The 110,968-nt window shown below is 73.7% G+C and carries 103 protein-coding genes, 5 tRNA genes and 1 riboswitch (2 of these 109 cut by a window edge); of the genes, 62 read left to right on the forward strand and 46 right to left on the reverse strand.

All coding sequences use genetic code 11. From position 1 onward, the window contains the following. From ACIA8O_RS11075 to ACIA8O_RS11090, 4 genes are all read left to right on the forward strand, one after another. On the forward strand, positions 1-426 hold the 3' portion of the coding sequence (locus tag ACIA8O_RS11075; protein ID WP_396293368.1) for an ABC transporter substrate-binding protein. 495 nt of this gene lie to the left of the window's left edge; only the last 426 of its 921 coding nucleotides appear in the window; the start codon falls outside the window, past its left edge; the stop codon is at positions 424-426. A 70-nt stretch (positions 427-496) separates the two neighbouring features. Next, positions 497-1,468, forward strand: coding sequence for a 2,3-diaminopropionate biosynthesis protein SbnA (sbnA, locus tag ACIA8O_RS11080; RefSeq protein ID WP_396293369.1), 972 nt, complete (start codon positions 497-499; stop codon positions 1,466-1,468). Positions 1,469-1,540: 72 nt separating this feature from the next. Then, complete coding sequence (gene sbnB, locus ACIA8O_RS11085) at positions 1,541-2,548, forward strand: 2,3-diaminopropionate biosynthesis protein SbnB (RefSeq protein ID WP_396293371.1); 1,008 nt, start codon at positions 1,541-1,543, stop codon at positions 2,546-2,548. Continuing rightward, the gene (locus ACIA8O_RS11090) at positions 2,545-4,383 is read left to right on the forward strand and encodes an FAD/NAD(P)-binding protein (protein ID WP_396293372.1); all 1,839 of its coding nucleotides are present in this window, start codon (positions 2,545-2,547) and stop codon (positions 4,381-4,383) included. The genes sbnB and ACIA8O_RS11090 overlap by 4 nt, the downstream gene beginning before the upstream one ends. Positions 4,384-4,559: 176 nt before the next feature. On the opposite strand, the gene ACIA8O_RS11095 is transcribed toward ACIA8O_RS11090, so the two are convergent. Beyond that, positions 4,560-5,195: a response regulator gene (locus ACIA8O_RS11095; RefSeq protein WP_396293373.1), complete on the reverse strand. Its 636-nt coding sequence runs from the start codon at positions 5,193-5,195 to the stop codon at positions 4,560-4,562. 20 nt (positions 5,196-5,215) lie between these two features. Beyond that, positions 5,216-6,433, reverse strand: coding sequence for a sensor histidine kinase (locus ACIA8O_RS11100; protein ID WP_396293374.1), 1,218 nt, complete (start codon positions 6,431-6,433; stop codon positions 5,216-5,218). 463 nt (positions 6,434-6,896) lie between these two features. Between ACIA8O_RS11100 and ACIA8O_RS11105 the strand changes: the two genes are divergently transcribed. From ACIA8O_RS11105 to ACIA8O_RS11115, 3 genes are all read left to right on the forward strand, one after another. Continuing rightward, complete coding sequence (locus tag ACIA8O_RS11105) at positions 6,897-7,385, forward strand: GNAT family N-acetyltransferase (protein WP_396293375.1); 489 nt, start codon at positions 6,897-6,899, stop codon at positions 7,383-7,385. A 69-nt stretch (positions 7,386-7,454) separates the two neighbouring features. Next, positions 7,455-7,880 carry a PPOX class F420-dependent oxidoreductase gene (locus ACIA8O_RS11110; protein ID WP_396293377.1) on the forward strand — a complete coding sequence of 142 codons (426 nt, stop codon included), beginning with the start codon at positions 7,455-7,457 and terminating at the stop codon, positions 7,878-7,880. 34 nt (positions 7,881-7,914) lie between these two features. Next, on the forward strand, positions 7,915-8,511 hold the full coding sequence (locus tag ACIA8O_RS11115) for a flavodoxin family protein (protein WP_396293378.1): 597 nt from the start codon (positions 7,915-7,917) through the stop codon (positions 8,509-8,511). A gap of 7 nt (positions 8,512-8,518) precedes the next feature. Here ACIA8O_RS11115 and ACIA8O_RS11120 read toward each other — a convergent pair whose 3' ends face one another. After that, on the reverse strand, positions 8,519-9,250 hold the full coding sequence (locus ACIA8O_RS11120) for an aquaporin (protein WP_396293379.1): 732 nt from the start codon (positions 9,248-9,250) through the stop codon (positions 8,519-8,521). Between the two features lie 172 nt (positions 9,251-9,422). Here ACIA8O_RS11120 and ACIA8O_RS11125 point away from each other — a divergent pair, with 172 nt between their 5' ends. Beyond that, positions 9,423-10,193 carry a MerR family transcriptional regulator gene (locus tag ACIA8O_RS11125; protein ID WP_396293380.1) on the forward strand — a complete coding sequence of 257 codons (771 nt, stop codon included), beginning with the start codon at positions 9,423-9,425 and terminating at the stop codon, positions 10,191-10,193. A 4-nt stretch (positions 10,194-10,197) separates the two neighbouring features. Here ACIA8O_RS11125 and ACIA8O_RS11130 read toward each other — a convergent pair whose 3' ends face one another. Beyond that, positions 10,198-11,250, reverse strand: coding sequence for a helix-turn-helix domain-containing protein (locus ACIA8O_RS11130; protein ID WP_396293381.1), 1,053 nt, complete (start codon positions 11,248-11,250; stop codon positions 10,198-10,200). Between the two features lie 139 nt (positions 11,251-11,389). Here ACIA8O_RS11130 and ACIA8O_RS11135 point away from each other — a divergent pair, with 139 nt between their 5' ends. From ACIA8O_RS11135 to ACIA8O_RS11150, 4 genes are all read left to right on the forward strand, one after another. Beyond that, positions 11,390-11,854 carry a rhodanese-like domain-containing protein gene (locus ACIA8O_RS11135; protein ID WP_396293382.1) on the forward strand — a complete coding sequence of 155 codons (465 nt, stop codon included), beginning with the start codon at positions 11,390-11,392 and terminating at the stop codon, positions 11,852-11,854. Between the two features lie 170 nt (positions 11,855-12,024). After that, positions 12,025-13,065, forward strand: a complete 1,041-nt coding sequence (locus ACIA8O_RS11140; RefSeq protein WP_396293383.1) for a hypothetical protein — start codon at positions 12,025-12,027, stop codon at positions 13,063-13,065. 100 nt (positions 13,066-13,165) lie between these two features. Further along, on the forward strand, positions 13,166-13,810 hold the full coding sequence (locus tag ACIA8O_RS11145) for an RNA polymerase sigma factor (protein ID WP_396293384.1): 645 nt from the start codon (positions 13,166-13,168) through the stop codon (positions 13,808-13,810). Beyond that, positions 13,807-15,141 (forward strand): hypothetical protein, encoded by a 1,335-nt coding sequence (locus ACIA8O_RS11150; protein ID WP_396293385.1) that lies wholly within the window; start codon positions 13,807-13,809, stop codon positions 15,139-15,141. Before ACIA8O_RS11145 ends, ACIA8O_RS11150 begins: the two co-directional genes overlap by 4 nt. A 240-nt stretch (positions 15,142-15,381) precedes the next feature. On the opposite strand, the gene ACIA8O_RS11155 is transcribed toward ACIA8O_RS11150, so the two are convergent. Both ACIA8O_RS11155 and ACIA8O_RS11160 read right to left on the reverse strand, forming a co-directional pair. After that, positions 15,382-16,881 (reverse strand): aminopeptidase P family protein, encoded by a 1,500-nt coding sequence (locus tag ACIA8O_RS11155; RefSeq protein WP_396293386.1) that lies wholly within the window; start codon positions 16,879-16,881, stop codon positions 15,382-15,384. A 154-nt stretch (positions 16,882-17,035) separates the two neighbouring features. Continuing rightward, positions 17,036-18,388 carry a PP2C family protein-serine/threonine phosphatase gene (locus ACIA8O_RS11160; RefSeq protein WP_396293387.1) on the reverse strand — a complete coding sequence of 451 codons (1,353 nt, stop codon included), beginning with the start codon at positions 18,386-18,388 and terminating at the stop codon, positions 17,036-17,038. A gap of 462 nt (positions 18,389-18,850) precedes the next feature. Here ACIA8O_RS11160 and ACIA8O_RS11165 point away from each other — a divergent pair, with 462 nt between their 5' ends. Further along, on the forward strand, positions 18,851-19,561 hold the full coding sequence (locus tag ACIA8O_RS11165) for a bifunctional DNA primase/polymerase (protein WP_396293388.1): 711 nt from the start codon (positions 18,851-18,853) through the stop codon (positions 19,559-19,561). A 156-nt stretch (positions 19,562-19,717) separates the two neighbouring features. Here ACIA8O_RS11165 and ACIA8O_RS11170 read toward each other — a convergent pair whose 3' ends face one another. The 4 genes from ACIA8O_RS11170 to ACIA8O_RS11185 all read right to left on the reverse strand — a co-directional run bounded on the left by ACIA8O_RS11170 (position 19,718) and on the right by ACIA8O_RS11185 (position 23,852). Continuing rightward, the gene (locus ACIA8O_RS11170; RefSeq protein WP_396293389.1) at positions 19,718-20,704 is read right to left on the reverse strand and encodes a DUF5926 family protein; all 987 of its coding nucleotides are present in this window, start codon (positions 20,702-20,704) and stop codon (positions 19,718-19,720) included. Between the two features lie 143 nt (positions 20,705-20,847). Next, positions 20,848-21,366: an ATP-binding protein gene (locus tag ACIA8O_RS11175; protein WP_396293599.1), complete on the reverse strand. Its 519-nt coding sequence runs from the start codon at positions 21,364-21,366 to the stop codon at positions 20,848-20,850. Between the two features lie 249 nt (positions 21,367-21,615). Beyond that, entirely contained in the window at positions 21,616-22,425 is an 810-nt protein-coding gene (locus ACIA8O_RS11180; RefSeq protein ID WP_396293390.1) for a glycerophosphodiester phosphodiesterase, read from the reverse strand. 89 nt (positions 22,426-22,514) lie between these two features. Continuing rightward, on the reverse strand, positions 22,515-23,852 hold the full coding sequence (locus ACIA8O_RS11185) for a purine-cytosine permease family protein (protein ID WP_396293392.1): 1,338 nt from the start codon (positions 23,850-23,852) through the stop codon (positions 22,515-22,517). Beyond that, positions 23,845-23,992: riboswitch (TPP riboswitch) on the reverse strand. Its footprint overlaps the gene before it by 8 nt. A gap of 170 nt (positions 23,993-24,162) precedes the next feature. Between ACIA8O_RS11185 and ACIA8O_RS11190 the strand changes: the two genes are divergently transcribed. Both ACIA8O_RS11190 and ACIA8O_RS11195 read left to right on the forward strand, forming a co-directional pair. After that, positions 24,163-25,761, forward strand: a complete 1,599-nt coding sequence (locus ACIA8O_RS11190) for a S1C family serine protease (RefSeq protein ID WP_396293393.1) — start codon at positions 24,163-24,165, stop codon at positions 25,759-25,761. Positions 25,762-25,817: 56 nt separating this feature from the next. Then, positions 25,818-25,905, forward strand: a tRNA-Ser gene (locus tag ACIA8O_RS11195). Between the two features lie 65 nt (positions 25,906-25,970). Here the strand turns inward: ACIA8O_RS11195 and ACIA8O_RS11200 are convergent. After that, the gene (locus ACIA8O_RS11200) at positions 25,971-26,681 is read right to left on the reverse strand and encodes an SDR family oxidoreductase (RefSeq protein WP_396293394.1); all 711 of its coding nucleotides are present in this window, start codon (positions 26,679-26,681) and stop codon (positions 25,971-25,973) included. A 163-nt stretch (positions 26,682-26,844) separates the two neighbouring features. Between ACIA8O_RS11200 and ACIA8O_RS11205 the strand changes: the two genes are divergently transcribed. The 6 genes from ACIA8O_RS11205 to ACIA8O_RS11230 all read left to right on the forward strand — a co-directional run bounded on the left by ACIA8O_RS11205 (position 26,845) and on the right by ACIA8O_RS11230 (position 32,983). Continuing rightward, complete coding sequence (locus ACIA8O_RS11205) at positions 26,845-27,285, forward strand: transketolase-like TK C-terminal-containing protein (protein ID WP_396293395.1); 441 nt, start codon at positions 26,845-26,847, stop codon at positions 27,283-27,285. A gap of 450 nt (positions 27,286-27,735) precedes the next feature. Next, positions 27,736-28,944 (forward strand): 3-deoxy-7-phosphoheptulonate synthase, encoded by a 1,209-nt coding sequence (locus ACIA8O_RS11210; RefSeq protein ID WP_396293600.1) that lies wholly within the window; start codon positions 27,736-27,738, stop codon positions 28,942-28,944. 81 nt (positions 28,945-29,025) lie between these two features. After that, complete coding sequence (locus ACIA8O_RS11215) at positions 29,026-29,805, forward strand: 2,3-dihydro-2,3-dihydroxybenzoate dehydrogenase (protein WP_396293396.1); 780 nt, start codon at positions 29,026-29,028, stop codon at positions 29,803-29,805. Positions 29,806-29,936: 131 nt separating this feature from the next. After that, positions 29,937-30,572, forward strand: a complete 636-nt coding sequence (locus tag ACIA8O_RS11220) for an isochorismatase family protein (RefSeq protein WP_396293397.1) — start codon at positions 29,937-29,939, stop codon at positions 30,570-30,572. Between the two features lie 67 nt (positions 30,573-30,639). Beyond that, entirely contained in the window at positions 30,640-32,556 is a 1,917-nt protein-coding gene (locus ACIA8O_RS11225) for an anthranilate synthase family protein (RefSeq protein ID WP_396293398.1), read from the forward strand. A gap of 94 nt (positions 32,557-32,650) precedes the next feature. Further along, a complete protein-coding gene (locus ACIA8O_RS11230; RefSeq protein WP_396293399.1) occupies positions 32,651-32,983 on the forward strand; it encodes a hypothetical protein in 333 nt (110 codons plus the stop codon). A 71-nt stretch (positions 32,984-33,054) separates the two neighbouring features. Here the strand turns inward: ACIA8O_RS11230 and ACIA8O_RS11235 are convergent, their stop codons facing one another. Together ACIA8O_RS11235 and ACIA8O_RS11240 are read right to left on the reverse strand one after the other, a co-directional pair. Further along, on the reverse strand, positions 33,055-34,260 hold the full coding sequence (locus tag ACIA8O_RS11235) for an acyltransferase family protein (protein ID WP_396293400.1): 1,206 nt from the start codon (positions 34,258-34,260) through the stop codon (positions 33,055-33,057). A 473-nt stretch (positions 34,261-34,733) separates the two neighbouring features. Beyond that, on the reverse strand, positions 34,734-35,423 hold the full coding sequence (locus ACIA8O_RS11240) for a ScbR family autoregulator-binding transcription factor (RefSeq protein ID WP_396293401.1): 690 nt from the start codon (positions 35,421-35,423) through the stop codon (positions 34,734-34,736). Between the two features lie 363 nt (positions 35,424-35,786). On the opposite strand from ACIA8O_RS11240, the gene ACIA8O_RS11245 reads away from it, so the two are divergent. Both ACIA8O_RS11245 and ACIA8O_RS11250 read left to right on the forward strand, forming a co-directional pair. Continuing rightward, complete coding sequence (locus ACIA8O_RS11245) at positions 35,787-36,746, forward strand: ScbA/BarX family gamma-butyrolactone biosynthesis protein (protein ID WP_396293402.1); 960 nt, start codon at positions 35,787-35,789, stop codon at positions 36,744-36,746. Continuing rightward, the gene (locus tag ACIA8O_RS11250) at positions 36,743-37,720 is read left to right on the forward strand and encodes an NAD-dependent epimerase/dehydratase family protein (protein WP_396293403.1); all 978 of its coding nucleotides are present in this window, start codon (positions 36,743-36,745) and stop codon (positions 37,718-37,720) included. Before ACIA8O_RS11245 ends, ACIA8O_RS11250 begins: the two co-directional genes overlap by 4 nt. Here ACIA8O_RS11250 and ACIA8O_RS11255 read toward each other — a convergent pair. Then, positions 37,657-38,481: a ScbR family autoregulator-binding transcription factor gene (locus ACIA8O_RS11255; protein WP_396293405.1), complete on the reverse strand. Its 825-nt coding sequence runs from the start codon at positions 38,479-38,481 to the stop codon at positions 37,657-37,659. The genes ACIA8O_RS11250 and ACIA8O_RS11255 overlap by 64 nt on opposite strands. A gap of 290 nt (positions 38,482-38,771) precedes the next feature. On the opposite strand from ACIA8O_RS11255, the gene ACIA8O_RS11260 reads away from it, so the two are divergent. Further along, on the forward strand, positions 38,772-39,986 hold the full coding sequence (locus tag ACIA8O_RS11260) for an IS701 family transposase (protein ID WP_396293406.1): 1,215 nt from the start codon (positions 38,772-38,774) through the stop codon (positions 39,984-39,986). A gap of 137 nt (positions 39,987-40,123) precedes the next feature. On the opposite strand, the gene ACIA8O_RS11265 is transcribed toward ACIA8O_RS11260, so the two are convergent. Next, a complete protein-coding gene (locus tag ACIA8O_RS11265) occupies positions 40,124-40,999 on the reverse strand; it encodes a shikimate dehydrogenase (RefSeq protein WP_396293407.1) in 876 nt (291 codons plus the stop codon). 340 nt (positions 41,000-41,339) lie between these two features. Between ACIA8O_RS11265 and ACIA8O_RS11270 the strand changes: the two genes are divergently transcribed. The 12 genes from ACIA8O_RS11270 to ACIA8O_RS11325 all read left to right on the forward strand — a co-directional run bounded on the left by ACIA8O_RS11270 (position 41,340) and on the right by ACIA8O_RS11325 (position 53,468). After that, positions 41,340-42,806 (forward strand): multicopper oxidase family protein, encoded by a 1,467-nt coding sequence (locus tag ACIA8O_RS11270; protein ID WP_396293408.1) that lies wholly within the window; start codon positions 41,340-41,342, stop codon positions 42,804-42,806. 167 nt (positions 42,807-42,973) lie between these two features. Further along, the gene (gene wrbA / locus ACIA8O_RS11275) at positions 42,974-43,591 is read left to right on the forward strand and encodes an NAD(P)H:quinone oxidoreductase (protein WP_396293409.1); all 618 of its coding nucleotides are present in this window, start codon (positions 42,974-42,976) and stop codon (positions 43,589-43,591) included. 171 nt (positions 43,592-43,762) lie between these two features. Next, positions 43,763-44,248, forward strand: coding sequence for an AtaL-like protein (locus ACIA8O_RS11280; RefSeq protein ID WP_396293410.1), 486 nt, complete (start codon positions 43,763-43,765; stop codon positions 44,246-44,248). 35 nt (positions 44,249-44,283) lie between these two features. Next, complete coding sequence (locus ACIA8O_RS11285; protein WP_396293411.1) at positions 44,284-45,045, forward strand: glucose 1-dehydrogenase; 762 nt, start codon at positions 44,284-44,286, stop codon at positions 45,043-45,045. After that, positions 45,045-46,226 (forward strand): transaldolase family protein, encoded by a 1,182-nt coding sequence (locus ACIA8O_RS11290; protein WP_396293412.1) that lies wholly within the window; start codon positions 45,045-45,047, stop codon positions 46,224-46,226. The genes ACIA8O_RS11285 and ACIA8O_RS11290 overlap by 1 nt, the downstream gene beginning before the upstream one ends. Beyond that, entirely contained in the window at positions 46,223-47,497 is a 1,275-nt protein-coding gene (gene aroA / locus ACIA8O_RS11295; RefSeq protein ID WP_396293413.1) for a 3-phosphoshikimate 1-carboxyvinyltransferase, read from the forward strand. Before ACIA8O_RS11290 ends, aroA begins: the two co-directional genes overlap by 4 nt. Positions 47,498-47,558: 61 nt before the next feature. Then, positions 47,559-48,788, forward strand: coding sequence for a 3-hydroxybenzoate 6-monooxygenase (locus ACIA8O_RS11300; RefSeq protein WP_396293414.1), 1,230 nt, complete (start codon positions 47,559-47,561; stop codon positions 48,786-48,788). Between the two features lie 2 nt (positions 48,789-48,790). Beyond that, positions 48,791-49,975 carry a chorismate synthase gene (gene aroC / locus ACIA8O_RS11305; protein ID WP_396293601.1) on the forward strand — a complete coding sequence of 395 codons (1,185 nt, stop codon included), beginning with the start codon at positions 48,791-48,793 and terminating at the stop codon, positions 49,973-49,975. 121 nt (positions 49,976-50,096) lie between these two features. After that, complete coding sequence (locus tag ACIA8O_RS11310; protein ID WP_396293415.1) at positions 50,097-51,179, forward strand: CE1758 family FMN-dependent luciferase-like monooxygenase; 1,083 nt, start codon at positions 50,097-50,099, stop codon at positions 51,177-51,179. Then, the gene (locus ACIA8O_RS11315) at positions 51,176-51,793 is read left to right on the forward strand and encodes an FMN reductase (protein WP_396293416.1); all 618 of its coding nucleotides are present in this window, start codon (positions 51,176-51,178) and stop codon (positions 51,791-51,793) included. The genes ACIA8O_RS11310 and ACIA8O_RS11315 overlap by 4 nt, the downstream gene beginning before the upstream one ends. A gap of 22 nt (positions 51,794-51,815) precedes the next feature. After that, positions 51,816-52,757, forward strand: coding sequence for a glutathione S-transferase family protein (locus ACIA8O_RS11320; RefSeq protein WP_396293417.1), 942 nt, complete (start codon positions 51,816-51,818; stop codon positions 52,755-52,757). A 381-nt stretch (positions 52,758-53,138) separates the two neighbouring features. Next, a complete protein-coding gene (locus ACIA8O_RS11325) occupies positions 53,139-53,468 on the forward strand; it encodes a hypothetical protein (protein WP_396293418.1) in 330 nt (109 codons plus the stop codon). A gap of 138 nt (positions 53,469-53,606) precedes the next feature. Here ACIA8O_RS11325 and ACIA8O_RS11330 read toward each other — a convergent pair whose 3' ends face one another. Continuing rightward, positions 53,607-54,545, reverse strand: coding sequence for an EamA family transporter (locus ACIA8O_RS11330; RefSeq protein WP_396293419.1), 939 nt, complete (start codon positions 54,543-54,545; stop codon positions 53,607-53,609). Positions 54,546-54,666: 121 nt separating this feature from the next. Between ACIA8O_RS11330 and ACIA8O_RS11335 the strand changes: the two genes are divergently transcribed. Both ACIA8O_RS11335 and ACIA8O_RS11340 read left to right on the forward strand, forming a co-directional pair. Then, on the forward strand, positions 54,667-55,623 hold the full coding sequence (locus ACIA8O_RS11335) for a DUF1906 domain-containing protein (RefSeq protein ID WP_396293420.1): 957 nt from the start codon (positions 54,667-54,669) through the stop codon (positions 55,621-55,623). A gap of 149 nt (positions 55,624-55,772) precedes the next feature. Next, entirely contained in the window at positions 55,773-57,431 is a 1,659-nt protein-coding gene (locus ACIA8O_RS11340; RefSeq protein ID WP_396293421.1) for a long-chain fatty acid--CoA ligase, read from the forward strand. Positions 57,432-57,509: 78 nt separating this feature from the next. Here the strand turns inward: ACIA8O_RS11340 and ACIA8O_RS11345 are convergent, their stop codons facing one another. After that, complete coding sequence (locus ACIA8O_RS11345; protein WP_396293422.1) at positions 57,510-60,713, reverse strand: PAS domain-containing protein; 3,204 nt, start codon at positions 60,711-60,713, stop codon at positions 57,510-57,512. A 202-nt stretch (positions 60,714-60,915) separates the two neighbouring features. Between ACIA8O_RS11345 and ACIA8O_RS11350 the strand changes: the two genes are divergently transcribed. The 3 genes from ACIA8O_RS11350 to ACIA8O_RS11360 all read left to right on the forward strand — a co-directional run bounded on the left by ACIA8O_RS11350 (position 60,916) and on the right by ACIA8O_RS11360 (position 61,323). Beyond that, positions 60,916-61,006 (forward strand) — tRNA-Ser (locus tag ACIA8O_RS11350). 126 nt (positions 61,007-61,132) lie between these two features. Next, positions 61,133-61,208 (forward strand) — tRNA-Arg (locus ACIA8O_RS11355). 39 nt (positions 61,209-61,247) lie between these two features. Next, positions 61,248-61,323: transfer RNA gene (locus ACIA8O_RS11360), tRNA-Arg, on the forward strand. Positions 61,324-61,379: 56 nt separating this feature from the next. On the opposite strand, the gene ACIA8O_RS11365 is transcribed toward ACIA8O_RS11360, so the two are convergent. Then, on the reverse strand, positions 61,380-62,540 hold the full coding sequence (locus tag ACIA8O_RS11365) for a globin domain-containing protein (RefSeq protein WP_396293423.1): 1,161 nt from the start codon (positions 62,538-62,540) through the stop codon (positions 61,380-61,382). Between the two features lie 415 nt (positions 62,541-62,955). Here ACIA8O_RS11365 and ACIA8O_RS11370 point away from each other — a divergent pair, with 415 nt between their 5' ends. The 3 genes from ACIA8O_RS11370 to ACIA8O_RS11380 all read left to right on the forward strand — a co-directional run bounded on the left by ACIA8O_RS11370 (position 62,956) and on the right by ACIA8O_RS11380 (position 68,526). Then, positions 62,956-66,210: an Ig-like domain-containing protein gene (locus ACIA8O_RS11370; RefSeq protein ID WP_396293424.1), complete on the forward strand. Its 3,255-nt coding sequence runs from the start codon at positions 62,956-62,958 to the stop codon at positions 66,208-66,210. Between the two features lie 166 nt (positions 66,211-66,376). Further along, entirely contained in the window at positions 66,377-67,630 is a 1,254-nt protein-coding gene (locus tag ACIA8O_RS11375) for an SPFH domain-containing protein (RefSeq protein WP_396293425.1), read from the forward strand. Beyond that, positions 67,627-68,526 carry a C40 family peptidase gene (locus ACIA8O_RS11380; protein ID WP_396293426.1) on the forward strand — a complete coding sequence of 300 codons (900 nt, stop codon included), beginning with the start codon at positions 67,627-67,629 and terminating at the stop codon, positions 68,524-68,526. The genes ACIA8O_RS11375 and ACIA8O_RS11380 overlap by 4 nt, the downstream gene beginning before the upstream one ends. A gap of 58 nt (positions 68,527-68,584) precedes the next feature. Here ACIA8O_RS11380 and ACIA8O_RS11385 read toward each other — a convergent pair whose 3' ends face one another. Further along, on the reverse strand, positions 68,585-69,556 hold the full coding sequence (locus tag ACIA8O_RS11385) for an aldo/keto reductase (protein WP_396293427.1): 972 nt from the start codon (positions 69,554-69,556) through the stop codon (positions 68,585-68,587). A 154-nt stretch (positions 69,557-69,710) separates the two neighbouring features. On the opposite strand from ACIA8O_RS11385, the gene ACIA8O_RS11390 reads away from it, so the two are divergent. Continuing rightward, positions 69,711-69,911 carry a hypothetical protein gene (locus ACIA8O_RS11390; protein ID WP_396293428.1) on the forward strand — a complete coding sequence of 67 codons (201 nt, stop codon included), beginning with the start codon at positions 69,711-69,713 and terminating at the stop codon, positions 69,909-69,911. A 139-nt stretch (positions 69,912-70,050) separates the two neighbouring features. After that, positions 70,051-70,938 carry a tyrosine-protein phosphatase gene (locus ACIA8O_RS11395; protein WP_396293429.1) on the forward strand — a complete coding sequence of 296 codons (888 nt, stop codon included), beginning with the start codon at positions 70,051-70,053 and terminating at the stop codon, positions 70,936-70,938. A gap of 5 nt (positions 70,939-70,943) precedes the next feature. Here the strand turns inward: ACIA8O_RS11395 and ACIA8O_RS11400 are convergent, their stop codons facing one another. The 4 genes from ACIA8O_RS11400 to ACIA8O_RS11415 form a co-directional block, all read right to left on the reverse strand. Beyond that, a complete protein-coding gene (locus tag ACIA8O_RS11400) occupies positions 70,944-71,909 on the reverse strand; it encodes an RNA polymerase sigma factor SigF (RefSeq protein WP_396293430.1) in 966 nt (321 codons plus the stop codon). 158 nt (positions 71,910-72,067) lie between these two features. Then, complete coding sequence (locus ACIA8O_RS11405) at positions 72,068-72,874, reverse strand: RNA polymerase sigma factor SigF (protein WP_396293602.1); 807 nt, start codon at positions 72,872-72,874, stop codon at positions 72,068-72,070. Positions 72,875-73,183: 309 nt separating this feature from the next. After that, positions 73,184-73,477 carry a Dabb family protein gene (locus ACIA8O_RS11410; protein ID WP_396293431.1) on the reverse strand — a complete coding sequence of 98 codons (294 nt, stop codon included), beginning with the start codon at positions 73,475-73,477 and terminating at the stop codon, positions 73,184-73,186. A gap of 83 nt (positions 73,478-73,560) precedes the next feature. Continuing rightward, entirely contained in the window at positions 73,561-73,725 is a 165-nt protein-coding gene (locus ACIA8O_RS11415; protein ID WP_396293432.1) for a hypothetical protein, read from the reverse strand. Positions 73,726-74,241: 516 nt separating this feature from the next. Here ACIA8O_RS11415 and ACIA8O_RS11420 point away from each other — a divergent pair. Then, positions 74,242-74,679 carry a very short patch repair endonuclease gene (locus ACIA8O_RS11420; RefSeq protein ID WP_396293603.1) on the forward strand — a complete coding sequence of 146 codons (438 nt, stop codon included), beginning with the start codon at positions 74,242-74,244 and terminating at the stop codon, positions 74,677-74,679. On the opposite strand, the gene ACIA8O_RS11425 is transcribed toward ACIA8O_RS11420, so the two are convergent. After that, on the reverse strand, positions 74,621-75,355 hold the full coding sequence (locus tag ACIA8O_RS11425; protein WP_396293433.1) for an HNH endonuclease: 735 nt from the start codon (positions 75,353-75,355) through the stop codon (positions 74,621-74,623). The two genes, ACIA8O_RS11420 and ACIA8O_RS11425, sit on opposite strands and share 59 nt — an antisense overlap. Positions 75,356-75,451: 96 nt before the next feature. Here ACIA8O_RS11425 and ACIA8O_RS11430 point away from each other — a divergent pair, with 96 nt between their 5' ends. Further along, positions 75,452-76,507, forward strand: coding sequence for a DNA cytosine methyltransferase (locus ACIA8O_RS11430; protein ID WP_396293434.1), 1,056 nt, complete (start codon positions 75,452-75,454; stop codon positions 76,505-76,507). Here ACIA8O_RS11430 and ACIA8O_RS11435 read toward each other — a convergent pair. The 3 genes from ACIA8O_RS11435 to ACIA8O_RS11445 form a co-directional block, all read right to left on the reverse strand. After that, positions 76,499-76,588, reverse strand: a tRNA-Ser gene (locus tag ACIA8O_RS11435). The genes ACIA8O_RS11430 and ACIA8O_RS11435 overlap by 9 nt on opposite strands. A 44-nt stretch (positions 76,589-76,632) precedes the next feature. Continuing rightward, a complete protein-coding gene (gene tadA, locus ACIA8O_RS11440; RefSeq protein WP_396293435.1) occupies positions 76,633-77,130 on the reverse strand; it encodes a tRNA adenosine(34) deaminase TadA in 498 nt (165 codons plus the stop codon). Between the two features lie 33 nt (positions 77,131-77,163). Beyond that, on the reverse strand, positions 77,164-77,715 hold the full coding sequence (locus ACIA8O_RS11445; RefSeq protein ID WP_396293436.1) for a hypothetical protein: 552 nt from the start codon (positions 77,713-77,715) through the stop codon (positions 77,164-77,166). A 554-nt stretch (positions 77,716-78,269) separates the two neighbouring features. Between ACIA8O_RS11445 and upp the strand changes: the two genes are divergently transcribed. Continuing rightward, positions 78,270-78,905: a uracil phosphoribosyltransferase gene (gene upp, locus ACIA8O_RS11450; RefSeq protein WP_345287119.1), complete on the forward strand. Its 636-nt coding sequence runs from the start codon at positions 78,270-78,272 to the stop codon at positions 78,903-78,905. A gap of 90 nt (positions 78,906-78,995) precedes the next feature. Here upp and ACIA8O_RS11455 read toward each other — a convergent pair whose 3' ends face one another. From ACIA8O_RS11455 to ACIA8O_RS11470, 4 genes are all read right to left on the reverse strand, one after another. Further along, complete coding sequence (locus tag ACIA8O_RS11455; protein WP_396293604.1) at positions 78,996-79,673, reverse strand: LytR C-terminal domain-containing protein; 678 nt, start codon at positions 79,671-79,673, stop codon at positions 78,996-78,998. A gap of 220 nt (positions 79,674-79,893) precedes the next feature. Continuing rightward, positions 79,894-80,190 carry a type II toxin-antitoxin system VapB family antitoxin gene (locus tag ACIA8O_RS11460; protein ID WP_104817069.1) on the reverse strand — a complete coding sequence of 99 codons (297 nt, stop codon included), beginning with the start codon at positions 80,188-80,190 and terminating at the stop codon, positions 79,894-79,896. Between the two features lie 154 nt (positions 80,191-80,344). Further along, positions 80,345-81,502, reverse strand: coding sequence for a hypothetical protein (locus ACIA8O_RS11465; protein ID WP_396293437.1), 1,158 nt, complete (start codon positions 81,500-81,502; stop codon positions 80,345-80,347). 93 nt (positions 81,503-81,595) lie between these two features. After that, the gene (locus ACIA8O_RS11470) at positions 81,596-82,324 is read right to left on the reverse strand and encodes a rhomboid family intramembrane serine protease (protein ID WP_396293438.1); all 729 of its coding nucleotides are present in this window, start codon (positions 82,322-82,324) and stop codon (positions 81,596-81,598) included. 67 nt (positions 82,325-82,391) lie between these two features. Between ACIA8O_RS11470 and ACIA8O_RS11475 the strand changes: the two genes are divergently transcribed. Both ACIA8O_RS11475 and pyrB read left to right on the forward strand, forming a co-directional pair. Beyond that, positions 82,392-82,910, forward strand: a complete 519-nt coding sequence (locus ACIA8O_RS11475; protein WP_396293439.1) for a YbhB/YbcL family Raf kinase inhibitor-like protein — start codon at positions 82,392-82,394, stop codon at positions 82,908-82,910. 252 nt (positions 82,911-83,162) lie between these two features. After that, positions 83,163-84,197 (forward strand): aspartate carbamoyltransferase, encoded by a 1,035-nt coding sequence (gene pyrB, locus ACIA8O_RS11480; RefSeq protein WP_396293440.1) that lies wholly within the window; start codon positions 83,163-83,165, stop codon positions 84,195-84,197. A 21-nt stretch (positions 84,198-84,218) separates the two neighbouring features. On the opposite strand, the gene ACIA8O_RS11485 is transcribed toward pyrB, so the two are convergent. Next, positions 84,219-84,917, reverse strand: coding sequence for a nucleotidyl transferase AbiEii/AbiGii toxin family protein (locus ACIA8O_RS11485; protein ID WP_396293441.1), 699 nt, complete (start codon positions 84,915-84,917; stop codon positions 84,219-84,221). Between the two features lie 57 nt (positions 84,918-84,974). On the opposite strand from ACIA8O_RS11485, the gene ACIA8O_RS11490 reads away from it, so the two are divergent. After that, positions 84,975-85,181: a KTSC domain-containing protein gene (locus ACIA8O_RS11490; protein ID WP_396293442.1), complete on the forward strand. Its 207-nt coding sequence runs from the start codon at positions 84,975-84,977 to the stop codon at positions 85,179-85,181. On the opposite strand, the gene ACIA8O_RS11495 is transcribed toward ACIA8O_RS11490, so the two are convergent. After that, entirely contained in the window at positions 85,174-85,788 is a 615-nt protein-coding gene (locus ACIA8O_RS11495; RefSeq protein ID WP_396293443.1) for an HhH-GPD-type base excision DNA repair protein, read from the reverse strand. The genes ACIA8O_RS11490 and ACIA8O_RS11495 overlap by 8 nt on opposite strands. 91 nt (positions 85,789-85,879) lie before the next feature. Then, positions 85,880-89,098 carry a BTAD domain-containing putative transcriptional regulator gene (locus tag ACIA8O_RS11500; RefSeq protein WP_396293444.1) on the reverse strand — a complete coding sequence of 1,073 codons (3,219 nt, stop codon included), beginning with the start codon at positions 89,096-89,098 and terminating at the stop codon, positions 85,880-85,882. Between the two features lie 260 nt (positions 89,099-89,358). On the opposite strand from ACIA8O_RS11500, the gene ACIA8O_RS11505 reads away from it, so the two are divergent. Continuing rightward, positions 89,359-90,222: an NAD(P)-dependent oxidoreductase gene (locus ACIA8O_RS11505; RefSeq protein ID WP_396293445.1), complete on the forward strand. Its 864-nt coding sequence runs from the start codon at positions 89,359-89,361 to the stop codon at positions 90,220-90,222. An 83-nt stretch (positions 90,223-90,305) separates the two neighbouring features. Here the strand turns inward: ACIA8O_RS11505 and ACIA8O_RS11510 are convergent, their stop codons facing one another. Further along, complete coding sequence (locus ACIA8O_RS11510; protein WP_396293446.1) at positions 90,306-90,716, reverse strand: organic hydroperoxide resistance protein; 411 nt, start codon at positions 90,714-90,716, stop codon at positions 90,306-90,308. Between the two features lie 122 nt (positions 90,717-90,838). On the opposite strand from ACIA8O_RS11510, the gene ACIA8O_RS11515 reads away from it, so the two are divergent. The 3 genes from ACIA8O_RS11515 (at position 90,839) to ACIA8O_RS11525 (ending at position 93,922) form a co-directional block, all read left to right on the forward strand. Beyond that, entirely contained in the window at positions 90,839-91,309 is a 471-nt protein-coding gene (locus ACIA8O_RS11515; protein ID WP_396293447.1) for a MarR family winged helix-turn-helix transcriptional regulator, read from the forward strand. Positions 91,310-91,389: 80 nt separating this feature from the next. Continuing rightward, complete coding sequence (locus ACIA8O_RS11520) at positions 91,390-93,381, forward strand: ABC1 kinase family protein (protein ID WP_396293448.1); 1,992 nt, start codon at positions 91,390-91,392, stop codon at positions 93,379-93,381. Positions 93,382-93,385: 4 nt separating this feature from the next. After that, entirely contained in the window at positions 93,386-93,922 is a 537-nt protein-coding gene (locus ACIA8O_RS11525) for a hypothetical protein (RefSeq protein ID WP_396293449.1), read from the forward strand. Between the two features lie 28 nt (positions 93,923-93,950). Here ACIA8O_RS11525 and ACIA8O_RS11530 read toward each other — a convergent pair whose 3' ends face one another. Further along, a complete protein-coding gene (locus ACIA8O_RS11530) occupies positions 93,951-95,339 on the reverse strand; it encodes a glutamate decarboxylase (RefSeq protein WP_396293450.1) in 1,389 nt (462 codons plus the stop codon). Between the two features lie 166 nt (positions 95,340-95,505). Here ACIA8O_RS11530 and ACIA8O_RS11535 point away from each other — a divergent pair, with 166 nt between their 5' ends. Then, on the forward strand, positions 95,506-96,906 hold the full coding sequence (locus tag ACIA8O_RS11535; RefSeq protein WP_396293451.1) for a hypothetical protein: 1,401 nt from the start codon (positions 95,506-95,508) through the stop codon (positions 96,904-96,906). Positions 96,907-96,939: 33 nt separating this feature from the next. On the opposite strand, the gene ACIA8O_RS11540 is transcribed toward ACIA8O_RS11535, so the two are convergent. Further along, positions 96,940-97,431 carry an Lrp/AsnC family transcriptional regulator gene (locus tag ACIA8O_RS11540; RefSeq protein WP_396293452.1) on the reverse strand — a complete coding sequence of 164 codons (492 nt, stop codon included), beginning with the start codon at positions 97,429-97,431 and terminating at the stop codon, positions 96,940-96,942. A 110-nt stretch (positions 97,432-97,541) separates the two neighbouring features. On the opposite strand from ACIA8O_RS11540, the gene ACIA8O_RS11545 reads away from it, so the two are divergent. Then, on the forward strand, positions 97,542-99,083 hold the full coding sequence (locus ACIA8O_RS11545; RefSeq protein ID WP_396293453.1) for a histidine decarboxylase: 1,542 nt from the start codon (positions 97,542-97,544) through the stop codon (positions 99,081-99,083). A gap of 17 nt (positions 99,084-99,100) precedes the next feature. On the opposite strand, the gene ACIA8O_RS11550 is transcribed toward ACIA8O_RS11545, so the two are convergent. Next, positions 99,101-99,727 carry an isochorismatase family protein gene (locus ACIA8O_RS11550; protein WP_396293454.1) on the reverse strand — a complete coding sequence of 209 codons (627 nt, stop codon included), beginning with the start codon at positions 99,725-99,727 and terminating at the stop codon, positions 99,101-99,103. A 131-nt stretch (positions 99,728-99,858) separates the two neighbouring features. Beyond that, on the reverse strand, positions 99,859-100,854 hold the full coding sequence (locus ACIA8O_RS11555; RefSeq protein ID WP_396293455.1) for a GlxA family transcriptional regulator: 996 nt from the start codon (positions 100,852-100,854) through the stop codon (positions 99,859-99,861). A 388-nt stretch (positions 100,855-101,242) separates the two neighbouring features. On the opposite strand from ACIA8O_RS11555, the gene ACIA8O_RS11560 reads away from it, so the two are divergent. Both ACIA8O_RS11560 and ACIA8O_RS11565 read left to right on the forward strand, forming a co-directional pair. Next, on the forward strand, positions 101,243-101,581 hold the full coding sequence (locus ACIA8O_RS11560; protein WP_396293605.1) for an RNHCP domain-containing protein: 339 nt from the start codon (positions 101,243-101,245) through the stop codon (positions 101,579-101,581). An 11-nt stretch (positions 101,582-101,592) separates the two neighbouring features. Further along, complete coding sequence (locus tag ACIA8O_RS11565) at positions 101,593-102,015, forward strand: RNHCP domain-containing protein (protein ID WP_396293456.1); 423 nt, start codon at positions 101,593-101,595, stop codon at positions 102,013-102,015. Positions 102,016-102,067: 52 nt separating this feature from the next. On the opposite strand, the gene ACIA8O_RS11570 is transcribed toward ACIA8O_RS11565, so the two are convergent. The 4 genes from ACIA8O_RS11570 to ACIA8O_RS11585 all read right to left on the reverse strand — a co-directional run bounded on the left by ACIA8O_RS11570 (position 102,068) and on the right by ACIA8O_RS11585 (position 105,276). Further along, positions 102,068-103,039, reverse strand: coding sequence for a hypothetical protein (locus ACIA8O_RS11570; protein WP_396293458.1), 972 nt, complete (start codon positions 103,037-103,039; stop codon positions 102,068-102,070). Beyond that, positions 103,036-103,380 carry a PadR family transcriptional regulator gene (locus tag ACIA8O_RS11575; protein WP_396293459.1) on the reverse strand — a complete coding sequence of 115 codons (345 nt, stop codon included), beginning with the start codon at positions 103,378-103,380 and terminating at the stop codon, positions 103,036-103,038. Before ACIA8O_RS11575 ends, ACIA8O_RS11570 begins: the two co-directional genes overlap by 4 nt. Positions 103,381-103,486: 106 nt before the next feature. Beyond that, a complete protein-coding gene (locus tag ACIA8O_RS11580) occupies positions 103,487-104,152 on the reverse strand; it encodes a response regulator (protein WP_396293460.1) in 666 nt (221 codons plus the stop codon). Next, on the reverse strand, positions 104,149-105,276 hold the full coding sequence (locus ACIA8O_RS11585; protein WP_396293461.1) for a sensor histidine kinase: 1,128 nt from the start codon (positions 105,274-105,276) through the stop codon (positions 104,149-104,151). The genes ACIA8O_RS11580 and ACIA8O_RS11585 overlap by 4 nt, the downstream gene beginning before the upstream one ends. Before the next feature lie 273 nt (positions 105,277-105,549). Between ACIA8O_RS11585 and ACIA8O_RS11590 the strand changes: the two genes are divergently transcribed. Continuing rightward, positions 105,550-105,918, forward strand: coding sequence for a DUF6223 family protein (locus ACIA8O_RS11590; protein ID WP_396293462.1), 369 nt, complete (start codon positions 105,550-105,552; stop codon positions 105,916-105,918). Positions 105,919-106,104: 186 nt separating this feature from the next. Here ACIA8O_RS11590 and ACIA8O_RS11595 read toward each other — a convergent pair whose 3' ends face one another. From ACIA8O_RS11595 to ACIA8O_RS11605, 3 genes are all read right to left on the reverse strand, one after another. Next, entirely contained in the window at positions 106,105-106,824 is a 720-nt protein-coding gene (locus ACIA8O_RS11595) for a peptidoglycan-binding protein (RefSeq protein ID WP_396293463.1), read from the reverse strand. Between the two features lie 32 nt (positions 106,825-106,856). Next, positions 106,857-107,759 carry an RICIN domain-containing protein gene (locus ACIA8O_RS11600; RefSeq protein WP_396293464.1) on the reverse strand — a complete coding sequence of 301 codons (903 nt, stop codon included), beginning with the start codon at positions 107,757-107,759 and terminating at the stop codon, positions 106,857-106,859. A 175-nt stretch (positions 107,760-107,934) separates the two neighbouring features. Continuing rightward, on the reverse strand, positions 107,935-108,060 hold the full coding sequence (locus ACIA8O_RS11605; protein ID WP_396293465.1) for a hypothetical protein: 126 nt from the start codon (positions 108,058-108,060) through the stop codon (positions 107,935-107,937). A 156-nt stretch (positions 108,061-108,216) separates the two neighbouring features. Between ACIA8O_RS11605 and ACIA8O_RS11610 the strand changes: the two genes are divergently transcribed. Beyond that, positions 108,217-110,968, forward strand: partial view of a BTAD domain-containing putative transcriptional regulator gene (locus ACIA8O_RS11610; protein WP_396293466.1) — the 5' portion only. Its footprint extends 233 nt past the window's final position; only the first 2,752 of its 2,985 coding nucleotides appear in the window; it begins with the start codon at positions 108,217-108,219; its stop codon lies beyond the right edge, outside the window.

The following is a 110,968-nucleotide window of genomic DNA, read 5'->3' on the forward strand; positions in this document are numbered from 1 at the left end:
CACCTGCTGGGCGCCGACGAGCCCGGCCGGCCGGTCCGTACGGTCGGCCCGGTGGGGCCGGTGCCGTCCTCGCTGCACACGGTGGTGGTGGCCGCCCGGTTCCACAGGGCGGCCGAACTGGCAAGAGGGCTCAGGGAGTCCGGGTACACCGGGCAGCTGGCCTTTCCCGACGACTGTGAACTGGCGGAGTTCGCCCGGCTGGCCGGAACGGCCGCGACCGGGGCGCTGCTCTGCCGCCCGGCCGGTGGCCGGGCGCCGAGGGTCCGGGCCGCGCTGGCCGCGCTGGCCGGTGCCCTGACCGACCGCCCCGGGGTGACCGGGGTCGAACTGGCCGCAGCGGTGCGGGAGCGCTCGGCGCTGCTGCTGGACACCGGCGGTGCGCCGGTCGCGGACAGCTGGCAGGTCGTCAGGATGACGGGCTGCTGAGCAGGCTGCGGCCGCCAACTCCCTTCCCGCACCTGTCCGAACCCCACTTTCCCTACCGACAGGTTCCGCGATGTTATTTCGGCATGCCCACGAGATCGTGCTCGACGACCTGTTCCTGGACCTCGGCGGCTTCGTCCCCGGGGTGGACCTGACCCTGAAGATCGAGGGCCTGAACCCGGCCGGTTCGATCAAACTCAAAGCCGCGGTGGGCCTGTTGGAGGATGCCGAGGCCCGCGGGGTGCTCCGCCCCGGGGGCCGGGTGATCGAGTCCTCCTCCGGCAACCTCGGGATCGCGCTGGCCTCCGTCTGCGCGGCCCGCGGGTACGCGTTCACCTGCGTGATCGACCCCAACACCTCCGTCCAGTCGATCGGGTTGATGCGGGCCTTCGGCGCCGAGGTCGCGATGGTCGACCGCCGGGACGCCAACGGCGGCTTCCTGCAGTCCCGGATCGACCACATCCAGGAGCGGCTCCGGGAGGACCCGGAGCTGGTCTGGCCGAACCAGTACGCCAACCCGGCCAACCCGGCCGCCCACCGGGAGCGCACCGCCGCCGCGATCGGCAAGCAGTTCCTCGACGTGGACGTGCTGTTCGTCGGGGCCGGCACCACCGGCACCCTGATGGGCTGCGTGGAGTGGTTCCGGGCGAACTCGCCCCGGACCAGGATCATCGCGGTCGACACCGAGGGCTCGGTCACCTTCGGCCGCCCGGCCGGCCGCCGCCACATCCCCGGTCTGGGCACCAGCCGCCGCCCGGAGATCCTGCGCCCGGAGGGCGTGGACGAGGTGGTGATGGTGCCGGAGGCCGAGGCCGTCCGGATGTGCCGCCGGCTGGCCGCCGAACGGGGCCTGGCGATGGGCGGCTCCACCGGCTCGGTGCTCGCCGCGGTCGACCGCAAGCGGCTCGAACTCCCGTCCGGCGCCACGGTGGTGGCGATCGGGCCGGATCTCGGCGAGCGCTACCTCAACACCGTCTACGACGACCTCTGGGTGGCCGAGCGGTTCGGCGACGTCCTGGAGACCGCCGCCCCGGCGCACCACTGAAGCTTCCGCACGATTCCCCCCGCCCGACCCTTCCCCACCTTCCCCAGTGCCCGAGTGGCAAGGAGCAGCAGCGTGTTCGAGTTCAGCGTGATCGGCGGCAAGGCCGCCAGGGAGATCATCGGCCGGAGCCGGCCCCGGATCGTCGAGCAGGTCCGGGAGACCTACCTGACCCACGAGGCCGGTCAGTCGGTCAACCCGGACAGCTACTTCCTGCGCTTCCCCGAGAAGCCGGACGCCCGGATCATCGCCCTGCCCGCCTACCTCGGCGGTGGCCAGGACGTGGCCGGCATCAAGTGGATCAGCAGCTTCCCGGCCAACATCGAGCAGGGCGTCCCCCGTGCCTCGGCGGCCCTGCTGCTCAACGACTACGCCACCGGCTACCCGTACGCGGTGCTGGAGGCCTCCCAGATCAGCGCGGCCCGCACCGCGGCCTCGGCGGTGCTGGCGGCCGAGGTGCTCTCCGGCGGCCGCCGGGCCGAGCGGGTGGTCGTGGTCGGCGCGGGCATCATCGCCCGGAACATCCTGGAGTTCTTCCGGTCCCAGGAGTGGGAGTTCGGCACCGTCCAGGTGCACGACCGGCTCCCGCAGTACGGCGAGGCCCTGGTGGAGCACACGGCCCAGGAGCTGGGCTGGGCGGCGGAGTTCGCCCCCGAGCTGGCCCCGGTGCTCAAGGGCGCCGACCTGGTGGTCTTCGCCACCACGGCGGGCGAGCCGTACGTGACCGAGCCGGACAGTTTCGCCCCCGGCCAGCTGGTGCTGAACATCTCGCTGCGCGACATCGCCCCCGAGCTGATCCTCGGCTCCTACAACGTGCTGGACGACGTCGAGCACTGCATGAAGGCCAACACCTCCCCGCACCTGGCCGAACAGCTGGTCGGCAACCGGGACTTCGTCACCGGGACGCTGGCTCAGGTGATCAACGGCGACGCCGTCGTCGGCGACGACAAGCCGGTGGTCTTCTCGCCCTTCGGCCTCGGGGTGCTGGACCTCGCGGTCGGCAGGTTCGTGCACCAGGAGGCCCAGAAGTCCGGCCAGGCGGTCGAGATCGCCGACTTCTTCGGGGAGACCAAGCGGTGGTGACCACGGACGCGACGACGGAGACCAGGATCGGCGTCATCGGGCTCGGATCGCGCGGGCTCGGGGTGCTGGAGCGCATCATCACCCGTGCCTCGCAGGAGAGTTGGGGAGAGCGGCCGGTCCGGATCGAGCTGGTGGACCCGGTCGGCGACGGCAGCGGACTGCACGACCCGGAGCAGCCGGACTACCTGCTGCTCAACACCGTGGCCGCCCAGGTCTCGCACTTCCCGGAGGAGGCCACCGTCGGTGACGCGGTGGTGGACCGCGGCACCGACCTGTACACCTGGGTGACCGGCCGCAGCCTGCGGCTGGCCGAGGACGGTTTCACCCTCGGCGCCTTCGGCCGTCCGGTCGCCCCGGACGACTACCTGCCCCGGCGGATCCTCGGCGAGTACCTGGCCTGGTGCCTGCGCCGGACCCTGGCCCGGGCCCCACGGCACGTCTCGGTGGAGCTGCACCGGGCCACCGCGATCGCGGTCAACGAAGCCCCGGACGGCGGGCGTTCGATCACCCTGGACGACGGCCGCCGGGTCGAGGTGGACCACGTCTTCCTGACCACCGGTCACACCCCGCCCTCCGAGCCGGCCCCCGTCCCGGGCAGCGAGCGCCACCTGCGGGAGATCTACCCGCTGCCCAGCCAGCTGGCCAGGATCGAGCCCGGCCAGACGGTCGCGCTCGGCGGCACCGGCCTGTCCGCGATGGACGCGCTGGCCGCGCTCACCGTCGGCCGGGGCGGCGAGCACGTGCCCGGCCCCGACGGCCGCCGCTGCTACCTGCCGAGCGGCCGCGAGCCGCGCATCCTGCTCTACTCCCGCACCGGGCTGCCGTTCCGGGCCCGGCCGGAGAACAACCGGCGCGGCGGCTACCAGCCGATCGCCTTCAGCCGGCAGGCCATCGACCAACTGCGGCTCTCCCGTCAGGAGTTGGACCTGCGCGAGCAGGTCGAGCCGCTGATCCTGACCGAGATGCGGATCGCCTTCCACCGCCGCACCGCCGCGCTGCACGGTGGCGAGGAACTGGAGACGGTGGTCGAGCGGGCGCTCCGCGATGCCCACGCGGCCGGCCGGATCGGTGCCGAGCTGGACCGGCTCGACGGCGAGCAGGGCGAGTTCGACCCGGTCGAGCTGCTGCACCCGCCGGTCGGCGGCACCGAGGACCGCGAGGACTACCAGAGCTGGTACCTGGACCGGATCGCCCAGGACCTGGCGCAGGCCCGGCTCGGCCTGGCCGGCAGCCCGGTGAAGGCCGCACTGGAGGTGCTCCGCGACCTGCGCGACGTGATCCGCTACGCGGTGGACTTCGGCGGGCTGGACGAGAAGTCCCACGAGGAGTTCTACGGCTCCTACACCGGGGTGCTCAACCGCAACGTCACCGGGCCCCAACTCGACCGGCACGCAGAGCTGTTGGCGCTGGTGGAGGCCGGGATCGTGAAGATCCCGTTCGGCCCGGCGCCGAGCGTGGAGTGGGACGGCGTGGGCTGGGTGGTCTCCTCCACCGAGCTGGCCACCCCGCACCAGGAGTGGGTCGACTGGCTCTGCCTGGCCACCTCCGGCCAGCCCGACGTGGAGCGCACCGCCAGCCCGCTGCTGCGCCAGCTCCGCGACAGCGGCCGGATCCGGCGGCACCGTCCGTCCTCGCCGAGCAGCCGCGGCGTGGACGTCACCCGGGGCAACCAGCCGATCGGCGCCGACGGCACGGTGGACGAGCGGCTCTGGGTGCTCGGCCCGCTCTGCGAGGGCGCCACCTTCTACAACCACTACGTGCCCTCGCCCGGCGGCCCGAACCGGGCGCTCGCCGACGCCCACCGCTGCGTGGGGGACCTGTTCGACCGCCTCTGAGGCGGCTGGTGGCAATGTTTTCGGGGGCGCGGGGAACTGCGCGCTGCGGAAGGTGTGGACCCGTGTGCCGGGGACGGACGCTCACTTGCGAGTGGGTCTCCGTACCCGGCACACGGGTCGCTTTCTTCCGTTTCGCGCAGTTCCCCGCGCCCCTGCTCCGTCCTCCGGACGGACGCTCAGCGGAGCAGGCGGCGCTCCTTGGCGACCGCGACCGCGCCCGAGCGGGTGTCCACGCCGAGCTTGTCGTAGATCCGGCCCAGGTGGGTCTTCACGGTGGCCTCGCTGATGAACAGGGCGCGGGCGATCTCCCGGTTGCCCAGGCCCTGGGCCAGCTGGGCGAGGATCTCCTGCTCCCGGTCGGTGAGTTGGGGGACGGGCGTGCGCAGCTGGGCCATCACCCGGGAGGCCACCGGGGGCGAGAGCGTGGTCCGGCCCTCGGCGGCGGCGTGGATCGCCGCGAACAGCTCCTCCGGGCGCTCCGCCTTGAGCAGGTAGCCCGTGGCCCCGGCGGCGATCGCCCGGTTGATGTCGGCGTCGGTGTCGTAGGTGGTGAGCACCAGCACGTACGGCGCCCCCGGCCGCCCGGCGATCCGGCTGGTGGCCTCCACCCCGTCGATCCCGTCGCCCAGTTGGAGGTCCATCAGCACCACCTGGGGCGCCAGCTTCGCCGCCAGTGCGATGGCCTCCTCGCCGCTGCCGGCCGCGCCCACCACCTCGATGTCGGGGGCACTGCCCAGCAGGGCCAGCAGTCCGGCCCGGACCACCGCGTGGTCGTCGCAGACCAGCAGGCGGACGGGGGTGGTCGCGGTCATGGGTCCTCCGGTCGTCGTCGTCACTGGTCGTCCGTGGGGCCTTCGAGCGGGCCTTCGAGCGGGATGGCCGCCGTGATCACGGTGCCCTCACCGGGGGTGGACTCGACGGTCAGGGTGCCGCCCAGCTGGCGGACCCGGGCCCGCATCGCGGGCAGGCCGTGGCCCCGGGACGGGTCGGCGTCCGAGTCCGGCGGGGCGGGCGGCAGGCCGCGGCCGTCGTCGCCGATGTCCAGCACCACCTGGTCGCCGAGGTAGGAGAGGGTGAGTGCGGCGGTCCGGGCACCGGAGTGCTCGCGGACGTTGGCCAGGGCGCCCTGGGCGATCCGCAGCAGCGCGCTGCGGACGGCGTCCGGCAGCGGGGCCGGGGCGCCCTCCAGGTGGCAACGGACCGTCAGACCGCTCTCCGCCGCCTCCCGGTCGGCGAGCGTGCGCAGCGCCCGGTCCAGGCCGACGCCGCCCGCCAGGTCGGCCGGGGTCAGGTCGCGGACGAAGCGGCGGGCCTCGGCGAGGCTGCGGGCCGCGATCGAGGTGGCGGTGTGCACGTGGGTGCGGGCGGTGGCCGGGTCGCTGTCCCACACCCGGTCGGCCGCCTGGAGCAGCATCTGCTGGCTGGACAGGCCCTGGGCCAGGGTGTCGTGGATCTCGATCGCCAGCCGCTGACGCTCCGCCAGGACGCCCTCGCGGCGGTTGGTGTCGGCCAGGGCGCGGCGGGTGGAGACCAGGTCGGCGATCAGGGCGCGCTGGCGTTCGGCCTGGCGCTCCATCTGGAGGAAGACCACGGTGGCCAGGCCCGCCACGGCGGGCGGGGCCAGCAGGACCACCGGGTCGATCCCGACGGTGAGCTTGTTCTCGGCGTACATCACCAGGCCGGTCAGCACCGCCACCAGGGGGACGGCGGCCTTGGCCGGCAGGGTGCGGAGCGCCGTGTAGATCAGCGGGACCGCGCACCAGGCGAAGCTCGGGGCCAGCAGCACCAGGACGGTCCACAGGCCGGCCACCAGGGCGAGGCGGGCGATCCGGAGGACGCGGCCGCCGCGGAGGCCCTTGGTCCAGGGCAGCTCGGGCAGCTGGGCCAGGGCCAGGGCGACGCTCAGCCCGATCACCCAGCCGGCCCGGCCGCTGTCGCCGTGCCGCAGCAGGTACCGCGTGAGCGAGGCCACGAGCAGCAACAGGAACGCGCCGTACATCACCACCGTCAACCGGTTGCCGCTGCGCTCCGCGCCACTCGTCTCGCTCACCTTTCCATCCTCACCCGAGTCGGGGGAGGGAGAGGTCAACCGATCGGCTGATGGGGGTCGCCTGCGGCGGGCTGGGGGTGGGCGTTGGGGGTGGGGTGACCGGGGGAGAGAGAGGTCCACCGCTCGGCTGGTGGGGGTCGCTTGCAGCGGGCTTGGGGTGGGCCGACAGGGGTGGGGTGACCGGGGGAGAGAGGAGGTCAACCGGTCGGCTGGTGGGGTTGCCTGCGGCGGGCTGGGGGTGGGGTGACCGGAGGGGGAGGCTGGTGGGCCGGCGTGGGGGCACCCTGCGGTGGGCTCGGGGCGGGGTGACGGGAAGGGGAGGCTGGTGGGCCGGTGTGGGGGTGCCCTGCGGCGGGCTGAGGGCGGGCGATGGGGGGCCGGTCATACTGTCGTACTCGTGCGGGGGAATCCGCGCTGGGACCCGTCGGAGGGGCGGGCCTGGGCACTGATCACGGAGTTGGGGATGACGGACTTCACCATCGAGACCGCGCGGCTGCGGCTGCGCCCTTACACGGCCGAGGAGGCCGGGCTGGTGGCCGGGGGGACCGGCCGGTCGGCGGAGTGGAGCGCGGGGTACCCGCGGGAGGACGACCGGGACGTGGCGCGGATGTTCCTGGGCCTGCCGGCGGGCGAGCCGTTGTACGGGCCGCTGCAGATCGTGCTGCTGAGCACCGGTCAGGTGATCGGCGGCATCGGCCTCTTCGGCCCGCCGGACGAGGAGACCGGCACGGTGGCCTTCGGCTACGGCGTCGCCCCGGAGGCGGAGGGGCGGGGTTACACCACCGAGGCCGTCCGCGCCCTGCTCGACCGGGCCTTCGCGGAGGGCCGGGCCCGCCGCGCGGTGGCGGACACCACCCACGACAACCTCGGGTCGCAGCGGGTGCTGGAGAAGGCCGGTCTGCACCGCACCTCCTCCGACGAGGCCCTCCACTACTACGCCGTGGAGGCCTGACCCCGGCGCGGACGCGTCCGACCGGCGCGCCGGGTCCGTCCCGGCCGCCGGTTCGGCCACGATGGGGGCATGCCCCAGATGACCGAGCCCGAGTGGCGTGCCTTTCTCTCAGCCGGGACCAGGACCGGCAAGCTCGCCACCGTCCGGGCGGACGGCAGCCCGCACGTGGCGCCGGTCTGGTTCCTGCTGGAGGGCGACGAGCTGGTCTTCAACACCGGTGCGGAGACGGTGAAGGGCCGCAACCTGGCGCGGGACCCCCGGGCGGTGGTCTGCGTGGACGACGACCGGCCGCCGTTCGACTTCGTCACCGTCCGGGGCCGGGCGGGGCTCAGCGCGGACCTCGACGAGGTGCGGCACTGGGCGGGCCGGATCGCCGCCCGCTACATGGGGGAGGACCGGGCCGAGGAGTACGGGGCGCGCAACGGGGTGCCCGGTGAGCTGCTGGTCCGGATCGCGATCGAGAAGGTGGTCGCGGTGGCCCGGGTGGCCGACTGACCGGGCCCGCGGGGGCGCGCCGTACGATCGCCGGATGACCACCTCTTCCGCCGGATCCACCGTCCCCGAGAGCGGGCTGACGGACCGTCGCTTCCTCTTCCTGCTCGGCTCCGTCCGGGAGGACGGCAACTCCGAGCAGCTCGCCCGGCTGGCCGCCGAGCACCTCCCGGCCGGGGTCGAGCAGACCTGGCTCCGCCTGGAGGAGCTCCCGCTGGAGCCCTTCACCGACATCCGGCACACCGGAGACGGCACCTATCCGCCGCTCACCGGCCACGCCCTGACCCTCTTCGAGGCCACCGCCCGGGCCACCGACCTGGTGATCGTCTCCCCGCTCTACTGGTACACCCTCTCCACCAGCGTCAAGCTCTACTTCGACCACTGGTCCGGCTGGTTCCGCGTCCCGGGCTCCGACTTCCGCGCCCGGATGAAGGGCACCACCCTGTGGAGCGTCACCTCGCACTCGGGCGAGCGCTCCGACGTGGACCCGCTGATCGGCACCCTGAAGCTCACCGCCGACTACATGGGCATGCCCTGGGGCGGTGCCCTGCTCGGCAACGGCACCCGCCCGGGTGACGTGCACCGGGACGAGCTCGCGCTCGCCGAGGCGGAGAGCTTCTTCTCGGGCGTCTGAGGCCGGCTCAGCCCCGTAGTTCGGGGACGAGTTCGCGGGCGTCGTCCGGGGCCCGGTGACGGGAACGGCCGAACAGGACCGGTACCAGCGCCAGGCCCAGGACGGCGCCCGTGCACTGGGCGAGCACGAAGGCGGGGACGGAGCCGGGGGCGATGCCGGTGTAGGTGTCGCTCAGCGAGCGGGCCAGGGTGAGGGCCGGATTGGCGAAGCTGCCGGAGGGGACGGCCCAGCAGGCGGCGGCGATCCAGGCGGCCACCGCGACGGGGGCGTAGTGGCCCCGGCCGGTCCGGAGCAGGCCGAGGACCAGCAGCACCAGGCCGCCGGTGGCGACCGCCTCGGCCAGCCAGAGGTGCGGGCCGGAGAGGGGCTGCGAGGAGGCGGCCAGCACGGGCTGCCGGTGCATCAGGTTGGCCACGGCCGCTCCGGCCACGCCGCCGAGCAGCTGGGCGAGGACGTAGCCGCCCAGTTCGCGCAGGGTCAGGCCGGTGCGGCCGCGCCGGTCGGTCCACCAGGCGGCGGCCGAGACCAGCGGGTTGAGGTGGGCACCGGAGACCGGCCCCAGCAGGAGGATCAGCACGGCCAGCGCCAGCACCGAGGCCAGCACGTTGGCCAGGAACTGCACGCCGCCGTCGGCGCTCAGCGCGGTGGCCCGGATGCCGGAGCCGATCAGCACGGCTGCCAGTACGGCGGTGCCGAAGGCCTCGGCGGCCAGCCGCCGGGGCAGCGAGGGGGTGGTCATGCCGCCATGGTCGGGGTGCCCCGCTGAGCTGGACAATTGGCCGGTACGCCCAAGGCCGGCGGCCGTTCGGGGCCCGCGCTCGGAGACTCGTACGGCGTGCGCCCGCGTACCGGCTTGACCCTCACGCGACGTGAGGGCGGAGGCTGGGGCCAGTGAAGGAGGGAGTGCCGAGATGAGCGGCGAGTACTCGGTGGGGCAGGTCGCGGCCGTCGCCAAGGTGACGGTGCGGACCCTGCACCACTACGACGGGATCGGCCTGCTGTCGCCGTCCGGGCGGACCCCGGCCGGCTACCGGCGGTACCGGGACGAGGACCTGGACCGCCTGCAGCAGATCCTGTTCTACCGCGAACTCGGCTTCTCCCTCGAGGAGATCGCGGCCATCCTGGACGACGCCTCGGCCGGTCCGACCGAGCACCTGCGCCGGCAGCACGCGCTGCTGCAGGACCGGATCACCAGGCTCCAGGAGTTGGCCGCGGCGGTCGAACACGCCATGGAGGCGAGCACGATGGGCATTCAGCTGACCCCGGAGGAGAAGTTCGAGGTCTTCGGCCGGGACTACCAGGAGAGTTGGGAGGGCGAGGCCGAGCAGCGCTGGGGCGACACCGACGCGTGGAAGGAGTCCCAGCGACGCACTGCCCGCTACACCAAGGAGGACTGGGCCAGGCTCCAGCTGGAGCAGTCCGCGCTGAACGAGCGGATGGCCGCGGCGATGAACGCCGGGGTGGAGCCGGGCAGCGCGGACGGCATGGCGCTGGCGGAGGAGCACCGGCTGCAGATCACCGGGGCGTTCTACGACTGCGGCCACGAGATGCACCGCTGCCTCGGCGAGATGTACGTCGCGGACCCGCGCTTCACCGCCACGTACGACCAGGTGGCCCCCGGCCTGGCGCGCTGGCTGCGGGACGCGATCGTCGCCAACGCGGATGCGCACGCCGGGAGTTGAGCCCTCAGGCGACGCCCCGGCCGAAGGCCCGGCGGTAGGCGGTGGGGGAGGTCCGCATGGTGCGGCCGAAGTGGTGCCGGAAGGTCGCGGCGGACTCGAAGCCGACGGCCGCGGCGATCTCCTCCACCGTCCCCTCCGGGGACTCCAGCAGCGACAGGCTGGCGGCGATGCGCTGGGTGATCACCCAGCGCATCGGGCTGGTGCCGTTGCGGGCGGTGAAGTGGCGGAGGTAGGAGCGGTCGGACATCCGGGCGGCCCGGGCCAGCCGGGTGATGGTCAGCGGGGTGGCCAGGTGGTCCAGCGCCCACTGCATGGAACGGGCGATGCCGTCGTCCTCCTCCTCCACCGGGAGCACCGTGGCCTCGATGAACTGGGCCTGCCCGCCGTCCCGGTGGGGCGGCACCACGAAGCGGCGGGCCACCGTGTTGGCCACCTTGGCGCCGTGGTCGCTGCGCACCAGGTGCAGGCAGAGGTCGATGCCGGCCGCGCTGCCCGCGCTGGTGAGCACCGGGCCGTTGTCCACGTAGAGCACGTCGGGGTTGACCTTCACCGCGGGGTGGCGCTGCTGGAGCAGCTCGGCGTACCGCCAGTGGGTGGTGGCCTCCTGGCCGTCCAGCAGCCCGGCGGCGGCCAGCGCGAAGGCGCCGGAGCAGATCGAGACGATCCGGGCCCCGCGCTCGTGCGCGGTGCGCAGCGCGGCGACCAGCCCGGGGGAGACCTCGCCGCTGAAGGCGTTGGGCACCCCGACCACCATCACGGTGTCGGCGGCGGCCAGCTCGTCCAGCCCGTGATGGGCCATCAGGGAGAAGCCGCCGACCGCGCCGAGCAGCTGCCCGGGCCGGTCGGCGCAGATCTTCAGCCCGTACCAGGGCGCGGCCAGCAGCCCGGCCAGCTCCGGCCTGGCCAGGCCGAACACCTCGACCACCACGCCGAGTTCGAACGGGGCCATGCCGTCGAAGGCGTACACCGCGACGGTGTGCACCGGCTCGGGGCGGGGGCCGATGGTGACCTGGACGGGGCGGGCGGCGGCGTGGGGTGCGGCGGGCTGGTCGGCCATCGGTGCTCCTGGCGCGGCGGTGCGGGGTTGGCGGGATCTTGGCGAGTGTAGTCGTGGGCGCCACTGTCGGGGGCGGGTGTCCGGATCGGAAGATCGTCACGTCGGAAAGAGCGCACAACAGCCCACCGGGAGCCCAGAGATGACCACTGCCACCACCACCGCGACCTACCACGGTTCGCTCGGCGCCACCGTCTCCCCCGAGCGGGCCTTCGCCTTCCACGCCGAGCGCCTCGGCTGCCAGGCCGACCCGGCCGACGTCTGGTACGCGATGCGGGACGGCAAGCAGGACTTCACCGTGCTGGACGTCCGCGCCGAGGGCGCCCACCGCAAGGCCCACCTGCCCGGTGCGATCAGCCTGCCGATCGCCGAGATCACCGCCGAGCGGGTGGCCGAACTCCCGGCCGGGCTGCTGGTGGTCTACTGCTGGGGCCCCGCCTGCAACGGGTCGACCAAGGCCGCGATGAAGCTGGCCGCGCTCGGCCGCGAGGTCAAGGAGATGATCGGCGGCCTGGAGTACTGGGTCCGCGAGGGCTGGCCGACCGAGGGCCGGCGGCCGATCGACCCGAAGACCGCCACCCCGAACGACCTCGGCCTGGTCTGCTGACCCCTTCTGACCTGCGGTGATGTGCCGCGGAAAAAAGTTTTGAAGTCACCTGCAACCCCCTGGGGGGATGCACGTCTATCAGGGTGAGAGCAAGGGGAGCCGGGAGACGGCCCAGCCCGGCGGCTCTCGCCAATTGACGAAGCATCACACCGCCCGGGGGGACCTGCACCATGAAAACGCCCGTTTTCCGGCGTTTCGCGAAGAACATCACCATCTCGCTCGCCGCCCTGACCTCGCTCGGCCTGGCGGGCTGCTCCACCGCGCAGCCCGCCGCCCCGGCCGCCGCCGCACCGACCACCGCCGCGCCGCCGCAGCCCGCCGCCGCGAAGCCCGCCCTCGTGCAGCCCGTCGCGGTCAAGGACACCGGCGTGGTCGCCACCTTCGCCGGCATCGGCGAGGACACCCGCGCCCAGGTCGGCGGGGCCAAGGTCGCCTTCCAGGTGGTCTGGACGAACAACACCGGCAAGCGCGTCACCAACGTGATGCCGGTGGTCTCGGCCCAGGGCCACGAGGGCGACCCCTGCACCGAGATCATGCCGATGGTGCAGGTGGTGCGGGGCACCCTGGAGCGCAAGAACCAGAACGACTGGATCAAGACCGGCCTCTCCCAGGGCACCGGCATGGACCACGCCCTGAACGGCAGGGCCGGCCAGTTCGGGCTGAACCCGGGCGAGAGCCGCACCGTCGAGTACCGCTTCCAGCCGACGGCCGGGAACGGCACCGGCCGGCTGAACCTGGAGGCCCAGGCGTTCGACGGCACCACCGCCGACAGCACCTTCGGCCGGCTCGGCAAGTCCGTCGTGCAGCAGGTCCAGGTGGTCGACGCGCACCGCCCCACCGCCGCGCTGACCGGCGGGACCTCCACCCGGTCCGGTGAGAAGGTCTTCACCCTCCGGGGCGCCAACCGGACCGGCGCCACGATGGCGAAGGCCGCCCCCACCCTGCGGATGGTGGAGAAGAAGGACTCGGTCGGCGGGCTGCGCCCCGAGTACGTCGTCGCCCAGGTCGAGGACGGCAACGGCTGGCGCGAGCTGCCGGTCCGCGAGAACTGCGGCTGGGTCGAGGTCGACACCACCTCCCTGGCCGGGCCGCTCGCCGCCGGCGCGCAGCACGACCACACCTTCCGGATCGGCACCGGCCGTGCCCGGGACCTCGACTACGCCGCCGGCGCCGTCGGCGACCGGCACCCCAGTGCGCCCGTCACGTTCTGAGCCGGGCACAATCGCGCAGGTCAACAGCCATCCGAACAGACATTTGCCGTTGCGCCGCCCGCCGAGCGGGCCGTGCCGCGGGGGGAACGGAAGAGCAAGCATGTCCATAGCGATCGCACCCGCCCGGGGGTTCTCCGGCGCGGGTGTGCTCAGGGGGTTCCGGAAGCTGCTGTTCGGGGCGGAGGCCGCCGAGCCGTACTCCTCCGCCGAGACGAGTACCAACCTCAGGGTCGTCCGTGCGGGCGGCACTGGCGGCGAGCGGCCGACGCTCACCGAGCTCTACCACGCCCACCGGCTCGGCCTGGTGCGGATGGCGATCCTGCTGGTGGACCGTCAGGACCTGGCCGAGGACGTGGTGCAGGACGCCTTCACCGCGCTGTACCAGCGCCACGGCGAGAACCTCGACGACCTGGAGAACGCGCTCGGCTACCTGCGCACCTCCGTGGTGAACGGCGCCCGGTCCGTGCTGCGCCGCCGCAGGACCGCCCGCGACTACGTGCCGCCGCACGAGGCCGACGCCGCCTCGGCGGAGGAGCAGGCCGTCCTCAACGACGAGCACCGCCGGGTACTGGTGGCCCTGAAGGAGTTGACCCCGCGTCAGCGTGAGGTGCTGGTGCTGCGGTACTGGTCCGACTTCTCCGAGGCCCAGATCGCCGAGACCCTGGGACTCTCCCGGGGCGCAGTGAAGTCCACCGCAAGCCGGGCCCTGGACGCCCTGGAGAAGCAACTGGAGAAGGCCCGATGAGTGAGAAGCCGAGCGATACCGACCGGCTCGAGTCGCCGACCGAGCAACTGCTCCGGGCGGCCCTGGCCGCCCGCGCCGAGCAGGTGACGGCCCAGAACCTGCGCCCCGCCGCCCGGCCCATCCGGCGCATGCGCCGGATCCGCCCCTTCCACGTGGTCACCACCATCGCCATGTTCGGCCTGGCCGCCAGCCTCGCCATCGGCCTCCTCAACACCGGCGGCCACCCCGTCGCCCAGGACGTGGCCCCCGCCGTCACCGCCTCCGAGTCCCCCTCCCCGTCCCCGTCCCCGACGCCCACCGCGTCCCCGAGCGCCGAACTCTCCCCGAGTGGATCGGCGTCGGCCCCGGCGACCGAGACCGAGGCGCCGCCGGCCACGACCACCGCGGAATTCCGCAAGGTCAAGGTCGAGGTCCCGGCCGGCTGGACGGTCGACGACCGCGACAAGATCAGGCTCTGTCTGCGCACGCCCGGCACACCGGCCACGGCTCAGTGCCTGCCGAACGGCGTGATGATCACGGCTTGGGAGCCGGGCGAGGAGCAGTACTGGCCGAGTGAGGGATTCCTCGACTCCGACGGTGGCTGGTTCAACCAGCCGAACTGCTTCCTGGCGGACAACCCGAAGGCGCTTCCCGGGAACGGTTACGGGCTCATCGGGACCCCGGAGCGCTCGGTGGTGAAGATCGGCAGCCGTTACGCGAACAAGGTCCGCTGGCAGGTGGCCTGCGACACCACCAAGCGGTTCACCGCCCAGGGGTGGAGCTTCCACAAGGAGCAGGTGGTGGTCAACGCCAACGGCCTTCCGGCGGAGTACCAGGAGGACCTGGAGGCGATCGTGGCAGGCCTCGACCTGAGCGGACGCAAGGACCCGGGACACGGCACGGACGTGAAGGTCACCTTCGGCACGTCGACCGTGACCCAGGAGGGAGACGTGCGGATGGTGGCCTTCCCGGTCACCTGGAGCAACGTCAGTTCCACCACCTACGCCACGATCGAGCCGGTGGTGGCCGGCAAGGAGGGGGCCGACCCCGTGGACGCGGCGGCGGTGGCCAAGCAGCCCGTCGGCACGCTGGAGCGCAAGGACGGCACCCAGTGGAAGCAGCTGCCGATGCTCCGGATCGGGGGAGGCATGGACTACGCCATGTCGGGGCAGGACGCGGCCTTCCCGCTCGCGCCGGGCAAGAGCCGGACCATCACCTACCGGCTGAAGCTCACCAACGTCGGGCAGCTCGGCGGCTTCAAGATGGTCGGAGAGGCCTATCTCCCCACGGCGGCAGGGCAGTTCACGCCGGTCGGCAAGGTCGAGGACATCGTGAGCATGGCCAAGCGCTGAACCGCGGCGGGGGGGGGGGGGGGGCCGCGCCCCGCGGGGGGGGGGCGCCGGGCGGGGGGGGGGGGGGGGGGGGGGGGGGGGGGGGGGGGGGCGGCGCCCCCCCCGGGGGGGGCGGCCTCCCCCCCCCCCGCCCCCTCTCCTCCCCCCCCCCCCCCCCCCCCCCCCCCCCCGCCCCCCCCCCCCCCCCCCCCCCCCCCCCCCCCCCCCCCCCCCCCCCCCGCCGCGGGTGCTGACCTGGCGTCAGCCGGTGAGGCGGGCCATCCAGGCCTCGACCTCGTCGGCCTGGCGGGGGAGGCCGGCCGAGAGGTTCTCGTTGCCCTCGGCGGTGACCAGGATGTCGTCCTCGATGCGGACGCCGATGCCGCGGTACTCCTCGGGGACGGTGAGGTCGTCCTGCTGGAAGTAGAGGCCGGGCTCGACGGTCAGGCACATGCCGGGGACGAGGTCGGCGTCGACGTAGTCCTCGCGGCGGGCCTGGGCGCAGTCGTGCACGTCGAGGCCGAGCATGTGGCCGGTGCCGTGCAGGGTCCAGCGGCGCTGGAGGCCCAGCTCCAGGACCTTCTCGACGTCGTAGACGGAGGCGTCGAGCAGGCCCCAGGCCAGCAGGCGCTCGGCCAGCACGCGCTGGGCGGCGTCGTGGAAGTCGCGGAACCGGCCGCCCGGCTTCACCGCGGCGATGCCCGCCTCCTGGGCGTCGTAGACGGCGTCGTAGATCTTCCGCTGGAGTGGGGTGAAGGTGCCGTTGATCGGCAGGGTGCGGGTGACGTCGGCGGTGTAGAGGGTGTGGGTCTCCACGCCGGCGTCCAGCAGCAGCAGCTCGCCGGGGCGGACGTCGCCGTCGTTGCGGACCCAGTGCAGGGTGGTGGCGTGCGGGCCGGCGGCGCAGATGGAGCCGTAGCCGATGTCGTTGCCCTCGACCCGGGCGCGGCGCCAGAAGGTGCCCTCGATCCAGCGCTCGGAGGTGGCGACGGCCTGGCCGAGCTCGCGGACCACGTCGGTGAAGCCGTTGACGGTGGAGTCGCAGGCGGCGCGGAGCTGGGTGATCTCCCACTCGTCCTTGACCAGGCGCAGGCCGCTGAGGAAGGTCTTGAGCTCCTCGTCCTTCTCCTCGTCCAGCACCTCCGCCAGCCCGGCCTCCAGGGCGGCGTCGTACTTGCGGACCAGCCGGGTCGGGGCGGCCGGGGCGGCCTGGAGCTCCTCGACGGCCTTGCGGACGTCGCGGCAGGGCAGGCCGAGCAGCTGCTCGGCCTCGGTCAGGCTGTTGCGTCGGCCGACCCAGAGCTCGCCGTTGCCGTCCAGCCAGAACTCGCCGTTCTCGCGGTTCGACCGGGGCAGCAGGTAGAGGTGGAAGTCGTGGCCGCCGCCCTCGCGCGGCTCGCCGACCAGGATCGCGTCCTCGGTCTGGTCGCCCGTCAGGTGGACGTACTCGCTGGCGGCGCGGAAGGAGTACTCGGTGTCGTTGGCGCGGGTGCGCAGGTTGCCGGCCGGGACGACCAGGCGCTCGCCGGGGTACTCGGCGGAGAGCGCGGCGCGGCGGGCGGCCGCGTACGGGGCCTGGGCGACGGGCTGCAGGCCGCGCAGCTCGGTGTCGGCCCAGCCGGACTTCATCGAGGCCGCCAGCTCGTCGGAGATGTCGCCGTAGAGGCCGTTCTTACGGCCCTTGATCGGCTGCTCCTCGGCGTCCTCGCCTGCGGCACCCTCGGGGTTCTCGGCTGCCGCCGGGCTGCGGTCCTCGGTCACTACGTCGCCTCCTTGCGATGTGGTCCCGCCCTGGGCGCGTCGGATCGCGACGCACGTGGGGCGGCCGTCGGCCCCCATGGTACGTATCGCCACCGAACGGCTGAGCGGGCACCGTCAGGAGGTCCGGTACTCCGTCAGCCGTCCGGGGAGCGGATCAGTCGAAGCGGGCCGCCAGCAGCACCAGGTCGTCGGTGCCGCCGTCCGCCCCGGCGACGGCCAGCAGGTGGGCGCAGAGCCGGTCCGGATCGGCCCGCACCTCCCGGGGGGCGTCGGCGGCGGCCCGGCGCAGCGCGTTCTGCCCGGCGTGCAGGGTGGGGCCGCAGCGGCGGGCCAGGCCCTCGGTGTAGAGCACCAGCACGTCGCCGGGCGCGGCCTCGATCTCCACGCCGGGCGCCTCCCAGCAGCTGAGCATGCCGAGCGGGGCGGAGAGCGAGGTCTCCACGAACTCGGCGCCCTGACGGGTCACCAGCACCGGCGGGCAGTGCCCGGCCCCGGCCAGGGTGATCCGGCGCTCCTCGGGCTGCACCCAGGCGTAGAGCGCGGTGGCGGTGCGGGCCGGTTCGGTGGTCTTGAGCAGCAGTTCCAGGTCGCCGAGGACGGAGACCGGGTCCTCGCCCTCCAGCACCGCGTAGGCCCGCAGCGCGGCCCGGACCCGGCCCATCGCGGCGGCCGCGCCGGGCGCCGAGCCGGGGCCGGCGCCCAGGCCGTCGCCGGCCACGCTGCCGACGGTCAGGCCGAAGGTGCCGTCGGGCAGCGGGATGGCGTCGTACCAGTCGCTGCCGGCCGAGCGGTCCAGCGCGGCGGGCAGGTGGCGGGCGGCCATCCGCAGGCCGGCGCCGACCGGCAGGCGGTCCGGCAGCAGGCCCCGGCGGAGCGCTTCGGCCTGCTGCTCGGCGCGTTCCTGGTCCAGCTGACGGGCCAGCAGCTGGGCGGCGAACTCGCAGTACCGGCGGGCCAGCAGGCGGCGGCCCGGGTCGGGCTCGGCCGGTTCGTCGTAGAACCAGGCGGCCGCGCCCAGCGGGCCGTCCTCCGGGGTGGCCAGCGGAAGGGCGAAGCAGGCGCCCAGGCCCAGCTGCCCGGCCACCTCGCGGAACCGCGGCCCGGCCGCCGGGTCCTCGGCCAGGTCGGTGATCAGCAGCTGCCCGGGCTCGCCGGGGTGGCTCAACAGCCCGGCGAACGGGCCGTGTTCGGCCGGGACGGTCTCCAGCGCGCCGAGCTCGGCCCGGTCCAGGCCGAGGCCGACCGGCCGCCCGGCGCCCCGGGCGGTGGTGGTGATCAGGCCGCGCCGGGCGCCGAGCAGGGCGGCCCCGGAGGCCAGGACGGCGGCCAGGGTGCCGGCCAGGCCGCGCGCCCGGGTGAGCAGCTCGGTGTGCTCCTGGAGCACCGTGAGATCGGACAGCTGTCCGGCCAAACGGTCCTGCAGGTCGGCCGTTCCGCTGGTGGCCAGGAAGCCGAGGTCCGGCAGCACGGCGGTGGTCGCCGCTGCCGGTGGCTTGGCGTCGGTCATGCCCCAACTCCCCACACATTGGTACGTGTCACGCAGGACCCTCAGGACCGCCCAAAAGGATTGCCATGTCACTACTCGGCATCAATCCACCACTTGTACACAGGCCGAAAGGGGCATGTCCAGAATCGGGACAAGGCCGGATGGCTGGTTCTCGGCCGCTCCCACCTGCCCGGACGCGGCTCCCGGACGGGTGCCGGGGGTGATCCGGACCGGGCTGCTGCGGCCGACGGTCCGTCAGGTGCCGTCGGTGATCGTAGGGTTCCGCCGTCCGCGGTCCACCCGGGCCGGGCGTCACTCACCCGTACGGTGGAACCGGAGCCTCCCGAGGAGCGTCCGTCCGGTCGTATGCGGGATTCTCGTTCCGGGCCACACCGGCCCAGGCCCCGCCCCGGCCTGTCCCTAGAGCCTGTCCGGCCCAGCGGTCCAGGAAGCGGCCGCGGAAGCGGAAAGGAACGAGCGCCGATGCCATGGTCACGTCCCCGACGGGGCACTGCCGGAGTACGCGGTCCCGCCGGCGCCCGGGTCTGGCTGCGCTGGCCGGGCAGCCGGCGCCGGGTCAGGGCCGCGCTGCGCGGGGCCGCACTGGAGGCCGCCGCCCGGGGCTGGCCGGTGCTGCCGGGCGCGTCCCCGCTGCCGGGGCGGCCCGGGGCCTGCTCCGCTGCGGACCAGGACTGCCACTCGCCCGGCGCGCACCCGCACGATCCGCCGCTGGCGGCGGCCACCACCGATGCCCGGATGGTGAATTGGTGGTGGGAGCGGCGCAGCCCGGACGCCCCGGTGCTGCTGGCGACCGGGCGGACGGTGAGCGCGGTGAGCGTTCCGGCCGGGGCGGGGGCGCGGGCACTGGCCTGGTTCGACCTGATGGGCCTGCCGGTCGGCCCGGTGCTGGCGGGGCAGGGGCGGTACCTGCTGCTGGTCGCGCCGTACTCGCTGGCCGAGCTGGGCGAGCTGCTGGCCGAACAGCCGTGCGTGCCGGGGGTGATGCGCTACCACGGGCCGGACGGGTACCTGGTGCTGCCGCCCTCGCGGACCGGGGCCGGGTCCGGCTCGGTGCGCTGGGTCCGGCCGCCGGTCGGGGAGCGTCCCTGGCTGCCCGAGGTGGGAGGCCTGCTCGGCGCGCTGATCGCGGCGAGTTCGGCTGACGCCGCCTCAACTTCCCTCGGGAAACAGTGAATCCGGCCGCTGGCGACGGGGGATGCACCAGCGACCGGACTGTTTAAATGGTAACAAAGATCCTCGTCCGCGCCAATTTGTCCGAGGACTCCGTCACCTGGGGTTTCTTCCTCCGGGCGGCGAATGTGACCGGAGTCACTCCACCCGTCGGGGGCCTCAGTTGAGCGTCACCTGACGGTTCACCAGGTTGGCGCGGGCCTTGCGCTCCTCCGCGGTCAGCGGGGCCTCCGCGGCCAGCGCGCCGGCCAGCCGCTCGGCGAACGCGGCGGCGGGCGCCTCGCAGTCGGCGGCGGTCATCGACTGCGGCAGGTCCCAGACCGGCACCGTCAGGCCGTGCGCGCGGAACGAGCCGACCAGGCGGGTCTCCTCGCCCAGCGAGGACTCGCCGGCCGCGTCCAGCCGGGCCAGCGCGTCCAGCAGCTGCTCCTCCGGCACCGTCATCACCCAGCGCAGGTGGTTCTTGTCGGCCGCGGCGCACCAGTACGAGGACGCCACGCTGGAGATCTTCTCGGTCGGGATGGCCGAGGCGTTGGCCCGCTCCAGGGAGGCGGCCACCTCGCCCTCGGCGGCCTCGGCGTCCTCCAGCCAGAACTCGAAGCCGGTGAACACCTCGGGGGTGAACTCGGCCTCCAGGTCCAGCAGTTCCTGCAGGCGGCGGCCGCCGGGCACGGTCCGGCGGGCCGGCACCGGGGTGCCCGGCTCGGTGGCCAGGGCCAGCTCCAGGGCGTCCGCCAGGTCACGGCTCAGGTCGCCGGAGGAGGACTGGGTCTGCAGGCCGAGCAGGATCGAGCCGTCCTGGCGGCGCAGCGCGGGCCAGGCCAGCGGCAGCACGGTGGCCAGGGTGACGGACGGGACCGGGCCGTTGGCGGTGTCGGCCACGCCCTTGGCCAGGGTCAGCGGCACGGTGGCGGCGGGCACCAGCTCGCGCAGCGCGACCCAGTCGGCCTCGCCGGGCAGGCCCTCGAACGGGCGGTGCACCAGCTCCTGGACGGCGTGTGCGGCCTCCCGGCCGTGGCAGGCCTTGTACCGGCGGCCCGAGCCGCAGGGGCAGTCCTCACGGGCTCCCACCACCGGGATCTCGCCCGAGGTCAGGGTGGTGGACGGACGGCGCTGCGGCGACTTCTTCGCGGCCTTCTTGGCCATGGTGCGGCTCCCGGTACGGCGATTGGCTTGCCCCGGAAGCCTACTGAGCTTTCGGCGGGTGCCGCGTCCGTGTCGCGCCGCAGGGCCCGGACGGGGTGTCGGGCGAGGTGTCGGGCGGGGGCGGGCGGTGCGCGCCGCGGTGGTCAGGCGGTGCGTGCCCCGCGGTCGGGGTGGAGGGCCAGCGCGGCCCAGACCGTCACCTGCCCCGGGGCGTCCCGCACCCCCCAGTCGACGGCCAGCCGCCCGACGATGGCCAGGCCGCGCCCGCCGCGTGCGGTGAGCGAGGGCCGGGCCGGGAGCGGCCGGGTGGCCGCGCCGCCGTCGGTGACCTCCAGGGTGAGCGAGCCGTCCCCGGGCAGCCGCCAACGGACCGTCACCCCTTCGGGTTCGCCGTCCTCGCCGCACCCCGCCCCGACCAGGACCGGGGCCGGGTAGCCGCCCGGCGCGTCGTCCTTGAGGTCGGCCAGCCGGCCCAGCGGGCGGGCGTAGCGACAGGAATTGCTGAGCAGTTCGGACAGGATCAGGACCGCGTCGTCGATCACCGTCTCGTCGACCGAACGGTCACCCAGATCGCTGCGCAACCGGCGTCGTGCCGCTCCGACTCCGGCGGGCCCGTGCGGCACCGCCATGGTCGATGAAGTCGGCACCTCGTGTGCCACCATCAACGCCACCCCCGGACCTCCTTCAGCATTCGCCGAGGGATGGATGCCCCTTGGTAATGCGTCGGAAACGGGCGTTCACCGATCGCGGCGCGACATTAACGGCCTTCGTAACTCGCGGTGGGCACATGGTGATTGGCTGCTCACGGAACGTCGTGAAAACGACCGGAATTGGACACTCCAGGTGCTTTGCGCCGCAGTTCACGCCCGTTCACAACCCCGCGCGGGCGAATACCGGCCGACTTGACGTACTTATCGGCCGAGTTGACTCAGAACCGCGCGCGGACGGTTGGTGATGATGGCCTCGACGCCCAGTTCCAGGCAGAGCTCGACATCGGCCGGCTCGTCCACGGTCCACACGTGCACCCGGTGCCCGGCCCGGCGCAGCGCCGGCACCAGCCCGGGGTTGGCCCGCACCAGCTCGATCCCGGGGCCGGCGATCCGGGCCCCGCCGGGCAGCACCCGGGTGCGGCCGATCAGCGGCAGGCGGCGCTCCAGCAGGTAGACGGTGGGCACCGAGGGGGCGGCCCGGCGGACCCGGTGCAGCGAGAGCTCCGAGAAGCTCATGATCCGGACGGTGGACTCCTCCGGGCTGTCCGGCAGCAGGCCGAAGCGGGCCAGCTGGCGGAGCAGTTCGGCCTCGGTCCGCCCGGCGTACCGGGTCGGGTGCTTGGTCTCGATGGCCAGCTCGATCCGGCGGCCGGCGTCCACCGCCAGCTCCAGCAGCTGCTCCAGGGTGAGCACCGGGCTGGGCTCGGGGGCCTCGGGGTGCTTCCAGGAGCCGAAGTCCATCGCCTCCAGCTGAGCCAGCGTCAGGGCGGAGACCGCGCCCCGGCCGTCGGAGGTGCGGTGCACGGTGCGGTCGTGGACGCAGACCAGCTTCCCGTCGGCAGTCAGCCGGACGTCGCACTCCAGGCCGTCCGCGCCCTCCTCGATCGCCAGCCGGTACGCGGCGAGGGTGTGCTCGGCGCGGGCCGCGGAGGAGCCGCGGTGGGCGATCACCCGGACCGCCGCGCGATCAGGGGTGTTCGTCGAGGTCAAGGCCTGGTCCCGGGTGTCCACGCGGACCACCCTACGAGGCGGCCGGTGGCCGTCGGCCGCCGCCACGGGAAACTCCGGGTGAAGTCCCCGTGGCGGCGGTGCGGCTCCGGTTACTTGCGGGGCTGGACCGCGAGGGTGGCCAGGCCGGCCACCAGGAAGGCGAACAGCGAGGCCGAGGTCCAGGCCTGCGGGGTGAAGCCGACCGAGGACTGCAGGTCCTGCCAGAAGCCCTGCCAGCCGTCGATCGCGGTCGGCGCGATGAACTGGTAGGTGACGAAGCCGAGCGCCCACGGCAGCAGCATCAGCGGGCGGGCCGGCGCGTCCTCGTCCAGGTTCCAGCCGCGCCGGCCGGTGCCCAGGAAGTAGTCGGCCGCCAGCACCGCGAACATCGGCACGAAGACCGCGCCGATCAGGCCGAGGAAACCGTAGTAGGAGGCGGTGAACTCCTCGGTGTTCAGCGCCAGCACCGTCACCAGCGCGCCGATCCCGCCGGTCAGCAGGCGGCGGTCCACCTTCGGCAGCAGGTTCTGCACCGACATCGCGGTGGAGTAGACGTTGGCGAAGGACTGGTCGGTCTCCCGGATCACCAGCACCAGCAGGAAGGCCCAGCCGGCCGCGACGCCGGTGAAGGAGGAGAAGATCCGGGTCGCGTCTCCGTCGGACTGCAGCAGTGCCACCACGCCGAGCAGGTAGCACCAGACCTGCGCCAGCGAGTAGCCGGAGAAGGTGGCCCAGTAGGCGGAGGAGGAGCTGCGGGCGTGCCGGGTGTAGTCGGCGGCCAGCGGCACGAAGGAGATCGAGACCGCGATGATCGCGTCGGTCGCGGTCAGGAAGCCGGTCCAGTTGCCCGCACCGGGGTTCGGCACGCCCTGGCGGACCAGCTGGACGGTGAAGTACACCATCGCGACGCCCACCGCGATGGTGACGTACTTGCGCAGCACCGCGATCGAGCCCAGCGGCCAGATGGTCAGCACCGTGGTCAGCACCCCGGCCAGCAGCACGAACAGCCACTGCCAGCCCTGGGTGCCCGTCACCTCCTGGGCGCCCATCGCGATCACCAGCAGCTCGTACACGCCCCAGCCGATGCACTGCGCGATGTTCAGCACCGTCGGCACGTACGACAGCTTGGTGCCGAACAGGCCGCGGAGCAGGGCCATCGCGGGGGCGCCGGTGCGGGCACCGATCAGGGCGGCGACGCCCAGCATCGAGGTGCCGATCGCGGTGCCGGCCACCGTGGCGGTGACCGCGGCGGCCAGCGAGAGCTCGGCGCCCTTGACGCCGATCACGGTGGCGGCGCTGGTGAAGCCGATCAGGCTGACGCCGAGGTTGGCCCAGAGCGAGAACAGCGCCCGGAAGTCCAGCGTGCGCGGCGGCGCCGTGTCGAGGACCAGGGGCGCCTCGGCTCTCGCGGAGACGTCTTGGACAGGGGAAGGCGAAGCAGCCGTCATGGCCGAAGCTCCCTACGCCGGCATTACCCGGACAGGTTCGAGCGGTCTGCGCTCCCTCGCCGCACGGCCAGCTCCTGCATGGCGTACGGTCGTTCCGCGCACTCTCAGCCTGGACGGTCCAAGCTCCCGCGTGTCAGTTTGGAGCGCCAGGCTAGCCGCAGGACCGTCGAACACCAAGGCGGGGCCCAAGGCGTGGGATGTCGGGAACGGCTAAGGATTCTCACCAATCCTTCAGAACGCTCCTTACGACAACTGAATCGGACATGCGGAAAACTGTGGCCCAAGGTCCTGTCAGCTATGGAGGTCGTCCGTGAGCAGCGAGCACGTGAGTGGGGCCAACGGCCCCGAGGAGGAGCGCACCTCCGCGGCGCCCGCCGACACGGTGGCCCTCGGCAAGGTGCCCCCGGCACCCTCTTACCTGGACGCCCCGCCGCCGGTGCTGCCGCCCGCGCCCGCCACCCCGCCGGCCCCGCCCGCCGCCGCGCCGCCCGCTCCGTCCTACCTGGACGCGCCGCCGCCGGCCGTGCCGGCCGCCGCCCCGGCCCAGGCTCCCGTCGCGGCCGACAACCCGTACGCGGTCCCGGCCGCTGCCCCGGCTCCGGCCGCCGCCCCGCTCCCGCCGGCCGCGGACCCGCACGCCCACGCCCACCCGCAGCCGCAGGCGCACCCGCACCCCTTCGGCGCCGGCACCCCGCTCGGCGGCTGGGCCACCCCGCCCGGTGGCGGCGGCCCCGGTCTGCCCGGGTACCCGGAGTTCCCCGGCGCGGCCACCCCGGCGCCCGGCCGCAAGCGCGGCGGCCTGATCGCCCTGGTCGCGGCCGTCGCCCTGCTGGCCGGTCTGGCCGGCGGCGCGATCGGCGTCTCGGTCGCGGACCGGAACGGCACCACCTCGTCCTCCTCCGGCCGGGGCTCCAGCACCACCGTGCAGGCCAGCCAGAACCAGCAGGCGGTCAACCGGGCCCCCGAGTCGGTGGCCGGCATCGCCAACAAGGCGCTGCCGAGCGTCGTCACCATCAAGGCGCAGGGCTCCGGCGAGTCCGGCACCGGCACCGGCTTCGTCTTCGACACCGAGGGCCACATCCTCACCAACAACCACGTGGTGGCCCCGGCCGCCAGCGGCGGCAAGCTGACGGTCCGTTTCTCCGACGGCTCCTCCTTCGCCGCCTCGGTGGTCGGCCGGGCCCAGGGCTACGACGTCGCGGTCATCAAGCTCGACAACCCGCCCAAGGACAAGCTCGTCCCGCTCGCCCTCGGCGACTCGGACAAGGTCGCGGTCGGCGACGCCACCATCGCGATCGGCGCCCCGTACGGCCTGGAGGGCACCGTCACCACCGGCATCGTCAGCGCCAAGGACCGCCCGGTCGCCTCCGGCGACGAGACCAGCGCGCAGGCCTCCTACATGAACGCGCTGCAGACCGACGCCTCGATCAACCCGGGCAACTCCGGCGGCCCGCTGCTCGACGCCTCCGGCGCGGTGATCGGCATCAACTCGGCGATCCAGTCGAACAGCAGCGGCTCCGGCCGGGCCGGCTCGATCGGCCTCGGCTTCGCCATCCCGATCAACCAGGCCAAGCGCGTCGCCGGTGACCTGATCGCCAACGGCACCCCCGTCTACGCGATCCTCGGCGTGCTCCGCAACGACGACTACAAGGGCGACGGCGCCCAGATCCAGACCTCCTCCGTCCAGGGCAAGCCCGCCGTCACCCCCGGTGGCCCCGCCGACCAGGCCGGCCTCAAGCCGGGCGACGTCATCACCAAGCTCGGCGGCCACGTCATCGACAGCGGCCCGACCCTGGTCAGCGAGATCTGGACCTACAAGCCGGGTGACAAGGTCGAGGTCGAGTACACCCGCGACAACAAGACCGCCAAGACCACCGTCACCCTCGGCGAGCGCAAGGGCGACAACTAGGACCCCGGAAGGGTGTGCACGGATCCCCCCGGGAACCGTTAGGCTGACCTCCGCCTGGAGAGTTGCCCGAGCGGCCTAAGGGACCAGTCTTGAAAACTGTCGTGGCGTGACCCGTCACCGTGGGTTCAAATCCCACACTCTCCGCCGCACGAAGGCCCCCGACCGGGGAACCGGTCGGGGGCCTTCGGTTTCGGCGGGTTGACGCGGGGTCAGATCAGCAGGCCGCCGCTGACCTCCAGGCGCTGGCCGGTGGTCCAGCCGGCGGCGGGGGAGGCGAGGAAGGCGACCATCTCGGCGATGTCCTCGGGGGAGGGGAGCGGCAGGTCGTCCGTCTCGGTGGCGACGTGGCCCGGGGCGACGGTGTTGACGGTGATGCCGCGCGGGCCGAGGTCCTTGGCCAGGGCCAGGGTGAGCGCCTCCAGGGCGCCCTTGGTCATCGCGTAGCCGATCGACTCGGGGACGGCGACCCGGGTGGCGGCGGAGGAGATGTTGACGATCCGTCCGTCCTCGCGCAGGTCGGGCAGCAGCCGCTGGATCAGCAGCAGCGGCGCGCGGGTGTTCACCAGGTGCAGCCGGTCGTAGTGCTCGGCCGAGAGTTCGGCCAGGTGGCCGCCGCCGGTGAGCGAGGCGTTGTTGACCAGGACGTCCAGGCCGCGCTCGGCGCCGGCGGCGGCGAGCGCCTCCCAGAGCCGTGTGCAGAGCAGGGCGTGCCCGTCGGGCTCGGCGAGGTCGGCGCCGACCGTGACGGCGCGTCCGCCGTCCTTCTCGATCAGGCGCACCGTCCCGTCGGCGGCGTCCTCGTCCGCCCCGTAGTGGACCACCACCAGCGCGCCGTCGGCGGCCAGCCTGCGGGCGATGCCCCGGCCGATCCCCCGGCTGGCACCGGTGACGAGTGCGGTCTTGCCCTCCAGCGCTCCCATCGGAGCCCCCTCCCCGGTCGGATACCTGTCGCGGAGATCCAACCACAGTGGGGCGACCGCCATGTGACGGAGTGACAGAAGTGCGATTGTCGCCCCGGGGTAGTGGGCGGAGAGTCGTCGGTACGGTGTGGGCGCGGCTTCGACGGAGAGGCAGGCACGGGCGATGAGCATCCTGGGCGAGGACACCCCGGCGGTCCGCGGCGGTCACGTGCTGGCGGAGGCGTCCGGCGGCCGGCCGGAGGTGGTCCTGATCGCGGACGGCGGCGAGGAGCCGGTGGCGCTGCGGGCCCGGGAGATCCTGGAGGCGGAGGGGTCGCCGACCCGGGTGGTGTCGATGCCCTGCCCGGCCCGGTTCGAGCGCCAGGGGCGGGAGTACCGGGAGCGGGTGCTGCCGCGGGAGGCCGTGGTGCGGGTCTCGGTCGGCGCGGGTGCCTCGCTGGGCTGGTACGCGCTGGCCGGCCAGGCCGGTGCGCCGGTCGGCCTGGCCGGGGCGGGCCTGGCCGCGCCGTACCAGACGCTGTACGAGCAGGTGGCCTTCGCCGCCGAGCGGGTGGCCGCGCAGGCCCGGCAGGGCCTGGCGAAGGCGCGTGACCGCGCAGCCTGACCGCGCAGCCTGACCGCGCCGCCTGACCGTCACCGCCGCGTTCCGTCCGCACGTCATGAGAGCGCCGTCCGGCCTGGCCGGGCGGCGCTCCGTCGTTCCCGCCCTCGCCGGCGATCTGACGCAGTACCGGGCCCAGTGCCTCAGGAGAGGGCGATGTGGCGAAGTGCCCCACCGACGCCAGTGAATTCGGAAATCCCGATGGCTGAAATTTCGACGGCGACCCGTCAATTCTGAAAACAATCCAACCGGGCGGTTCCTAGTGACATGGATCCGGCCACCTGACGGAGTGTCAAAGTCGCCGTTGACCAGCAACTTTGCGTTACTCAAACTCAAGTAAAGGTTGCCTTCCGCACTGAATCCGCAACATTGTCCGGGTATTCGGCAGCCGCTCTTTCCGGGCAAATGGAAAAGAATTCATGACCACGGAGGTTCTGAGTGAGTAGCGACGTCATGGCGGCGCAGTCGGCTCCGGCCGGTCCGCCGCTCTCGGAGAGCGAACTCCAGTACTGGAAAGCGCTCCCGGCCCAGCAGCAGCCTGCCTGGGAGGACGCCGAGCAGCTGTCCCGGGTGACCGCCGAGCTGTCCGACCGCCCGGGTCTGGTCACGCCGGCGGAGCTCGCGGAGCTGCGCGGTCTGCTCGCCGAGGTGGCCACCGGCCGCCTCCAGGTCGTCCAGGCCGGCGACTGCGCCGAGGACCCGGCGGAGTGCGAGCCGGGCTATGTGACCCGCAAGGTCGGCCTGCTGGACGCGCTGGCCGGGGTGGTCTCGATGAACACCCTGCGCCCGGTGCTGCGGATCGGCCGGATGGCGGGCCAGTTCGGCAAGCCGCGTTCGAAGCCCACCGAGACCGTCGGCGGGGTCGAACTCCCGGTCTACCGCGGGCACATGGTGAACAGCCCCGAGCCCGACCCGGAGCTGCGCCGCCCGGACCCGACCCGTCTGCTGGCCGGCTACGACGCCGCCGCCCAGGCGTTCGGCGCGCTGCGCGAGCGCAGCGACGCCGGCCTGGCCGCGGCCGGTGCCCCGGTGTGGACCAGCCACGAGGCGCTGCTGCTCGACTACGAGGTGCCGATGCTCCGGCGCACCGACGACGGCCGGCCCTACCTGGCCTCCACCCACCTGCCGTGGATCGGCGACCGGACCCGCCAGCTGGACGGCGCGCACGTGGCGCTGCTGGCCACGGTGGCCAACCCGGTGGCCTCCAAGGTCGGTCCGAGCATGAGCATCGAGGACCTGCTGACGCTCTGCCGCACGCTCGACCCCGAGCGCGAGGCCGGCCGGCTGGTGCTGATCGCCCGGATGGGCGCCGACAACGTCGCCGACAAGCTGCCGGCGATGGCGGCGGCGGTCAAGGCCGAGGGGCACCCGGTGGTCTGGCTGACCGACCCGATGCACGGCAACACCGTGAACGGGCCGGGCGGTCTGAAGACCCGTCTGGTGGAGACCGTGGTCCACGAGGTGCGCGCGTTCCAGGACGCGCTGCTCAGCGTCGGCGCGGTCCCGGGCGGTCTGCACCTGGAGACCACGCCGGACGACGTGACCGAGTGCGCCCGGGACGAGCACCAGCTCGCCCGGATCGGCGAGAAGTACACCAGCTTCTGCGACCCCCGGCTCAACCCGGAGCAGGCACTTGAAGTCGCGGCTGCCTGGCGGGGCTGATCGGGCCCACCGCCCCCCTTACTACCGGCCGACAACGGTCGATCATCCTCGATCTTTGGGGTCGTCATGAGCATTCACGGAATGGAAAACAAGGTCGCGATGGTCACCGGCGCGGCCGGCGGCATCGGTGAGGCGGTCGTCCGAGGGCTGGTCGAGCGAGGTGTGACGGTCGCCCTGGTCGACCGGAACGGTGACCGGCTGGAGGAGATCGCCAAGGAGCTGCGGAACGCGGGCGGGCGGGCGGAGGCGTTTCCGGCCGACGTGACCAGCAGCACCGATGTCGAGGACGTGGTGGACGCCATCGAGCAGCAGCTCGGTGGGATCGACTACCTGGTGAACGGGGCCGGCGTGCTCCGGCTCGGTCCGGCCAAGGAGTTGACCGACCAGGACTGGTCGACCACCTTCGCGGTCAACACCACCGGGGTGTTCTTCATCTCCCGTGCGGTGGTCAACCGGATGGTCGAGCGCGGCCGGAAGGGCGCGATCGTGACGGTGGCGTCCAACGCCGCCGGCACCGCGCGGGTGGACATGTCGGCGTACGCGGCCTCCAAGGCGGCGGCCACCATGTTCACCAAGTGCCTGGGCCTGGAGGTCTCCAAGTACGGCATCCGCTGCAACGTGGTGGCGCCGGGCTCGACCGACACCCCGATGCTCACCGCGCTGTGGTCCGACGGCGACGACAGCGCCAGCCGGGCCTCGATCGAGGGCGTGGCCGAGGTCTTCCGGGTGGGCATCCCGCTCGGGCGGATCGCCCAGCCCTCGCACATCGCGGACGCCGTGCTCTTCCTGCTCTCGGACCAGGCCGCGCACATCACCATGCACGACCTCACCGTCGACGGCGGCGCCGCTCTCGGGCACTGATCAGGGGCCGGCGCCCCACCGCCGGCTGACCGGGCTGCGGGCCGTCCCACCGGCCCGCAGCCACTCCCGGAGCCGCTCCCGCAGCAGCGCCACCAGCCGCACCGCCCAGCAGAGTTGAGAGGAAAACTGTCATGGGGATCCCGACCATCAGCCCGTACCCGATGCCCCAGCAGGGCGACCTGCCGGAGAACACCGTCCAGTGGACGGTGGACCCGGCCCGCGCGGTGCTGCTGATCCACGACATGCAGAAGTACTTCCTCAAGCCCTTCCAGGCCGGCGAGTCCCCGGTGACCCAGCTGGTGGCCAACGCCACCCTGCTGCGCGACCGCGCCGCCGAGCTCGGCATCCCGGTCGCGTACACCGCCCAGCCCGGCGGCATGACGCCCGAACAGCGCGGCCTGCTCAAGGACTTCTGGGGCCCGGGGATGACCATCGACGCCGAGCACAAGCAGGTGGTCGAGCCGATCGCGCCGGCCGAGGGCGACCTGGTGCTGACCAAGTGGCGCTACAGCGCCTTCCACCGCACCCAGTTGCTGGAGTTCCTGCGCGAGCAGGGCCGGGACCAGCTGGTGATCTGCGGGGTCTACGCCCACATCGGCGTGCTGGCCACCACCCTCGACGCCTACACCCACGACATCCAGCCCTTCCTGGTCGGCGACGCGATCGCCGACTTCACCCTCGAGTACCACCAGCTGGCGCTCAAGTACGCGGCCGAGCGCTGCGCGATGGCGGTCACCACCAAGGCCGTGCTCGCCGACCTGGACTGAGACGACCGCGGGACGACCCCCGGACAAGCGGAGCGCGACCCGGCAACAGACAACGGAGGAGAGCAAGATGACGGACAGTCAGGCTGGTCACGAGCTGCTGGAGCGGATCATCTCCGGGCGGCAGTCCGGATACGCGCTGCTGCACCGGCCGGAGGCCGGCGGGCCGGGGCGGATCGACCTGCTCGGCGGCGAGGTGTCCGAGGTCGCCCGGCTGGCCGACATCCCGCTGGCCGAGGGGGAGCCGGCCGCCACCGGCCGGGCCGAGCACGAGGTGCTGGCCCTGGTGCCGTACCGGCAGATCGCCGAGCGCGGCTTCGCCGCGGCCGACGACGGGGCGCCGCTGCTGGCGCTCGCCGTGCAGGAGCAGGCCTCTCTCCCGGTCGACCAGGTGATCGCTCAACTGCCGGACCAGTCGATCGAGTTGGCCGACGGCGCGTTCGACGTGGACGACGAGGAGTACGCCGGTGTGGTCCGGCAGATCCTGGCCGAGGAGATCGGCAACGGCGAGGGCGCCAACTTCGTGATCCGCCGGGCCTTCGTCGCCGACATCACCGACTACACCCCGGCGGCCGGCCTCACCTTCTTCCGCCGCCTGCTGGAGCGCGAGCGCGGCGCCTACTGGACCTTCGTGATCGCCACCGGCGACCGCACCTTCGTCGGTGCCACGCCCGAGCGGCACATCAGCCTGGCCGGCGGCGTCGCGGTGATGAACCCGATCAGCGGCACCTACCGCTACCCCGAGGGCGGGCCCGAACTCACCGGCGTGCTCTCCTTCCTGGCCGACCCCAAGGAGGCCAACGAGCTCTACATGGTGGTCGACGAAGAGCTCAAGATGATGGCCCGGATCACCGAGTCGGGCGGCCGGGTGACCGGCCCGCACCTGATGGAGATGGCCCGGCTGGCGCACACCGAGTACTTCATCGACGGCGCGACCTCGCGGGACCCGCGGGAGATCCTGCGCGAGACGCTGTTCGCCCCCACCGTCACCGGCAGCCCGCTGGAGAGCGCGGCCAAGGTGATCAAGCGCTACGAGCCGCAGGGCCGCGGCTACTACAGCGGCCTGGTCGCGCTGATCGGCCGGGACGCCGAGGGCGGCCGCACCCTGGACTCCTCGATCCTGATCCGCACCGCCGAGATCTCCTCCGCCGGGCGCCTGAGCATCGGCGTCGGCGCCACCCTGGTCCGCGACTCCAAGCCGGAGTCCGAGGTGGCCGAGACCGCCGCCAAGGCGGCCGGCCTGCTGGCCGCGTTCGCCACCCGGGCCGCCGACGCCCCGGCCCCGGTCGAGCCGGTGCGCTTCGCCCGGCACCCGGACGTGCTGGCCGCGCTGGCCCAGCGCAACCTCGCGCTGGCGCCGTTCTGGCTGGAGGACACCGAGGAGCGCAAGCGCCCCGTCCCCGCGCTGGCCGGCCGCAAGGTCCTGGTGGTGGACGCCGAGGACACCTTCACCGCCATGTGGGACCACCAACTCCGGTCCCTGGGGCTGGAGGTGACGCTGCGCCGGTTCGACGAGGAGTACTCGCTGGACGAGGGCTGGGACCTGGTGCTGCTCGGCCCCGGCCCGGGCGACCCGCAGGAGGTCGGCCACCCGAAGATCGCCCACCTGCACGGCGCCACCCGCGCGCTGCTGGCCGCCGGCACGCCCTTCCTCTCGGTCTGCCTGAGCCACCAGGTGCTCTGCGCGGTGCTCGGCCTCGACCTGGTCCGCCGCGACATGCCCAACCAGGGCGTGGCCAAGAAGATCGACCTGTTCGGCCGGACCGAGCTGGTCGGCTTCTACAACACCTTCGCCGGGCACTCCGAGCAGGAGGTGCTGCGCCTGCCGCTCGGCGAGGTCGAGGTGAGCCGCGACCCGGCCAACGGCCAGGTGCACGCGCTGCGCGGCCCCGGCTTCCGCTCCATGCAGTTCCACCCGGAGTCGGTGCTCAGCCAGGACGGCCTGCACATCATCACCGACACCCTGGTCTCGCTGCTCTCCTCCTGACCACCTGCCCGCACCACCTCCCCCGACCCGTGCGGGGCGGCCTCCCTCCCCCCGGGGCCGCCCCGCACGGGCCCTTCGACCTGGAGCCGTACCCATGCGAGTCGTGATCGTCTGGTGGGACCTCGCCGAGTCCGCCACGGGCATCGACGAACTGCGTGACTTCCTCCGTGACGAGGCGGTCGACCGGTTCACCGGCCACCCCGGCCTGGTCCGCAAGAGCTGGATCTCCGACCGGGAGAACAACCGCTGGGGCGCGGTCTTCCTCTGGGAGTCGGCCGAGGCCGCCGCCCGTCCGATCCCGGCCCGGGCCGCGGAGCTGATCGGCTACCCGCCCACCCACCGCACGGCCTTCGACGTGGAGGCCACCGTCGAGGGCGACAGCCACCGGCTGGGCACGCTGGCCGGACTCGGCCTGGCCTTCGCCTGAGCCTTCGTCCGGGGCCGGGGCCTTTGCCCGAGGCCGGCCCGAGTCCGGGCCTTCGCCCGACTCCCCCGGCGTCAGCCGGCCTTGACCTCGCTCGGCGCCTTCCGCTGGGCCGGGATGGCCGGGGCCCGGAGCCCGGACCGGGGCCCGCGCCCGGCCAGCAGGCGGAACAGCGGCCGCTCCACCCACCGGTTCAGCACCCAGGCCGCGCCGAGGCTCGCGGCGAAGGTCAGCAGCAGCATGCCGGTGGCCGGCAGCGGCGCATAGGTGCGGTGGTCGACCAGCCCGCGCAGCAGGATCAGCACCGGGACGTGCACCAGGTAGAAGGAGAAGGAGAGTTCGCCGAGCCACACCATCGGGCGGGAGGCCAGCCAGCTCCGCCGGCCGGCCAGCTCGTCGCCGGCCACCGAGTGCAGCAGCAGCACCAGGGGGATGACGGTGGCGGCCGTCAGCCCGTACAGGAACGGCACGGACATGGCGACGGCGTACCCGCCGAGCGTCAGCGCGAACGCGGTGAGCGGCCGGAGGGTGATCCCCCGCTGCCCGGTCTGCAGGGCCCGGGCCAGCAGGATGCCGAGCACGAACTCCAGCGCCCGGACCGGCGGCAGCAGGTAGACGAACCAGTACTGCCAGACCGAGACCGGGAAGCCGTTGGGCATGGCCGGTCCGTCCGGCAGCACGGCCAGCGCGAGGGCGGGCAGGCAGACCACGGCCGCGGCCAGCGCGGCCACCCAGGTCCACAGCCGGGCCGGGTCGATCCGCCGGACCCAGCGGTGCAGCAGCGGGAAGCAGGCGTAGAAGAAGAGTTCACAACTGAGTGACCAGCTGGGGATGTTGACGCTGAAGAAGGTGGTGAACCGGGGGATCCAGACCTGCACCAGCAGGAGGTTGGGCACCAGTTCGCGCCAGCCGGTGGTGGCCCAGGCGAAGACGAGCAGCGCCGCCGCGGCGGTCACCAGGTGGGACGGGTAGAGCCGGGCCGCGCGCCGCCGCCAGAACTGACGGGCCGTCATCCCCGGCCGTGCGCCCCAGGTGAGCACGAATCCGCTGAGCACGAAGAAGTACGACACGCCGACCCAGCCGGCCTTGTCGAGCACCCACTGCAGGAGTCCGGCGGTGCCGTCCCGGTACGGGCTGAACGAGAGCCGGGCGAGCGAGACGTGGAACAGGAAGACCGCGAGCGCCGCCAGGAACCGCGTCCCGGTCAGCGCGTGCAGCCTTAATGGACGGGTGCCTCCGCGTCGTCCGATGCCGCACAGTCTGTTTGCGTCGATGGACATGAGCCGTCCTTGAAGGGTCGTGGCATGGACGCACGCGGACGGACCGCCCGCGTGACGGGACCCGACGAGGGGGAGCCGGTCGGGCTTCGGTGCACTGTGCTGCGCTCTGTGCCTACGTACGATCGCCCGCGGGTGCGGGCATGGCGGAGCTGAGCAGAACGGCGCACTGCCGCCCGGGATGTGGGCACCGGGTCGGACGGACAGCGGGCTCGACAGGAATTAGACCGTCAGTTCCCAGGCCGCGCAACGGCTTTGGAAAACGACTCTTCGGTCGACTTTGACATGGTCAGGCCAGTTCGCCGCCGTAGGGTGACGACTGAACTGGGGCGATGGAGTCGCGGCGGGAGCGCGGGGCCGAACCCTTGGAGTTCCCTGCCAATTTGGGTCGCGGACGAGCCGCCGCGGTCGGGGCGGGCCGTCGGGAGGCGACCACCGGGAGTGATCGCCAGGACTGTGTCAGTTCTCCGACGCGGTCAGTTCTCCGACGCGCGGGCCCGGCCCGGGGCGGTCGACTTGGTGAACTCGGCGACCAGGCCCGCCAGATGGGTGGTGACCTTGGGCGAGCCGGCCGGGTTCAGCAGCGGCAGCCGGTCGGCCGGGACCAGGCCGGGCAGCAGCAGGCGCCACCAGAGGGCGACCCGCTCCAGCAGGTCCGAACGCCCGGTCAGCACCTGGGAGGTGAGCTGGATGCCGGTGAACGAACCGGTGATGGTCTCGGCCGTCCGGGACGAGTCGATGCCGGGCAGCAGGTCCCCGGTCTCCCTGGCCCGGTCGAGCATGTCCCGGGTGAGGTCGATGGTGGCGCGCCAGGCCTCGATGTGGGGCTTGTCGAACGCCCCGTGCTCGATCACCAGCCGTACGGCGGCCCGGATCACCGGGTCGTGCAGCAGGGCGACCGCGTAGGCGGTCGTCATGTCGATGATCGGCTGGAATCCGGGCGCGGTGAGGTCCAGCGTCTCCAGCCACGGCGACTGCGCGGAGATCACCGCCAGCGCCAGCTCCTCCTTGGAGGAGAAGTGGAAGTACACGGCGCCCTTGGTCAGCCCCGCCACCTTGAGGATCTCCGCGACGGTCGCGGCTGCGTAGCCGCGCTCCGCGAACACCTTCGCCGCGGCCAGGATGATCTCCTGCCGCGTCTGTACCGCCCGTGCCTGCTGGGCCATCGCTCTCCTGCCTGAGTGCCACCCCCGCTACAAACCGACCGGATGGTACTCTACCCTCGCTGTTGCCGACGGTGTGTCAATGGGCAGGTCAGTGGGGCTGGGGAGAGTCCCGTGGCTGGGTGGCACGTTGTCGAATTTGGGATGTCGAGACTTCGTCCTCGGCCCATCGGCGCTGGTCCGATGGCGTGGAGGGAGCTCCCCTCCGCCGATCGAGACTGGCCGGGGAGGGTGCGCAATCGCTCAAGCGTAGCCGGGCTGCCACAGCTGAGAGAGACGGCCTCAGCGGTTCTTGGTCACCTGGCGCTCGACCCATGTCCGGCTGCCGCCCGGCAGTTGGGCCAACCTTGTCTGGGGGAGACTGAAATGGGGTCAGCACTTTCCAACGCCGGCTGCGTGGCCACTCTGGCCGATGCGCTGGGCCTTGATCTCCACGAGCAGACCGTGCCCCGCAAGTACGTGCACCGGGCCTCCGTGTCCGAGGTGCTGCTCACCGGCTGGCGGGAGATAGGCGAGGACACCTTCCTCCTGGGCTCGCAGTGGCCCAGGTCGCACAGCTTCTACCGGGCCGTCGCGGGACGGCACGACCCGCTGATGATGGCGGAGACCATCCGTCAGGCGGGCATGCTGCTGTCCCACGCGGGCTACGGCGTGCCGACGGACTACCCGTTCCTGCTCTGGAACGTCTCGTACCAGCTCGACGCGGCCGGCCTGGCGGTCGGCGACACCCCGGCGGACCTCACCCTCCGGGCGACCTGCCGGGACCTCAAGTTCCGCCGCGGCGTGCTCTCCAGCCTGCGCTGCGACGCCGAGGTGTACCGCGACGGCAGGCGGATGGGGCGGGGCAGCATGCGGCTGGACTGCATGCCGCCGGAGACGTACGCCCGGATCCGGCAGCAGGCGCCGCAGTCGGCGGAGCCGGCCGGCCCGGGGCTGCGGCACGAGCACGGCGTCGCCGCGGACTCGGTGCTGATCCCGACCGAGCACCCGTACTGCTGGCGGGTGGAGGCCGACCCGAGCCACCCGGTGCTGTTCGACCACCCGGTCGACCACGTGCCCGGCATGGTCCTGGGGGAGGCGATGCGCCAGGCGGTGGGCCGACTGGCCGGCCGCGAGGAGATGGTGCTCTCCGGGCTCGACATCTCCTTCGTCCGCTACGCCGAATTCCACCTCCCGGTCCTGCTCAGGGTCTTCCCCGGGCCGGAGCGGGACGGCGAGCGGATCGTCCGGGCCGTGGTCGAGCAGGGCGGCGAGACGGTGGCCTACGGGGTGCTGCGGCTCTCCGAGGGCGTCGTCGCCGCGCAGCCGGCCGCCGCCGTCCGGTGAGCCGCCGGCTCCCGGACGGCGGGCGGGTCCTGCTCACCGGTGGCTCCGGTTTCATCGGCGGCGCGGTGCTCCGGCAGCTGGAGAGCGGCCGGGACGCCCCGCCGCTCAGGGTGCTGGTCAACCGGCGAGCGCCGGTGACCGGTCGCGGAGCGGCCGAGCTGGTCCCCGCTGACCTGGCCGACCCGGCCTCGCTGCGCGGCGTCTGCTCGGGCGTGCACACCGTGCTGCACCTCGCCTCGCAGATCGGCGGGTCGCCCGGGCGACTCCGTCAGGTCAACCGGGATGGCACCGCCGCGCTGCTCGCCGAGGCGGCCGCGGCCGGGGTCCGCCGGGTGGTGTACCTGAGTACCACTGCGGTCTACCGGGACGGCGTGCACCGGGATCTGACGGAGTATCAGCCCGATCTCCGGCCGGGGTCGGAGACCAGCCGGAGCAGGCTGGCGGCCGAACGGCTGGTGCTCGCGGCCGGCGGGACGGTGCTCCGGCCGCACCTGGTCTACGGGGCCGGCGACCGCTGGGTGGTCCCGGCGCTGGCCGAGCTGCTGCGCCGGCTGCCGCACTGGATCGACGGCGGCCGGGCCCGGATGTCCGTGATCGCGGTGGAGGACCTGGCCCGGCCGATCGCGGCGCTGGCCCGCACCGACTGGGGCCCGGTCCCGGGCGGGCGGGTCCTGCACGCGGCCGACCCGGAGCCGGTGCGGATCGGGGAGTTCGCGACCGCGCTCTGCGAAGGGCTCGGACTGCCTTTGCCGGAAGGGGAGTTGACTCTGGAACAGGCCCGTCGCCGACTGGGCGCGGACTGGGACCGGCGGCTCTCCCTGCTGGCGGTGGACCACTGGTACCGGAGCTCACGGCTCTGGCGGCTCACCGGCTGCGAGCCCGGCCCCGGGCCCTCGGCCCGGCTGGCCGGTCACCTCTCCTGGTACAGGGAACTGCTGGGCGGAGCGGCGGGGCCGAGCTCGGTGGCGGCCTGACCCCCGGGCGCCCGGCCCCCGGACGCCCGGAGCCGGGGCCGTCCGTCCGGCCCGTCCGGTGCCCCGGCCCGGCCGTGCTCGGTGTCCCCGGTGGTCGACCCGACCGCCGGGGCGCCGTGCTGCCGGGGGAGGGGCAGTCCGGGGCCGGCCGGGGTGGTGCGCAGCTCCGGCAGCCGCTCGGACGGGACCAGGGCGGGCAGCACGGCCTGCCAGAGCCGGGCTATCACCCGCGGGGTCAGCCAGCCCCGGTCCCGCCGGGCCAGTACCTCGACCCCGGCGGTGGCCGCCGCCAGCAGGGCGGTGATCTCCTCGATGCGGACCTCGGGCCGCAGGCCCCGGCCCACCCCGGACCGGGACAGCAGGCGCTCGATCAGCCGGGACCAGGTCGGGTGGGGGTCGGGCCGCAGCTCCTCGTCCAGCGCGCCGTCGTCGGTGAGCCGCAGGCCGGCCCGGAACACCACGTCACGCTCCAGCCGTTCGGCCAGTCCGTGGCTCAGGTCGATCAGGTACTGCAACGGGCACCCGGAGGAGGTCCGGGCGGCCCGGATGGCCTCGCGCAGGCCGGTCCGGGACTCGGCCATGACGGCCTCGGCCAGCTGCTCCTTGGAGCCGAAGTGGAAGTACAGTGCGCCCTTGGAGATCCCGGTCGGCCGGGTGACGTCGTTCAGCCCGGTCATGGCGAAGCCGGTCCGGTCGAACGAGGTCGCCGCGGCCACGATCAGCTGCCGACGGGTGCGTTCGGCCCGTTCCTGACGGGGCATCCGCTACTCCCTTGCGCTGAGCCGGCACGTCGCCGTGGGGCATGTTCGTCGACCGTTCATGTCCATTGACCGCATAATAACAAACCGCTTGTGCGGTATCCAGTATAGTGGAGGGAGCCCGGCCCGCCTGGGGTCGGCGCGAGGAGTTGCGAAAAGCGAGCTGACAGAGTAGTAGAAACCAACCAGTCGGTTCTGTAGGGTGTCCATCACCAGCATCTCGCTGTCTGGCTGCGCGGCGCCGCCCGGTGCCCCACCCCCAGACGGCGACCACGGAGGAGGGGACGGGGGCTGTGGAAGGTGTTAGCGAGAAGAACGTTCCTGAGCACATCTGGGGTGACGTGGCGGACGACTTCGTCACGGAGTTCTCCCGCCGGATGCTGGCTTCGCTGAAGCGTCGCGACCAGCGTGCCCGCGGTGAGTGGTACATCTCGGGCCTGCTCTCGGTCCAGGGCCGCAAGTCGATGCGGGCCCTGGCCGCGGTGGCCGGCTACGGAGCCGCCGAGCAGAGCCTGCACCACTTCATCAGCGACTCCTCCTGGCGGTGGGGGCCGGTCCGCCAGGCACTGGCCAAGCACCTGGACCGGGTGCTGCTGCCGCAGGCCTGGGTGCTCAACTCGATGGCCATCCCGAAGGCGGGGGAGCACTCGGTCGGGGTCGAGGAGTCCTTCCGGACCGAGCTCGGGCGGGTCGTCAACAGCCAGCAGGCGTACGGGGTCTGGCTCGCCAGCGAGGACATGAGCGCACCGGTCAACTGGGGCCTGGTGCTGCCCGCCGACTGGCTGGCCAACGAGGAGCGGCGCAAGCGCGCCAAGATCCCGGACGAGGTCTCGGCCACCACCCCGGAGCTCTGCGCGGTCAACAGCGTGGTCGAACTGGCCGGTCCCGACTGGGGGTTGCGCCGCCGCCCGGCGGTGCTGGACGCCCGCGAGCTGGACGCCGCCACCCTGGTCGAGGAGTTCTGCCGGCGCGGGGTGCCGTTCGTGATGCGGGTGAGCGGGTCGACCCGGCTGGTCGGCTTCGACGGCAGTCTGCCCGGCCGTGGCGAACGGGTCTTCCAGGCCCAGCAGTTGATCGAGTGGGCGAAGCGCTTCTCCCGGCCGGTGGGCTGGGTGGACCCGGACTACTCGATCACCCGCTCCATCCTGGTCAGCGGGACCAGGGTCACCATGCCGACCGTCCGGCGCCCCGGCATGATGGTGCCGCCGGAGCGCGCGCTGGCCCTGGTCGGCGGCTGGTCGGGCTCCAAGGGTAAGCCGGCCGAGCTCTGGCTCTCCAACCTGGTGGACGTGCCGCCGGTCGCCCTGCTCCGGCTGGGCCGGCTCACCCGGCGGGTCGCCAAGGACTTCGCCGAGGTCTCCGGCCGGGTCGGGATGCGGGACTTCGAGGGCCGCTCCTACGCCGGCTGGCACCGGCACGCCACCCTCTGCTCGGTGGCGCACGCGATCTCGGTGCTCTCCACCGCGCGGCGCCAGGGCTTCGACAAGTCGCAGGAGCTGTCGGCCTGATGACGCTCCGGGGGCGGGAGACGGTGACGGCCGGGGCGGCCGGTGCACGGATGTGCACCGGCGGCGCCCCGGCCGGCGGGCCGTCCCGGCGCCCGTGGAGCGACGGGCCGTCCCGGTGTGCACGGGGCGGAGCCCGCTCAGTCGGCGCGGCGGAGCAGTTCCTCCTGGGCGGCGCGGCGCAGCGCCGCGATCGGCACGTCGCCCCGGCCGGTGAGCAACTCCAGCTGGCGGGCGGCCTGGTGGACCGCGAACGAGACGCCGTCCACGACCGTGGAGCCCGCGAAGCCGGCCGCCTTGACCAGCCGGGTCGGCCAGGCCGAGGTGACCACGTCGAAGACGGCGGCCCGGGAGTGCATCACGGCGGCGGCGAAGGTGTCGGCCGCCCCGGCGGGCAGGGTGGAGACCACCAGGCCGGCGCCGGGCAGCAGGGACTCCAGGTTGCCGAAGGTGTGGACGTCCACCGCGATGCCCAGTCGGCCGGCGGCGGCGGTGGCCTCGGCCGCACGGCTGCGGTCGCGGACCACCACCGAGGGCTCCAGCACACCGAGTTCACGCAGGGCGGCGAGCGCGGAGCAGGCCGTGGCGCCGCCGCCGAGGACCACCGCCGAGCCGGGTGAGGTGACCCCGGCCTCGCGCAGCGCGGTCAGCATGCCGTAGACGTCGGTGGTCTCCCCGTGGCTGCGCCCGCGGCGGAACACCACGGTGTTCACCCCGCCGACGTCCAGCCCGAGGTCGGAGACCTCGTCGATCAACGGCAGCACCGCCCGCTTCAGCGGCATGCCGAGTGCGAAGCCGGCCCAGCCGCTCTCCAATCCGGCCAGTACGCCCGGGAGTTCGGTCTCGTCGCACTCGATGTTCTGGTACGACCAGTCCAGACCCATGGCGGTCAGCCCGGCTCGGTGCAGCGCCGCGGTGATGGACTGGCCCACGGGCGAGCCGAGCACCGCGGTTCGTCGGGCGGCCTGGCGGGGCGGCGTGCTGCTCTCCAGCACGGGGGGCTGTTCGATGCGCATCGTCGTGCTCCTTTCGCCAGGGGGAACGGCCTACCGGACGGGCAGGTTCCACTCACTGTCCCGGTTCCCGCCCAGCTTAGGTAGCCGTACGGCGGAACGGGCGGGCCGATGCACACAGAGTCACGTTCGAGGACGACCTGACGGCTTTTGGCCGCCACTCCGTCACGCACCGTTGATTGTCATGCCCATCATGCTATTTGCCTGTCAAACGATAGCTGACATGGTCTCGAACCTGCGTTTGATAGGTCGTGCAAAGAATCCGCAGGCTTCCCGTGAAGACGGTCGAACGATCGTCCGAGCGTAGTCGACGCGCCGTCGACGCAACGGGAACGGGGAACCGATGCTGTCACGTAGGAACGCCCTGAAGGCCGGCGTGCTCACCACGGGGGTGGTCGGAGCGGCCGGGCTGGCCAGTCCGGTGCTCGGGTCGGGGGCCGCCTCGGCCGCCGAGCCGGTGGCCGGGGCGATCGGGGCGCCCGCGGTGATCCCGCAGTTCGCGGTCCCGCTCACGGTGCCGCCGGTGCTGTCGCCGCTGCTCTCCAGCGGGACCACCGACTACTACCTGGTCACCATGAAGAAGGTGCTGAAGGAGGTCGTGCCCGGGAAGCAGACCGAGTTCTACACCTACAACGGCCTGGTGCCCGGCCCGACCATCAAGGCGAGACGGGGCAAGCGGGTGGTGATCCGTCAGACCAACCAGCTGGACATGCCGGTCTCGGTCCACCTGCACGGCGCCGAGGTCCCGGTGGACAGCGACGGCGCGCCGATGAACACCATCGCGCCCGGCGCCAGCAAGGTGTACACCTACCCGAACAACCAGCGGGCCTCGACCCTCTGGTTCCACGACCACGCGCACCACCACGAGTCCGAGAACGTCTACCGCGGCCTCTCCTCGGTCTACGTGATCAACGACGACGCCGAGCAGGCGCTCGGCCTGCCCGGCGGCGCCTACGACGTGCCGCTGGTGATCCGGGACGGCCGGTACGACGAGAACGGCCAACTCGTCTACGTCATGGACGACTTCCTCAACCGGACCACCATCACGGTCAACGGTTCGCCGTGGCCCTACTACCAGGTGGCGGCCCGCAAGTACCGTTTCCGGATCCTCAACTCGACCAACGTCCGCTTCCTCCTGCTCAGCCTGTCCAACGGCGGCACCGTCACCCAGATCGGAACGGACGGCGGCCTGCTGGAGAGGCCGAACGAGACCCCGGTGCTGGCGCTCTCGCCCGGCGAGCGGGCCGACGTCGTGATCGACTTCTCCCGCTACCCGGTCGGCACCCAGCTGGTGCTGCAGAACGCCCTCGGCCCGGGGCCGGCCGACCAGGTCGGGAAGATCATGCGCTTCGACGTGGTGCGGACCGCCGCCGACAACTCCACCGTGCCGGCCCGGCTGAGCACCCTGCCCGCCCCGCAGACCGCCACCGTCAACCGGAGCTTCGAGCTGCGGATGGACGAGGACGGCCGGCTCGACCCGCAGGCGTACATCAACGGACAGACCTACGACCCGGCCCGGGTCGACGTCCGGATCCCCTGGGGCTCGACCGAGGTCTGGAGCGTCACCAACAGCAACACCCGCGCCCCGCACAACTTCCACCTGCACCTGGTGCAGTTCCGCGTCCTGGAGCGCAACGGCCAGGCCCCGGGCCCGGCCGAGGCCGGCCTCAAGGACACCGTCCAGGTGCTGGCGGGGGAGACGGTCAAGCTGCTGGTCACCTTCAACAGCTACCGCGGCGTCTACCCCTACCACTGCCACATGTTCGACCACGGTGCGATGGGCATGATGGGGCAGATGGAGATCTACTGAGCCCGCCGGAACTGACGGACTGAGCCGTCGTCAGTTCCAGGTCACCACGAGGTGATGGAGTCGGCCGGCCACGATTGCCGGTCCGTGCGCCCGCGCGGGAGAGTCGTGCGCGACGGGGGGCGGCCCGGCCGCCCGCACGACGATCCTCCGGGAATGGAGCAGCGACCGTGACCAACGTCGCCATCATCTACTACTCGTCCACCGGTCACGTCCACAAGCTGGCCGAGGAGGCCGCCTCGGCCGCCGTCAAGGCGGGGGCCGAGGTCCGGCTGCGCAAGGTCGCCGAGCTGGCCCCGGCCGCCGTGGTGGCCGCCAAGCAGGAGTGGGCCGACCACCACGAGGCCACCAGGGACGTGCCCGAGGCGGCCCTGGCCGACCTGGAGTGGGCCGACGTGATCCTGTTCGGCACCCCGACCCGCTTCGGCCTGCCGGCCGCCCAGCTCAAGCAGTTCATCGACACCGCCGGTGGCCTGTGGTTCCAGGGCAAGCTGGTGAACAAGGTGGTCTCCTCCTTCACCTCCACCTCCACCCTGCACGGTGGCCAGGAGAGCACCCTGCTCGCGCTGAACAACACCTTCTACCACTGGGGCGCCATCATCGTGCCGCCCGGCTACGCCCACGAGGTGCAGTTCGCGCCGACCAACGGCAACCCGTACGGCACCAGCCACGTCTCGAACAACCAGGTCGGCACCCCCGGCGCGGACAACCTGGCGGCGATCGGCCACCAGACCCGCCGCGCGGTGGAGATCGCCACCGCCCTCAAGGCCGGCCTCGCGGCGGCCTGACACCCCGTCACCACCGGCAGCGCAGCGGATCGGGAATTCCCCCGATCCGCTGCGCTGCCCGCTTTTCGGGCAGCTGACGAAGTCAGTGCACCCTCATTGCCGCAGTCCAGGGCCCTGCCGCAGAGTTCAGATAAGGAGAACGGTTCGAATTACCCGGCGAAGGGGCAGCGGATGTCGACGGTGACGATCTCCTGGACGGTACCGGTCAATTCCGGGACGGAGTCCGGGCCTGCACGGATGGACGCGCACGGGCTGTGGAACCAGTTGATGGCCAAGGCCGAGAATCCCGTTCCCTACGTTCCGGCCATCACCGAGTGCACCGTACTCGACCGCTTTCCCGGTGGATTCCACCGGAGCATCGTCCGGGACGGCCGCACCGTGTTCCAACGCATCGAGATCGAGCCCGGTGACGAGATCGTCTACCGGCAGCCCGGCGACCCTGAGATCCAGGCGATCAGCAACCGGATCGACCGCACCGAGGACGGCTCGCTGGCACTGACCATCTCGGTGGACCTGGCCCCCGAGGGGATCGAACGCGCCGTCCGGGAGAGCAGGTTCCTGGAGGCCGCGGACGCCTACTTCACCGACGCGCTGCGCGCCGCGATCGACGAGATCCGGGCCACCGTCGGCACCGTCGAGCTGACCAACGCCGCCTGACCGGCCGGTACTTGCACATCCACAGGAGGAACCTGATGACCGCACGATTCGACGGCAAGGTCGCCCTGGTCACCGGTGGCGGTTCCGGCATCGGCCGTGCCACCGCGCTGGCCTTCGCCCGGGAGGGCGCCACCGTGATGGTGGCCGGCCGCGAGCCGAGCGAGCTGCGGGAGACCGTGGCCCTGATCGAGGAGGCGGGCGGCAAGGCCGACTGCATCCGCGCCGACGTCACGCACGGCATGGACGTCATCAAGCTGGTGCAGTCCACCGTGGAGCGCCACGGCGGCCTGCACATCGCCTTCAACAACGCCGGTGTGATGGGCCGTCCGAGCCCGCTCGCCGAGGTCTGCGAGGCGGTCTGGGGCGACATCCTGTCCACCAACCTGACCGGCGCCTGGCTGCTGATGAAGCACGAGATCGCCCACATGCGCGAGCACGGCGGCGGCGTCATCGTGAACACCGCGGCCAACATCGGCATCCACGGCCGGATCCCCGGCTTCGGCGCCTTCGCCGCCTCCAAGGCCGCGCTCTCCACCCTGACCCGGACCGCCGCCCGCGAGTACATCAAGGAGGGCATCCGGATCAACGCGATCAGCCCCGGCACGGTCGACACCGACCAGGGCCGCCGCTACAACGAGACCGAGGAGCAGCGGGACGAGCGGGTCCGCAACGGCGTCCCGATCGGCCGGGTCGCCCGGACCGAGGAGATCGCCGACACCGTGCTCTGGCTCTCCGGCGACGAGTCCAGCTTCGTGGTCGGCCACGACCTGGTGCTGGACGGCGGGGCCACCGCCTGATGAAGGGCATCCTGCGGCGGCTCTCCGAGGAGGGCGTCTCGCTCTGGTTGGACGGCCTCGGCCGGGACCGGCTGGCCGACGGCGGCCTGGCCGCCCTGGCCGGGGACCGGTCCGTGGTCGGGGCGGTCGCCACGCCCGGGGCCGGCCCGGCGTACCACCAGCAGCTGGCCGAGCTGGCCGCCCGGGGTGCCTCCGCGGCGGTCGCGCTGCGCGAACTGACGGTGCGTGACCTGCGCCAGGCCTGTGACCTGATGGACCCGGTCCACCGGTGCACGGCCGGCCTGGACGGCCTGGTCTCGGCCGCCGTCGACCCGGCCTTCGCCCGCGGCACGCTCGCCGCGCTGGCCGAGGCCAGGACCCTGCACCAGGCGGTGGACCGCCCCAACCTGCTGGTCGAGCTGCCGGCCACGACCGAGGCGCTGCCCGCCGTCACCCGCTGTCTGGCCGAGGGGATCGGCGTGCACGTCTCGCTGGTGCTCTCGCCCGAGCGGTACGGCCAGGTGCTGGAGGCCTTCGTGACCGGCCTGGAGTTGGCCGCGCGGCAGGGCCGGGACGTCTCCCGGATCAACTCGGTGGCGGCCGTGCCGGTCGGCCTGCTGGACACGGTGGTGGACCACGCCCTGGAGGCGGTCGGCACCGAGGAGGCCAAGGCCTTCCGGGGCCAGGCCGGCCCCGCGCTGGCCCGGCTCGCCTACCGGCGCTACGAGCGGGAGTTCGGCTCGGAGCGCTGGACGGCGCTGGCCGCGCTCGGTGCCCGGCCGCAGCGGCTGCTCTGGTCCCGCACCGAGGTGCGGGACGCCACCGGGCAGCGGGGGACCAGGTACGTGGACGAGCTGGTCGCGCCCAACTCGGTGACCGCGGTCACCGAGGCGACCCTCGCCGCGGTCCGGGACCACGGCCGGCCGGCCCCGGCCCAGCGGTTCGCCGCCGGGTACGCGGACGCCGAGCGGGTGCTGGGCTACCTGGAGTGGTTCGGCCTGGACGTCGCCGAGCTGCTCACCGAGCTGGAGCGGGAGGCCCTGGCCGGGCTGCGCCGGACCCGGACCGAACTCCTGGAGTCGGTACTGGCACGGCTCACCGAGGCCAGGGCCGCCCAGGCCCCGGCCTCCGCCGACGGCACCCCGCCCGGCCCGGCGCCGGACCCCGCCGTCGGCCACCCGGCCGCGGAGGCCCGCCGATGACTCCGCCCACCCTGACCGCCGCCGCCCCGGCGCGGTCCGCCACCGCGCGGACCGCCCGGGTGCCCGGCTCCAAGAGCATCACCAACCGGGCGCTGCTGCTGGCGGCGGTGGCCACCGGCACCAGCCGGCTGACCGCCCCCTCGGAGAGCGCCGACACGCTCGCCTTCCGGGCCGCGCTGACCGGGCTCGGGGCCGGGGTGGAGCAGGACGGCGCCGACTGGCTGGTGCACGGCCTCGGCCGGGCCCCGTCCGGACCGGCCCTGCTCCGGTGCGCCGACGCGGGCACCGCGGCCCGGTTCCTGCCGGTGCTGGCCGCGGCCGGGCACGGCGAGTTCCGCTTCGAGGGCTCGGCCCAGCTGACGGCCCGTCCGCTGCGGCCGCTGGTCTCGGCGCTGACCGCGCTCGGCGCCCGGGTCGAACCGGGGCCGGGCGGCGGGCTGCCGCTGCGGATCGAGGCCTCCGGGCTGAGCGGCGGCGAACTGCGGCTGGACTCGGCGATCAGCAGCCAGTACCTGACCGGGCTGCTGCTCTCCGCCCCGCTGATGCGGGCGCCGCTGACCGTCTCGGTGCCGAGGCTGGTCAGCCGCCCCTACGTGGAGATGACGATGGCGCTGATGCGCCGCTTCGGGGCCGTGGTGAGCGCGGGCCCCGAGTGCACCGTCCGTGCCGGGACCGGGGGTTACACCGCCACCGCGCTGCGGATCGAGCCGGACGCCACCGCGGCCGCCTACCTGTTCGCGGCCGCCGCGGCGACCGGCGGCTCGGTCACCGTCGAGGGCCTGGGCTTCGACAGCCCGCAGGGCGACCTGTGGTTCGTCGAGGTGCTGGCCCGGGCCGGGGCCGAGGTCTCGGTCACCGAGCGGGCCACCACGGTGACCGGCACCGGCCGGCTCACCGGAGGCTTCGAGGTCGACCTGCGCGACCTCTCCGACACCTTCCCGGCGCTGGCCGTGATCGCCCCGCTGGCCGACGGCCCGGTGACCGTCACCGGGATCGGCCACGCCCGGCTCAAGGACTCCGACCGGATCGCCGTCGTCGCGGAGAACCTCCGCGCGGGCGGCGTCCGGGTCGAGGAGGGCGCCGACTGGATCACCGTCCACCCCGGCACCTTCCGCCCCACCACCGTCGCCACCCACCGGGACCACCGGATCGCGATGGCCTTCGCGGTGCTCGCCCTGCGGGCACCCGGCACCACCCTGGACCACCCGTCCTGCGTTGACCGCACCTTCCCCGGCTTCCACCGGGAGCTCCACCGGCTGTTCGGCGCTTAGACCACGGCTCCTACGGCTGACGGACCACCAACTCGACCACTCCGAAAGGCAGAACAGCCAGATGGCGAAGATCCTGATAGCCGGCGGCGGCATCGGCGGTCTGGCGACCGCGCTGAGCGTCTCCCGCCAGGGCCACCAGGTGGTGGTGCTGGAGAGCCGTGACACCTTCACCGAGCTCGGCGCCGGCATCCAGCTCGGCCCGAACGCCTTCCACGCGCTGGACGTGCTGGGCGTCGGCGACGAGGTCCGCTCCCGCGCCGTCCACATCGACGAGCTGCGCTTCATGGACGGCACCACCTCCGAGCTGGTCGCCACCATGCCGCTGACCGGCGAGTACCGGGAGCGCTTCGGCAACCCGTACGCGGTGGTGCACCGGATCGACATCTACGCCCCGCTGCTGGACGCGGCCCGCGCCTCCGACGCGATCGAACTGCGCACCAACGCGCAGCTGCTGAGCTACCGTCAGGACGCCGAGGGCGTCACCGCGGTGCTGGCCTCCGGCGAGGAGGTGCACGGCGAGGCGCTGATCGGCGCCGACGGCATCAACTCCTTCGTCCGCAAGCAGCTGGTCGGCGACGGCTTCCCGAAGGTCTCCGGGCACACCATCTACCGCTCCGTCATCCCGATGGAGAAGGTGCCCGAGGAGCTGCGCTGGAACACCGTCACCCTGTGGGCCGGCCCCAAGTGGCACTTCGTCCACTACCCGATCGGCGGCGGCAAGTACTTCAACCTGGCGGCCACCCGGGACGACAACGCCCAGGAGGCGGTGATCGGCGCCCCGGCCGAGAAGGACTTCGTGCTGAACGAGTTCCCCGACCTGGGCGAGATCCCGCGCCGGCTGCTGGAGCTCGGCGAGGACTGGAAGGCCTGGGTGCTCTGCGACCGCGACCCGGTCGAGAAGTGGACCGACGGCCGGGTGGTGCTGATCGGCGACGCCGCGCACCCGATGCTCCAGTACGCCGCCCAGGGCGCCTGCCAGGCGGTCGAGGACGCGGTGGTGCTCGGCCAGGTGATCGGCACCGAGGCGTGCGAGTTCCCGCAGCGCTTCGAGAAGTTCAACGGCGAGCGCCGCGAGCGCACCGCCGCCACCCAGCTGGTCGCCCGTGAGATGGGCAAGCAGCTGTACCACCCGATCGGCGAGGCCGCCAAGGCCCGCAACGCACTGCTCGCCTCGCTCACCCCGGAGCAGCTCCACGACAAGGTGCAGTGGCTGCACGGCACCCGGGTCGGTGACGGCACCGTCATCGAGCCGCCGGTGATCGGCCGTCAGGCCACCGGCGAGGGCCGGTGACCGTGGGCGGGCTGCGCTGGCTGACCGCGGGCGAGTCGCACGGTCCGGCCCTGCTGGCCACCCTGGAGGGCCTGCCCGCCGGGGTGCCGGTGACCACCCCGGCGGTGGCGGACGAGCTGGCCCGCCGCCGGCTCGGCCACGGCCGGGGCGCCCGGATGAAGTTCGAGCAGGACCAGGTCAGCCTGCTCGGCGGCGTCCGGCACGGCGAGTCCATCGGCAGCCCGGTGGCCGTCCTGGTCGGCAACACCGAGTGGCCCAAGTGGGACCAGGTGATGGCCGCCGACCCGGTCGACCCGGAGATCCTGGCCGGGCTGGCCAGGAACGAGCCGCTGACCCGGCCTCGGCCGGGCCACGCCGACCTGGCGGGCATGCAGAAGTACGGCTTCGACGAGGCCCGTCCGGTGCTGGAGCGGGCCTCGGCACGGGAGACCGCGGCCCGGGTCGCGCTCGGCGCGGTGGCCAAGTCCTTCCTGCGGGCGGCCGCCGGGATCGAGATCGTCTCGCACGTGGTCGGCCTCGGCCGGGCCACCGCGCCGTCCTGGCTGACCCCCAAGCCGGAGGACCAGCCGTACCTGGACGCCGATCCGGTGCGCTGCCTGGACCCGGAGAGCTCGGCCCGGATGGTGGACGAGATCGACCGGGCGCACAAGGACGGCGACACCCTGGGCGGCGTGGTCGAGGTGCTGGCGTACGGCCTGCCGGCCGGCCTCGGCTCGCACGTGCACTGGGACCGCCGGCTGGACGCGCGCCTGGCCGCCGCCCTGATGGGCATTCAGGCGATCAAGGGCGTCGAGGTCGGCGACGGCTTCGAGCTGGCCCGGCTGCCCGGCTCGCAGGCGCACGACGAGATCGTGCCCACCCCGGCCGGCATCCGCCGGGCCTCGGCCCGGGCCGGCGGGGTGGAGGGCGGCATCTCCACCGGCGAGACGCTGCGGGTGCGGGCGGCGATGAAGCCGATCGCCACCGTGCCGCACGCGCTGCGCACGGTGGACGTCCGCACCGGCGAGTTCACCCCGGCCCACCACCAGCGCTCGGACGTCTGCGCCGTCCCGGCGGCGGGCATCGTCGCCGAGGCGATGACGGCCCTGGTGCTCGCCGACACGGTGCTGGAGAAGTTCGGCGGCGACAGCGTCGCCGAGACGGCCCGCAACCTGGCCGGCTACCTGGACGCACTGGCCATCCGCTGAGTCACGGCCCCGGCCCGGAGATCCTCTCCGGGCCGGGGCCGTACGGCAGTTGACGAAGTATCGGGGCACGCTTTCCCGCGGGTTCCCGGGAGCACCCACGATTGTCGGTATGGAGAGAGACATGCAGTTCGGTCTGTTCACCGTCGGCGACCTGACCGCCGATCCGCACACCGGGCGCCTGCCGACCGAGCAGGAGCGTGCCAGGGCGACGGTGGCCATCGCCCGCAAGGCCGAGGAGATCGGTCTGGACGTCTTCGCCACCGGCGAGCACCACAATCCGCCGTTCGTCAGCTCCTCGCCGACCACGCTGCTGGCGTACATCGCCGCGCAGACCGAGCGGATCATCCTCTCGACCTCCACGACGCTGATCACCACCAACGACCCGGTGAAGATCGCCGAGGACTTCGCGGTGCTCCAGCACCTGGCCGACGGCCGGGTGGACCTGATGATGGGCCGTGGCAACACCGGCCCGGTCTACCCGTGGTTCGGCAAGGACATCCGCCAGGGCATCCCGCTGGCGATCGAGAACTACGCGCTGCTGCACAAGCTCTGGCGCGAGGAGTCGGTCGACTGGAAGGGCCGCTTCCGCACCCCGCTGCAGGGCTTCACCTCGGTGCCCCGCCCGCTGGACGGCGTGCCGCCCTTCGTCTGGCACGGCTCGATCCGCAGCCCCGAGATCGCCGAACAGGCCGCCTACTACGGCGACGGCTTCTTCGCCAACCACATCTTCTGGCCCACCGACCACTTCCGGAAGCTGATCGAGCTGTACCGGACCCGCTACGCGCACTACGGCCACGGCCGCCCCGAGCAGGCCCAGGTCGGCCTCGGCGGCCAGATCTTCATCGGGAAGAACTCCCAGGAGGCGGTACGGGACTACCGGCCGTACTTCGACAACACCGGCGTCTACCGGGGCGCGGTGCTGGAGGACTACCTGGAGGCCACCCCGCTCACCGTGGGCAGCCCGCAGCAGGTGATCGACAAGACCCTCACCTTCCGCGAGCACTTCGGCGACTACCAGCGCCAGCTCTTCATGATGGACAACGGCGGGATGCCGCTGAAGGTCGTGCTGGAGCAGCTGGACCTGTTCGGCGAGCACGTGCTCCCGGTGCTGCGCAAGGAGTTCGCGGTCGGCCGCCCGGCGGACGTGCCGGCCGGGCCGACCCACGGGGCCCGGGTCGCGGCGGCCGGGCGGGCCGCGCGGTGAAGCGCCTGGTGGTCGTCACGGCCGGCCTGAGCGAGCCGTCCTCCACCCGGCTGCTGGCCGACCGGCTGGCCGAGGCCACCGCGCGGCTGACGCCGGTTCAGGTCCGGGTGGTGGAGCTGCGCGAGCTGGCCGTGGACGTGGCCAAGAACCTGGTCAGCGGCTTCCCCACGCCCGCGCTGCGGGAGGTGCTGGAGGCGGTCGCCGCGGCGGACGGGCTGATCGCCGTCACGCCGGTGTTCACCGCCTCGTACAGCGGTCTGTTCAAGTCCTTCTTCGACGTCCTGGAGAACACCGCGCTGACCGGCAAGCCGGTGCTGCTGGCCGCCACCGGCGGCTCCACCCGGCACTCGCTGGCGCTGGAGCACGCGCTGCGCCCGATGTTCGTCTACCTGCGCGCCGTGGTGCTGCCGACGGCGGTGTACGCCGCCTCCTCGGACTGGGGAGCGGGAGTGGAGAGCGGCACCGAGGAGCTGGCCGGGCGGATCGACCGGGCCGGGGCCGAACTGGCCGCCGCGCTGGGCGGGGCCGCCGCCCGCCCGTCATCCGGCACGGCATCCGGCGAGGATGAACTCGTGCCGTTCGCAGAGCAGTTGGCCGCACTGGGCCTGGAGTGACCGCACACCTGGAGGGACTGGCATGAGCAGCGAGCAGACCGAGGCCAAGGAGCACGTCCGGGCCCCGCAGCACTTCACCACCCGGCTCACCTCGGACGGCGCGGACGGCGCCAAGGCCGAGGCGGACCGGTACCGGCTGGTGGTCAGCCGGGCCTGCCCGTGGGCCCACCGGGTGATCATCACCCGGGAGTTGATGGGCCTTCAGGACGTCATCTCGCTGGCGGTCACCGACCCGGTGCAGGAGATGATCGAGGGCGAGTACCACTGGGTCTTCACCGAGGAGAACGGCAACGCCGGCGGCGTCGACGAGGTGCTCGGCATCCACGCGCTGCGGGAGGCCTACCTGGCCGCCGAGCCGGACTACACGGGCGGCGTGAGCGTGCCGGGCCTGGTGGACACCCGGACCGGGCACCTGGTGAACAACGACTTCGCCAACCTCACCCTGGACCTGGGCTCGGAGTGGAAGGAGTGGCACCGCGAGGGCGCCCCCGACCTCTACCCCGAGCACCTGCGGGCGGAGATCGACGCAATCAACGAGATCGTGTACGAGGAGGTCAACACCCAGGTGTACCGGGCGGGTTTCGCGCCCACCCAGGCCTTCTACGACCAGGCCGTGAAGGTGCTCTTCGCCCGGCTGGACGCGCTGGAGGAGCGGCTGCGGGAGCAGCGCTACCTGGTCGGCGACTCCGTCACCGAGGCGGACATCCGGCTGTGGACCACGCTGGTGCGCTTCGACGCGGTCTACCACGGCCACTTCAAGTGCAACGTCCGGAAGCTGACCGAGTACCCCGCGCTCTGGGGCTACGCCCGGGACCTGTTCCAGACCCCCGGCTTCGGCGAGACGGTGGACTTCGACCACATCAAGCGGCACTACTACGCGACCCACGACAACATCAACCCGACCCGGATCGTGGCGGTCGGCCCGGACCAGGACCTCTGGCTCACCCCGCACGGCCGCGGCTGAACCACCGCCCCGTCGCGGTCATTTGAATCACTGTCGTATGCGCGGCAGCGCCTTTTCCGGAATGCGCGCCGTGGTGGTGAGGTGCCGGTCCCCGCGTGTCGGTTCGCGCGGGGACGACCGGTCCCCCGAGCCACCGCCGTTCGGGGGAAGTCGCTGGTGAAGGCCGGTGCGCCTGCCCACGAACCGGCCGTCCACGGACTATGCGAAGCGGCGCCGGGATCACGCTAACGGGCGAAAACCCCTCCAGGTACTGGCACTTTGTCGATTTGTTAAGGAAACCTGTTCCTCGGCGTCGCAGCCCGCAGGAGCTCGTCTGGCCGCGAACTCCCGCACGCAGTACCCGAAGTGCAGTTATCTGTGCGGTTATCTGGAGGCTTCACCATGGTTCGCTCTCGCACCACCCGACTGGTCGGCCTGCTGGCCGCCGCCCCGCTCGCGGCCGGCCTGCTGGTCGTCTGCGCCGGCACCGCGTCGGCCGACAACGGCGCGCTGGCCGGGCACGGTTCCAACAGCAGCGTGGTGTCCAACGTCGGCAGCGGGAACATCTTCGGGACCGTGAACGGCAACTACAACTCGACCCAGCAGGTGGCCACCGGCTCCGGCGCGTCGAACCAGAACAACAACCTGCAGGCCAAGGACAACACCGGCTTCATCTTCAGCGACCAGGGCAACCGGGACTTCAACTTCGTCTTCGCGCCGGTCTTCCACTGACCGGCCCCGGGCCAGGGGTGAGCTGAGCACCCCGGCGCCCGGCCTCCCGGGAGTGGGAAGGGTCACTCGCTCCGGAGAGAACGCACCGTGGGCGGTGCCGCGTCGAGCGGCACCGCCCACGGGCGTTTCTGCGGGGGATCAGTGACGGCCGGTCAGGGTGGCCCCCAGGCTCGCGGCCACCACGCAGGCGATCCCGGCCAGTTGGACCGCGCCGAGCAGCTGGCCGAGCACCAGCAGGCCCATCAGCGCGCTGACCGCCGGCTCCAGGCTCACCAGCACGCTGAACACCCGCTGCGGCATCCGCCGCAGCGCCGTCATCTCCAGCGCGTACGGGATCACCGGCAGCAGCAGCGCCACCCCCGCCGAGGCGAGCAGCAGCAGCCAGGGGGACCCGGCCGAGGAGAGCCCCGACCAGGCCCCGCCCAGCCCGACCGGGGCCAGCAGCACCGCGCCGACCGCCATCGAGACCGCCAGCCCCTGGAAGCCCTGGAAGGCGGCGCCGACCTTGTCGGTCAGCAGGATGTAGCCCGCGTAGCAGGCGGCCGCGCCGAAGGCGCAGAGCAGCCCCACCGGGTCCAGGCCGCCGCCGTGCTCGCCACCGCCCTCGCCGAGCAGGGTGAGCAGCGCCACCCCGCCGCCGGCCAGCAGCGCCCAGAGCAGGTGCGGCAGCCGCCGGGAGAAGGCCAGCGCCACCGCGAGCGGGCCGAGGAACTCGATGGTGGCGGCGGTGCCCATCGGCAGGCGGTCCACCGCGCCGGCGAAGAGCAGCGTCATCCCGGCCGAGGCCGCGCCCAGCAGGGCGGTCGCCCCCAGGTCGCGGGCGCTGCGGCCGCGCAGCTTCGGGCGGGTCAGCGCGAGCAGCAGCACCGCCGCGAAGGAGATCCGCAGGAAGGTGGCGCCGCCCACGCCGAGCTGCCCGAAGAGCGGCTTGGAGAGCGCGATGCCCAGCTGCACGGTGAACATCGCCACCACGCAGAGCAGGGGGGCGGGGACGCGGGCGGAGCGGCCCCCGTGCGGGGGAGCGGTGCTGGTGGCAGGGGTGACGGCCGCGGGGGCGGCCAGGTCGGCGGTGGACATCCCAGGAGTGTGACGTAAGGACCGCAGGCCGGGCAAACCCATGACAGGCCGGGTGCGAACGGGTGAACTTCGCGGTCCGCGCGCTGTTCCGCCTGACGGTTGGTCAGGTATCCCGGATGTGATGCGCTACCTGGCCCCGGCCGCCCTCACCGTCTCCTCGCTCGTGCTGCTGGTCGCCGCCGAGGGGATGCCCGACACCGCCGCCGCGCCCGGGACCGCCGCCGTGGCCGAGGCCCTGCCCGTCGCCAGCGTGCTGCCCGCCGCCGCGCCCGCCGTCGCCCCCGCGGCCGCCGCCCCCTCCCCGCGGCCCGTGGTGATCCGCGGCACCCGGCTCGCGGAGAGCCGCTCCCGGCGCTCCCCGGCCCCCGCCGAGGTCTTCACCGGCAGCGGCTTCGACGCCTGCACCGCACCCTCGTTGGAGACCATGCGGGCCTGGAAGCGGGACTCCCCGTACGGCGCGGTGGGCGTCTACGTCAGCGGCGGCCAGCGCGGCTGCTCGCAGCCCCGGCTCACCGCCGACTGGGTCCGCCAGGTCCGGGCGATGGGCTGGAAGCTGATCCCCACCCACGTCGGTCTCCAGGCCCCCTGCTCCACCCTCGGCGGCAAGCCCCGCCGGATCGACCCGGCCGCCGCCGTCCGCCAGGGGAAGGAGGAGGCCGCCGAGGCCGCCGCCGCACTGCGCGCCCTCGGGCTCGGCCCGGGCAGCCCGGTCTACCTCGACATCGAGTCCTACCCGCGCGGCGACCAGCGCTGCTCCCAGGGCGTGGTGGACTTCACCCTCTCCTGGACCAGGGCCCTGCACGCCGCCGGCTACCGCTCCGGCTTCTACTCCAGCACCGACTCCGGCATCGCCGACCTGGCCGCCGCGGCGAGGGCCGGGGCCTCACCGCTGCCGGACGCGCTCTGGTACGCCCGCTGGGACGACCGGGCCGACACCACCTCGACCACCGCGCTCGCCCCCGGCCAGTGGTCCCCGCACGCCCGCATCCACCAGTACCGGGGCAACACCACCGAGACGCACGGCGGCGCCGCCCTGACGATCGACCACAACAGCGTGGACGCCCCGGTCGCCGCCTGACGCCCCGTCGGGGGCCCCGGTGCGGCGTGACCTTCGTCGCTGACGGTCCATTCCCTTGACGACGGAATCCCGGCCGAGCAGCATCTCATTACCCGCCAGTATTCACTGGCGCGGTTGCTCGTCCCCCCACCCGGTCAAGGAGGACCCGCGTGTTCAGCACCATGCAGGACGTACCGCTCACCGTCGCCAGGATCCTGACGCACGGATCGACCCTGCACGCCGCCTCCACCGTCTCCACCTGGGACGGCACCGGACCGGTGGTCCGCACCTTCGGCGAGGTGGGCGCCCGGGCCGGGCAGCTGGCCCACGCGCTGCGGGACGAGCTCGGGGCGGGCGAGGAGTCCGTCATCGCCACCCTGATGTGGAACAACGCCGAGCACCTGGAGGCCTACCTGGCCGTCCCCTCGATGGGCGCGGTGCTGCACACCCTCAACCTCCGGCTGCCCCCGCAGCAGCTGGCGTACATCATCAACCACGCCGCCGACCACGCCATCCTGGTCGACGGCAGCGTGCTGCCGCTGCTCGCCGGGGTGCTGCCGCAGCTCAACCCGACGCTGCGTCACATCGTGGTGAACGGCCCCGGCGACCGCTCGCTGCTGGACGGCTTCGCCGGCCGGGTGCACGACTACGAGGCGCTGATCGCCGACCGCCCGGCCGACTACCCGTGGCTGACCGACATCGACGAGCGCCGGGCCGCCGCGCTCTGCTACACCTCCGGCACCACCGGGGACCCGAAGGGCGTGGCCTACAGCCACCGCTCGGTCTACCTGCACTGCCTCCAGGTGCTCTCCGCCGACAGCTTCGGCATGAGCCAGCAGGACACCGTGCTGCCGGTGGTCCCGATGTTCCACGTGAACGCCTGGGGCAAGCCGTACGCCGCCTTCATGTCCGGCGCCAAGCTGCTGATGCCGGACCGCTTCCTCCAGCCCAAGCCGCTGGCCGAGATGATCGACCGCTGCCGCCCGACCCTGGCCGCCGCCGTGCCGACCATCTGGAACGGCCTGCTGGACGAGCTGGACTCCGGCTCCTACGACACCTCCAGCCTGGCCATGGTGGTGATCGGCGGCTCGGCCTGCCCGCCGGCGCTGATGCGCGCCTTCCAGGAGCGCCACGACATCCGGGTGGTGCACGCCTGGGGCATGACCGAGACCTCCCCGCTCGGCTCCTTCGGCCTGCCCCCGGCCGGGCTGACCGAGGAGGAGGAGTGGCCGTACCGGTACACCCAGGGCCGCTTCCCGGCCTCGGTGGAGGCCCGGCTGATCGGCCCGGCCGGCGAGCGGATGCCGCACGATGGCGTCGCCACCGGTGAGTTGGAGGTGCGCGGCCCGTGGATCGCGGGGGCGTACTTCGGTGGCGCGGGGCAGGAGCCCGAGCGCCCCGAGGACAAGTTCAGCCCGGACGGCTGGCTGCGCACCGGCGACGTCGGCACCATCACCCCGGACGGCTACCTCACCCTGACCGACCGGGCCAAGGACGTGATCAAGTCCGGCGGCGAGTGGATCTCCTCGGTGGAGCTGGAGAACCACCTGATGGCCCACCCGCAGGTGGCCGAGGCCGCCGTGGTGGCGGTGCCGGACGACCGGTGGGGCGAGCGCCCGCTGGCCACCGTGGTGCTGCGCCCCGGCGCCACCGCCGGCCTGCCCGAGCTGCGCGCCTTCCTGGCCGAGCGGGTGGCCTCCTGGCAGCTGCCGGAGCGCTGGTCGCTGGTCGAGGCGGTGCCGAAGACCTCGGTCGGCAAGTTCGACAAGAAGGTGATCCGCGCCCAGTACGCGGCCGACGAGCTGGACGTCACCACCCTCGGGAAGTGACGCCGGGTCAGGGGTGAGGGACGGGAGGGGCCCGGACCGCGTGCGGCGGTCCGGGCCCCTCCCGGTGTCCGGCGCGGGTCAGCGCTCCGCGGTGGCGGGCTCGGCCAGCGAGCCGATCCGGGCCAGCAGGTCCACGATCCGGCCCTGCGCGTCCTCGGAGGTGGAGCGCTCGGCCAGGAAGAGCACCGTCTCCCCGGTGCGCAGCCGGGGGAGCGCCGCCGGGTCGAGGTCCACCGAGGTGTAGACGACCAGCGGGGTGCGGTGCAGCCGGTCGTTGGCGCGCAGCCAGTCCAGCAGCCCGAGCCGCCGGCGGCGGATCTGGAGCAGGTCCATCACCACCAGGTTGGGCTGCACGCTGCTGGCCCGGGAGACCGCGTCGTTCTCGTCGGTGGCGTGCTCCACGTGCATGCCGCGCCGCTCCAGACCGCCGATCAGCGCGGCGGCCACGTCCGGGTCGGACTCCACCAGCAGCACCCGGGGCGCGTGGTTCTCGCTGTCCTTGGGGGCCAACGCCCGCAGCAGCACGGCCGGTTCGGCCCCGTACGCGGCGTCCCGGGTGGCCTGGCCGAGCCCGGCGGTGACCAGCACCGGCACCCGGTTGTTGAGCGCGGCGGTGCGCAGCGACTGGAGCGCGGTGCGGGTGATCGGGCCGGTCAGCGGGTCGACGAAGAGCGCGGCTGGGTAGCCGGGCGCCTCGGTGTCGACCTCCTCGCGGGAGCGGACCGTGACGGGCTGGAAGCCCCGGTCCTGGAGCGCCTGCTCGGTGGCCGGCTCGGGCTCCGGCCAGACCAGCAGGCGGCGCGGGCCGCCGTCCACGGCGGGCACCACCACGGTCGGGGACTCGTCCGGGACCTGGCCCGACGGGCCCGCCGCCAGGGCGAGTTCGGCGGTCGGCCGGGGCGGGGTGCGGGGCGCGGGGGCGGTCGGCACCAGCGCGCCGTCCTGCCGCACGCCCTCGGACGCACCCGTATCCGGCGTACCGCCGTCGGCCGGGGCACCGGCGGGGGCCGGGAGGGCCGGGCGCTCGGCCCCGGTCGGACCGGCGGGCTGCTGCGGGAAGGCGCTCGGGAAGGCACCCGCGAAGCCGCCGCCCATCGGACGCGGCGGGGCCAGCTCGCCCAGGCCGGTGCCGACCGGCTTGGGCTGCCCGGCCTCGCCCGCGGGCACCAGGTGGGCGGTCGGCGGGACGGACGGGGGCTCAGGCGGGTGGATGGGCAGGGCGGGTGACGACGCCTCAGGGGCGGGCGGCAGCTCCGGCACGCCCCGGGTCGGCTCCGGCCCGGAGCCGCCCTCGGCCCCGGCGGCCCGGTCCTGTCCCCCCTGGCCCTGGCCCTGGCCCTGGCCCTGGCCCGCCTGGGCGGGCAGGGCGAGCCGGCGGCGGCGCCCGGTGGGCGGGGTGGCGGGGGCCCCGGCGGCGGGCTGGGCCTCCGCCAGGGAGCGTTCCAGGCCGGGGTAGACGGGCGTGCCCGGATCCGGCACGCCCGGCAGGGCGAGCGCCTCACCGGGAGTGGGGGCAGGGGCGGGCGCGCCGCGCCGGCGCCGTCCGACCCGGCCGGTGCCCTCTTCGGCGGGGGCGGCCTCGGGGGCCGACGGTGCGTCAGGGCCGGGGCCCAGCGCGATCGGGGCGCGGGCCCGGGGCTCGCCGTCCTCCGCGGGCGCCGCCCCGTCCGCCTCCGCGCGGTCCGCGGGCTTCCCGGCGGCCTCCCCGGCCCGGGCCTCCTCGGCGGGCGGCACCTCGGGGAGGTCCGGCAGCATCGCCGTGTCGGTCTCCTTGGGCACGCTGGGCCTGGTCCGGTGCAGGGCGGCGGTGGCCGGGTCGAGCGGCAGCTCCACCACGTACGTGGTGCCGCCGCGGGCCGGCAGGTCGTGCCGCTGGAGCACCCCGCCGTGCCGCTCGACGGTGCCCCGGGCGATCGGCAGGTGCACCGGGTTGGCCGCCCGGGCCGGGCCGCGCACCTCGATCCGGGCCACCTCGCCGCGCTGGGCGGCGGCCAGCACCACCATCGGGGCCTCGCCGGCGTCGCCGTCCAGCGAGAGCGCCACCCCGCTGACGTCCGCGACCAGGTGGGCCAGCGCCCGGGCCAGCCGCTCCTTGTCCGCGACCACCTCGACCGAGGCGGCGTGCACCGAGTACCGGACCCGGCCCGCGCCGACCAGCTCGCCGGCCTGTTCGACCGCGAGCTTGACCACCTCGTCCAGCGGCACCGGCTCGCGGTCCAGCTGCTCCCGCCCGGACTCGGCGGCCACCTCGAAGCGCTGGTGGTCCAGCACCCCGTCGATCAGCGTGCCGAAGCGGCGGCACTCGTCGGCCAGCCGACGCAGGGTCCAGTTGGCCTCCGGCCAGAGCGAGCCGGCCGGATCCTCGGCCAGCCCGTCGATCCGGCGCCGCAGGTCCGCCAACGCCCCGCCCAGCTCGCTCTCCAGAACGGCCGTCAGGTGCTCGTTGCGGGCGATCAGGGCCAGTTCCTTGGTCCGGTCGGTGAAGGTCATCACCGCGCCGACCAGCTGATCGCCGTCCCGGACCGGGGCGGTGGTGAGGTCCACCGTCACCGGGGTGCCGTCCTTGCGCCAGAGCACCGCGCCGCGCACCCGGTGCTTGCGACCGGAGAGCAGGGTGTCCAGCAGCGCCGAGCCCTCCAGCGCCAGCGGGGTGCCGTCGGCCTGCGAGTGCTGCACCAGCGGGTGGAGTTCGCGCCCGCCCAGCTCGCTGGCCCGGTAGTCCAGGATGTGCGCGGCGGCCGGGTTGACCAGCACCACCCGCCCGTCCAGGTCCACCCCGAGCACGCCCTCGGCGGCGGCCCGCAGGATCATCTCGGTCTGCTTGTGCTGGCGGCGCAGCTCCGCCTCGACCCCGAGCCGGCCGCTGAGGTCGCGGACCAGCAGGAGCAGCAGCTCCCCGGCCGAGGAGCCGCCGTCCGGATTGAAGGCGTAGCCCGAGCCGCCGCGGCCCTCACCCTCGTCGGTGAAGTCGTTGCCCGAGACCTCGACCGGGAAGGTGGTCCCGTCGGTCCGCCGGGCGGTCATCCGGACCGGGCGGTCCAGGCCCTCCGGCTCGCGCGGGGCCGGGCGCATCGAACCGGGGATCCGGCTCGGGTCGAACTCCGGCAGCAGGTCGAGGACTCCGCGTCCGACCAGGGAGGTACCGGGGGTCTGCATCGCCTGCACGGCAGCGGCGTTGGCGTCGACCACGGTGCCGTTGCTGTTCACCAGCAGCAGTGCGTCGGGCAGCGCGTCGAGTATCGCGGCGAGGCGAGCAGCGCCTCGGATCGGCCTGCTGCTCATGTCGACAGGTCTCCTCACGGCTTGCGTCACGGCGTGCGACCGGCGGCTCGCGCTCTCTCGGGAGACTGGAGTATCTCATTCTTCTTTGCACCGCGGACGACCCGCCCAGTATCGTTGGCGGCGGTTGGTGTCGGGGCCCCAGGCTGTGGCATCATCACACTCGCACGGAGTGCACCGGCTGCGCCGGTGTGGTCCCTGTGGAGGAGGCTTCGCCTAGTCCGGTCTATGGCGCCGCACTGCTAATGCGGTTTCGGGGTTATTCCTGATCGAGGGTTCAAATCCCTCAGCCTCCGCTCAACCGGGAGCCCCGGCGGTCACTGACCGTCGGGGCTCCTGTGTGTCGTACGCCCGGGGCAATGGATTTCGCCCCAGGTCGCGGGTCATGTAATGTTGTCCCCGCAACGCCCCGCCAGGGGCAAGCGCTCATAGCTCAACGGATAGAGCACTTGACTACGGATCAAGAGGTTGCAGGTTCGAATCCTGCTGAGCGCACCACGCACCACCGCTTCGCAGCCTGCCAGTTGGGCCGCGCAAGCGCTCATAGCTCAACGGATAGAGCACTTGACTACGGATCAAGAGGTTGCAGGTTCGAATCCTGCTGAGCGCACCAGACGAGAGGGCCCCGGGACATCCCGGGGCCCTCTCGCCGTTCCGGGCCGGGGGTGCTCAACGCCCGAGGAGCCACTCGGCCGGGCTGAGGTGTCCGTCGGGCCGGACGGCCGGCGGGGCCGGGTCGTGGCGGATCAGCTCCGGTTCGGCGTGCAGCGCGGTGAGCAGGGGTGTGAGGTCGGCGGCCAGGCCCGGCGGACCGCTGAGGTAGACGTCGTGGCCGGACCAGTCCGGGGTCTGCCGCAGCCCGGTGCGGAGCAGGGCGGCCGCCTCCGCGGGGCCGGCCCCCTCCTCGGGCGCCGCCAGCACCACCTCCAGCCAGGCGTGCCGGGCGACCAGGTCGGTGACGGCCGCCAGGTCGTACTGGTCCTCGTCGTCCCGGGCGGCCAGGAAGACGGTGGCCGGGCGGGCCGGGCCGCGGGCGAGCTGCTCCAGCAACGCCTTGACGGTGGCCCAGCCGGTGCCGCCGGCCACCGCCAGCACCGGCCGGTCCGAGGCCGGGTCGAGCACGGTGGAGCCGAGCGGCGGCCCGAGCAGCAGCCGCTCGCCGGGCAGCACGTCGTTCACCAGCACCGTGCTGAGCGGCCCGCCGGGTATCCGGCGCACGTGCAGCTCCAGGGAGCCGTCCGGGCGCGGGGCGTTGGCGATCGAGTACGGGCGCCAGAGCCGCGGCAGCCGGGGCGAACTGAGCGTCAGGTACTGGCCGGCCGCGTACGGGTAGGGCAGGCCGGGGCGCAGGGTGAGCACCACCAGGTCCGGGGCGGCGCGCCGACGGTGCGTCACCTCGGCCTCCCACCAGGCGGGGACCGCGGCGGCGGCCTCGGCGGCCTCGATCATCGCCTGCGACACCACCGTGTACGCCTCGGTCCAGGCCTTCTCCACCTCCTGGGACCAGGACCGGCCGGAGAAGTGCCGCAGGGCGGCGATCAGGCTGGCCCCGACGGCGGGGTAGTGCTCGGCGGCGGCGCGGTACTTGCGGTGGTCCCGGCCGAGGGCGCGCAGGTACTCGGTGAGCCGGGCGGGCTGGTCGAGGTGGAGCACCACCTGGGCGAGGGCGCGGAAGAGGCGGTCGCGCTGGGCCGTCAGGTCGGCGGGGAAGTGTCTGCGCAGACCGGGGTTGTGTGCGAACAGGTGGACGTAGAAGAACCGGACCAGCTGGTCGGCCCGTCGCTCGACGACGGCGAAGCTGGCGCGCAGCAGCGCGGGGTCGAAGGACACTGCGCTGACTCTACTCAACCGGAGATTTATTCGAACGGGAATCGGTGACGAATGGTCAAGCACCGGACGGTAACGACCGGTTGACGGCCAACTCCGACGGCTGGAACCGGTGATTGCGGGGTAAGTCGGAGACTGCCGGACGAGTGACCGCCAATCGGGTTGCAGTGGGACGTTCACCGCGGTGTCACGGTATGACGGACTCCATGTCGTGATTCCGTTTTGTCGGGTCTTATGCCCGCCGCGATGCCGGGGGTCGACAGCGAAGGAGAGCCGGATGAGCCGACCGTTCCGCCCCGCCGAAGCGCCGTCAGCCGCCCGCTCGGGCCGGTGCGCCACACCTGCGGCGGAGGGCGCCTCCCGAAGGGCACGAGGAGCTGCCGGCCGGAGGTCCGGAATCGGCCGGAGAACGGCCGCGGTGCTGGCCACCGGTCTGCTGGTCGGCTGGATTCCGCCGGTGCTCGGCCCGGCCGCGGTGGCCCAGCAGACCCCGGACTCCTGGTCGTCCGAACGCCGCGCCGCACTTCCCTCCGGGCTCCGGGTCCAACTGGATTTCTCCCCCCTCCCGGGAATCACGGCGAAAGGCGCCCCCGGAAAGCTCGCCACCGGCGGCGGCGGATACTCCGACGGACTGCGCGGCGGAGATCCGGCCACCGCGTTCGAACTCGGCGCGGAACGGCCCACCGCGGACGGTTCCTGGCGCACCCTCGGCACCCTCCAGCTCTCCTTCTCCGGCCCGGTCCGCAATCCCCGGCTGCACCTCAGCGGGCTCTCCGCCCTGGCCACCGGAAGGAACGGGACCACCTCCACCGTCAGCCGGCTGACCGTCACCGGCGGCAGCCCGAGCGCCCCCAGCCTGGTCGCCCGCACCGACTGGCCGGGCTGGACCGTCACCGACAACGCCCTCACCCCCGCCGGCTCCGGGGAGAGCGGCTCCGAGGCCGGGCCCGGGCAGGGCAGCCTCGAACTCTCCGGCACCGTCTCCACCGTGACCTTCCGTCTGGAGCAGCGCAGCACCGCCCAGAACGGCTCCACCACCGCCCCGGCCGCGCTCCGCCAGGCGTACACGGTGACCCTCGACGAGGGCGTGGGCACCGCGCCCCAGGGCTACAGCAACGCCTCGCACCTGGTCTCCGACCTCTTCCTGGGCCGCACCGCCACCGGTGCGGCCCGCCCCGGCACCGCCACCGTGGCCCGGCCGCTGGTGCCCCAGGGGCCGGCCGGCCCGCAGGAGCCCGAGGCGGTGCTCGAACGCTCGCAGCCGATGGTCGAGTTGGACGGCGGGGAGTCCCGCCGCAGCGCCTTCGAACGGCCCACCGCCCCCGGCGTCCCGCAGCCCGGCCGGGGCGACTACCAGGGCCCCGACCCGACCGTCTCCTTCCCCGGCCAGGCCGCCATCGGGCGCTACTACGAGGCCGCCGTCCCGGTCGCCGCCGCCTCCGGGCCGGCCACCCTGGCCGGCTGGATCGACTTCGACCGCAACGGGAAGTTCGACGCCGCCGAGCGGGTGCAGGCCGAGGTGGCCCCCGGCGCCAGGAGCGCCCGGCTGGAGTGGATCGTGCCCGGCAACGCGGCCTCGGGGGAGACCTGGGCCCGGCTCCGGCTGGCCCACGCCGCCGCCCAGGTGGTCAACCCGGGCGGCTTCGCCGACTCCGGCGAGGTGCTGGACCAGAAGGTCCGGCTCACCGTCGGCGCCGCCCGCCCCGAACTCACCGGCCCGGTCAGCGGCAGCGTGCTCGCCGACGCCCGGCCGGAGATCCGCGGCGAGGCCGGCGTCCCGGGCGCCACCGTCGCGGTGATGGAGGGCGAGCGCGAACTCTGCCGGGCCACCGTCGGCCGGGACGGCGGCTGGGCCTGCCGCCCCGACCAGCCGCTCGGCGCCGGCGAGCACGTCCTGGTACCGGTGGAGACCACCCGCGGCGGGGTGGTGCTGCGCGGCGAAGAGGTCCGACTCACCGTCAAGACCGACCCCCCGTCCGCCCCGCAGCTCACCCTCCCCGAGTTCACCAACGACCCCGGCCTGCTGCTCACCGGCACCGCCGACCCCGGCACCACCGTCTCCGTGGTCGACTCCCCGAACGCCCCCGGGGCCGGGCGGATCGCCGGCGAACTGTGCAGCACCGCCGTCGCGGACGACCGCAGCTGGTCCTGCCTCCCGGTGGAGAACCTCGCCGACGGACGCCACCAGCTCACCGCCTCCGCCACCGACGCCGCCGGCAACCGCACCGCCGGCAAGCCCGCCACCCTGGTGGTCGACACCGTCGCCCCGCCCCGGCCCACCCTCGGCTCCCCCGCCTCGGGCGCGGTCCTCGACACCCCCCGCCCCCGCCTCACCGGCCGCGCCGAGCCCGGTTCCACCGTCACCGTCACGGCGCGGCCCAGGACGGCGGGGGAGCGGTTCGTGCTCTGCACCGCCGTCACCGGGGCGGACGGCGCCTGGAGCTGCACGGCGGCCCGGGACCTCACGGCGGGCGGCTACGCGGTGGTGGTCACGGCCACGGACCAGGCGGGGAACACGGCTTCGGCCAACGCGGCCGACCTGACGGTCCGCCCGACGGCGGAGGCCTCGCCGTCGGCGTCCGCCACGGCTTCCGCTTCGCCGTCGGTGTCGCCGTCTGCCTCGCCCTCGCCGTCGGCGTCTGCTTCTGCTTCTCCTTCTCCTTCGGCGTTCCCGTCTGCTTCGCCGTCCGCTTCTGTGTCGGCCTCGCCGTCGCCGTCCGCGTCTGTTCCGGCTTCGCCGTCCGGTGAGGCTTCGCCTTCGGTTTCTGCGTCTCCGTCCTCGGACGCCTCGCCGTCAGCCTCGGCCGGCGCCCTCCCGCTGCCCTCGGGTTCGCCGTCGCTGCTGCCGACCGTGCCGGCGTCCGTCCGGCCGAGCCCGTCCGCCGAGACGTCCGAACCGCCGTACACCGGACCGGTGTTGACGCCGGATGAGCTGGCGGTGATCGTCCCGATCGTGGTGCCCGGCGGAGGTGCGGCCCCGGCCCAGCCTGAGGCATCCCCGTCGCCGTCTGCGTCGGCATCCGCGTCGCCCTCGCCCTCGGCTTCGCCGTCCGTTCCTGCGTTGGCACCCGCCTCGCCTTCCGTTTCGTCGTCTGCGTCTGCGTCTGCGTCTGCGTCGCCGTCGGTGTCGGTGTCGGCTCTGGCCTCGGCCTCGGCCTCGGCCTCGGCCTCGGCCTCGGCCTCGGCCTCGGCCTCGGCCTCGGCCTCGGCCTCCGCGTCCGCTTCGCCGTCGGTGTCGGCTCCGGCGTCCGCGTCCGCGTCCGCGTCCGCGTCGGCGCTGGCATCGCCCTCGCCCTCGCCCTCGCCATCTGCCTCGGCGTCGCTGTCTGCGTCTCCGTCCGCCTCGGCGTCGGTGTCCGCTTCCCCGTCCCCGTCCCCGTCCCCGTCCCCGTCCCCGTCCGCTTCGGTGTCGGCCAAGGTGACCTCCGTGGCGGTCCCGCCGAGGGGCGGCGACACGCCGGAGGTGGCCGCCGCGCCGTTGCCGTCGCCGTCACCCTCGCCGTCCGTGACGGGGCCGGAGGAGCGGAACCTCGCCGCCCCGCCGGTCGGGGCCCAGAGCGAGGCGGAGACCTGGCGGAACGGTGCGTTCGGGGTGCTGCTCATGGCGACCGCGCTGGGGCTGCTGGCCCGCCGGGTGTTCAGCCGGGGCAGTGGCGGCCGACGACGCCGCTGAGCTGCGGAATCTGACGGTGCGTCGCCCGACGCGCCGTCAGATATGCTCGACACGCCGCGCCGTAAATGTCGCATTTGATGACTTATCAACCTAGCCTGAACCTGGCACCGCCCGTCAGTTCCGGGCCGCCCGTTGCGCGACACACCGACCACCAAGGAACCCGTGCATGGACGTCACCCGCGAACCCTCCCCGCGCCCCGAGGTATGGCCCCCGGCCCTGCCGGAACGCCCGGAACTGCCCGGTGGCGGCGGCGCCACGCCGCTCAGCCGCGCGGTGGCCGGCGCGGTCGCCCGTCCGCTGATCAAGGTGCACCCGCTGCCCGTCGAGGGTGAGCCCGCCACGCCGGACGCGCCGCAGGCCGCCACGCCGGACACGCTGCCGTCGGCGGCCGCCGACGCGCCGACCGTCGAAGGCCCCGTCGTCACCGAGGCCCGGGGCGGCCGCCGCCCGCCCAGGACCGACCCCGGCCTCCGGGAGCACCAGGCCCGTTCGCTGCCCGGTTGGCTGGCCCTGCTGGTGCTGCTGGCCGGGGTGGCCGGGGTGCTGCTGGTGCTGGCCCGGGCCGGGGTGCTGCCGCACCCGGACGTGCTGCCCGACCTGCGCGGCGAGGCCGCGAAGGCGAGCGGCGGTGCCGAGGTGACGGTCCGTTCGGTGGCGGCCGTGGCGGCCTCCGGTCTGGCGGTGCTGGTCGTGCTGGCCGGGCTGCTGGTCAACGCGGGCGGTGAGACCCGGGTGCTGACCCGCTGGGGCCGGTACCGGGGCACGGTGCGCCGCACCGGCCTGCTCTGGGTCAACCCGCTGCTGCGCCGCCGCCGGGTGGACGTCCGGCTGCGGCACTGGCGCAGCGAGCCGGTGCACGTCACCGACCGCACCGGGACCCCGATCGTGGTCCGGCTGCTGATCGTCTGGCGGGTGCGGGACACCGCCCGGGCCACCCTGGCCATCGCCGAGCACGAGGCCTACCTGCGCGAGCAGGTGCACGCGGTGCTCACCCGGACCGCCAGTGCCCTGCCCTGCGACTCCAACTCCGTGCCGGGGCCCGCCCTGCGGGACGGCCACTGGTTCGCCGACGAGCTCACCCGGGCGCTGGCCGCCGAGGTCGCCCCGGCCGGGATCGAGGCCTACTCGGTGCAGCCGCTCTCGCTGGACTACGCGCCCGAGGTGGCCGAGTCGATGCGCCGGCGCCGCCTCGCGGACCTGGACGCGGGCCTGCGCACCGTCCTGGTGGACGACGCGGTGGAGGCCGCCGCGCTCGCCGTCCGGCGCCTGGAGCGGGCCACCGCCCACGAGTTGGACGAGGCAGCCCGCAGCGCGCTGATGGAGCAGCTGCTGGTCGCCTTCGTGGCCCCCGCCGGGGTGGCCGCCGCCGTGCCGTCCCCGGCCGCCAGGGCCGGGCGCAAGGAAGGAAAGCCCGCGTGAGGATAGCCACCGACCCCGACCTGATCGACTTCTCCGACGCGCCCACGGGTCAGGACCCGTGCGGTTGCCCGCCGTGTCGCGAGGAGGCCCGGCGCGGTGTCCTCGCCGCCCGGGAGGAGGCCGAGCCGGGACGAATACACCGGGCGGTGCGCGCCACCTGCGTGGCCACCACGGTGCTGGCCGGTGCCGGCACCGTCGGCCTCGGCCTCGGGGCGGCGAACGCCAACGCCGCTGCAGGGAGCCAGGGTTGGGACGGATCCAAGTACTGGTTCAAGAACGCCTCGGGCGAGTGGCGCTACACCAGTCACCTCTCCGTCTACCAGTCCCGCACCGGATCTTCCTCCGGTGGGCCCACCAACTCCGGTGGCATCAAGCAGGGTTGGGACGGATCCCGGTACTGGTTCAAGAACGCCGCCGGTGAGTGGCGCTGGACCAGCCACCTCTCGGTCTACAACTCCCGCACCGGCGGCGGCTCCCAGCAGCCGCAGCCCCAGCCGCAGCCTCCGGCCCCGCAGCCCTCCCGGCCGGGCTCCTCCTCGGTCGAGGCCGCGATCTCCTACGCGACCGCCCAGCTCGGCAAGCCCTACATCTGGGGCGGCAACGGCCCCTCCGGCTACGACTGTTCGGGCCTCGTCCAGCAGGCCTACCGCCGGGCCGGCGTCTCCCTGCCCCGGGTGGCCGACGACCAGTACGCCGCCACCACCCCCGTCACCGCCGGCCAACTCCGGCGCGGGGACCTGCTGTTCTGGTCCGACAGCGGCCGGGCCTCCGGCATCCACCACGTCGGCATCTACCTGGGTGACAACACGTTCCTGGAGGCCGCCCGCCCCGGCACCCGGATCAGGATCTCCACCCTCAGCCAGGGCTACTTCCCGACCCACCTCGGCCGCCCGTAGCCCGGCGGCGCCGCGCGGGCCCGGGGCACCGGCCGCCCCGGGCCCGCGCGGTGGTCCGTCAGCCCGCCGAGGCGGTGTCCAGCAGCGCCAGCTCCTCCGCCGTCAGCTCCAGCCGCACGCCCTCCAGCAGGGCCGGCAGCTGCTGCACCGTCCGGGCGGAGGCGATCGGCGCCGCGACGGTCGGCTGGGCCGCCACCCAGGCCAGCGCCACGCTCGCCAGGGCGGCCCCGCGGGCGTCCGCGATCCGGTCCAGTGCCTCCAGGACCGCCAGGCCCCGGCCCTCCGTCAGGTAGCGCGAGGCGCCGACCGCGCGGGCGCTGTCCACCTCCGGGCCGCCCGGCCGGTACTTGCCCGTCAGGAAGCCCGAGGCCAGCGCGTAGTACGGCACGGCGGCCAGCCCGTGCGCGGCCGCCACCTCCGCCAGGTCGCCCTCGTAGGTGCCGCGCGAGACCAGGCTGTAGTGCGGCTGCACCGCGACGTAGGCCGCCAGGCCCTCCGCGGCGGAGTGCGCCAGCGACTCGGCCAGCCGGTCCGCGCCGATGTTGGAGGCGGCCACCGCCCGGACCTTGCCCTCCCGGACCAGCTCGTCCAGCACGCCGACGATCTCCGCCACCGGGGTCCCGAGGTCGTCCCGGTGGGTGTAGAGCAGGTCGACGTGGTCCAGGCCGAGCCGGCGCAGCGAGGCCTCGGTGGCGGAGCGCACGTTGGCCGCCGAGAGGCCGCCCGCCTCGGGGTGGGCGCCGACCTTGGTGGCGACCACCACCGCGTCCCGGCCGCCCCGGCTGCGCAGCCACTCGCCGACGATCGTCTCGGACTCGCCGCCGGTGTTCCCCGGCACCCAGGCCGAGTAGACGTCGGCGGTGTCCACGAAGTTGCCGCCCGCCGCGGCGTAGGCGTCCAGCACGGCGAAGGAGGCGTCGCGGTCGGCGGTCCAGCCGAACACGTTGCCGCCCAGGGCCAGGCGGGAGACGGAGAGGTCCGAGGCGCCGAGGGTCACCCGGTGCCGAGCGTCACTGAGGATGTCGGTCATGGGGCGATCCAACCGCACCGTCCACCGGCCCGCGCCGGTTCTCCACACGTCTTCACAGGGCCGTCGTACGTCCGTAGCAGTGCTGCCATCGGCCACCACGAACGAGGGGGTCCGGGGTGTCCCTCGACCTGCGGGGTTGGCTAGAGTCCGTGGCATGGCTGACAACGACTACGACCCCGCCGGCAGCACCCAGATGTTCCGGGCCTTCGTCGACGAGGCCCCGGCCCCGCAGGCCCCCGGTTCGGTGACCACCTACGGCAGCACCGGCGGCAGCAGCCGCACCGGCCTGATCGTCGGTCTCGCCGTGCTCGGCCTGGCGGTCCTGGGTGCCGTCATCTGGCTGGCCGTCAAGTGACCTCCGCGTAGCGGCGCGCCGGACGGCGTGCCGCTACGCACCGTCCCGCCCGCCGGGACGCCCTCCGGGGTGCGGATCCGCCCGCCTAGACTGGCGCGGACGATCCGTACGCCTGTTCCACCCTGCCCCGGAGGCCCCCGTGACCCAGTCCGTCGAGCAAGCCCGCAGCCTCGGGCTGGCCGGTGCCTCCAACGCCCGTGACCTGGGCGGCTACCGCACCGCCGACGGCTCGCTGGTGCGCCACGGCGTGGCGCTGCGCGCCGACGCGCTGCACCGGCTGACCGAGGAGGACGGCGCGGCGCTGATCGCCGCCGGAGTCCGCCGGGTGGTCGACCTGCGCAGCTTCGGCGAGGTCCGGGAGGCCGGGGCGGACCGCATACCCGGCCTGCCGGTGGCCGGCCTGGCCGAGCTGGAGCGGGCCGAGGGCACCGCCGCCGCCCTCACCGTGGAGGGCGGGCTGACGCTCCACCACCTGCCGGTCTTCGCCGCCGACTTCGACGTCTACGTGGCCCTGCGCGACGCCCTCGCCGACCGCGACCCGGCCCGCCAGCGCGAGCTGCTCGGCAACGGCCGGGCGGCCGGCATCATGACCGGCCTCTACCGCTGGTTCGTCACCGCCCCCGAGGCCCGCGAGCGCTTCGCCGAGGTGCTGCGGCTGCTGGCCGCGCCGGACGGCCCGCCGGTGCTCTTCCACTGCTCGGCCGGCAAGGACCGGACCGGCTGGGTGGCCGCCCTGGCCCTCACCGCGCTCGGCGTGGACCGCGGGACCGTCTACGAGGACTACCTGCTCACCAACGACCGCTCCGCCCGCGTGGTGGACCACCTGATGGAGAGCTTCGGCACCTCGGGCCTGATGGAGGACCCCTCGCTGCTGCTCCCGGTGCTCCGGGCCGAGCGCGAGTTCCTGGACGCCGCCTTCGCCGAGGTGGACGCGGGCTGGGAGTCCTTCGACCACTTCTGGCGCGACGGCCTCGGCCTGGACGACGCCGTCCTGGCCGGCCTGCGCGCCAACCTGCTGGAGCCGTAGGCCCGCTACTCGCCGGTCAGCCCGTTCCGCAACTGGCTCAGGGTCTTGGTGAGCAGCCGGGAGACGTGCATCTGCGAGATGCCGATCTCCTCGCCGATCTGGGACTGCGTCAGACCGCCGAAGAACCGGAGCATGATGATCCGGCGCTCGCGCGGCGGCAGCTTGGCCAGCAGCGGCTTGAGCGACTCGCGGTACTCGACGCCCTCCAGCGCCAGGTCCTCGTAGCCGAGCCGGTCGGCCAGCGGACCGTCGCCGTCCTCCTCGCCGGGCGTGGAGTCCAGCGAGGAGGCGGTGTACGCGTTCCCCACCGCGAGGCCCTCGACCACGTCCTCCTCGCTGACGCCGAGGAAGACCGCGAGCTCGGCCACGGTGGGGGAGCGGTCCAGCTTCTGGGAGAGCTCGTCCCCGGCCTTGGTGAGGGCCAGCCGCAGCTCCTGGAGCCGCCGCGGCACCCGGACCGACCAGCTGGTGTCCCGGAAGAAGCGCTTGATCTCGCCGACCACGGTCGGCATCGCGAAGGTGGGGAACTCCACCCCGCGCTCCGGGTCGAAGCGGTCGATCGCCTTGATCAGGCCGATCGTGCCGACCTGGACGATGTCCTCCATCGGCTCGTTCCGGCTGCGGAAGCGGGCGGAGGCGTACCGGACCAGCGGCAGGTTCAGCTCGATCAGGGTGTCGCGGACGTAGGTGTGCTCCTCGCTGCCCGGCTCCAGCCCGGCCAGCCGGGCGAACAGCGAGCGCGAGAGCGTCCGGGTGTCCAGGCCCTTCTCCGGGGCGGGGCGCCCCTGCGCGGTGCCCGCGGGGGCGGCCCCCTCGGCTGCCGGCCGCTCCGCCGTCGACCGCTCGGCCGTCGCCTGCGAGGGGATCTCCACCACGACCACCAGCGGCTCGGGTACCGGCCCCGGCACCGCCACGGACGCGAGCGTGGCGGCCGTACCGTGGCCCTCCGCGCTGCCCAACTCTGCGGACATGCTCCACCCCCTCGTGACCGACTGTACAACGGGCACTACCCAGCGACAGTTCCCGGCTTCGGACTACCCCTCCAGCTCCATACCGGCCCAGGCGCCCCGGCAAACCCGAACGTCGCAAGATGTCACGCCGCAGTGACGCACGGCTACCCGTCGCGGCGTCACTCCTCCCAGGAGTTCCCGGTCCGCAGACGGGTCAGGATTCTGGACAGTAGTCGGGACACGTGCATCTGCGACATACCGAGCTCGGTGCTGATCTGGGACTGCGTCAGGTTCGCGAAGAACCGGAGCATGATGATCCGCCGCTCCCGCTCGGGCAGTTGCACCAGCAGGTGGCGCACCATGTCCCGGTGCTCCACGTCGGCCAGCGCCGAGTCCTCGTAGCCCAGCCGGTCCAGCAGGGCCAGCCCGCCCTCGTGCTCCTGCGCCGCCTCCAGCGAGGCCGCGTTGTACGCCCGCCCGGCCGCCAGGCAGGCCCGGACGTCCTCCTCCGGGATCCGCAGGTTGGCCGCGATCTCCGGCACCTTGGGCGAGCGCCCGTGAGTGACCGTCAGCTCCTCCATCGCGCCGCTGACCTGGACCCAGAGCTCCTGCAGCCGGCGCGGCACGTGCATGGTCCGGACGTTGTCCCGGAAGTACCGCTTGATCTCGCCCAGGATGGTCGGCAGCGCGTACGTCGGGAACTGCACGCCCCGGGTCGGGTCGAACCGGTCGATCGCGTTGATCAGGCCGATGGTGCCGACCTGGACGATGTCCTCCATCGGCTCGTTCCGGCTGCGGAAGCGGGTCGCCGCGTACCGCACCAGCGGGATGTTCGCCTCGATCAGCGCCGCCCGCACCCGGTCCCGCTCCGGGGCCCCCGGCGGCAGCTCCGCCAGCCGCTCGAACAGCACCCTGGTCAGCGTCCGGACGTCCACCTGCCCGCGGGCGGTGCCGCCCGCACGCACCTCCGGCGCCGGCTCGCCCACCGCCTCGGGGGGCCGCACCTCGCCGGCCTCCGGCGCACTGCTGTCCTGACTGTCCTGCGTCCGCACGGCCACGCCACCCCTCCCACGCCCTGTGTCCCGGACCACCGGTCGTGGTCCGCTGCCCGTTGCTCGCCAGGTCCGGCAAAAACGGTCATAGCATCACAAGTCGTGCACATCGTGAGCAAGCACCCGTCGTAGGCGTGTTGGCGGATAGTCAGGAGAGCTGCCGGGGTACGGAACGGCCCCCCGGCGCGGTGAACGCCAGGGGGCCGAAGGGTACTTGGGGTACGACCTGTCCGTCGGCCGGCCTCAGACCTCGATGTCCGCGATCACCCAGGTGGCGAACTCACGCCACTGCCCGGCGGCCGCCTGATGGGCCGGGTGGCCCAGGTACGCGGCCAGCGCGTCGCGGTCCTCCACCAGGCTGTTGATCGCATAGTCGTACGCGATGTCCCGCTCCGTGGTGTTCCAGCCGCACTCCCACTCGCGCAGCTCCGGGATCAGCCCGCCGAGCTCGTCGAACGCCTTGGCGCCGGCCACCGCGCGCTCGTCGTCCTTGGTGACGCCGTCGTTGAGCCTGAACAGGACCAGATGCCGAATCACGATGCCGCTCCCAGCGGGTCGAGGGTGTGTGCTGTGCGCGCCCACCGTAGCCCCCGCCCGCCCGGCACCGCCCTCCCCGTCCGCTAGCTGACCAGCCCCGTCATGAACGTCCCGACCGCCTTCGCCGCGTCCGAGATCCCCACGAACCCCGACTGCACCAGCTCGGCGGCCCGGGTCGGAGAGGTGATCACCGTGTAGATCACGAAGATCAGCAGCATCCACATCCCGATCTTCTTCGCCTGCGCCACCCTGCTCGCCGCCTCCCGCTAGCCCACCTGGCCCACCACCCCGAGCAGCTTATCGACCGGACGGCCCATCAGGTCAGCACCCCGTTCACCCCCCGGGACGAAGGTCCCCCCAGAACGGGCCCTTCTCCGCTCGCCCCTCCCCACCCCGTCCAGCAGGATGGAACACGTACCGAGGGATCTGGCAGGAATCCCCGGTACGAGGACCGGAGCTCCCCGCTGTGGGACCGGGCGTCGTGGCTTCCCCCCGACACGACCCCGGTTGTGGGACCTCCGCCCGGGGCAGCCGTCCGTCCCCCCGGGACGGCTGCCCCCTCAACAGGCCTCGCACTCACCCCGGGCCACGGTGGTCAAAGCCCCGAGTGCGGGGCCTCTTGCATGCCCGGGCGGTGTGTCCGCCCGCCGCTCCATACTTGGCCCTGACCGATCGGTTCTGGGTGCGGGGAGCGGTACATGGGGAGCGACGGCTGGACGCCGCCCGAGGGTTCGTGGGCGTCATCGGCGGCCAACCGGAAGAACATGCAGGCGATCCGGAGCCGGGACACCGGACCGGAGCACGCCATCCGCTCCCTCCTGCACGCGGCCGGCCTCCGCTACCGGGTCTGCGCCCGTCCGCTGCCCGACCTCCGCCGGACCGCGGACATCGTGTTCCGGCCGGTGAAGATCGCGGTCTTCGTCGACGGCTGCTACTGGCACGGCTGCCCCGAGCACTACGTTCCACCGAAGACCAACCCCGGTTACTGGTCCGACAAGGTCGCCCGGAACATTGCCCGAGACCGGGACACCGACAGCCGGCTGGCCGAGGCAGGTTGGACGGTGCTGCGGTTCTGGGAGCACGAGCCGGCGGCCGAGTGCGCGGTCCTCATCGCAGACGCCATCGCGCTGCGACGAGCCGCCGTCAGTCCTGGTCCGGGATCTCCTCGGACGGGCGGAGCAGGTCGTACAAGCGCCCCTTGAGGTCCTCCCGCTGGGCGGCGGGGAGCTGCCGGTAGAGCCCCCAGACCCGTTCGCCCTCGCTGGCCGTCCGGGCGTCGTGGACCATCCAGGCCAGTAGGTCCTGCTTGCTGCGGAGCGGGAGCGAGGTGATCCGGTGCCACACGTCACCGCCCCCGAGCTGCGGGCCGGTGAACTCCTGAACGGCCTCGTTGCACCGGGCGCATTCGGTGACCAGGTTCTCCGGGGAGGAGAGGCCGCCCGAACCATGCCCCACCACGTGACCCATGGTCATCCTGGCGTGCACCGACGGGGCCTCGGGGTACGGCTCCCCGGCTCCGATGCCGCAGCGCCGGCAGCGGGAGCCGTCCCGCTCCAGGACGAGGCGGCGTGTCTTCGCGCTGATCCGGCGAAGCCCGGCCGCCCGGTGCTCCGCCTCCCAGACGGGGTGGCCGATCGTCTCCAGGTACAGCTCGTCGGGGGCGAGGTCCGGCTTGTCGCGGCAGGTCCTGATGACCCAGCCCGCGGGCCGGAGGTCGCGCATCCGGCGGTCCACCTGCTCGGTGCCGGTGATGGCCGCGCGGATGTCCTTCTTCCTGAAGGTCGTACCGACGCCCTGCTCCCTCAGCCACAGTGCGACGCGCACCCGGGTTCCGAGGGATTCGTTGCGCCAGTCCATGGCGTCGTTCAGGGAGCTCACCGGTCCTTGGCCAGGCGGAAGAGCCCATCACTCCTCCGGGTGGTTATACCGTAGGCTGCCTTTCCTTGCCGCGGCAAGCTGCGGCAACCTGCTCCCATGCAGGAGAGTCGTGACGCCCAGTCCGTGGCTGCCGAGGCCCTGAGGCCCGCGGTGCTGGAGATCTGCGCGGGCGCTGGCGGCCAGGCGATAGGCCTTGAGCGGGCAGGCTTCAGACATGTGGGCCTGGTCGAGCTGGACGCGGACGCCTGCGAGACCTTGCGGGCCAACAGGCCCAGCTGGCCCGTCCTCCAGTGCGATCTGCGCGAGTACAAGGGGGAGGGGGTGGCTGGTCCGCGCCTCGACCTGTTGGCGGGCGGAGTGCCGTGCCCGCCCTTCTCGCTGGCGGGGCGTCAGCTCGGCCCGGCGGATCCGCGCGACCTGTTCCCGAGCGTTCTGGACCTCGCGGGCATCCTGCGGCCGAGGGCCATCATGATCGAGAACGTCAAAGGGCTGCTCTCCCCCAAGTTCGATGCCTACCGGTCCGGTATGGCTGCGCGCCTCCGCGAGCTGGGGTACGAAGCGGGCTGGCGGCTGTTGAACGCCTGTGACTTCGGCGTTCCCCAGCTTCGCCCCAGAGCGGTGCTGATAGCCCTCCTCGAGTCGCTCCACCAGTGGTTCCGCTGGCCGGAGGCGTCCCTCGCGCACGGCCGCGTCACGGTCGGCCAAGTCCTCCGCGAGTCGATGGCAGCGGGCGGCTGGGAGCAGGCCGCCGCCTGGGCCGGCATCGCCGACCAGGTGGGTCCCACTGTCTGCGGCGGGTCGCGCAAGCACGGCGGGCCGGATCTGGGGCCCTCGGGGGCCCGGAACGCCTGGGCCAGGCTCGGGATCAACGGTTCGAGTCTCGCCGACCAGGTCCCCCGGCCGGGAGATCCTCTGCCGGTCCGGCTGACGACGGCTCAGGTGGCCCTGCTGCAGGGCTTCCCCGAAGACTGGACCTTTGCGGGCAACAAGACCTCCCGCTACCGCCAGATCGGCAATGCGTTCCCGCCGCCGGTCGCGGAAGCCGTCGGGCGCTCGCTGGCCCCGGTCCTGCTGCCGGGGCTGGCTGCGGCGCAGGAAATGCCGAAGGGCCCCGATCCGGTGGATCGGGGCCCTTCGGGCTTGTGGCGGTAGCGGTGGGATTCGAACCCACGGTGAAGTTGCCCCCACACACGCTTTCGAGGCGTGCTCCTTTGGCCGCTCGGACACGCTACCGAGACGAGACTCTACCGGACGGGGTGGGCTGGGACGAAATCCGTTCAGCGGTGGGTGTCGAACCAGGTGCGGAGCTGGTCGGCGCAGGTGGTGGCGAGGACGCCGGGGATGACCTCGGGGCGGTGGTTGAGGCGGCGGTCGCGGATGAGGTCGAAGAGGGAGCCGGCGGCGCCGGCCTTGTCGTCGAGGGCGCCGTAGACGACGCGGTCGAGGCGGGAGAGGACGATGGCGCCGGCGCACATGGTGCAGGGTTCGAGGGTGACGACGAGGGTGCAGCCGCTGAGGCGCCACTCGCCGAGGGCGGCGGCGGCCTGCCGGATGGCGACCACCTCGGCGTGGGCGGTGGGGTCGCCGACGGCCTCGCGTTCGTTGTGGCCGCGGCCGAGGACGGTGCCGTCGGGGCCGAGCACGAGCGCCCCGACCGGTACGTCGCCGGTGGCGGTGGCGAGTGCGGCCTCGTCGATGGCGAGGCGCATCGCGTCCGTCCAGCGGTCGCGCACCGGGTCGGGGCGTACGGGGGCCGGGAGTGGGGCGATCTGCATGGGACCAGTGTCGGGCACGGTGCCCTCAGGCCCTCAGCGGACCGCCTCCAGGACCTCGCCGCAGCCGATCGCCTCGGCGATCTCGCCGAGTGCGTCGCCGGGCAGGGCGCCCTCGCCGCTGAGTTCGCGCAGGCCGTCGGCGGCCAGGCCGAACTCGGCGAGGAGTTCGGCGTCGCCGAGCGGGCCGATTGGGACGCCGTCCTGGCCGGTGGCGGTGGACTCGTCCTCGTCCGAGGAGTCGTCGTCCGCCTCGGCGTCCTCGTCGAGGTCGACCAGGCGGTCGAGCTCGTCGAAGTCGTCGGCGCCGCGGTCGAGGAGTTCGTCGGTGAGGATCGAACCGTAGGAGCTGCGGGCGGCGGCGGCGCCGTCCGAGACGAAGATCCGCGGATCGTCCTCGCCGTCCACCCGGAGGACGGCGAACCAGGCGTCCTCCTGCTCGATGAAGATCAGGACGCTGTCGTCGTCCTGGGCGGCCTCCCGGGCCAGGTCGGCCAGGTCGGTCAGGGTCTCGACGTCGTCCAGTTCTGTCTCGCTCACGTCCCACCCGCCGGAGGTGCGAGCAAGCACTGCAGCGAAGTACGCCACCAGGGACTCTCCCAAGATTGGTCTCGGCTGTCGGCGATCTCGGACGGGCGCGGCCTGGCCGCCCCCGCGCCGGGGTGGCCCGCTGTTCGGACCGTCCCTCCGGCATCGTGACAGAAAGCCCGGCGCTGCGGGGAGTGTTCGGCAGCGCGTCTTCGCAGGTCGTGTCGGAATGACCGGCGCACCGTCAGATTCGGAAGGTTCGCATCCGGAGGGCTTCGCGCATCCTGCGCTCCTTGGTGCGCCGTGGCTGGACCCTGGCGCGGAGCTCGCGGGCCTCGGCCAGCTCGCGTAGGAAGACCGCGCGCCTGCGGCGGCGTTCGGCTTCGGTCTCGTGCGGGACCTCGGGCTCCTCTGTCGAGCGAGGCCCGGGTGCCGGGGTGCTGCTCTTCATAAGGTCCGACTTTCCCAGATGTGTCCGGTAAATACCACAGCTGGTACGCGGCTTCGGGGAGCGGTCGCGGTGGGTCGTCGGAGGGGAGGGCGAAGCCCGCAGGTGGGGAGGGGTGCGGCCCGGCTGGTCGTACGGGTGTGCCGATGCCCGTTATGGTCGGAACATGCGTCTCCATGTCGTCGACCACCCCTTGGTGGCCCACAAGCTCTCCACCCTGCGTGACGAGCGCACCGACTCGCCGACCTTCCGTCGGCTCACCGACGAGCTGGTCACCCTGCTCGCCTACGAGGCCACCCGGGACGTCCGGACCGACGAGGTGGAGATCACCACCCCGGTCGCCGTCACCACCGGGACCAGGCTCAGCTACCCGCGCCCGCTGGTGGTGCCGATCCTGCGCGCCGGTCTCGGCATGCTGGACGGGATGACCCGGCTGCTGCCGACCGCCGAGGTCGGCTTCCTCGGCATGGTGCGGAACGAGGAGACCCTGGAGGCCTCCACCTACGCCACCCGGATGCCGGACGACCTCTCGGGCCGTCAGGTGTACGTGCTGGACCCGATGCTGGCCACCGGCGGCACGCTGGTCGCGGCGATCCGGATGCTGATCGAGCGGGGCGCCACCGACGTCACCGCCGTGGTGCTGCTGGCGGCGCCGGAGGGCGTCGAGGTGATGGAGCGTGAGCTCGCCGGTCTGCCGGTCACCGTGGTGACCGCGGCGGTGGACGAGCGGCTGAACGAGAACGGCTACATCGTGCCGGGCCTGGGCGACGCGGGCGACCGCCTGTACGGCACCGCCGGCTGAGGCACGGGAGCACGAGAAGGGCCCCACCCCCGCGCGGGGATGGGGCCCTTCTGACGTGCGGTCAGCGGTCGCCGGTTCAGCGGTCGCCGGTCAGCAGCTGCCGGGCAGCGGGCTGGGGGTCGGCGAGGGCTTGGTGGCCTCGGCCAGCGCGGCGGCGGCCTGGTTCGGGTCGAGCAGCGCGGTGAAGGCGTCGCCGACCACCACGTCCACCGAGCCGTCCACCCGGGTGTCGGCCGACTTGGTGGCGCCGCCGACCTGGGAGGCCAGCAGGGTGGCGCCGCCGAGGCCGCCGGGGCCGCTGATCACCTGGACGGTGGTGGTGGGCAGCTTCTCCACGTTGGCGGGGGCGTTGCCGACCTTGCCGATGGTGAAGCCGCGCTTCTTGAACTCCTCGGCGGTGCGCGCGGCCAGGCCGGACTTGGCGGTGGCGTTGTAGACGTTCACCGTCACGGCGTTCGGCTGCGGGACGGCCGTGGAGGTGGCGCCGGCGGCGGGGGAGGCGGCCGGGCTGCCGGCCGGTTCGGGGGCGGCCAGCGGTTTGCCGGAGACGGAGGCGCCGGGCGAGGCGCAGGCCTGGGCGGTGCCGCCCTTCTTGCCGGAGAAGATGTCCACCAGCTGCACGCCGCCGAGGGCGATCAGCGAGAGGGCCAGCAGTGCGCCGACCGCGGCCAGGATCTTGCGGCTCTTCTTCGGCGGGCGTCCAAGGCGGGGGTAGGAGTTACCGGTGATCCGGTACTGCTTCCCCTTCAGTCCCTGGGGAGTCAACATGCTCACGGGTCGGTCTCCCCCTCGTGCCAGGGCAAGGGTCGTCGGCGGGTACGGCCGACGGGGCGGATCGCCGGAGTCTGCGGCCGTAATCAGCAGATTAGTGCCACTCCCGGCCCGGAGGTACTAAATGATCATCATCTGGAGTACGCGGGCACTCGAAAGGATGTACCGGCGCCCGAACGGACGACGGCAGCGGGTCCCACGCGAGGGTGACGGGAGGTCAGTCCATCTCGAGGACACGGGCGTGCAGCACCTGGCGCTGCTGGAGTGCGGCCCGGACCGCGCGGTGCAGGCCGTCCTCCAGGTAGAGGTCGCCGCGCCACTTCACCACGTGGGCGAAGAGGTCCCCGTAGAAGGTGGAGTCCTCGGCCAGGAGCGTCTCGAGGTCCAGCTGGCCCTTGGTGGTGACCAGCTGGTCCAGCCGCACCGGGCGCGGCGCGACGTCCGCCCACTGGCGGGTGCTGGTCCGGCCGTGATCCGGGTACGGCCGTGCGTTGCCGATGCGCTTGAAGATCACACGGAAAGCCTACCGTCACGCCGCCCCGGGGCACAGCAAGCGCGACCCGGCCCGCGTTCGGTGATTCATAGGGAATACATAGGAAACGCCCCTTTTTGGGATGGTTGTCCTGACGATCCGTTCGCGGGGCCTCCCGGGGGGCGGTGGGCCCGGGTCAGCCGTGCAGGGCCTGGCCGATGCGGTCCATGGAGCTCAGGCGCATCAGGCCGTAGTTGTAGAACTCGACCTCCGGGACGCCGAGTTCGCGCAGGACGGCGATCTTGGCGGCCAGGTTGGCGGGGCCGTCGCAGTCCTCGGTCATCGGGCGGAGGATGACGGCCATCTCCTCGGGGCGGACGCCGTGCACCGCGAAGGCGGCGACCTTGTCGCGGACGGCCTCGGGGGTGCGGGCGTAGCCGAGGGTCTCGACCTGGTGGACGCCCTTGGCCAGGGCGGGCAGGTCGATGCCGGAGAGCCAGCCGGTGCCGGGGCCGCCGCCGTCCATGAAGCTGAGCCGCATGCCGTCGGCGGCGGCCGCCTCGGCGACCTCGGTGGCCAGCGAGGTGACGGTGCGGGCGGAGGCGTCCACGTAGGCGGCCACCGCGCCGTCGGCCAGTCCGTCCAGCGGGGCCGGCTCGGCGGCCCGGTCCTCGTCGGCCAGGCGGGCCCGGACCTCGGTGCGGACGGCGGCCCGGACGGTCTCCGCGTCCGGGCCGAAGGCGGCCCGGCAGTGCTCGCAGAAGCAGAGGCCGAGCAGGGCCTCGGTGACCGGGCCGAGCTGCTCGAAGTAGCGCTCGTGGTGGTAGCCGTGGCGCAGGCCGTGGAAGTGCAGCGACTCGGCGCGGATCGCGTCGACGCCGTAGCGGGCGAACTCGCCGACCAGGGTGGTGGCGTACTCGCGGACCTCGGGGTTGGCCGGGCAGAGCTCGGTCAGGTGGCGGTCGCCGAAGGCGTTCTCGGGCGAGACCTCGGGGTGGCGGAAGCCGAGCCGGTCGTTGTGGCAGAAGACCGTCCAGGCGTGCAGCTTGAGCCCGCGCCGGCCCGCCTCCTCGGCGGCCTCGGCGAACGGGTCGCGGTCGCCGATCGCGGTGGAGGGCAGCGGGGTGAGCCGGCGGCCGGCCCAGCGGGCCGGGTCGGGGCGGAAGTAGGCGGCGCCCGGCTCCAGGTAGCGGACCACCCGGTGCGGGTTGTGCGGGAAGACGTCGCGGGCCTCGTGGTAGACCGAGGCGAGGGTGACGCCGCCGACCCCGGCGCGGTCGGTGAGGTTGCCGAAGAAGGTCTCGGGCCCCTCGTCGAGCAGGTCGGTGGCGAAGGCGAGGACGGACGAGTCCACGGGGCGGCTCCGGACGGGTGGTGCGGGCGGATGCGACCACGCTAACCGGGGGGGCGTTGAATGGTCTATACCTCCAGCGGTGGCACGTCGGGTCTACAGCCCCAGGTCGTCCAGCTCCTTGAGCAGCTTCTGGCGCTCGGTCAGGGCCGCGGAACCCTCGGCGGGGGCGCTCCCGGGGCGGGCGGACTGGGCCGGGACGGGGGCGCTCGCCGGGGCGGTGGAGGCCTTCGGGCGGCGCTCGCGGAAGATCCACGCGCCGGCCAGCCCGCCGAGCAGCCCGCCCAGGTGGCCCTGCCAGCTGATGCCGGGCGTGCCGGGCACGGCAGTGGTGAGGATGTAGGCGAAGGAGGCACCCATCACCACGCCGATCAGACTGTCGATCAGGTTCCGGTCGATCAGGCCGCGCAGCACCACGTAGCCGAAGTACCCGAAGACCAGCCCGCTGGCGCCGATGGTGAGCGACCGCTCCGGGGAGAACAGCCAGATCGCCGCCCCGCTGGTGACGGCGAGCAGCGCGGTCAGCCCGAGGAAGCGCTTGACGCCCCGGTAGGCGGCGAGGAAGCCGAAGATGAAGAGCGGCCCCGAGTTGCCTTCCAGGTGCGCCCAGTTGACGTGCAGGAAGGGCGCGGAGACCAGGTCCGGCAGCGAGCCGGGCTCACGGGCCCGGATGCCGCCGTCGACGCTCAGCTGGTAGTCCGTCAGCCAGTTCACCAGGTGCAGCGCCCACACCAGGCAGAGCACCCCGAACATCACGTAGAACGCCCGTCGGGCCTCGGCGACCATCCGGCCGTAGTCGGGAGCGGGAGTCTGTTCGGCTGCCATGCCCAGAACTCTAGAGGTCATAGGCTGCGTGGTGACCCCCGCCGCCGAAGTCGAGGAAGGTTCCGCGATGAGCCCGCGCCCGCCGCTGCCGTACGAATTCCTGCCCCCGGTCCCGTCGTTCGAGCTCACCAGCGCCGATCTCACCGAGGGCGGCACCATGCCGGACGCCCAGGTGTACGGGGCCGGGAACACCTCGCCGCAGCTGGCCTGGTCCGGCGCCCCGGAGGGGACGCTGAGCTACGCGGTGACCTGCTACGACCCGGACGCGCCGACCGCCAGCGGCTGGTGGCACTGGCTGGCCGTCAACCTCCCGGCCTCCGCCACCGGGCTCCCGGCCGGGGCTGGCGCCTCGGACGGGACCCTGCCGGGCGGGGCGTTCCACGTCCGCAACGACTTCCCCGGCCACCGCTACGACGGTGCCGCCCCGCCGCCCGGCCCGGCCCACCGGTACGTCTTCGCGGTGCACGCGCTGGACGTGGCAGAGCTCGACCTGACCCCGGACACCCCGGCCGCCGTGGTGGGCTTCCACCTCACCCACCACGCGCTCGGCCGGGCGCTGCTCACCGTCGAGTACGCACGGCCTTGACCTGCGGCGCCGGGGGGGGGGGGGCCCCCCCCCGCCCCCCCCCCCGCCGGCCCCCCCCCCGGCCACCCCCCCCCCCCCCCCGCCCCCGCCCGCCGCCACCCCCCCCCCCCGCCCCACGCCCCCCCCCCCGCCGCCCGCCCCCCCGGCCCCCCCCCCCCCCCCCCCCCCCCCCCCCCCCCCCCCCCCCCGCCCGGGTCCCGGCCAGTAAACTGGCGCCGTCCAGCGCGTCGCCAGAGGGAGAACCCAGCCGCCATGTCACTGACCGGGAAGCACATCCTCTCCAGCGACCAGTTCGAGCGGCAGGATCTGGAGCGGCTCTTCCAGCTGGCCGACCTGCTGGTGCCGGTGGCCCGCGGCGAGCAGGTCACCCGGGTGCTCGAGGGCGCCGTGATGGCCAGCCTGTTCTTCGAGGCCTCCACCCGCACCCGGCTCAGCTGCGAGACCGCGTTCCTGCGCCTGGGCGGCGGGGTCACCTCCACCACCGGCACCGAGGTCACCTCGATCGCCAAGGGCGAGTCGCTGGCCGACACCAGCCGGGTGGTGACCGGCTACGTCGACCTGGTGGTGATGCGTCACCCCGAGGTCAGCTCGATCCACGAGTTCGCCGCCGCCACCAACGTCCCGGTGATCAACGCCGGCAACGGCGCGGGCGAGCACCCGACCCAGGCGCTGCTGGACATGTTCGCCCTGCACCGCGAGTTCGACCGGCTCGGCAAGCCCATGGACGGCCGCCGGATCGCCCTGGTCGGTGACCTCAAGCACGGCCGCACCGTGCACTCGCTGGTCAAGCTGCTCTCCCGCTACCAGGACATGACCATCGTCTGCGTGGCCCCGGAGGAGCTGGGCATGCCCGAGTACCTGCTGGAGCTGGCCGCCGAGCGCGGCCACCGGGTCGAGGTGACCGACCAGCCGTCCCTGGGCCTCAAGGACGCCGACCTCGTCTACACCACCCGCCTGCAGACCGAGCGCTTCAAGGACCGTCCGCTGCCCTACAGCGACGACTTCCGGATCGACAGCGCCCTGGTGAACCGGGTCTGCCGGGAGGACGCGGTGATCATGCACCCGCTCCCGCGCGACTCCCGCCCCGGCTCCAACGACCTCAGCGCCGACCTCAACCGCGACCCGCGGCTGGCCGTCTTCCGCCAGACCGACGCCGGCATCCCGACCCGGATGGCGCTCTTCGCCTCGGTGCTCGGCGTCGCCGACGAGATCGCCGGCTCGCTCCGCCCGGCCCGCTGGTACCGGCCGGAGTACACCGGGCCGGACGACGCGCCGTTCTACAAGTGACGTTCCGGGAGTGACGGCGGCTCAGGAGCCCTCTTCCTCGTCGTCCTCGACGGGCGGTTCCTGATGCTCCATCAGGCGCTCCGTGAGGTCGTCCAGCCAGCCCTGCGCCCAGTCGCGCAGGGCGGCTGACTCCCCGGCGGTCAGCCCCGTCCGGGCGTGGTCCCGCTCCTCGCGCCACCCCGCCTCGGCCAGCCGGGCCTGCAACTCGGCCGGGTCCAGGCCCGGTTCACCCGTGTGGCGGCGGCCCAGGGTCTCCAGCTCCGGGTACGACCACTGGTCCGCCAGGGCGAACAGGTCCGCCAGGTCCCGGGGCAGCCCCCGGTCGACCAGTGCGCGGACCTTCGTCCCGGCCAGGTCCGCCAGGGCCAGCACCGGCCCGTCCGGGCCCGGGTGCGGGGGCTGCCAGAAGTTCTCCTTCCGCAGCTCCACCCCGTACTCCTCGCCCGTCCCCGGATCGGCCGCGGTCAGCGCCGAGGCCAGCGGGTCGTCCACCAGGACCCGGACGGTCCAGCCGCGGGCCAGCAGTTCGGCGGCCGTCCGCGCGGTCAGCTCCTCCAGCGGCACCGGGCTCGCGGTCGCCAGCTCCACCGTGCGCACCGGGCGGTCCGGCAGGCCGTGCGCGAGGGCGGCGCAGTCGCCGCCGAGCACCAGCGGGAAGCGGGTGCCGAGCGCCAGCAGATCGGCCAGCAGCCGCCGTCCGGTGTCCGTCATGGGTGACATGGCGTCAGTATCGCCGGGCTCCGGTCGCCCCGCTCATACTGGGAGGAGGAGCACCCCGTGAAACGCGAACCCGTCGAATCCAGCTGCCTCTCCTCCGTCGGCCACCGGGGCACGACGCTGGAGCTGGAGTTCCGCAGCGGCTCGGTCTACGAGTACGCGGACGTGCCCGAGGCGGAGTACCGCGGGCTGCTCGCCGCGCCCAGCCTCGGCCGGTACTTCCACGCGCACATCCGCGACCGCTACCCGTACCGCAGGATCAGCTGACCATCCCGGCCTTCGCTGCCTTCGCCGCCTTCTCGGCCTTGGCCGCGGCCTTCATCTCCTGCTTGTGCGCCCGTACCCGTGCCAGCGAGTCCGGCCCGGTGATGTCCGCCACCGAACGGAAGCTCCCCTCCTCGCCGTACGCCCCCGCCGCCGTCCGCCAGCCCTCCGGCCGCACCCCGTACTGCTTGCCCAGCAGCGTCAGGAAGATCTGCGCCTTCTGCCGCCCGTAGCCCGGCAGCGCCTCCAGCCGCTTCAGCAGTTCCGCCCCGGTCGAGGCGCCCCGCCAGACCGCCGCCGCGTCCCCGTCGTACTCGGCCACCAGGTACTGGCAGAGCTGCTGCGTCCGCTTGGCCATCGACCCCGGGTACCGGTGCACGGCCGGCGTCCGCGCGCACAGTGCCACGAAGCCCTCCGGGTCGTGCACGGCGATGGCGTGCGCGTCCAGGTCATCCCCGCCCATCCGGTCCAGGATCACCCGGGGCCCGCCGAACGCCTTCTCCAGCGGCACCTGTTGGTCCAGCAGCATGCCGATCAAGGCCGCCAACGGGCTGCGCCCCAGCAGCTCGTCCGCCTCCGCCTGCTGCGCCAGGTGCACCTCGGTCGCCATCGCCGCCTCCTCGTCCGTCGCTGCGGCCCAGCGTAGGTGCGCCCACCGGCCCTGCCGGGGTGCCGCTCCGAGGGCTCGCCGAGGGGCTGTCTCAGGGCACCAGGGCGGTGTGGGGGAGGCGGGTGCCCTCGGTGTGGTGGGCGGTGAAGGCGGCGGGTCCGAGGGCGGTGCGGGCGAGGGCGGTGACGCGGTCGACGTCGGTGCGTTCGGCCGGGGGGAGCGGGGCGCCGACGGCGGTGCGGGTGGCGGCGGCGCAGCCGAGGAGCCGGGCGGCGGTGGGGTGGTCGCCGGTGGCGGCGGCGGTGCCGGCCAGGCCTTCGAGGGCGAGGGCGAGGGCACGGGGGTCACCGAGGGCGCGGGCGACGGCGAGGCCGTCCAGGTGGTGGCGGCGGGCGGTGTCCGGATCGCCCGACTGCTCGGCGGCGAAGCCGAGTTCGGCGAGCAGGAGGGTGGTGACGGGGCCGTAGCCGGCCCGGCCGCCGTACGCGGCGAGGAGGCGGTGCAGGCGGGTGGTGGCGGCCTGCGGGTCGCCGCCGCGGCGTTCGCCCAGGGCGAGGCCGACCTCGGCGTTCAACTCGCCCGCGCGGTGGCCCTGTTCGACGGAGAGGCGGCGGGCCTGCTCGTGCAGGGCCCGGGCCCCGGCGAGGTCGCCGGTGAGCAGGGCGGTCCGGCCGAGGCTGGAGAGGCGCTTGGCCTGCTCGGTGCGCAGGCCGAGCCGTTCGGCGGTGGCGAGGCCGGCCCGGTGCAGGCGGGTGGCGGTGCGGTAGTCACCGGCGATCTCGGCCAGCGCGGCGAGCGGGAAGACGTTCTGCAACTCGCCCCAGGCGTCGCCGAGTTCGCGGAACGACCGGGAGCTCCGCTCGCCGTCGGCCCGGGCGGCGGCCAGCTCGCCCCGCCCGAGGGCGTGCCGGGCCCGGACGCTGAGGGCGGCCGCGGTGGTCCAGTGGTCGACGGCGGGGGCGGTGAGGGCGGCGGTGATGAGGTGTTCGCTCTCGGCGGCGTCGCCGTTGCCGAGCTGGGCCCAGCCCAGCAGCCAGGTGAGGTGGGGGAGTTCGGGGGTGTCCGGGTGGCGGGCGAGCAGGTCGCGCAGGTGCGGGCCGTCGGCCTCGGCGCCGCCTTCGAGCAGGGCGATCGCGGCCAGCCGGACGGCGGTGGCGGGGTGGTCGCCGAGGGCGAGGGCGGCGGTGAGGGCGCGGCGGGCCTCGGCGTAGCGGCAGCGGAGCACCCAGTACCAGGTGAGGGCGCCGACCAGGGCGTGGGCGGCGGCGGTCCGGGCGGGTTCGGGTCGGGCGGGTTCGGGTCGGGCGGTGGCGGGCGTGGCGGTGGCGACGGTGGCGTGTTCGACCGCGCGGCGGAGCTCGGCGGACTCGGTGTCGAGCAGGGCCAGGGCCCGTTCCTGGTCGTGGCCGCGCAGCAACGGGTCGTTCACCAGGGCGAGCCGGGTGTAGTGCTGGAGGTGGCGGTCGCGGGTGGCGGTGAGCTCGCCGTGCTCGGCCAGCTGTTCCAGGGCGTAGGCGCGGACGGATTCCAGGAGCCCGTAGCGGGGTCCGCCGACCCGGTCGGCGAGGGTCAGCAGGGAGCGGTCCACCAGCCGGCCGAGCAGCTCGGGGACGGCGGAGGCCGGTACGCCGGGGCCGGAGCAGAGGGCGGCGGCGGTCTGCGGGGTGCAGCCCTCGGCGGTGACCGCGAGGCGGCGCAGGACGCCCTGCTCGGCCGGGGTGAGCAGGCTCCAGCTCCAGCCGATCACCGCGCGGAGGGTCTGCTGCCGGGCCGGGGCGCCGCGACGGCCGCCGGTGAGCAGGTCCAGCCGCTGGTCGAGGCGGTGGTCGAGCCGGGCCAGCAGGCCGTGCACCCCGAGCGTGCGGGCCCGGGCGGCGGCCAGTTCGAGGGCGAGTGGATTGCCGTCCAGGCGGCGGCAGAGCCGGGCGACGGCGGCGGCGTTCTCCTCGTCGAGGGCGGCGCCGGAGTGCCGCAGGAAGAGCCGGGCGGCCGCCGAACCGCCCACCTCGGCCAGGTCGTCGTCGGCCGGGACGGGCAGGGGCGGTACCTGGTACGGGAGTTCGCCGTCCAGGTCGAGGGGCTCCTGGCTGGTGAGCAGGGCGTGCAGCCCGGGGGTCGAGGCCAGCAGCGGGCCGAGCAGATCGGCCACCGCCCGGGTCAGGTGCTCGCAGTTGTCGAGCAGGAGCAGGAGTTCGCGTCCGCGCAGGGCCTCGTGGAGCCGGGCGGCGGGGGACGGGGCGGGGCCGCGCCGGTCGGTGCGCTCGGCCTCGACCCCGAGGGCGGCGAGGACGGCCTCGGCGACCGCCCCGCTGTCGCCGGCCGGGGCGGGCGCCAGGGCGGCGAGCTCGACCAGCCGGGCGCCGTCGCGGTGGCCCGGCGCCGCCTCCCGGGCGGCGGCCAGTGCCAGCCGGGTCTTGCCGATGCCGCCGGGGCCGGTCAGGGTGACCAGCCGGCCGGCTCCGAGCAGCTCCCGGATCTGTGCCAACTGGCCATCGCGGCCCAGGAGTCCGGCGACGGGGGCGGGGAGGTGGTCGGTGCGGGCGGGAGCGGGGGGAAGCAGTGCGGGGTCGCGACGGAGGATCTGCCGGTGGAGGGCGGCCAGGGCCGGCTCGGGGTCCAGGCCGAGCTCCTCGGCGAGGGCGCGGCGCAGCTCGGTGTAGGCGTGCAGCGCCTCGTCCTGGCGTCCGGCGCGGTACAGGGCGCGGAGCCGGGCGGCGCAGAGGCGCTGGCGCAGCGGGTGACGGATGGTCAGTTCGGCTAGGTGGGCGAGGAGTTCGCGGTGGTGGCCGAGGTCGAGCCGGGCCTCGGCCAGCTCCTCCTCGGCGGTGAGGCGGGCCTCGGTGAGCCCGGCCGCCGCGGCGAGGGCGAACGGCCGGTCGGCGAAGTCGGCGAAGGCCGGGCCGCGCCAGAGCTCCAGCGCCTCGGTCAGCAGCCGGGCCCGCTCGGCGGGGCGCGAGGCGGGGACGGTGCGGGCCTCGGTGGTGAGGGCGGTGAAGCGGGCCGCGTCGAGCGTCACGGCGGCGGCGTCGATCCGGTAGCCGGCGGGGCCGGAGAGCACCAGGGCGCGGGCGCCGGGTTCGGCGGCGTCGAGGACGCGGCGCAGGTGGGAGAGCTTGCCCTGCAGGGCGTTCAGCGGGTGGGCGGGGAGGCGGTCGGGCCAGAGGTGGTCGAGGAGGCGGTGCGGCGGGACCGGGCGGCCGGGGTCGGTGAGCAGGACGGCCAGCAGCGCGCGGACCTTGGCCTCGGGCACCCGCACCGGCACGCCGCGGTCGGTCCACGCCGCGACCGCCCCGAGCACCCCGAACCTCATGATCGCCACCCTAACCGCGAGTGGTCGCCCCGGGGGCGCGAGGAACTGCGCGAGGGGGAACGGCAACACGTGCAACTGGCTGACGTGCCCCGATCCCACACCGGGCCGCCTTCCGAACTCGCGCAGTTCCCCGCGCCCCGGGGTGACCACCGACCCCGGCGCAGCCACTTCCGTCGGGACCGACAGTGAACCGGCAGTGGGGGACGGGACGGTGAGGGCAGCGAACGGACGGGCCGTTCGCCGGAAACGGAGGACCTCCCATGACCAACGTCACCGTGCTCGGGCTCGGCAACCTCGGCCAGGCCCTGGCCGCCACCCTGCTGACGGCGGGTCACCCCACCACCGTCTGGAACCGCTCCCCGGAGAAGGCCGCCGGGCTCGCCGGCCGGGGCGCGGTCCCGGCCGCGTCCGCGGCGGGCGCCGTGGCCACCGCCGACCTGGTGGTGGTCGCCCTGCTGGACTACCCGACGGTGCACGACGTGCTCGAACCGCTCGCCGGGGCGCTGTCCGGCCGCACCGTGGTCAACCTGACCAGCGGCACCCCCGAGCAGGCCCGCACCCTGGCCGCCTGGGCGGAGCGGAACGGCGTCCGCTACCTGGACGGCGCGGTGATGGCGGTGCCGCAGACCGTCGGCACCCCGGAGGCCTTCCTCTTCTACAGCGGCTCCGCGCAGGCGTACGAGGAGCACCGCGACCTGCTCGCCCTGCTGGGCGAGCCGCGGCACCTGGGCGAGGACCCGGGGCTGGCGCTGCTCCAGGACATCGCCCTGCTCAGCGGGATGTACGGGATGTTCGCCGGGCACTTCCAGGCGGTGGCGCTGGGATGGACGGCGGGCCTGTCGGCCGTCGAGGTGACGGCGCAGCTGGTGCGCTGGCTGACGGCGCTGCTGCCCGCGCTGCCGCACTTCGCCGCGGAGATGGACTCCCGGGACTACACCACCGAGACCTCCAACCTCGCGATCAACGCGACCGGCCTCGGCAACATCCTCGCCGCCACCGAGCGGCAGGGGGTGCCGGCCGGGCTGCTCGCCCCGCTGCAGGAGCTGTTCCTCCGTCAGCTGGACGCCGGCCACGCCGCGGCCAGTCTCTCCCGGGCGGTGGAGGAGCTGCGGGCCGGGGCGTGAGGCGGCAACGCCGGGGCATGGGGCGGCAACGGGGGAAGGCCCGGACCGCGGGGGCGGTCCGGGCCTTCCGGCGTGGCGGTCGGTCACTCGACGACGAGCTCGACCGGGATGTTGCCGCGGGTGGCCTTGGAGTAGGGGCAGACCTCGTGGGCCTGCTTCACCAGGAGGTGGCCGGTCTCGTTGTCGAGGGCCTCGGGCAGCTCGACGCGCAGGACGACGGAGAGGCCGAAGCCGGAGTCGTCCTTGCCGATGCCGACCTCGGCGGTCACCGAGACGTCGCCGGTGTCGACCCGGGCCTGGCGGCCGACCAGGCCGAGGGCGCTGGCGAAGCAGGCGGCGTAGCCGGCGGCGAACAGCTGCTCCGGGTTGGTGCCCTCACCGGTGCCGCCGAGGGCCGGCGGCATGGCCAGGGCGAGGTCCAGCTGCCCGTCGGAGCTGACGGCCCGGCCCTCCCGGCCGTTCGCGGTGGCCACGGCGGTGTAGAGCGCGCTCATGTCGACGTTCCCTTCGGTCTGTCCTGCCGGTGGGGTCCGGCGGTCCTCCTGACGGGCTCAAGTAGAGCACACAATTAAATTGTGCACAACTGAATCGTGCGGGGTGGCGCTACGCTGGACCCATGACCAAGCCGCCCACCGAGCTGCCGGACGAGGACTTCCTCCGGCTCGACAGCCAGATCTGCTTCTCGCTGCACGCCGCCTCGCGCGCCTTCAACGGCGTCTACCGGGTGATCCTCAAGGACCTCGGGATCACCTACCCCCAGTACCTGGTGATGCTGGTGCTCTGGGAGCAGGGCGCGCTCCCGGTGAAGCGGATCGGCGAGCACCTGCGACTCGACTCGGGCACCCTCTCCCCGCTGCTCAAGCGCCTGGAGGCGGCCGGCCTGATCCGCCGCGAGCGCAGCCCGGAGGACGAGCGCTCCGTCGTCGTCAGCCTCACCGGGGCGGGGGCGGAGCTGCGCGCCGAGGCCGTCGAGGTGCCGCGCCGCATCCTGGCCGCCACCGGCCTGCCGGTCTCCGAACTCGCCTCCCTGCATGCCCAGCTGGCCAGGGTGACGGCGGCCCTGGGCGCGGCCGGCGCCGAGGGCTGAAGGTCGGGGCCCGAGGGCCGGGGCCGCCCGCTTCGCAAAATCTGATGATCTCTCAGATCGTCGGTGGTGGAGTGGCCTCCATGACCTTCACCTTCCTGGCCGCCGTCGTCGTGGGCGTCGCGGTCAACACGGCGCTGCTGGCCTCCGGGGCCCGCCGGCTGCTCGACACCCGCTTCTCGCTGCTCCGGGCGGTGACCGCCGGAACGGTCGGCCAGTTCGCGGCCAGCCCGGTGATCGACGGGCTGCTGGGCCCGGTCGACCCGGAGCGCAGACCCGGCCTGGCGGTGCTCTACGTCGGCCTCGGCTGGGCCGTCGCGCTGCTGATCGCGATGATCGTCCTGGTGCTCTGGGAGGCGTTCGCACCGGCCGGCGGCACCACGCTGCTCGGGTGGCTCCGCGGGCTCCGGGCCCGGGTCCAACGGACCCGCCGGTACTGGCAGTTCACCCGCATCCTGGTCCGCAACGGCCTCGGCCCCGAGCTCCGGGGCCGGGGCCGGGGCCGGGTCGAGGGGGAGGCCGACCAGGCCCGGCTGGCCCGGGCGTTGAGCGTCGCGCTGGAGCAGGGCGGCGTCACCTTCGTGAAGCTCGGCCAGGTGCTCTCCACCCGCCGCGACCTGCTGCCGCCCGCCTTCGTCGAGGAGCTCTCCCGGCTCCAGGACGGCGCCGCGCCCGTCCCCTGGGCGGAGCTGGAGCCGGTGCTGCGGGCCGAACTGGGCGCGCCCGTCGAGGAGGTGTTCGCCGAGTTCGACCGCGAGCCGCTGGCCTCCGCCTCGGTGGCCCAGGCGCACACCGCCCGGCTGCGCACCGGCGAGGCGGTGGTGGTCAAGGTCCAGCGCCCGGGGATGGCCGCCACCGTGGAACGCGATCTGGAGATCGTCGGGAGGCTGGCCCGGACCGTCCACCGCCGCGGCGGCTGGGGCCGGTCGATCGGGGTGGCCGGGCTGGCCGAGGGCTTCGCCACGGCACTGCGCGAGGAGCTGGACTTCCGGGTCGAGGCGCGGAACATGACCGCGGTGGCCGCCGCCGCGGACGCCCGGGGCGGCGCGCAGGCCGGTTCGGTGCGCGTTCCGCGTCCGTACCAGGACCTGTGCTCCGAGCGGGTGCTGGTGATGGAGCGGCTGGTGGGCATCCCGTTGGCCAAGGCCGGTCCGCTGATCGAGGAGGCGGGCCTGGACCGCCGGGTGCTGGCGCGCGAGCTGCTGGAGGCGGTGCTGCGGCAGATCACCCTGGACGGGGTCTTCCACGCGGACCCGCACCCGGGCAACGTGCTGCTGCTCGCCGACGGCTCGCTCGGCCTGCTGGACTTCGGCTCGGTCGGCCGTCTCGACCGTGAACTGCGCGCCGCGCTAGGCCGGTTGACCGTCGCACTGAACCAGGCCGACCCGGTCGGGATGACCGACGCGCTGCTGGAGGTGACCACCCGGCCGGAGGGGCTGGACGAGTCCGCGCTGGAGCGTGACCTCGGTGCCTTCATGGCCCGGCACCTGGGCCCCGGGGCCGCCCCGGACGTCCAGCTGTTCGCCGCGCTGTTCCGGCTGGTGGCCCGCCACCGGCTCACCGTGCCACCGGAGTTCGCCGCGGTCTTCCGCGCCCTGGGCACCCTGGAGGGCGGACTCGCCCAGCTCGCACCGGGCTTCGACCTGGTCGCCGAGACGCGGTCCTTCGGCGAGCGGCACCTCACCGAGGCGCTCCGCCCGGCCTCGCTGAAGCAGACCGCCGGGGACGAACTGCTCTCCATGCTCCCGATGTTGCGCAGGCTGCCGCGCCGGCTGGACCGGATAGCCGGGGCGATGGAGGGCGGCCGCTTCGGCGTCAACGTCCGGCTGCTGGCCGACGAACGGGACCGGCGTACCGTCACCGGCCTGCTCCACCAGGTCCTGCTCACCGTGCTCGCCGCCACCTCGGGGGTGATGGCCGCCCTGCTGGTCGGGCTGGAGGACGGGCCCACCCTGGACGGCCGGATCACGGTCCACCAGTTCCTGGGCTACTGCCTGCTGGTGGTCGCCTCGGTGCTCGCCCTGCGGGTCCTGGTCACCGTCTTCCGCCCGCACCGCGACCAGGGCCTACGGTGAGCGGGTGACGGAGACGGCGTTCCTGGGCGAGCAGGTGCGGTGGCACGACCTGGTACGGGTCCGGGTGATCGGGCGGCCGCGGCCGCAGCACCTCCGGGCGGTGGTCCAGGAGGCCTACTCCACGCGGGAGTTCCGGCTGCGGCCGGGGGAGGAGTTCGAGTTCGTCGGGAGGTCGGCCGCCTGGGCGCAGCACGCGCCGGAGCCCGGCGACCACGTGCTGCTCTTCCTCGCCCGGATCGACGGGCGCTGGTACCAGGACCCGGCCGGCAGCGATCTGACGGTGCGGGAGCCCGACGGCACCCGCCTGCGCTACCGGGCCGGCCACGCCGCCGTGACCGGCTCGCGGCAGGTGCCGGCCGCCCTGCGGGAGAGCTGTCGGCCGGACCCGGAGCGGCCCGGGTACGTGACCTTCGACCGGGCCCTGACGGAGGCCCACCTGCGCTCGCTGATCGCCGAGGCGGGGGTGCCGACCGCTCCGTGGGGCCGCCGGAGGCGGTTCGCCGAGGCGGTCGGGCGCCGTTGGCCGGTCCTGAAGCGGTAGCCGGCCGGTCGGGGCCGGCCGGCCGCGGTCAGTGGCGGAAGCCGCTCCGGTCGGCTGAGTCCGGGGCACCCTTGGTCAGCCGGGCCAGGGCGGCGCGGATGTCCCGGGCGAGCAGTTCGACCTCGTCCCGCCCGATGCCGTGGCGGACCAGCACCCGCTGGATCACCGTCTCCTGACGATCCGCCGGGAGCGGGTAGGAGGGAACCTGCCAGCCCCGCATCCGCAGCTGGTCGGAGAGGTCGTAGAGGGTGAAGCCGGCGCCCCCGGGGTCGGTGAGCGTGTACGAGACGGCCGGCAGCGCCCCCGTGCCGTCGTACAGCAGGGTGAACGGCCCCATGGCGGCGATCTCCCCGGCCAGGTGGCGGGCGGTCTCGGCGCAGGCCCGCTGCACCCGGCGGTAGCCGCCCCGGCCCAGCCGCAGGAAGGTGTAGTACTGCGCGACCACCCCGCCGCCCGGGCGGGAGAAGTTGAGCGCGAAGGTCGGCATGTCGCCGCCCAGGTAGGAGACCCGGAAGACCAGCTCCTCCGGGAGGAGTTCGGCCGTGCGCCAGACGGCCCAGCCGACGCCGAGCGGGGCCAGGCCGTACTTGTGCCCGGAGGCGTTGATCGAGGCGACCCGGGGCAGCCGGAAGTCCCAGACCAGCTCCGGGTGCAGGAACGGCGCCACGAAGCCGCCGCTGGCCGCGTCCACGTGCACCGGCACGTCCAGGCCGGTCTCGGCCTGGATCCGGTCCAGCTCGGCGGCGATCTCGGCCACCGGCTCGTAGTCGCAGGTGTACGTGACGCCCATGATCGCCACCACGCCGATGGTGTTCTCGTCGACGTACTCGCGCAGCTGGTGCGGGCGCAGGCCGGTGGCCCCGGGCTCCAGCGGCACCTGGCGCAGCTCCACGTCGAAGTACCGGGCGAACTTCTCCCAGCAGACCTGCACCGGCCCGGCCACCAGGTTCGGCCGGTCGGCCGGCTTCCCCTCCCGGCGGCGGCGCTCCCGCCAGCGCCACTTCAGCGCCAGCCCGCCCAGCATGGCCGCCTCGCTGGAGCCGGTGGTGGAGCAGCCGACGGCGGTGCCGTCGGAGCCGGCCGGGGCGTGCCAGAGATCGCCCAGGATGTTGACGCAGCGCGACTCGATCTCGGCGGTCTGCGGGTACTCGTCCTTGTCGATCATGTTCTTGTCGAGGCACTCGGCCATCAGCCGCCGCACCTCGTCGTCGGTCCAGGTGGTGCAGAAGGTGGCCAGGTTCTGCGCTGCGTTCCCGTCCAGCAGCAGCTCGTTGTGGAGCAGGGCGTAGACCACCTCGGGCCGGGAGTGCTCGGCCGGCATGTGGTGCTTGGGCAGCACGTGCTCGCTCAACGCCGAGGCGAACACGTCCGTGGCCCCGTCGTACGCCCCGTGCTCCCGCACCTCGTGCAGCGCCATCGCTCTCCCTCTCGGTCACAGTCCGCCAGAAACCGACCATAACTGGACATATGACGGTGCGAAACCGCGCGACGCCGTCGGTGATCTCCGCTAGCCTGCCGCTCGCCGTTCGTATGCGGGGGTACACCGGTGCGCCGCCGAACGGCACCGATCGATGGGGGAACACATGCGATCCACCCCGGGCCCGCGGGTCCGCTCCACGCTCGCCGCACTGGGCGCGCTCGTCCTCGGGCTGACCACAGCCGGTCCCGCCGGAGCGGCCGGCGGTGCGCCCGCCGTGCCCACCGACCTGTACTCCGGCTACCGGGCCTGCGCCGCCGACCCGGCTGCGGCCACCTGGGTCAACGCCACCAACGGCGTCCTGCTGATGGGCATCCCGAGCCACCCCGACACGGCCGAACTGCGATACATCGGCGAGGAGTTCGAGTTCTGGCCGGTCGCCGACCCGGCCCGGACCACCACGCTGGTCAGCGGCACGGTGCCGAACGGTCGCGAGGGTGGCGTCACGGTGCAGCGCGAGGCGCTGACGGAGGGGCAGGCCTACGCCTGGCGGGCACGTACCGTGGCGGGCGGGGAGTCCTCCGCCTGGACGGCGCCCTGCCACTTCGTGGTGGACAACACCCGGCCGGCCAGGCCGCCGGTGATCAGCTCCTCGAACTACCCGGCGGACACCTGGTCCCCGGGCGGCCGCCCGATCGAGGTCACGCTCGACCCCGCCGGGGTCGAGGACGTGGGCGGGTACGTGTTCAGCTGGGTCGGCTCGCTCCCCGTGGTGGGCGGAGTCTCGATCGGCGAGCGGGGGATCCCGACCCCGATCGACTCCTACGAGACCTCCACGAGCTACCTGATCCGCGCGGCCGGCCCCGGCCTCCCGACCACCGTGCGCCTGCTCCCGCCCGGGGGCTCGGGGATGATGCGCCTCACCGTGGCCAGCATCGACCGCACCTGGAGCCGCTCGGCCACCACCGCCGAGTACACCTTCTACGCCAACTCGACCGCTCCGCAGATCCGGCAGCTGGTGGCCGAGCCGCAGTGGGGCGAGACGGTTCCGTTCAAGATCACGGCCAACCCGGACCTGCCGCCCGAGGCGCGGGTGACGGAGTACTCGGTGGAGATCTACGACGGCCGCGGCACCCGCAAGGAGACCGTGAAGCCCTCGGCCACCGGCAGCGCCGTGGTGCACCTCCCGCTGAACGGGCAGTACGTCACCCGCCTCTCGGTCTCCAGCACCAGCGCCAACGGCTGGGTGAGCAATCAGAACCAGTGGACCAGCCCGTACACGGACACCACCCCCACGGTGACCTCGCAGGTCTACCCCGAGAACGACTTCGGCGGCGGCGTCGGGGTGACCGGCACCTTCGTCCTCAGCCCGAAGGTGCCCGGTGTGACGAGCTACCGCTGCACCTTCGACGGCCGCCCGCCGGTGACCGTCCCGGCAGCCGCGGACGGCACCGCCCGGCTCGACTGGGCGCCGGAGTACAGCGACCTGCAGGGGCTGGACGTCACCCCCGTGCTGGCGAACGGGCTCGAACTGGCCTCGTACTACTACTCGTTCTGGGTCGCCTGACCGAGGCTTCGGCTCCGGAGGGCTGACGGACGGTCAGCCCTCCGGGGTGAGGTAGTGGCGGCCCGGTATCTGTTCGAAGATCAGGTTGGTGCGGGTCTGGGCCACCGCCGGGTGGGTGGTGAGGTGGTCCACCACGAAGTCGCGCAGGCCCTCGGGGCCCGCGACGCCGACGTGCAGCAGGTAGTCGTCGGAGCCGGCCATGTGGAAGACGGCCAGCACGCCGGGCAGGTCGGGGGCGGTGTTGCGGAAGCTCTCGTTCTGCTCGCGGGTGTGCGCCCGCAGCCGGACGGAGATCATCGCCTGGAGCGGCAGTCCGATCGCGGCGGGGTCGACCTCGGTCCGGAACCCCTTGATGATGCCGCGCTCGCGGAGCGAGCGGACCCGGGCCAGGCAGGTCGAGGGGGCGATCCCGACGGCCTCGGCGAGGGCGTTGTTCGGGGTCCGGGCGTTCTCCACCAGGACCCGCAGGATCGCCTGGTCGAGCTCGTCCACGGGGCCCCGGGCGGGCTGACGATAATTCGGCACGCCCCCCAGGCTCCCCGCCCCGGCCGCCGATCCGCAAGCTCCCGCGACCGGATTCCGAATAATGTTCGGATCGCTTCCATCGGATCATCGGAAAACTCCATCCTGGCCGCATGAGCAGCCCCGCCGTCACCCGGCACCCCGCGACCGGTCCGGACCCCGAGCCGGAGCTCCGCGACTTCGAGATCCCGGCCGCCGGGCTGCCCGACGCGGACCGCCTGCGGGCGCTGGACGCGATGGACGACTACCTGACCCGCAAGCGGCAGCACCTGGTCGGCTACCAGGCGACGCAGTCGCTGGCGGGCAGCGCGCTCGACCTGGCCCGGTTCATGCTGAGCAACATCAACAACCTCGGCGACCCGTTCCAGAGCGGCGGCTACAAGCCCAACACCAAGGTGGTCGAGCGCGCGGTGCTCGACTACTACGCCGGGCTCTGGCGCGCGGGCCGCCCGTACGACCGGGAGGACCCGGACTCGTACTGGGGCTACATGCTCTCGATGGGCTCCACCGAGGGGAACATGTACGCCCTCTGGAACGCCCGGGACTACCTCACCGTCCCCGGTGCGCCGCAGCCGGTCGCGTTCTACTCCGAGGACACCCACTACTCCTTCGCCAAGGCCGTCCGGGTGCTCGGCGTCTCCACCTTCCACGCGGTCGGAGCCGAGCTCTACCCGGACGAGTGCCCGCTCGGCGGCGACTGGCCGACCGAGGTGCCCTCGCTGGCCGGCCCCTCCGGACACTCCTGGGACGGGCCGGGCGCGATGGACCCGCAGGCGCTCGCCGTGCTGGTCGAGTTCTTCGCCGCCAAGGGCCACCCGGTCTTCGTCAACTTCAACCTGGGCAGCACCTTCAAGGGCGCGCACGACGACGTCCGCGCCGCCGGCGAGCTCCTGCTGCCGGTCCTGGAGCGGCACGGTCTGATCGAGCGTCAACTGCCGGACGGCACCGTCCGCCGGGGCTTCTGGATCCACGTGGACGGCGCGCTCGGCGGCGGGTACGCCCCCTTCGTGCGGATGGCGGCGGCCGACCCCGAGACCTACGGCTGGCGGCCCGAGCAGGAGCTGCCGGAGTTCGACTTCGGGCTGCGGCTGCCCACCGCCGCCCACGGTGAGCTGGACCTCGTCTCCTCGATCGCGATGAGCGGCCACAAGTGGGCCGGGGTGCCGTGGCCCTGCGGGGTCTTCATGACCCGCACCAAGTACCAGCTGGAGCCGCCGACCCGGCCCGAGTACATCGGCGCGCCGGACTCCACCTTCGCCGGCTCGCGCAACGGCTTCTCCCCGCTGGTGCTCTGGGACCACCTCTCCCGGCACTCCTACCAGGACCAGGTCGACCGGATCCGGCGCTCCCAGGAGCTGGCCGCGTACCTGGAGCAGCGGCTCGGCGAGCTGGAGCGGGAGCTGGGCACCGAGCTGTGGACGGCGCGCACGCCCGGCGCGGTGACGGTCCGGTTCCGCCAGCCGGGGCCGGAGGCGGTGGCCAAGTGGTCGCTCTCCTCCGAGAGCCTGCTGACCGTCCCCGGTGACCCGTCCTCCCGGCGGGACTACGTGCACGTCTTCCTGATGCCCTCGGTGGACCGGGCCAAGTTGGACGCCCTGCTGGCCGACCTGGCCGAGGACCCGGTCTACCGCGCGGCTGCCACGGCCGCACGGTAGACCGGCACGCCGCCGCCTCAGGCGGGGAGCGCGTCGACGGTCGGCACCACGGTGCCGAACAGGTCGGCGACGGTGGTCAGGGCGGCGGTGTGCAGCGCGGCGGCCGGCACCACCTCGCCGTCCGGGCCGGGCAGCGCCCGGGTCGCGCTGGCCTCGGCGACCACCGTGGGGCGGTAGCCGAGGTTGAACGCGCCCTGGGCGGTGAAGCTGACGCACATGTGGGTCATGAACCCGGCCAGCACCAGGTCCTTGCCGTCCTCCGGGACGACCCCGAGCCCGCGCAGCACCTGCTCCAGCTCGGTGCCGTGGAAGGCGTTCGGCACCTGCTTGACCACCACCGCCTCGCCCGCCGCCGGGGCGACCTCCGGGCTGATCGCACCGATCTCGGCGCGGATGTCGTACGGGGTGCCCTCGCCGCCGTCGTTGACGACGTGGACCACGGGCGTGCCCAGCTCCCGGGCCCGGGCCAGCAGGCGGGCGCCGGCCGCGACGGCCTCCTCGGCGCCGTCGAGCGCCATCACGCCGGAGCGGTAGGTGTTCTGGTAGTCGATCAGGACCAGGACGGACTCGCTCAGGCGGGGCGGGGTGCTGTCCAGGCCGCTGACGTCGCGGAGGGTGGCGGAGGCGGTGGTCGTGGCGGTCATGGGTGATACCTGACTTTCCGTGAGAAAACGGGCATGGTCGGGACGCGCCCGGCGCGGGCCGTGGCGCGGGTCCGGTTCGGCGTGGGTTCGGTTAGGCCTGGTTAGGCCCGGTTCGGTCCGGGCCGGTGGGTCTAGTCGGTGCGGAAGCGGCGGCGGTAGGCCGCCGGGGTGGTGGCCAGCTGGCGGCGGAAGGCGCGGTGCAGGCTCTCCTGGGAGCCGAAGCCGGCCGCCGCGGCGAGCCGCTCCAGTGGCTCGTCGGTGCCCTCCAGCAGGCGGCGGGCCGCCTCCACCCGGGCGGCCTGCACGTAGTCGGCCGGGCTGGTACCGGTCTCCTGCTTGAAGACCCGGGCGAAGTGACGCTCGCTCAGGCACATCCGGCCCGCCAGCGCCGCGGCGGACAGGTCCCCGTCCAGGTGGTCAGCGATCCAGAGCCGCAGCTCGTCGATGTCCCGGCGGGCCGCGGCGGGACGGGAGAGCGGCACCGAGAACTGGCTCTGGCCGCCCTGCCGCTTGAGGTACATCACCAGCTGCCGGGCCACCGCGAGGGCGGTGCCCTCGCCCTGGTCCTCGGCCACCAGGGCCAGCGTGAGGTCCAGGCAGGCGCTGATCCCGGCGCCGGTCCAGATCCGGCCCCGGTCGGTCCGGACGAAGATCGGGTCCGGATCGACCGTCACCGCCGGGTGGTCAGCGGCCAGTTGGGCGGCGGTCGACCAGTGCGTGGTCGCCGTCAGCCCGTCCAGCAGCCCGGCCTCGGCCAGCACGTGCGCGCCGACGCAGACCGAGGCCACCCGCCCGGCCCGGGGCGCGGTCTCCCGCACCCAGGCCACCACCCGGGGATCGTTCGCCGCCACCGGCCCGGCGGCGGTCATCTCGACCGCCCCCGGCACCAGCAGCGTGTCCACCCGGCCCTCGACCTCGTCGAACGTCAGGTCGGTGGCCAGCCTCACCCCCGCGGAGGTCCGCACCTGGCCCGGCTCGGGCCCGGCCAGCTCGACCCGGTACCCGGCCCGGCCCGCGGTCTCCTGGTTGGCCAGCGCGAACACCTCGGCCGGGCCGGTCACGTCGAGCAGGTCGACGTCGGGGAAGACCGCGATCACGACGCGGTGCGGAGTGGACGGAGTGGACATGCCTCCATCCTGGATCCGGTCCCGGATGGCGGCAATGACGATTCCCCGTCAGATCCGGACATCACGTCCGGTGCGGGGCCGGGCCTCCGTCGGCGGGATAAATCGGTGGTGGCGCGGCGGGGGTGGTTGTTAGCGTGGCCGCTCCGTCGGAGACGTCCAGTGGCCACCGCGGCCGGAAGGCAGGGAAGTGTATGACCCGGACTGCGCCGAGTGCGCCTCGCGGTAACGCGTAACTCCCGTTCTCCGCATCCCTCTTGAGGGATGACGTCCGTCGGACGGGGTTTCCCTGTCGAGGCCGCTCGGCCTGCTCTTGCTGTCCAAGAAGTCCTCCCAGCAAGGAGCACCCCGGGTGTCCAACTCCCAGTCCCACTGCACCGTCTCCGGCACCATGAAGACCGCCACCTTCGCCTGTGCCTGGTGCGGCCTCACCGTCACCACCTTCGCGCCCGACGGCGCGCGGCGGAACCACTGCCCGTCCTGCCTGCAGTCCCGGCACGTCCTCGACCAGGTCGAGGGCGGTCCGAGCGGCTGCCACGGCCGGATGACGCCGATCGCCATCGCCGTGCTGCGGACCGGCGAGTGGATGGTCATCCACCGCTGCGTGCGCTGCGACGAGCTGACGTCCAGCCCGGTCCACCCGGACGACAACCAGCTGATCCTGATGCGGACGGCGGTCCGCCCACTGGCCCAACCCCCGTTCCCGCTCGAAGCGTTCGGCGCGCTCTGAGGGGGACGGTCATGCCACGACGCAGCAACGCCGACCGCCGCGGCAACCGCCCGCAGCGCCACAAGGACGTCCTGCACGGTCTCGGCAGCGGGCACCGGGCGCACGACTTCCGGTGCGTCTCCTGCCGCCTGGACGTGTCCCTGGACGCCCCCGGCACCGCCCACCGCAACCACTGCCCCAACTGCCTGGCCAGCCTCCACGTCGACCGCCGGGTCCCCGGCGACCGCGCCTCGGAGTGCCGGGGCCGGATGGAGGCCCTCGGTCTCTCCGTCCGCCCTGACGGGGAGTGGATGATCATCCACCAGTGCCTCTCCTGCGGCGAGTTGAGCGCCAACCGGACGGCGGGCGACGACAACCCGCTGCCCCTGCTCCGCCTCGCCGTCCGCCCGCTGCGCGAGCAGGGGGCGTACGGGCGGGCACCGCTCGACCTCTGAGACGCCGCGGGGCCCGGACCACGGGAAGTGGTCCGGGCCCCGCGGCGGTGGATCAGACCGGGCCGGCCGTCCGCCGTGCCCGCCGGGCCAGGTGGATCGCCAGGGCGAGCACGAGGGCAACGGCGAACGGGGCGAGGGAGACGGCCGCGAGCCGGAGCGCGAGGCGCGGGTTCATGGCCCCGTCCAGGAACAGGAACGGGATGAACAGCAACTGGGGAACGATCCCGAGGGCCACCCCCGCCGAACGGTGCAGGTCCGGCGGGCGGGCGGAGAGCCGGAGCAGCAGCACCACCGCGGTCGCCGTGCAGAGCCAGGCCGGCAGCAGTTCGAGGTACTGCACGTACACGGCGCCGCCGGGCGACAGCACCCCGAAACGGTCCGCCGCCATCAACGGGAACGCGACCCCCAGGGCCAGCCCGGCCACCTCCCACCTGCCGCGCGGGCTCCCGTCCACCAGCGTGCTCGGGGCGAGGGCGAGCACCAGACCGCCGAGCGCCGCCCCCACCGCCTCGCCGAGCATGAACATCTGGTGCGATCCGACCAGCAGGGGAGTGGAGGCACCGGCCAGTGCCCCGAGCACGCCGAAGATCCGCGCCGCCCGCCACCGGCCCAGTACCGAGAACACCAGGGCGAGCAGCCACGGCAGGGTGGGCACCGCCGACGCGATCCCCTGGACCAGGGCCGGGCGGAGGCCGTAGACCGGGTGCGGGTTCCGGAACCGCTCGACCAGTTCGGGAAGGGTGGGCAGCAGCAGGTGGAGGGCGTAGCCGGCGGCGACCGCCACCACCACGGGTGCCGCACCCGCCAGCACCCGCCCGGCCGGGTCGGTGGGGCCGATCCGCAGCCGCAGCCGGAGCGCGTGTTTGGCCAGGTCCCGCCGCTCGCGGAGCACCTGGCGCCGGGTCAGCCCCTCGGCGGTTTCGGCGAACACGGCCTCGATGTCCGCGCCGTGGGCCGCCCGGTAGGCGGCGGGGTAGAGCCCCATCAGCAGGCGCCCGGCCCGCGGGGCCGCGAACTCGCTCATGCGCCCGCTCCGTTCGGCCGCAGCCGCACCGCGAGGCGCCGCTCGGTCTCGGCCACGGACCGCCGCAGCCGCCCGGCCTCCTCGACCAGCACGTCCTGCCCCTGCCCGGTGAGCGCGAAGGTCCGGCGCATCCGTCCGCCGACCACCTCCTCGCGCTCCACCTCGATCAGGCCCTGCTGGAGCAGCCGGTCGAGCGCGGTGTACAGCGTCCCGGTGCTGAGCCTGGTCCGCCCGTCGGAGATGGCCAGCACTTCCTGGATGATCGCGTAGCCGTGCCTCGGGGCATCGGCCAGCGCGGTGAGCACCAGTCTCGTGGGCTCCTGGAGTTGACGATCCGTCATGGCGGCGAGCATAGGTTCAACTTCGCCATATGTCGATGGTTTACCTATGAGCCCGCGCGTCCGCCCGCGCGTCCACCTGCCCGCCCGCCTGCCCGCCCGCCGGATGTCAGGGGCCGCCGCCGGGGACGACCAGCCCGGATTCGTAGGCCAGCACCACGAGTTGGGCCCGGTCGCGGGCGTGGAGCTTGGTCATGGCCCGGTTGACGTGGGTCTTCGCGGTCATCGGACTGATCACCATGCGGTCGGCGATCTGGTCGTTGGACAGGCCCCGTGCGACCAGTGCGACGGCCTCGCGTTCGCGGCCGGTCAGCTCGTCCAGCCCCCTGGCGGCACCGGGGCCGAGCGGCTGGGCGACGTACCGGTCGATCAGCCGGCGGGTGATCGAGGGCGCGAGCAGCGCGTCGCCGCGCGCGGCCACCCGCACCGCGTGCAGGAAGTCGTCCGGGACGACGTCCTTGACGAGGAACCCCGCGGCGCCGGCCCGCAGCGCCTCGAAGACGTACTCGTCCAGGCCGTAGTTGGTCAGGATGACGACGTGCACCCCGGCGAGCGCCGGGTCGGCGGCGATCCGACGGGTCGCCTCGATGCCGTCCACCCCGGGCATCTGGACGTCGACGAGCGCGATGTCGGGCAGGTGCCTCCTGGCGAGCTCCAGTGCCTCCTCCCCGTCGGCGGCCTCGGCCACCACCTCGATGTCGTCCTCCAGGTCGAGGAGGGCCCGGAAGCCGCTGCGGATGAGCGGCTGGTCGTCGACCAGCAGGACCCGGATCACGCGGCACCGTCCACGGGGAGTTCGGCCTGGACGGTGAACCCGCCCTCGACGCGCGGCTCGGCGCGCAGCCGGCCGCCGAGCGCGGCGACGCGCTCCTGCATGCCGAGCAGCCCGACCCCGGGCGCCGGGGTGCTGCCGGGGGCGGCCCTGCCGTCGTCGTCGATGCGGAGCGCGAGGACGCCGGGCCGGTGGTCGATCCGGACCGAGGCCCTGGTGGCGGCGGCGTGCCGGACGACGTTGGTCAGCGACTCCTGGACGATCCGGTAGGCGGTCCGGCCCACGGTGGCCGGTACGTCGTGCTGCTGACCCTCGATGGTCAGCGTGGTCTCCAGGCCGGTCCGGCCGGCCCGCTCCACCAGTTCCGCGACGTGGCCGAGCCCGCGCGGCGGTGCCGTGCCGTCGTCGCGCAGCGCCTCCAGGGTCGCGCGCAGCTCCCGGCTCGCCTCGCGCCCGGCCTCCTGGATCGCCAGCAGCGCTTCCGGCACCTCCTCGCCGCGCCGGCGGGCCACGTGGACGGCGACCTCCGACTGCAGCTTGATGACCGAGATCTGGTGGGTGAGCGAGTCGTGCAACTCCCGGGCGATGTGCAGCCGTTCCTCGTCCGCGCGGCGCCGTGCGGTCTCCTCGCGGGTGCGTTCGGCCTCGTCCGCCCGCCGCTCGGCCTGCCGCACCGCCTCCCCCGCGGCCGCGGCCGCGATCAGCCAGGCGATCTCCAGGGTGGAGCGGGCCCGGACCGAGGTCTCGCCCACCGGCCCGTCGTGGACGGCCAGCGCCGTGAGCTGCAGGACCACCAGCAGGACGACGGACGCCACCGCCGCGAGGGTGCGACGCCCGGCCCGCACCACGCCGTACACCGCGACCAGGTACGCGACGGTGAGCACGTCGAACCCGGCCGCCTGGTAGCCCACCGCGCACAGCCCCGTGGCTGCCAGGACGGCCACCGGAGCCCTGCGGCGCGCGGCCAACGCCAGCCCGCCGGCCGCCAGCAGCACCTGGCCGAGCAGCTCCGCCCCCGTACCGGCGTGCCGCCCGGACCACCCGCTGCCCAGCATCAGGGCCGCCACGCCCAGGGCGACCGCCCAGTCCTCGACCCCCGCCGTGACGCCGAACCGTCGTCTGCTCATGCGCGCACCCTAACGAGGCGTCAGCCGCGGGCGGATCCGGCCCGTGGACGAGTTCGCGCCTACCGCGCCCGCGGTAGGCGCGGGGTTCCTACCGCGCCCGCGGTAGCCGGCTGCGCCCGCGGCGGCACCGCGGAGTTCCTCCTCCCGCGGGACGACCGGAGGCCGGTGGGGCGGACAGGATCGGCAGCGTCCGTCAGCACGAGCCGTACCGGTCGCAACGGCCTTGGCAGCCATGCCGGTTGTACCGGTCGCACGAGGAGAAGGAGAACCCCCATGTCCGTCCGTCAACTGTCCGCCGCCTCCGTGGCCGCGCAGGCCCCGGTCCAGCAGCTCGCCGACGCCTACGGCCTGACCGCCGGGCGGCTCGTGGGCACCGCGGGCGCGCTGGTGGCACTGGCCGGCGTGCTCGTCGGCATCCTGGCCCTGGCCCACACCCGCCGGTCCGGCGGCGACGGCAGGCGGGGCGCCCAGGCCGCCCTGGTGGCCGGCCTGGTCGGCGTGGTCACCGGCGCGGTGACCCTGGCCGTCGCCGACGGAGGCCCCGGCACCGGCAACGGCGTGGTCGGCGCCGGGGCCGGCCTGGTCCTCGGCCTGGTCTCCGCCGCCCTCGGCCGCCCCGCTCTCACCCGCCGCGCCGGCTGACCCCGCCGTGCCGGCTGATCCCGCAGACGTCGGCTGACCCCGCAGACGTCGGCTGACCCCGCCGATGCGAGGACCTCGGCCACGAACGCGCCGGGGTCCTCGCATCGGCGGGGCCACCGCACCGGGTCCACGGGCCGCGGTACGAACCACCGCGGCCGTCAGGGCCGGACGGAGCACCACCGGGTGTCACGCCATCAGGTGGCCCCAGGTGACCGGGCCGACCACGCCGTCCACCTCGATCGAGCGGTCCTCCTGGAAGGAGCAGACCCCTTGCTCGGTGGCGTCCCCGAAGTCCCCGTCGGCGCCCCAGGGTTCGAGCAGCTCGCCGTATCCGTGGTGGATCAGCGCCTGCTGGACGGTGACCACCGGGCCGCCCGTGGAGCCGTTGCGGATCAGCTGCCCCGGGTAGCCGTCGGCGGCCCGGGCGGCGGAGGTGGAGGAGGAGCCGTACGGCGGCCGGCCGAAGCCGAGCACGCTGCCCCGGGGGCGGCTACGGCGGTAGCAGCCGTCCCCGTTGCTCTGCGAACCGCCGTCCCCGGGGCTGGTGTTGCCCTCGACGGTGGTCAGCCGGTGGCCCGGCGCGCTGTCCTCGACGACCAGGCCGACATGGTCGGCCACGCCGTCCTCGTCCCAGTCGTAGAAGACGACGTCACCGCGCCGGGCGGCGGAGTCGGCGTCCACCCACTGGCCCCGGTCCCGGAAGAACTCCACGTGGTCCGGGCAGTAGGCGAAGCGGCCGACGGCCTCGGCGTTGCCGCTCCGGTCGGCCCAGTACGACACTGCCATGTCGCACCAGGGGTTGTGGTTGAGGCCGTACCAGGCCCCGTGCTTGCTGTCGTTGCCCGCGCCCTCCTGGTAGCCCAGGTCGGCGGTGGCGGCCGCGATCATCGCGTCGGCGGTTCCCATGAGCACATCCCTTCCTACGTGGTGACGACGGGTCAGAGCGGGCGGGCGAAGACCATCGACCAGTAGGAGATGCCGTTGCCCCCGACGGTGCGGGAGGCGCCGGCGTTGCGGAAGTCACCGCGCAGGATCTCCTCGTGCGGCGGGTGGTCGATCCAGCCCTGGACCATCGACTCCGGGGTCGTCCACTGCCCGGGCGCGCCACCGGCCACCTCACCGAGGCCGCCCCAGCGGTAACCGGCCCGGGTGAACGCGCCGCCGAGATCGACCCAGTGGCCCTGCTGCCCCCGCCGGGCCTGCTCCTGGCTGCTGGCCACCGCCGCGGGGGTGAGCCGGCCGTCGTGCTGGACCGGGCCGAGGCCCCGCCGGGCGCGGTAGGCGTTGACCAGGGCGATCACCCGGCCCTCGTCGCCACCGCCACCGCCACCGCCCGACGGCTGCTGCGGCTGCTGGCTCTGGCCGCCGCCCGAGCCGCCCGGGCTGCCCGCACCGCCGACCGGCACCAGCTGCCAGCGCTGCCCGCTGCCGCCCTGGTCCAGGGCCCAGACCCCGAGCGCGCTGCCCACCTGGTCCGCCGTCAGATAGCCGCCGTCGCCCCGGGCGGTGCGCAGCCGGACCCAGCCGTCGCCGGCGTCCTCGACGTACCAGCGCTGGTTGTCCTGGCCGTGCTCCTGGTAGAGGTGGGTGTTGAAGGCGTTGAAGTTGTGGTCCATCACCATGGCCTGGCCCGGGGCGTGGGTGCCCTTGGTGAGGCCGGTCTCCAGCAGCCAGGTGCCGTTCTCCTTGGCCCAGAAGACCCAGGTCTGGGCCTTCGTCCCGTTCGGCTGCCAGGCCTGGATCCGGGTGCAGGGCGCGGTGCTGGAGGAGCTGACGTCCGCCACCGTGCCGCTGGCGGACTTGAGGACGTAGACCTGGCCGTTCTGCGGGAGCACTGTCATGGGGTCGGTGCCTTTCGTGCGTGCTTGCCGTCTGACATGACGGAGTCTCGCCGCGGCCGATCTACGCGCGTTCTCCATGGCGTACACAAGTTCTTGACGCCGGCTCAACGGCCCGGGAAACACGAGAGACCGGCCGCGCACAGGGCACGGCCGGTCTCTCGTGGGCGGAGCGGGATCAGCTCTTGGGGCGCTTCTCCCCCTCTGCGATGATGGTGTGCAGCGGACGCACCTCGTACCGGAACCGCGGCTGCTCCTTCTCCTGCTCGGCGGGCTCGGGGCGGCTCTGCTCGGTCTCGCTCATGGCGCTGGCCTTTCTGGTGGGCGTCGGACGACGGCTCATTGTGCGGACCGCGAATCAACGAACGATCAACGCCGAATGCCGGACCAGGGGCTGGCTCGGGCGTGCCGCACCGGAGGTCGGGGACCGGAAGCGGTGCAGTGAACACGGGGGAACCACATGACCGACTTCGACCTGTCCGGACACCTGCCCGGACACCGGCTCGACTTCCGACTGCTCGGCCCGCTGCACGGCCGGCTCGACGGCCGCGAACTGGACCTCGGCCCGCCCCAGCAGCGCGCCCTGCTCGCCGTACTGCTGCTGCGGCCCGGCCGGCCGGTCGGCAGCGACGAACTGGCCGAGGCGATCTGGGGCGAGGACCCTCCGCAGCGCGCGCTGGGGATGCTCCGCCAGTACGCCTGGCGCCTGCGCACCGTACTGGAGCCGGACCGGCCGGCCCGGGGCGCGGGCACCGTACTGGTCTCGGTCGCCGACGGGTACGCGCTGCGGATCGAGCCCCCGCAGGTCGACGCGCACCGCTTCGAGGAGGACCTGGCCACGGCCGCCCGGGCCGCCGCGGACGGCGACCGGGAGGCGACCCGCACCCGGCTCGCCGCCGCGCTCGCCCACTGGACCGGCACGCCGTTGGCCGGGCTGCCCGGACCGTACGCCGAGCGGCAGCGCGACCGGCTGACGGAGCTTCGGCTGGGTGCGCAGGAGGACCTGCTGGACTGCCTGCTGGAGACCGGCCGGTCCACCGAGGCGCTGGCCGAACTGCAGACCCTCACCGCCCTGCACCCGCTGCGCGAACGCCCGCGGGCCCAGCTGATGCTGGCGCTCTACCGCAGCGGGCGGCAGGCCGAGGCGCTCGGCGTCTACGCCGAGACCCGGCGGCTGCTCACCGCGGAGCTCGGCGTCGAACCGGGCGCCGCGCTGTCCGACCTGCAGGCCCGCATCCTGGCCGCCGACCCGGGCCTGGACGTTCCATCCCCGACTGTCCCGGTCCCGGCCCGTCCCGCCGACCGTACGCCGCGCCAACTCACCGCGGACGTGGCCGACTTCACCGGACGGGCGGATACCGTCGAGCAGCTCGCGGCCGGGCTGCGGCCGGGCCCCGGCGGCGCACTCGCGGTGTGCACCGTCTCCGGCCCCGGCGGGGTGGGCAAGACCGCGCTGGCCGTGCACGTCGCACACCGGGTCCGGGCCGAGTTCCCGGACGGGCAGCTCTACGTCGACCTGCGCGGCGCCGGCCCCGCGCCCGCCGAACCCGGCACGGTGCTCGCCCGGTTCCTGCAGACCCTCGGGCTGCCCGAGAGCGCCGTCCCCGAGGACCTGGAGCAGCGTGCCGCGCACTACCGCTCGCTGCTGGCCGAGCGGCGGGCCCTGGTGGTGCTCGACAACGCCCACGACACCGCCCAGATCCGCCCCTTGCTCCCCGGGGGCGGCGGCTGCGCCGTGCTGGTCACCAGCCGGGCCCGGACCATCCTGCTGCCCGGTGCCCGGCAGTTCGAGCTGGACGTGCTGACCGAGGACGAGGCGCTCGCCCTGCTCACCGCCGTGATCGGCCCCCAACGGGTGGCCGCCGAACCGGCCGCCGCCCGTGAACTGGTCGCCGTCTGCGGCCGGTTGCCGCTCGCCGTCCGGATCGTGGCCAGGCGGCTGGCCGGCCGGCCCGGGCGACCACTGGCCGACCTGCTGGCCCGGCTGCGCGACCAGCACCGACGGCTGGACGAACTACGGGTCGGCGACCTGGCCGTCGAGGCCACCCTGCACCTCGGCTACTCCGCCCTCCGCCCCGAACCCGCCCGCGCCTTCCGGCTGTTGGCCTTCGGCGACCTGCCCGACCTGCCAGTGGACGTGGCCGCCGCACTGCTCGGCACCGACCGGGACGGCGCCGAGCACCTCGCCGAGACCCTGGTGGACGCCGGCCTGCTGGACCCGTACCGCGCCGACAGCTACCGCTACCACGACCTGCTCCGGCTGTACGCCCAGCGACTGCGCGAGCGCACCGACCCGGTGGCCGACCAACAGGACGCCGTACGAAGGCTGTTGGACCATCTGCTGGCCAGCACCGCGAACGTCTCGCACCTGATCGAACCCGGTCACGCACTGCACCGCAGCCTGCACCCGACCGAGGCCCCGGGCAGCACGCCCGCCGACGAGAGCGCCGCCCGCCAGTGGCTGCGCGACCGGCACACCCTGCTCGCCGCCACCGTCGAACACGCCCTGCGGGAACTGCCCGGCGCGGCGCGACCCGCCGTCGACCTGCTGCTGCTCTGGTTCGGCCTGGCCGAAGGGCCGGCCCACCGAGGGGAGTTCCAGCGGCTGATCTCACTCGCGACGGACACCGCCCGGGAGCAGCACAGCCCCGGCGCGGAGGCCCGGGCCCGCTACCTGTCCGGGGTCCTGCACTACCTGACCAACGCGTACGCACCCGCCGAGCAGCAGCTCACCCGCAGCCTGGCCCTGGCCGAACAGGCCGACGACCACGTCGCACGGCACCTGGCGGCGAACGCGCTCGGCGTGCTGCACTTCTCCACCGCCCGGCCCGAGCGGGCGCTCGAACTCCTCCTACTGGCAAAGGAGTTGGCCGAACTCTTCGGCGACCGGGGCAGCGCCGGGCTGGTGCTCTCCACGATCTCCCGGGTGTACGTCGCACTCGGCAGCCCGGAGCAGGCGGTGGCCGCGGCCGAGGGGGCGGTGCAGGCCGCCCGGGCCGTGGCCAACAGCTCCGGCGTCGCCCGGGTGCTCTACCAGTACGGCTGCGTCCTGCGCCGCACCGGACAACCCGAGCCGGCCACCACCCAACTCACCGAAGCACTCGACCACTTCAGGTCCCACCGACACCGCGACTGGGAAGGCCTCACCCTGGCCCGGCTCGCCGAGTGCCACCTCGACCGGGCCCACCGACCCGAGGCCACCCACCTCGCCG

Origin of the sequence: Kitasatospora sp. NPDC051853 (assembly GCF_044452665.1) — a bacterium.
Lineage (GTDB): Bacteria > Actinomycetota > Actinomycetes > Streptomycetales > Streptomycetaceae > Kitasatospora.

Coding starts and splice junctions, on each gene's coding strand:
- ACIA8O_RS11140 (WP_396293383.1), top strand. CDS start 12,025: ATGAAAACGCCCGTTTTCCGGCGTTTCGCGAAGAACATCACCATCTCG.
- ACIA8O_RS11550 (WP_396293454.1), bottom strand. CDS start 99,727: ATGACCGCCACGACCACCGCCTCCGCCACCCTCCGCGACGTCAGCGGC.
- ACIA8O_RS11570 (WP_396293458.1), bottom strand. CDS start 103,039: ATGAGCGAGTTCGCGGCCCCGCGGGCCGGGCGCCTGCTGATGGGGCTC.
- ACIA8O_RS11300 (WP_396293414.1), top strand. CDS start 47,559: ATGGCGAAGATCCTGATAGCCGGCGGCGGCATCGGCGGTCTGGCGACC.
- tadA (WP_396293435.1), bottom strand. CDS start 77,130: ATGCAGATCGCCCCACTCCCGGCCCCCGTACGCCCCGACCCGGTGCGC.
- ACIA8O_RS11170 (WP_396293389.1), bottom strand. CDS start 20,704: ATGGCCAAGAAGGCCGCGAAGAAGTCGCCGCAGCGCCGTCCGTCCACC.
- ACIA8O_RS11495 (WP_396293443.1), bottom strand. CDS start 85,788: ATGGCGACCGAGGTGCACCTGGCGCAGCAGGCGGAGGCGGACGAGCTG.
- ACIA8O_RS11120 (WP_396293379.1), bottom strand. CDS start 9,250: ATGACCACCCCCTCGCTGCCCCGGCGGCTGGCCGCCGAGGCCTTCGGC.
- ACIA8O_RS11470 (WP_396293438.1), bottom strand. CDS start 82,324: ATGGCAGCCGAACAGACTCCCGCTCCCGACTACGGCCGGATGGTCGCC.
- ACIA8O_RS11290 (WP_396293412.1), top strand. CDS start 45,045: ATGAAGGGCATCCTGCGGCGGCTCTCCGAGGAGGGCGTCTCGCTCTGG.
- ACIA8O_RS11175 (WP_396293599.1), bottom strand. CDS start 21,366: ATGGTGGCACACGAGGTGCCGACTTCATCGACCATGGCGGTGCCGCAC.
- ACIA8O_RS11255 (WP_396293405.1), bottom strand. CDS start 38,481: ATGCCCCGTCAGGAACGGGCCGAACGCACCCGTCGGCAGCTGATCGTG.
- ACIA8O_RS11605 (WP_396293465.1), bottom strand. CDS start 108,060: ATGAGCGAGACCGAGCAGAGCCGCCCCGAGCCCGCCGAGCAGGAGAAG.
- aroA (WP_396293413.1), top strand. CDS start 46,223: ATGACTCCGCCCACCCTGACCGCCGCCGCCCCGGCGCGGTCCGCCACC.
- ACIA8O_RS11485 (WP_396293441.1), bottom strand. CDS start 84,917: ATGTCACCCATGACGGACACCGGACGGCGGCTGCTGGCCGATCTGCTG.
- ACIA8O_RS11565 (WP_396293456.1), top strand. CDS start 101,593: ATGCCACGACGCAGCAACGCCGACCGCCGCGGCAACCGCCCGCAGCGC.
- ACIA8O_RS11600 (WP_396293464.1), bottom strand. CDS start 107,759: ATGACAGTGCTCCCGCAGAACGGCCAGGTCTACGTCCTCAAGTCCGCC.
- ACIA8O_RS11575 (WP_396293459.1), bottom strand. CDS start 103,380: ATGACGGATCGTCAACTCCAGGAGCCCACGAGACTGGTGCTCACCGCG.
- ACIA8O_RS11150 (WP_396293385.1), top strand. CDS start 13,807: ATGAGTGAGAAGCCGAGCGATACCGACCGGCTCGAGTCGCCGACCGAG.
- ACIA8O_RS11515 (WP_396293447.1), top strand. CDS start 90,839: ATGACCAAGCCGCCCACCGAGCTGCCGGACGAGGACTTCCTCCGGCTC.
- ACIA8O_RS11185 (WP_396293392.1), bottom strand. CDS start 23,852: ATGACGGCTGCTTCGCCTTCCCCTGTCCAAGACGTCTCCGCGAGAGCC.
- ACIA8O_RS11390 (WP_396293428.1), top strand. CDS start 69,711: ATGGCTGACAACGACTACGACCCCGCCGGCAGCACCCAGATGTTCCGG.
- ACIA8O_RS11225 (WP_396293398.1), top strand. CDS start 30,640: ATGACGGACAGTCAGGCTGGTCACGAGCTGCTGGAGCGGATCATCTCC.
- ACIA8O_RS11400 (WP_396293430.1), bottom strand. CDS start 71,909: ATGTCCGCAGAGTTGGGCAGCGCGGAGGGCCACGGTACGGCCGCCACG.
- ACIA8O_RS11230 (WP_396293399.1), top strand. CDS start 32,651: ATGCGAGTCGTGATCGTCTGGTGGGACCTCGCCGAGTCCGCCACGGGC.
- ACIA8O_RS11385 (WP_396293427.1), bottom strand. CDS start 69,556: ATGACCGACATCCTCAGTGACGCTCGGCACCGGGTGACCCTCGGCGCC.
- ACIA8O_RS11280 (WP_396293410.1), top strand. CDS start 43,763: ATGTCGACGGTGACGATCTCCTGGACGGTACCGGTCAATTCCGGGACG.
- ACIA8O_RS11420 (WP_396293603.1), top strand. CDS start 74,242: ATGCAGGCGATCCGGAGCCGGGACACCGGACCGGAGCACGCCATCCGC.
- ACIA8O_RS11595 (WP_396293463.1), bottom strand. CDS start 106,824: ATGGGAACCGCCGACGCGATGATCGCGGCCGCCACCGCCGACCTGGGC.
- ACIA8O_RS11205 (WP_396293395.1), top strand. CDS start 26,845: ATGAGCATCCTGGGCGAGGACACCCCGGCGGTCCGCGGCGGTCACGTG.
- ACIA8O_RS11560 (WP_396293605.1), top strand. CDS start 101,243: ATGAAGACCGCCACCTTCGCCTGTGCCTGGTGCGGCCTCACCGTCACC.
- ACIA8O_RS11110 (WP_396293377.1), top strand. CDS start 7,455: ATGCCCCAGATGACCGAGCCCGAGTGGCGTGCCTTTCTCTCAGCCGGG.
- pyrB (WP_396293440.1), top strand. CDS start 83,163: ATGTCACTGACCGGGAAGCACATCCTCTCCAGCGACCAGTTCGAGCGG.
- ACIA8O_RS11215 (WP_396293396.1), top strand. CDS start 29,026: ATGGAAAACAAGGTCGCGATGGTCACCGGCGCGGCCGGCGGCATCGGT.
- ACIA8O_RS11590 (WP_396293462.1), top strand. CDS start 105,550: ATGTCCGTCCGTCAACTGTCCGCCGCCTCCGTGGCCGCGCAGGCCCCG.
- ACIA8O_RS11530 (WP_396293450.1), bottom strand. CDS start 95,339: ATGGCGCTGCACGAGGTGCGGGAGCACGGGGCGTACGACGGGGCCACG.
- ACIA8O_RS11335 (WP_396293420.1), top strand. CDS start 54,667: ATGCGCTACCTGGCCCCGGCCGCCCTCACCGTCTCCTCGCTCGTGCTG.
- ACIA8O_RS11555 (WP_396293455.1), bottom strand. CDS start 100,854: ATGTCCACTCCGTCCACTCCGCACCGCGTCGTGATCGCGGTCTTCCCC.
- ACIA8O_RS11115 (WP_396293378.1), top strand. CDS start 7,915: ATGACCACCTCTTCCGCCGGATCCACCGTCCCCGAGAGCGGGCTGACG.
- ACIA8O_RS11330 (WP_396293419.1), bottom strand. CDS start 54,545: ATGTCCACCGCCGACCTGGCCGCCCCCGCGGCCGTCACCCCTGCCACC.
- ACIA8O_RS11220 (WP_396293397.1), top strand. CDS start 29,937: ATGGGGATCCCGACCATCAGCCCGTACCCGATGCCCCAGCAGGGCGAC.
- ACIA8O_RS11200 (WP_396293394.1), bottom strand. CDS start 26,681: ATGGGAGCGCTGGAGGGCAAGACCGCACTCGTCACCGGTGCCAGCCGG.
- ACIA8O_RS11345 (WP_396293422.1), bottom strand. CDS start 60,713: ATGAGCAGCAGGCCGATCCGAGGCGCTGCTCGCCTCGCCGCGATACTC.
- ACIA8O_RS11510 (WP_396293446.1), bottom strand. CDS start 90,716: ATGAGCGCGCTCTACACCGCCGTGGCCACCGCGAACGGCCGGGAGGGC.
- ACIA8O_RS11520 (WP_396293448.1), top strand. CDS start 91,390: ATGACCTTCACCTTCCTGGCCGCCGTCGTCGTGGGCGTCGCGGTCAAC.
- ACIA8O_RS11475 (WP_396293439.1), top strand. CDS start 82,392: ATGAGCCCGCGCCCGCCGCTGCCGTACGAATTCCTGCCCCCGGTCCCG.
- ACIA8O_RS11235 (WP_396293400.1), bottom strand. CDS start 34,260: ATGTCCATCGACGCAAACAGACTGTGCGGCATCGGACGACGCGGAGGC.
- ACIA8O_RS11095 (WP_396293373.1), bottom strand. CDS start 5,195: ATGACCGCGACCACCCCCGTCCGCCTGCTGGTCTGCGACGACCACGCG.
- ACIA8O_RS11240 (WP_396293401.1), bottom strand. CDS start 35,423: ATGGCCCAGCAGGCACGGGCGGTACAGACGCGGCAGGAGATCATCCTG.
- ACIA8O_RS11265 (WP_396293407.1), bottom strand. CDS start 40,999: ATGCGCATCGAACAGCCCCCCGTGCTGGAGAGCAGCACGCCGCCCCGC.
- ACIA8O_RS11545 (WP_396293453.1), top strand. CDS start 97,542: ATGAGCAGCCCCGCCGTCACCCGGCACCCCGCGACCGGTCCGGACCCC.
- ACIA8O_RS11535 (WP_396293451.1), top strand. CDS start 95,506: ATGCGATCCACCCCGGGCCCGCGGGTCCGCTCCACGCTCGCCGCACTG.
- ACIA8O_RS11310 (WP_396293415.1), top strand. CDS start 50,097: ATGCAGTTCGGTCTGTTCACCGTCGGCGACCTGACCGCCGATCCGCAC.
- ACIA8O_RS11455 (WP_396293604.1), bottom strand. CDS start 79,673: ATGTTGACTCCCCAGGGACTGAAGGGGAAGCAGTACCGGATCACCGGT.
- ACIA8O_RS11285 (WP_396293411.1), top strand. CDS start 44,284: ATGACCGCACGATTCGACGGCAAGGTCGCCCTGGTCACCGGTGGCGGT.
- ACIA8O_RS11375 (WP_396293425.1), top strand. CDS start 66,377: ATGGACGTCACCCGCGAACCCTCCCCGCGCCCCGAGGTATGGCCCCCG.
- ACIA8O_RS11130 (WP_396293381.1), bottom strand. CDS start 11,250: ATGGCCGACCAGCCCGCCGCACCCCACGCCGCCGCCCGCCCCGTCCAG.
- upp (WP_345287119.1), top strand. CDS start 78,270: ATGCGTCTCCATGTCGTCGACCACCCCTTGGTGGCCCACAAGCTCTCC.
- ACIA8O_RS11500 (WP_396293444.1), bottom strand. CDS start 89,098: ATGAGGTTCGGGGTGCTCGGGGCGGTCGCGGCGTGGACCGACCGCGGC.
- ACIA8O_RS11245 (WP_396293402.1), top strand. CDS start 35,787: ATGGGGTCAGCACTTTCCAACGCCGGCTGCGTGGCCACTCTGGCCGAT.
- ACIA8O_RS11135 (WP_396293382.1), top strand. CDS start 11,390: ATGACCACTGCCACCACCACCGCGACCTACCACGGTTCGCTCGGCGCC.
- ACIA8O_RS11165 (WP_396293388.1), top strand. CDS start 18,851: ATGCCATGGTCACGTCCCCGACGGGGCACTGCCGGAGTACGCGGTCCC.
- ACIA8O_RS11160 (WP_396293387.1), bottom strand. CDS start 18,388: ATGACCGACGCCAAGCCACCGGCAGCGGCGACCACCGCCGTGCTGCCG.
- sbnA (WP_396293369.1), top strand. CDS start 497: ATGTTATTTCGGCATGCCCACGAGATCGTGCTCGACGACCTGTTCCTG.
- ACIA8O_RS11505 (WP_396293445.1), top strand. CDS start 89,359: ATGACCAACGTCACCGTGCTCGGGCTCGGCAACCTCGGCCAGGCCCTG.
- ACIA8O_RS11210 (WP_396293600.1), top strand. CDS start 27,736: ATGGCGGCGCAGTCGGCTCCGGCCGGTCCGCCGCTCTCGGAGAGCGAA.
- ACIA8O_RS11325 (WP_396293418.1), top strand. CDS start 53,139: ATGGTTCGCTCTCGCACCACCCGACTGGTCGGCCTGCTGGCCGCCGCC.
- ACIA8O_RS11585 (WP_396293461.1), bottom strand. CDS start 105,276: ATGAGCAGACGACGGTTCGGCGTCACGGCGGGGGTCGAGGACTGGGCG.
- ACIA8O_RS11430 (WP_396293434.1), top strand. CDS start 75,452: ATGCAGGAGAGTCGTGACGCCCAGTCCGTGGCTGCCGAGGCCCTGAGG.
- ACIA8O_RS11125 (WP_396293380.1), top strand. CDS start 9,423: ATGAGCGGCGAGTACTCGGTGGGGCAGGTCGCGGCCGTCGCCAAGGTG.
- ACIA8O_RS11105 (WP_396293375.1), top strand. CDS start 6,897: ATGACGGACTTCACCATCGAGACCGCGCGGCTGCGGCTGCGCCCTTAC.
- ACIA8O_RS11320 (WP_396293417.1), top strand. CDS start 51,816: ATGAGCAGCGAGCAGACCGAGGCCAAGGAGCACGTCCGGGCCCCGCAG.
- ACIA8O_RS11145 (WP_396293384.1), top strand. CDS start 13,166: ATGTCCATAGCGATCGCACCCGCCCGGGGGTTCTCCGGCGCGGGTGTG.
- ACIA8O_RS11270 (WP_396293408.1), top strand. CDS start 41,340: ATGCTGTCACGTAGGAACGCCCTGAAGGCCGGCGTGCTCACCACGGGG.